The sequence below is a fragment of the Pantoea sp. V106_11 genome, assembly GCF_029967885.1.
GTDB lineage: Bacteria > Pseudomonadota > Gammaproteobacteria > Enterobacterales > Enterobacteriaceae > Pantoea > Pantoea ananatis.
Map to the genome: position 1 here is coordinate 1 of NZ_JASCAK010000024.1, position 115,343 is coordinate 115,343.

Here is a 115,343-nt window from a genome sequence, read left to right on the forward strand (position 1 = left end):
GCTGAACCGCGAACGATTGGTGTATCGTCGCCCGGGAAGTCGTACTGTGACAGCAGGTCACGAACTTCCATCTCAACCAGTTCCAGCAGCTCTTCGTCATCAACCATGTCACACTTGTTCAGGAACACGATGATGTAAGGAACGCCTACCTGACGACCCAGCAGGATGTGCTCACGGGTCTGCGGCATTGGGCCGTCAGTCGCAGCAACAACCAGGATCGCGCCGTCCATCTGCGCAGCACCGGTGATCATGTTTTTCACATAGTCGGCGTGGCCTGGGCAGTCAACGTGCGCATAGTGGCGAGACGGGGTTTCATACTCAACGTGTGCCGTGTTGATGGTGATACCACGTGCTTTTTCTTCCGGGGTGCTGTCGATCTGATCGAACGCACGTGCCTGGCCGCCGTTGGTTTTAGCCAGAACGGTGGTGATCGCTGCAGTCAGGGTGGTTTTACCGTGGTCAACGTGACCGATGGTTCCCACGTTTACGTGCAGTTTGTTACGTTGAAATTGCTCTTTCGCCATGGCGATATTCCTTACGTTATGCCTTCATCACTCTGGATGAAGGCATCAGTTCAAATTTAAACCGTAGCTTATTTGCTACGAGCTTCAATAACGGCCTGCGCAACGTTGCTCGGTGCGTCGTCATACTTCAGGAACTCCATGGAGTACGAAGCACGACCTTTGGTCAGAGAGCGCAGCTGAGTTGCATATCCGAACATTTCAGACAGCGGAACTTCAGCGTGGATCTGAACGCCAGTAGCGTTAGATTCTTGCCCTTTGAGCATACCACGACGACGGCTAAGGTCACCGATTACGTCACCGGTGTTCTCTTCTGGGGTTTCAACTTCAACCTTCATGATAGGCTCAAGCAGAACAGGCTGCGCTTTCTTAAAGCCATCTTTAAAGGCAATAGACGCGGCCAGTTTAAACGCCAGTTCAGAGGAGTCAACGTCATGGTAAGAACCGAAGTGCAGACGAACACCCAGATCCACAACCGGATAACCTGCCAGTGGGCCTGATTTCAACTGCTCCTGGATACCTTTATCAACGGCCGGGATGAATTCACCAGGAATTACACCACCTTTGATATCGTTGACAAATTCGTAACCTTTCGGGTTAACGCCCGGCTCCAGTGGGTACATGTCGATAACAACATGACCGTACTGACCACGACCACCAGACTGCTTGGCGTGTTTACCTTCGATACCGGTGACTTTAGAGCGAATGGCTTCACGGTAAGCAACCTGTGGTTTACCCACGTTCGCTTCAACGTTGAATTCACGCTTCATACGGTCAACGATGATATCGAGGTGAAGTTCACCCATACCAGCGATGATAGTCTGGTTAGACTCTTCGTCAGTCCATACGCGGAATGACGGGTCTTCTTTCGCCAGACGACCCAGAGCCAGACCCATTTTTTCCTGGTCAGCTTTGGTTTTCGGCTCAACGGCGATAGAAATTACCGGCTCTGGGAATTCCATGCGCTCAAGGATGATGACGTTATCTGGGTCACACAGGGTGTCACCTGTCGTCACGTCCTTCAGGCCGATCGCTGCTGCGATATCGCCCGCACGAACTTCTTTGATTTCTTCACGCTTGTTGGCGTGCATCTGAACGATACGGCCCAGACGCTCACGGTTTGACTTAACCGGGTTGAATACGGTATCACCCGTGTTAACCACACCAGAGTAAACGCGGAAGAAGGTCAGGTTACCTACAAACGGGTCGGTAGCGATTTTAAACGCCAGAGCAGCAAACGGCTCTTTGTCATCGGAATGACGCTCAGCCGGTGTGTCTTTACCGTCGTCCAGGATACCGTTGATCGCGGTAACGTCAGTCGGTGCTGGCAGGTATTCAACAACCGCATCCAGCATCGCCTGAACACCTTTGTTCTTAAATGCAGAACCACAGGTCACCAGGATGATTTCGTTTTTCAGAACGCGCTTACGCAGAGAAGTTTTGATCTCTTCTTCTGTCAGCTCTTCACCGCCGAAGAATTTCTCCATCAGCTCGTCAGAACCTTCAGCTGCGGCTTCAACCAGTTTCGCACGCCATTCTTCAGCCAGTTCCTGCATGTTGGCTGGAATGTCTTCGTAAACGAAGGTCACGCCCTGGTCTTCATCGTTCCAGTTGATCGCTTTCATTTTCACCAGGTCAACAACACCGGTGAAGCTGTCTTCTGCGCCGATAGCCAGCTGAAGTGGAACTGGGTTTGCACCCAGACGCGCTTTCATCTGGTCAACAACTTTCAGGAAGTTAGCACCCATGCGGTCCATTTTGTTAACGAACGCGATGCGTGGAACTTTATATTTGTTAGCCTGGCGCCATACGGTTTCAGACTGTGGCTGAACACCACCAACTGCACAGTAAACCATAACTGCGCCATCAAGCACACGCATAGAACGCTCAACTTCGATGGTGAAGTCAACGTGTCCCGGGGTGTCGATGATGTTTACGTGGTGTGGTTCAAACTGCTTAGCCATACCAGACCAGTAGCAGGTGGTCGCAGCTGACGTGATGGTAATACCACGTTCCTGCTCCTGCTCCATCCAGTCCATGGTTGCTGCGCCGTCATGAACTTCACCGATTTTGTGGTTTACACCGGTGTAGAACAGAACACGTTCGGTAGTTGTAGTCTTACCGGCGTCGATGTGCGCACTGATACCAATGTTACGGTAGCGCTCAATGGGTGTTTTACGAGCCATTTGATTCCTCTGATTCTTAGACGTTCTAAGTTAATAAAGCCCAGCAGGTAAGCCACTGGGACGCCCGCTGGGTTAATAACACCTACGCAGCTGTTACCAGCGGTAGTGAGCGAACGCCTTGTTGGCTTCAGCCATACGGTGAACGTCTTCACGTTTCTTCACTGCAGTACCTTTGTTTTCTGCAGCATCAGAAAGTTCGTTCGCCAGGCGTAAAGCCATAGATTTATCACCGCGTTTACGAGCAGCTTCTACGATCCAACGCATTGCCAGGGCATTACGACGAACCGGACGGACTTCAACTGGAACCTGGTAGGTTGAACCACCAACGCGACGTGACTTAACTTCGACAGTCGGACGTACGTTTTCGAGAGCAACCTCGAACGCTTCCAGGCCATCTTTACCAGCACGTTGAGCCAGGGTCTCAAGCGCGGTATAGACGATAGATTCAGCAGTAGATTTTTTACCATCTACCATCAGGATGTTTACAAATTTAGCCAGCAGCTCTGATCCGAACTTAGGATCCGGCAGAATTTTACGCTGACCAATGACGCGACGACGTGGCATGGAAATACTCCGTTGTTAATTCAGGATTGTCCAAAACTCTACGAGTTTAGTTTGACATTTAAGTTAAAACGTTTGGCCTTACTTAACGGAGAACCATTAAGCCTTTGGCTTCTTCACGCCGTACTTGGAGCGTGACTGCTTACGGTCTTTAACACCTGAGCAGTCCAGCGCGCCACGAACGGTGTGGTAACGCACACCTGGCAGGTCTTTAACACGACCGCCACGGATCAGGATCACGGAGTGTTCCTGCAGGTTATGACCTTCACCGCCGATGTAGGAGGTGACTTCAAAACCGTTAGTCAAACGCACACGGCAAACTTTACGCAGTGCTGAGTTTGGTTTTTTAGGAGTGGTGGTGTACACACGAGTACAAACACCACGTTTCTGCGGGCAAGCTTCCAGCGCCGGCACGTTGCTCTTTGCAACTTTGCGGACGCGTGGTTTGCGAACCAGCTGGTTAACTGTTGCCATTAAATAGCTCCTGGGATTTAGCTTTTTGCTTCGTAAACACGTAATAAATCACCTCGTAGAATTACGAGGAGGCAGAATTTTAGGGCTGTGTCAAAAGGGTGTCAAGAAATAACCAGGGGGTTAACGAATTACCAGGCCATTTGTTGTCGATGTTTTACCGTTAACGCAACGAAGAAAGTATAGTCTACTGGCTGCACAATGGGGGAAATTTGCTCACCCAGCCCGCGTGCATTCAGATCCGCTTCCAACGCCCACACGTTTACCCCACTGGCGCTCAGTTTTTCCAACGCCTTACTGCCCTGCATCGCAGCCAGCACGCCGTCCTGCAGCAATAACAGGTCGTCGTCCGGGCTGAGGAGCAAAGACAGCGAATCGATATCACTGTAGGCCGGAGAATGAAATAAAGTATGCAGCATTACACGCTCTTAGAAAGTCACAATACGGTCATAGCTCGCGAGTTTTTGACGCAGCAACGGCGCATCTAAAATCTCAGCATCCAAAATGCGCGGCGCACGTTCCGCTAAACCGCGATCCCGTAACGCGTCCCGACACAGGTAACATTGCTCAATATCGTACAGCGCCAGCACACCAAAGGTCGCGGCATAATGACGGGCGTGAATGCTTTCTGGCTGTTGCCCGCTGCAGAGCTGGAGCACGCCATCGCCGATAAAAAACAGGCCAATATCGTCGCTTAACGCGCCGGTGGCCAGCGCAGCATCCAGTCCTTCACGCCCCGCGCTGCTACCATGCGGCGCACGGGTAAAAACAAATGCAACACGATTCATTAAAACTGCACCATACGTTCGCAACGCAGCAGAGCTTCCGCCAGCGCGCCTAACCCTGCCAGCGTAAAGCCGGGTTGCAGATTAGCGCCGGGCAGCGCCAGCCGTGACGCTTCCTGCTGGTCGGTCACGCCGCGGCGTAACGCCGCCGCAACGCAGATATTCAGCGCGACGCCCTGAGTCTGACTGAGTGTCTGCCATGCCCTTACCAGATCAAACTCATCACTGGCCGGTGCCGTCAGCTGATTCGCATTCAGCACCCCTTCGCGGTAAAAGAACACGCTTTCCAGTTGATGGCCGGCTGCCAGCAACGCGTTGGCAAACAGCAAGGCGCTAGTCGCCTGCTGCGTGCCATAAGCCGGTCCCGTCACTAACAGCGCATAACGCATTAGCGATCCTGCCCCTGAAAGTCGCCATTTTTAAACTGACGGATGTACAGATACACGGTGTGTTTAGAAATATTTAAGCGGTCCGCCACCTGATTAATCGCGTCCTTGATGTCAAAAATACCTTTCTCATACAGGTTCAATACGATCTGACGATTTTTGGCATTATTAGAGACGTTGCGATCGGCGCTCACCTCTTCAATAGTAAATTCCAGCGTTTGCATCACCAGGTCGTCTACCGAACTGGCGAAGTTGACGTTGGAGTCAACCTGATGCATCTCAGGGGGAAGAAATGTCGACATAATCTGCGAAAACGGAACATCAAGGTTCATATTGATACACAGCAGCCCAATCACCCGCTGCTGTCGGTTACGAATCGCGATGGTCACTGACTTCATCAGCACACCGCTTTTCGCGCGGGTAAAGTAGGCACGGGAAACATTGCTGTCTGCACCCTGCATATCGTGCAGCATGCGCAGTGCTAAATCCGTAATGGGCGATCCCACTTTACGCCCTGTGTGCTCGCCGTTAGCAATGCGCACGGCCGAACAGTTCAAATCCTCCAGTGAGTGAAGGACGATTTCGCAATGCGAGCCAATCAACATGGCAAGGCCATCTACGACGGCCTCATACGACTTTAGAATATCGTAATCAGTTTGCTCGAACGGATGCTGCTCCAGAAGATCGAAGTCGCTCAGTTCACCGGGATTGAATGGATTAGACATTGAAGACATCACCCTACATGGCTGGAGCCTGTCTCAGCGGCTTACGGGCAGACTCAATATTGGGATAGTTATGCAGGCGATAGTCTGGCAAATGTCGCGGGCTTATGCCAGAGGTTTGTCATAAACAGAAACCGCCACCCGAAGGTGGCGGTAGACAGATTACTGCGATTTCTTCGCGTCAGCAGCAGGGGCCTGCGTTTTTTCATCCGCTTTCGGAGCAGGTTTGATATCAAGCAGTTCAACATCAAACACCAGGGTGGAGTTAGCCGGAATACCCGGAACGCCGTTTTTACCGTAAGCAAGGTTCGGTGGAATGACCAGCTTGATCTTACCGCCTTTCTTAACGTGCTTCAGGCCTTCGGTCCAGCCCGGGATCACGCCATCAAGACGGAATGACAGTGGCTCACCGCGCGTGTAAGAGTTGTCGAACTCAGTACCGTCAATCAGCGTACCTTTGTAGTTGACGACCACGGTATCGCTGTCTTTCGGCGCATCACCGGTGCCTTCTTTCTCTACTTTGTAAAGCAGACCGCTGTCAGTTTTCTTCACGCCGCTCTCTTTGGCAAACTTAGCGCTGTAAGCTTCCCCTTTCTCAGCGTTTTCTTTCGCGTCTTTTTCCATCTTGGCTGAAGCCGCGCCTTTCACACGCACTTCAAACGCCTGCAGTGTTTGCTCAATTTCTTCGTCAGACAGTTTGCTCTTGCCACCGAATGCATCCTGAACACCGGCAATCAGCTGCTGTTTGTCCAGTTTGATGCCCAGCTTCTCTTGTTCTTTCAGAGAGTTGTCCATGTAACGGCCCAGCGATGCACCTAATGCATATGCAGATTGCTGATCTTCGTTTTTGAAGGCAGCGTTTTTTGGAGCCTGGGGAGCAGTCTGAGGTGCATCAGCAGCAGCCGCCGGTGCCGCTGCAGTTTCTGCGGCCATTGCCAGCGGAGCATTTAGCGCAACGGCCATGGTGGTAGCTAACAATGTGACTTTGAACAGTGATTTCATCCTTTCTCCAAAACCGAAGCCTGACACCTCGGGAATCATTGCGGACTGCGGGCCCACACTATAACTTTACGTGGCAGTGGCGAACACTCCCACAGCGTAATTATCCTGGTCTACTTCCGACCTTTTTTGCATCAGGAAGTTTCACCAGAGATGATGCCATCTGGGCCATTTTCAAGCTAAACACTAAATTAAAGATAAAAAATAGGGCAATTCTGCAACGTCAGCCATTAGAATTGCGCGCTGAGTAGCACCTTAACAGGAGAACAGGTCATGCAACAGTCAGAGTGGGAACAACGTATTGAAACGCTTGAAAGTAAACTGGCTTTTCAGGAGATGACCATCGATCAACTGAACAATACCGTGGTCCAGCATGAACTTGAAATGAGTAAGATGCGCGAACATATGCGCCTGCTGCTTGAGAAGTTCAAAGCCAGCGCGCCATCGATGATTGCCGATCCTTCTGAAGAAACGCCACCGCCTCATTACTGATCCAGGCGGTTATCGACGCGCGCACCGCGACAGGCAGAAAAAAGTAAGGCCACCCGGAGGTGGCCTTGACATGCAGATTTGAACTTAGTGGCTGCAACCGCAACCACCGGTACCGCAACCACCCTGACCGTGGTCATGGCCGTGATCGTGGTCGTGGTCATGATCGTGATGATGACCATCGGCACCGTGAACGTGGCCATGGGCCAGCTCTTCCGGTGTGGCTTCACGAATCGCAACCACCTCAACATTGAAGTTCAGGTTCTGACCTGCCAGCATGTGGTTACCGTCAACCACAACATGCTCGTCTTCAACTTCGGTGATTTCAACCGGTACTGGGCCCTGATCGGTTTCTGCCAGGAAACGCATACCAACCTGTAATTCATCAACGCCCATAAAAACGTCTTTTGGTACGCGCTGTACCAGGTTGTCATCGTACTGACCGTAAGCGTCGTTTGCAGGAATGTGCACCTCAAACTTATCGCCCGCTACGTGGTTTTCCAGCGCGTTTTCCAGACCAGAAATCAGGGAACCATGACCGTGCAGATAGTCTAACGGTGCACTCACCGGTGACTCGTCAACCAACACACCGTCTTCTGTACGTACCTGATAGGCCAGGCTTACCACCAGGTCTTTTGCTACTTTCATGATATCTCCTAACCGTTGAGAACAAAGATCCCGTCTCATTGGTCTATTCTTGCGTGCAATAACACCAACCAGAAAGGTTCGGGGCTGAGTACAAGAGGTTATCTTTTTCTCTTGCGACCACAGCGTTAATGGCGTCAATTGTAACGGAATTCAATCCCGCTGTGTGGTTAAGCTTAAAAAAAGCTGGGCCATTTCGCTACTCGGGATGGAAAATTCCGATCACCTGCTCATTGCTGCGAACCTGATCGCGTGCCTGTTTATCCGCTTCGCGCATTTGATGGCCGCACTTCACACACTCAACCACATCGACATTGTTTTCACGCCACATGGCCAGCGTGTCTTTTTCCTGGCAGTGCGGACAAACCGCACCGGCAATAAAACGTTTACGCATGATGCTCTACCTGCCTTCTCTGATTACTGATCGTCGTCCCAGTCATGGATCTGACGCCGTTCATGCTGCATTTCACGCTGGAAGATATCTTCAAGTTCCCGACGGGCTTCACGCGCACGAGAAATCTGTGCATTGTCGGAATGGGCGGGCATCAGTTCCCGTAACATGCGCATATCCAGCCGACGGAAATGCTGCTGTGCGCGGTGCGCCTGATGCGGATGCATACCCAACGACATCAATGTTTTACGCCCCAGTTCCAGCGCACTGGAAAAGGTTTCACGCGAGAACTGCGTAACGCCCGCCTGAAGTAGCTCGTGGGCTTCTACGCGGCCGCGAGCACGCGCCATGATGTGCAGATGCGGAAAATGCTGCTGGCAGAGATGGACAATCGTCATGGCATCTTCCGGATTACTGCAGGTAATCACAATGGATTGCGCACTGGCCGCCCCGGCTGCACGCAGCAGCTCCAGCTCGGTGGCATCGCCATAATAAACCTTGTAGCCATATTTACGCATCAGGCTCACCGCGCTGATATCGCGCTCCAGTACCGTGATACGTTTATTGTTCGCCATCAGCAAGCGGCCAACGACCTGACCAAAACGACCAAAGCCCACCACAATAACCTGCGGCTGATCGTCTTCAACGAACGGCTTTTCAGCATCTTCGTCGATTTCATTGAAACGACGTGCTAACAGACGGTCAATGCCTTGCATCAACAGTGGCGTCGTCATCATGGACAGCGTCACGGTTACCAGCAGAAGCGGAAGTTGATCGCCCGAAAACAGTTTGGCGGATGACGCGGCTGAAAACAGGACGAAGGCAAACTCACCGCCCTGACACAGTACACCGGCAAACTGCTGGCGCTCCGAGCTGCGCAGACCATAAATACGCGCCAGTACGTATAAAACCAGGATTTTTACCGCCACCAGCGCCAGTACGCCCAGCAAAATCGCGATAATATGGGTATAGAGCACGCCAAGATTCAGCGCCATGCCAACTGAGATAAAAAACAGCCCCAGCAGCAAACCTTTAAACGGCTCAATCGCCACTTCCAGCTCATGCCGGTATTCACTTTCCGCCAACAGAATGCCGGCGATAAATGTCCCCAGCGCCATGGACAATCCCAGCGCATCCATAAACAGCGCCGATCCTAATACCAGCAGCAGTGAAGCAGCGGTAAACACCTCGCGTACGCCCGATGCCGCGATATAACGAAAAATGGGGCGCAGCAAATAACGGCCACCCACTAACATGCCAGCGAAGGCCAGCACCTTCATGCCCACTTTCATCCAGTCGATACTGCCGCTGTCATTGCCTGCCAGCAGCGGAATCAACGCCAGAGCTGGAATGACGGCCAGATCCTGGAACAACAGTACTGAAAAGCCTAACTGCCCGGCTTCACTGCGATTCATTCCCTTGTCGCGCATCAGCTGGAGCGCCATCGCCGTGGATGACATTGCCAGACCAATGCCGCCAATAACCGCCGCTCGCCAGTCAAATTTGGTCAGCCACAGCAATACGCCGAGAATGGCCGCTGAAAAAATCACCTGCGCCGCGCCGATACCAAAAATAGAACGGCGCAGCGCCCAAAGCTTTGCCGGATTAAGCTCCAGCCCGATGATAAACATCAGAAACACGACGCCCAGCTCAGAAAAGTGCAGAATCTCATCGACGTCGCTAATAAACCCTAGTCCCCATGGCCCGATAGCAATACCGGCCAGCAAGTACCCTAAAACCGCGCCAATACCGAGACGCGCCGCTACCGGTACGATCAGCACCGCCGCAACGAGATAGATTACCCCCGCGGTCAGTAGCGTTTGTCCTTCCATTTATAACCCTCCATTTGGCAGAGGTGCTGCCAGCCAGTCGCTGTAAGCGCGGGCATAGTTTTTCAGTAAATCGGGATCCTGACGGCGAGCCCAGTAAATAATCATCGGCGGCATCCAGTGCATGCGGCACATCTGCGCCGTCAGCTCGAAGGGACGTAAAATGTCATTCATGGCGTAGCGATTTAGCCCCTGGCGCTGAAAGGCGGACTCTGGCTCACCGGTGGTCACAATACTGCGCCAGTATTTGCCTTCAAGCGCATTACCATCCACGCCGTTGGCAAAGCCGCGCGACAGCACGCGATCCAGCCACTCTTTTAACAGCGCCGGGCAGCTGTAGGTGTAAAGCGGATGTTGAAAAATAATCACATCATGCTCACGCAGCAGCTGTTGCTCGTGGTAGACATCAATAAAAAAATCCGGGTAGGCAGCATAGAGATCGTGAACGGTGACATGTTCTGTTTTCTCTGCCGCCTCCAGCAAAATGCGATTTGCCTTTGAATCCTGTGCTTCAGGATGAGCAAAAAGCAGCAAAATCTTAGGTGGCTGCGACATCCTTTCCCTCCAAAGCGTCGTCATTGGTGCAGATTTCCGCTACCATGCACAACGCAACAAAAACCCAATTATGTTGCAGGTAAATTAACATATTCTGACGATACGGCGCTTATGATTGTCTTCTCTGCCCTACAAATTCGCCGCGGTATTCGCGTTCTGCTCGATAACGCGACCGCCACCATCAATCCAGGCCAAAAAGTCGGACTGGTGGGTAAAAACGGCTGTGGAAAATCCACGCTGCTGTCGTTGCTGAAAGGCGAGATGACCAGCGATGCAGGCTCATTCACCTTTCCCGGCAACTGGTCACTGGCCTGGGTGAATCAGGAAACCCCTGCCCTGAGCCAGGCCGCCCTTGACTATGTGATCGATGGCGATCGTGAATACCGCCAGCTTGAGGCAGAACTGGCAGAGGCGAACATCAGAAATGACGGAAATGCCATTGCTTTGGTACACGGAAAGCTCGATACCATTCAGGCCTGGACCATCCAGTCACGCGCCTCGAGCCTGCTGCATGGACTGGGATTTAGTCAGGAGCAGCTTCAGCGCCCGGTAAGCGACTTTTCGGGCGGCTGGCGCATGCGGCTAAACCTGGCTCAGGCGTTACTGTGCCGCTCAGATTTGTTGCTGCTGGATGAACCGACCAACCACCTCGATCTGGATGCGGTTATCTGGCTGGAGCGCTGGCTGAAAAGCTATGAAGGTACGCTGATCCTGATCTCGCACGATCGCGATTTTCTCGATCCCGTGGTGGATAAAATTATCCACATCGAGCAGCAGACGATGATGGAGTACACCGGGAACTACAGCTCCTTCGAACGCCAGCGCGGCGCCAAACTGGCCCAGCAGCAGGCGTTATATCAGAGCCAGCAGGAAAAAGTGGCGCATCTGCAGAAATATATTGATCGCTTCCGTGCTCAGGCAACCAAGGCGAAGCAGGCCCAAAGCCGCATTAAGATGCTGGAGCGCATGGAGCTGATTGCGCCAGCGCACGTGGATAACCCCTTCAGCTTCAGCTTTCGTGCACCGGAGAGCCTGCCGAATCCGCTGCTGAAAATGGAAAAAGTCACCGCAGGCTATGGCGATCGCATCATTCTTGATGCCATTAAGCTTAACCTGGTGCCCGGCTCACGTATTGGCCTGCTGGGGCGCAACGGCGCCGGTAAATCGACCCTGATTAAGCTGCTGGCCGGTGAGCTCAGTGCCAAAGAGGGTGAGATTGGGCTGGCAAAAGGCATTAAGCTGGGTTACTTCGCCCAGCATCAGCTGGAGTTCCTGCGCGCCGACGAGTCCCCTTTACAGCACCTGTCCCGTATCGCGCCAAAAGTGCTGGAGCAGCAGTTACGTGACTATCTCGGCGGTTTTGGTTTTCAGGGTGATAAAGTCACAGAGATAACAGCGCGTTTCTCCGGTGGAGAAAAGGCGCGCCTGGTGCTGGCGCTGATTGTCTGGCAGCGCCCTAACCTGCTGCTGCTGGATGAGCCAACCAACCATCTGGATCTGGATATGCGCCAGGCACTCACCGAAGCGCTTATCGATTTCGAAGGCGCGTTAGTGGTGGTTTCGCACGATCGTCATCTGTTACGTGCCACCACGGACGATCTCTATCTGGTTCACGATGGCAGCGTAGATGTGTTTCCCGGCGATCTGGAAGACTATCAGCAGTGGCTGAGCGACCTGCAAAAACAGCAGTCTCAGCAGGATGCGGCACCCAGGCAGGATTCCGGCAACAGCGCTCAGGCGCGCAAGGACCAGAAGCGCCGTGAAGCGGAGCTGCGCACGCAGACCCAGCCGCTGCGTAAAGAAATTGAGAAGCTGGAAAAGCAGATGGCAAAATGGCAAAGCCAGCTCGCCGACGCCGAAGCCCTGCTCTCAGATAGCGCCCTCTATGAGCAAAGCCGTAAGGCCGATCTCAGCGCCGCGCTACAAAAACAGGCCGAGAGTAAATCGGCCCTGGAAGAGGTGGAGATGGCCTGGCTGGATGCACAGGAAAAACTGGAAGCCATGCTCACCGCCTGATAAAGGCGGTGATGTTTCTTGCTCTTGCCTTACTCCTCCGCACCGGCTCCAGCGCCGGGTGCGGATCAATAAGGCTGGTCACCTAGCACCGTCGCCCGCTGCATCACTCGCCTCGCCGGATAATAGTCCGCATTCGCATAGTGCTGTGTCACCCGGTTGTCCCAGATAGCCAGATCGTTTGGCTGCCAGCGCCAGCGCACCTGAAACTCGGGCCGGGTCACGTGGGCAAACAAAAAGCCCAGTAGCGCGTCGCTCTCTTTCTGACTGATATCCATAATCCGCGTCGTAAACCCCTCGTTGACAAACAGGGCCTTCTTGCCACTCACGGGATGGGTGCGGATCACCGGATGATAAACAGGGGGATTTTTCGCCACAGCCTGCTGCCACTGCCGATGCGCCTCTTCCGTCTTGCGATGCTTATATTCAGGAAACGCCTTGGTAAAGTCATGCTCTGCACGTAACTCAACCAGTAATGTCTTAAAAGGCGCAGACAGCGCCTCATAAGCGGCAATGCCGCTGGTCCACAACGTATCGCCGCCAGACTCAGGCAGCACTTTAGACGCAAGTAACGCCACGGCGGGCGGCGTTTGAATAAAGGTCACATCGGTATGCCAGTTGTCATTATCCGGCGGATTATCCTGGTGCGTGTCCAGAACGATAATCTCTTCCACGCCCTCGGCATGAGGGTAAACCGGATGAATATGGAGATCGCCAAAGCGAATCGCCAGTGCGCGATGCTGCTCGGGCGTAATGACCTGTTCGCGCAGGAACAGCACCTGGTGACGCAGCAGCGCATGATAAAGCTGTTCAAACTGCGCGTCGCTGAGGGGACGTGATACATCAAGGTTGCCGACCTGGGCACCGATAAAGGGCCCCAGCGGCTTGATGGCTAACTTTTCGTTCATTTTTGCTCTCCATTCCAGGGCGTTAACCGGCGTTGCAACGCACGCAGACTCAGCTCTAAACCAAACGCAATCACGGCAATGACCGCGATCCCTGCCAGCACCACATCCGTAGCAAGAAACTCGCCCGCCGACTGCACCATAAAACCCAAGCCTCGGGTTGCCGCGATTAACTCGGCAGCCACCAGCGTTGACCATCCCACGCCCAGACCAATCCGTAACCCGGTCAGTATCTCCGGCAGGGCACCAGGCAAAATGACCCAACGCAGCTGTTGCCAGCGGGTCGCTCCCAACGAGGCCGCCGCACGCAGACGAACCTGCTGAGCATGACGCACGCCCGCCACCGTCGACAGCACCACCGGGGCGAATATAGCCAGATAAATCAACAGGATTTTCGAGGTCTCGCCAATACCAAACCAGATCACCATCAGCGGCAAATACGCCAGCGGCGGTACGGGCCGGTACAGCTCAATCAGCGGATCGATCAGCGCACGCACGACCGGGCTGATGCCCATCGCGATCCCCACCGGGATGCCGATCGCCGCCGCCGCGGTTAAGGCAATCAGCATCCGCGTCAGACTGGCCGACAGATGCTGCCACAGCGTGGCGTCCATAAATCCTTGCGGGCCAGCCACCAGCAGCAGCTTACTTACTACCTGCTGCGGCGAAGGTAAAAACAGCGGTGCAATGAGGCCCAGCGCGGTCACGCTCCACCAGACGAACAGCAGCACAAGCAGGCTCAGGGCGCTCAGCGTAAACGAGGTGGAAAAAGGCCAGCGCAGGCGACGGTGGCGCCCGGTGGCCGGCTCATCGTTGATCAGCGCACTCATACAAAGGCCTCCCGCTGTTCAAATACCCGACTCAACACATATTCCCGCTGGGCAATAAAATCAGGATCGGATTTAATGCTCCGGCAGGGTTCGCCCTCCACGAAACGCTGACCAAAATTAAGCGTCATTTTTTCCTGCACGCGCCCAGGCCCGGGAGAGAGCAGCACCAGCTCGCTGGCCAGAAAGATGGCTTCTTCAATGTCGTGAGTGATAAGCAGAATCTGCTTACCGCTGTTGCGCCACAGGGTTAATAACAGGGTTTGCATTTGCTCACGCGTAAACGCGTCAAGTGCGCCGAAAGGCTCATCCAACAGCAACAGTTGTGGATTGGCCGCCAGCGCCCGGGCGATCCCGACGCGCTGACGCTGGCCTCCTGACAGCTGCCAGATAGGGCGTTTTTCCGCACCTTCGAGTCCGACGCTTTTGATGAAGCCCCGTGCAATCTCCTCACGCTGCTGGCGCGCCATGCCGGCTATCTGCAAGCCGAAAGCCACGTTATCCAGCACGTTACGCCACGGCAGCAGGCCTTCGTTCTGAAACACCACGCCACGCTCTGCGCCCGGCCCGCGCACAGGCTCCCCGTCCAGGGAAACCGTGCCGGACTCAACCGGTAAAAATCCGGCGATCAGGTTAAGCAGGGTTGTTTTGCCACAGCCTGACGGCCCCAGCACGACCATCAACGCTTTTTTATCAAGCTGTAACGTGATGTCCTGCAACACAGGCTGGCCGCCATAACTCGCGTTCAGGTGAGCGATACGTAACATGGCGTTCTCCTCAGGGTTTAGCCAAGGGGGCAACAAAGCGGCTGGTGACATAACGGCTGTAATCACTGCCAGCCTGCGGCACTTTTCCCTGCGCTTTCAGAAACTGCGCCGTATCCACGATGGCCTTGTTCACCGGCTGATCCAGCTGTTTAACCTGCTGCGCGGCCGTAAGGTAGGTATTGCCTTTTACCAGTTCCGGAACCGCTTGCTCTGGCACGCCGCTTAAACGCGAAAGCTTGCTGAGGTTGTCAGCCTGTTTCAGCCACTTTTCCGGGTCATCCAGATAGGCTTTCTGCGCCTCAAGGGCGCTGCGGGCAAAGGCGGTAACAATATCAGGATGCTGCTGCGCGAAGTCTTTACGCACGACCCAGACATCCAGCGTAGGCGATCCCCAGCGGCCAACCTGAGAAGAGTCTGTCAGGACCTTGCCGTCCTTTTCCAGTGCATTGACCGCCGGTGCCCAAACGTACGCGCCGTCGATGTCGCCCCGCTGCCAGGCGGCCACAATAGCGGGCGGCTGCAGGTTCACCAGTTGGACCTGGGAGGGTTTAATTCCCCAGTGCTTCAAGGCAGCAAGCAGGCTGTAGTGCGTGGTGGAGATAAAGGGGACGGCGATGCGTTTGCCAATCAGATCCTGAGGGCTGGCGATGGTTTTCCTGACAACAAGCGCTTCTGAATTCCCCAACTGAGAGGCGAGCAAAAACGCTTCTATCGGGAGTTGCTGCGTCGCCGCAACCGCTAGCGGACTGGACCCAATATTGCCTATCTGCACATCTCCGGATGCCAGGGCGCGCAATACGCCCGCCCCACTGTCGAATTTGCGCCAGGCTACCGTTGCGCCGCTCTCTTTAGCAAAAGTGTTATCTGCCTGCGCCACCTTGGCCGGTTCGGCAGAGGTTTGATACGCCACCGTCACGTCGACCGCGCCGGCCTGAAACGCCAGCAGTGCCAGCACAGTAGCCAAAATGGTTGACTGCCCTTTTAACATGATTTTCCCCATCACTTTTATGATGTGGGCAGTGTTGCTGGCAGGATTAATTTCACAAAGGAATTAAAAGTTATCCCTAATAGAAAGAAATTCTTAGATCATCATCTGCAATAGATTGCCGTTATATGCAAATTAAAATTCAGACAAAAAGCCATAAATTTGTCAGGCGCTCACATGCTGGGTGTGCTATTGATATGCGCTATTATTTGCTCCCGGTGAGGCCTGCGAGTTCGATGTCGATCGACAAAGTTGCCCTGTTAGCTGGCGTGTCTAAAGCCACGGTATCCCGCGTGCTTAACGCTCATCCAGGTGTGAAAGCGGATACGCGCCAGAAAGTGCTGGATGCCATTTCAACCAGCGGCTATCAGCCAAACCTGTTAGCGCGTCAGTTGCGTACCTCACAAAGCCATATGCTGCTGGTGCTGATTTCAGATATCACCAATCCCTTTTGTTCCAGGGTGGTGCAAGGCATTGAATCGGAAGCCGAAATGCATGGCTACCATATCCTGTTGTGTAATTCCGCCTCGCAGTTTAAACGCGAAGCCGCTTACCTGACGCTGCTCACAGGCAAAGTCGTTGATGGCGTCATTACCATGGACGCGGCGGCCGGTCTGGAAAGCCTTATCGATATCATTGGAGATGCGCCTTGGGTACAGTGCTCAGAGTTTGATCCTCAGATTGCGGCATCCTCGGTCTCCATCGATCATCTTGAGGCTGCGCGCGATACCGTACATTACCTTGCTGCCAGAGGCCGCCAACGCATTGCACTGGTCAACGGCGACATGCGTTATCTGTATTCCCAGTATCGTGAGCAGGGTTATCGCCAGGCCATTGAGCAAACGGATTTGGGCTGGTCTAAGGTCGTCTATACTGCGGATATTTCCTGTGAAGAAGGCAGTCGGGCTTTACGGGAGATGTTGCACTCGCCCGAGCGACCAGACGCGGTCTTTGCCGTGTCCGATGTACTGGCGGTCGGCGTCGTGCATGCGGCGCTGGAAGCAGGCTTGCGCGTACCCGAGGATTTGGCTGTGGTAGGGTTTGACGGTATTCCCTTTACCGGCAGCCTGAATCCGCCTTTGACCACCATAGAGCAACCGATGAATGAGCTGGGCGCCCGCAGCGTACAGTTGCTGCTGAAAAAAATCCGTCAGCCCCATGCGCCGGTTGTCAGGGAGGTGCTGCCCTGGAAGCGCCTGGAACGCGCCTCCAGTTAATGTCAGCGCCAGATGAGCAGTACGCAGGCTGCGGTTAACAGCCCCATACTGAGGTTAAATATCTTCCACGCGCGCGGACTGCGTAAAACACGGCCAATCATCGCGCCAAACCCCATCCAGATGATGCCCGCGACCAGATTGACCATCACCATCCCTACGCTGATTAACAGGACAGAGTGGCGATATCCGGCACCGGCCAGGCTAAAGCTGGCTATCGCCCCCAGGGCCATTAACCAGGCTTTGGGATTGATCAACTGCAACAATCCTCCCTGCCAGAAGGGCATGGGCGAGACCGGCGCCGCATCGGTCTCCAGCTTTTCGTATGCGGCGGTCGCAATTTTCCATGCCAGCCACAGAAGATAGAGGCTCCCGGCAACTTTCAGGATAAGGTGCAGTGAGGGATAGAGCAGGATCAATCCCCCTACGCCAAACGCCACCATCAGTAGCATCAGTTGCATACCAATCATGATGCCGACCATTAACGGAAGGGTACGGAAAAAGCCAAAGTTGGCGCCCGAGGCGGTGAGTAACATATTATTAGGGCCGGGTGTAATCGCCGCGACCCAGAGAAACCCTAACATTGATAAAAAAAGACTGAGTTCCATTAATCCGGGTTCTCCCTCCATTATGTGAAAACTTATCGAAGCTAACAGTGTGATATGGAACAGACAAGCCTTTACAACATGAAATTTTCGGGCCCGGACGGCGCGGCGTTCAGCCCCATGCGCGGCCTGACCAATCCGCATGTGCAAACCATACTGCCGCGCCTGTTCCGCCGTACTCTAGCGTTAACGCCTCACTGGCAGCGGCTGGATTTACCCGATGGTGATTTTGTCGATCTGGCCTGGAGTGAAGATCCACAGTTTGCCGCGCATAAACCACGCGTGGTGCTGTTTCATGGTCTGGAAGGAAGCTTCCACAGTCCCTACATCCATGGCCTGATGCAAGTCTGCAGGCAACGTGGCTGGCTGGCCGTAGTGATGCATTTTCGCGGCTGTAGCGGCGAGCCGAACAGGCTAAACCGGATTTACCACTCCGGCGAGACGGAAGATGCACGCTTTTTCCTGACCTGGCTGAAGGCCCGCTGGGGACAGGTTCCTACTGCAGCTGTGGGGTTTTCGCTGGGCGGGAATATGCTGGGTTGCCTGCTGGGCCAACAGGGCAGTGACGTTGCGCTGGATGCCGGCGTTATCGTTTCGGCACCCTTGATGCTTGAACCCTGTAGCGCCCGACTGGAACGCGGGTTTTCCCAAATTTATCAGCGTTACCTGCTGAGCCAGCTTAAAAAGAATGCCAGGCGCAAGCTGCACGCATGGCCCGACACCTTACCGGTCAATCTCAGTCAGCTGAATGCCCTGCGTCGCCTGCGTGATTTTGACGACGCCATCACGGCCCGGGCGCATGGCTTTGCCGACGCCACGGACTATTATCGCCGTGCCAGCGCCCTGCCGTTGCTGAGATCGGTGACAAAACCGTTGCTGATTATCCATGCAAAAGATGACCCCTTTATGAGCGATGAGGTGATCCCGCAGAATGACCAGTTATCTGCCACTATTACCTATCAGCTGACAACACACGGTGGTCATGTTGGATTTGTGAGTGGTACCCTGCGTCAGCCTGAATTGTGGCTGGAACAGCGCGTGCCGCAGTGGATTTCCCCTTATCTGGATAGCTAACCCTGTGATTATTCCCTGGCAACAGGTTTCTCCCGAAACCCTTGAAAACGTTATTGAAGCCTTTGTTCTACGCGAAGGTACCGACTACGGCGAACAGGAACTCAGCCTGACCGAAAAAGTCGCCAATGTGCGACGCCAGCTGCAGCAAGGTGAAGTCGTGCTGGTCTGGTCTGAGCTTCACGAATCGGTCAACATCATGCGCAAAAGTGAGTTCCGTGGCTGATGCACAGAATGAAAAATCGTGCTAACAATGCTCATCGCCTGATTTCACAGGGAGTTTCACTATGTCGGCACGTCATCCGATTATCGCGGTAACAGGTTCCAGCGGTGCCGGAACCACTACCACCAGCCTCGCATTCCGTAAAATTTTTCAGCAACTCAATTTGCACGCGGCCGAGCTGGAAGGGGACAGTTTCCACCGATTTACCCGGCCTGAAATGGATATGGCTATCCGTAAGGCGCGCGATCTGGGTCGCCATATCAGCTACTTTGGCCCGGAGGCGAATGATTTCGGTCTGCTGGAGCAGACCTTTGTTGAATACGGTGATCAGGGCAAGGGCCAGTCACGTAAATACCTGCATACCTACGACGAAGCGGTGCCCTGGAATCAGGTACCAGGTACCTTTACCCCGTGGCAGCCGCTGCCACCGGATACGGACGTGCTGTTTTATGAAGGACTGCACGGCGGCGTCGTGACGGCTCAGCACAACGTCGCTGAAAAAGTGGATTTACTGGTCGGCGTCGTCCCCATCGTTAACCTGGAGTGGATTCAGAAGCTGGTACGCGATACCGGTGAACGCGGTCATTCGCGTGAAGCCGTAATGGATTCGGTGGTGCGCTCAATGGAAGATTACATCAATTTCATTACGCCGCAGTTCTCACGCACCCATATTAACTTTCAGCGGGTTCCAACCGTCGACACCTCTAACCCCTTTGCGGCACGCACCATTCCTTCACTGGATGAAAGTTTTGTCGTCATCCACTTTCAGGGGCTGGAAGATATTGATTTTCCCTACCTACTGGCCATGCTGCAGGGATCGTTTATTTCCAATATCAACACGCTGGTTGTACCTGGCGGGAAAATGGGGCTGGCGATGGAATTAATTATGGCACCGCTGGTAAAACGGCTCATGGAAGGCAAACGCATTGAATAAAATCAGAGGCCGCGCTGGCCTCTGAATAATTACAGCTCGATAACTTCGTAACTGTGGGTAATTTCCACCCCTTTGCCTAACATAATGGCAACCGAGCAATACTTCTCAGCTGAAAGGTCGACCGCACGCGCCACGGCTTTATCTGAAAGTGCTTTTCCACTGACGATAAAATGCAGGTTGATGCGGGTAAAGATGCGAGGCGCTTCTTCCCGGCGTTCTGATTCGAGTTTTACTTCGCAATCAGCCACATCGTTGCGACCTTTTTGCAAAATTGATACCACATCAATGGCGCTGCATCCGCCGGCCGCCATCAGCACCATTTCCATAGGGCTGGGCGCTTTATCGCCGGAATTGCCGTCCATTAAGACCTGATGTCCGGACGAAGACTCGCCGAGGAATGTTAACCCTTCAACCCATTTGACTCTTGCCTGCATAATCTGGCCCCCAGAATGCCCTGTTTTTGCGTCAGAGTACGCTTTTGCCTGGTAAACAGCAATCCGGAGAAATCAGCCTTATTGCTGAAGCGAGACAACACAAGACAGTCGGCGAAAGCTGTGCTACAAACAGTGCTGAAAATATTTTTCGTCATCCGAAGACGAAGCCGGGAAGAATGATGCGCTCTGCGCAAATGCAGCCCGAATAATTTCCTGAATGGAAACACGCTTAACGCTTTCATCGCCTGGCAGGGAAACTGAGCCCTGTATTTTGGGCACGATTACAATAGAGGATAATAGCGAATGGTTCTCGGCAAACCGCAAACAGACCCTACACTTGAATGGTTCCTGTCCCATTGCCATATTCACAAGTATCCATCCAAAAGTACGCTGATTCACCAAGGTGAAAAAGCCGAAACGCTTTACTACATCGTGAAAGGTTCCGTCGCGGTACTGATTAAGGATGAAGAAGGCAAAGAGATGATTCTTTCTTATCTGAATCAAGGCGATTTTATTGGTGAGCTTGGCCTGTTTGAAGAAGGTCAGGAGCGCAGCGCCTGGGTACGTGCGAAAACTGCGTGCGAAGTGGCAGAGATTTCCTACAAGAAATTCCGTCAGCTCATTCAGGTTAACCCGGATATTTTGATGCGCCTTTCTTCTCAGATGGCTCGCCGTCTGCAGGTGACGTCAGAAAAAGTGGGGAATCTCGCTTTCCTGGATGTGACCGGACGCATTGCACAAACGTTGCTTAATCTGGCTAAACAGCCAGATGCCATGACGCATCCTGACGGCATGCAAATTAAAATTACTCGTCAGGAAATTGGCCAAATCGTTGGTTGTTCACGTGAAACCGTGGGCCGTATCTTGAAGATGCTGGAAGATCAGAACCTGATCTCCGCACACGGCAAAACCATCGTTGTTTACGGCACACGCTAAGCCTGACTGTTCACGGCGTGATGGCGACATTATGCCGTGAATGTCTTGTGTTGAGCCGATGTGGCGAAGAATAATCTATCACCCCGAAGTTAACTATGCGCTGCGCCAGACGCTGGTGTTGTGCCTTCCCGTAGCGCTCGGCTGGCTGTTCGGCGATCTGCAAAAAGGATTGCTGTTCTCATTGGTTCCCGCCTGCTGCAACATTGCCGGTCTGGACACGCCCCACAAACGCTTCTTTAAACGCCTGATCATCGGCGGCAGCCTGTTTGCCCTTGGCAGTTTACTGATGCAGTGGCTGCTGCTTAAAGACGTGCCGCTGCCGCTCATCCTGTTTGCCCTGCCTTTGCTGCTTGGCGTCACCGGAGAGATCAGTCCGCTGCACGCCCGACTGCTGCCCGGCACGTTAATCGCGGCAATTTTTACCCTCAGCCTGATTGGCCGTATGCCCATTTACGTTCCGCCCCTGCTCTATATCGGTGGAACGCTCTGGTATGGCCTGTTCAACTGGTTTTGGTTCTGGCTGTGGAAAGAGCAGCCGATGCGCGAAAGCCTGAGCCTGATCTACCGTGAGCTGGCAAATTACTGTGACGCCAAGTACAGCTTATTGACGCAGCTGACCGATCCGGAAAAAGCCCTGCCGCCCCTGCTGGCGCGTCAGCAAAAAGCGATCGATCTGATCAACACCTGCTATCAGCAAATGCATATGCTGTCTGCGAGTCGCGATCACAGCCACAAACGCCTGACCCGGGCGTTTCAGGTAGCACTGGATCTGCAGGAGCATATCTCCGTCAGCCTGCATCAGCCGGAAGAGGTCCAGAAGCTGGTCGAGCAAAGCCATGCTGAAGCCGTCATCCGCTGGAACGCCAGAACGATTTCAGCCCGGCTGCGCGCGCTGGCCGACGATATTCTGTATCACCAACTCTCTGGTCGTTTCGATATGGACAAGCAGTTGGGTGCGCTGGAGAAAATCGCCCTTCAGCATCCGGACAATCCGGTGGGTAACTTCTGTCTCTATCATTTCAGCCGTATCGCCCGGGTGCTTCGAACCCAAAAGCCGCTTTATCAACGCGACCTGATGGCCGATCGCCAGCGTCGTTTACCGCTGCTGCCCGCGTTGCGGAGCTATCTGTCGCTGCGGTCTTCCGCACTGCGAACGGCCGGGCGTTTTTCCGTCATGCTGATGCTGGGCAGCGCCCTGGCCGTGTTCTTTTCGATTCCTAAGCCCTACTGGATTTTGATGACCATCATGTTTGTCAGCCAGAGCAACTACAGCGCAACCCGCGTACGTATTCAGCACCGGGCCCTGGGAACCTTTGCCGGACTGGCTATCGCGGCGGCGTCGCTACGCCTGGATGTGCCTGAACCGCTGGTGCTGAGCATCATGCTGGTGATTACCTTTATCAGCTACCGTTTTACCCGCCAGTTTTACGGCTGGTCAATAGTGGGATTTACGGTGACGGCCGTTTATACGCTGCAACTGCTCTCCCTTAACGGGGCACAGTTTTTACTGCCCCGCCTGCTGGATACGCTGATGGGCTGCCTGATCGCCTTTGGGGGCATGTTATGGCTGTGGCCGCAGTGGCAAAGTGCCCTGCTGCGCCAGAATGCCCATGATGCGCTGGAGGCCTGTCAGGATGCCCTGCGAATGTTGCTGGGCCCGGAGCAGTCACCCGATGCGCTGGCTTACCAGCGGGTTAAGGTCAACCAGGCGCATAACGCCGTATTCAACTCCCTGAATCAGGCCATGCAGGAGCCGGGATTTAATTCACGCTACCTGCAGGATATGCGCTTATGGGTCACGCACTGCCAGTTTATCGTGGAGCACATTAACGCCATGACCATTCTGGCACGTGAACATACCATGCTGCCGCCCACGCTGGCTGAGCACTACCTGCAATGGTGCGAGATCGCCCTGCAACGGTGTCAGCAAAGGCTGGAATATGATGGGGAAAGTTCGCAGACGGATCTGCTACAGGGCGTGGAAGATATAAATGAGGGGCCGGTCACGGTACTGGAGCAGCACGTCAGGCGCATCCTGGAGCATCTGAAAGTCATGCACACGATCTCTTCTCTGGCCTGGAACCAGCGGCCTCATCATGGCCGCTGGCTGTTGCGCAGTCTGCGCCGCAAATAACTCAGGCAGACAGCACTTTCTCTACCGCACGGGCAAAGCGAGCCATGCCCTCTTCGATATCGGCAGGCTCGATAATCAGCGACGGTGCGAAGCGCATCACATCTGTTCCGGCCACCAGCACCATGACGCCTTCCGCAGCTGACGCATTCAGAATATCGCGCGCCTTGCCCGCATGCTGCGGCTTCAGGGCTGCACCAATCAGCAGGCCTTTACCACGGATATCACTGAACAGGTCGTGACGCGCATCAATAGCCTTGAGCGCCTCAACAAACTGCTGGCGGCGGATTTCTACCCCATTCAGTACAGCTGGCGTATTGATAATATCTAACGCGGTTTCTGCGATCGCGCATGCCAGCGGATTGCCGCCATAAGTCGTGCCATGCACGCCAGGCGCCATGGTTGAGGCTACCTCATTGGTGGTCAGCATGGCGCTTACCGGAAAACCGCCACCCAGCGCCTTCGCCGAGGTCAGAATATCGGGCGTCACGCCGTAGTGCTCATAGGCAAACAACTTACCGCTGCGCCCCATGCCGCTTTGCACCTCATCCAGTACCAGCAGCGCCTGGTGTTTGTCGCACAGTTCACGTAACCCCTGCATAAACGCTGGTGTTGCAGGCATCACACCGCCTTCACCCTGAATCGGCTCCACCACAATGGCGCAAGTGTGATCGTCAATCACCGCCTTAACCGCGTCCAGATCGTTGAACGGCACATGAACGATATCGGCGGGTTTCGGGCCAAAACCGTCGGAGTACTTGGGCTGACCGCCCACCGTTACGGTGAACAGCGTCCGGCCGTGAAAGGCGTTGTGAAAGGCAATGATTTTGCTTTTGAACGGGCTGTGGCGTTTACAGGCATAGTAGCGAGCCAACTTAAACGCGGCCTCATTGGCTTCTGCCCCCGAATTAGCAAAAAAGACCCGCTCCGCAAACGTGGCGTTGATCAGTTTACTGGCCAGACGCAGCGCAGGTTCATTGGTAAACACATTGCTGGTATGCCATAAGGTTTCGCCCTGTTTCTTCAGGGTCTCAACCAGCGCCGGGTGGCAATGGCCCAGAGCGGTCACGGCAATGCCGCCAGAGAAGTCGATATATTCTTTACCCTGTTGATCCCAGACGCGGCTTCCTTTGCCTTTTACCGGTACAAACTGAGCAGGTGCATAAACAGGCAAAATAACCTGATCGAACGTCTCACGCGTTACTGCCATATTTTCCGCTGTCATTGACAACCTCATTAACTGATTCGTTGAGTCACGATGAAATAATAATCATGAAATATGCATAAAAAATCACTTAAAGGCAAACACAACTTTACTGGTGCAGGAAATTAGCCAACAGCTGGTGTCCCTGTTCACTGAGGATGCTCTCTGGATGAAACTGCACGCCTTCCAGTGCGAGCGTTTTATGGCGAATCCCCATAATCTCATCCGGCTGGCCGTTACGCAGGCTCCATGCGGTCACCTCGAACTCATCAGGTAAGGTTTCCGTTTTGACAATAAGTGAATGGTAGCGCGTAACGGTCAACGGCTGATTCAGACCGCGGAAGACGCCGCAACCATTGTGCTGCACCGCCGAGGTTTTACCATGCATTACCTCGCGAGCGCGGACGATCTGCGCCCCAAAAACCTGGGCTATCGCCTGATGGCCCAGGCAAACGCCCAGTACAGGAAGACGGCCAGCGTAATGGCGGATGGCCTGCAATGAAATACCGCTCTGATCGGGCGTGCAGGGGCCGGGAGAAATCACCAAATGAGTCAGCGGCAGCGTGCGCATCTCATCAAGGGTAATAGCATCATTTCTTACTACCCGAACCTGAGCACCCAGTTGGCAAAAATACTGGTAGAGGTTCCAGGTAAACGAGTCGTAGTTATCAATAAGCAGCAACATGATTGTGATTTCAGGCAGACCGGAGGGATGCGCGGAGCGTTCAGCATCCAGAGTGATGACCAGAGCGCTATCCTATCATGCTGTTCAGGATGAGTGTGATGTGGGGATGCAGGATAACCGGTTTCGTGCAGGGCGACGCACCTGGGGCGCCGCCCTGTGGCGTAAGCGGATCAGGGGGCTTTGGCTTCACTGACGATACGGGCAAAGAGCTTTTCCAGCGGCTGCAACGCGCCGGCGGCACTGGCCTGATTTGCCGCAACCCAGTCTTCGGCGCTCAGGTTGTCCCATTCCAGCACGTAGCCGGCATGCAGCGCCAGCTGTTCAAAGAAAATACGCTGCGCCCTGCCGTTACCTTCGCGGAAGGGATGCAGCATATTGACTTCGCAATAGTACCAGGCAATCCGTTTTACAAACTCAGCCTGAGGCAGACAGGCCAAGGCTTTCTCCTCTTCCAGCGCCGCCATCAGTGCATTTCCCTCTTTTTCGATGTACTCGAAATGACAAAAAGGGGTTTCGTCGCGCCAGATGTCCAGCGTACGCAGTTCGCCGGCCCAGCTATAGACGTCCTGAAACAGGGTACGGTGAATATGGCAGAGGTAGGGCAATCCGATCTTGCACGGGCCCAGTTCAAGCGTGGCAAGGCGCGCGGCACTAAAGCTTAACTCGGCTTTACGCAGCTGCGCGGCATCGTGAATATCAAGACGGTTTTTCAGTACGGTATCGTTTTGCCACAGGTAGGGATCCTGAGTGACGGCAGTGTTAGCAGCCATATTGCCTCCTCAGTGAGGCCAGACGCGCTTCTGCATCTTCACCCTTGATTTCCGGTTCCGTCAGGGTAAAGCCTTCGAGCCGACAGCTTGCCCGATAGCTGGCATTTCGCCGCTGTTGCCAGAGCGCTGCTTTTTGTTTATCTGTGAGTTTGTTTGCCATACCGCCTCCTGCTCAGGTTTGCTCTAAGTATAAGAGCAAATTTTCCCTTTGCCGGAGACGAGATGGCATGGGATCAAATTACGGTAAGACTTTCGCTGACAAAATGACCACAGGTTTGGTTGGCACATTCTGATACGGGCCCACGTCTTTTGTCGGCACCTGAGAAATTTTATCCACCACGTCCTGGCCTTTGACAATCTTACCAAATACGGCGTAACCAAAATCACGTTGACCGTGATCCAGGAAAGCGTTGTCAGCAACGTTCAGGAAGAACTGGCTGGTGGCGCTGTCTTTATCGGCGGTACGGGCCATTGAGATGGTGCCACGCAGGTTGCGTAAGCCGTTGTCTGCTTCGTTTTTAATCGGCGCGTTGGTCTGTTTTTGCTGCATTTCACTGGTAAAGCCACCGCCCTGGATCATAAAGCCAGGAATGACGCGGTGAAAAATCGTGTTGTTGTAGAAACCGCTGTTGACGTAATCCACGAAGTTTTTAACTGAAACCGGTGCTTTTTGATTATTCAGTTCGAGTTCGATATTGCCAGCAGAGGTGGTAAGCAGAACATGCGTATCACCTTTAGCCGCTAAAGCTGAGGCGGAAACAGAAGAGAGCGCTAACAGGGCAACTGCCGCTGTCAAAGTACGTTTAAACATGAGTAATTCCTTACTTTGGAGAGCCAGCTCAAAAACGATATTGATTGTAAAGAGCATGTAATACAAGAGCCAGCGTTTTACCTATATTTACGCTAAAGGCACCCACCAGAGCCTGAATAAGGTTGCTTGCGCTTCGTGACTAAAATCACAGTATTGATGAAATGAATGACATCAATTTTCACTCTTAGTTTATTAAGATCACGGTTACGTTTACAATTTCTGACGCTTCAGGCTCTCCCGCTTCCTAACAGGTTCAGAACATGACAAATCGTAATCGTATCGGCCTTACCTGGATTAGCTTTCTCTCGTATGCGCTTACCGGCGCACTGGTGATTGTCACCGGCATGGTAATGGGCGATATCGCGAAAGATTTCCAGATTCCTATCGACAGTATGGGCAACACCTTCACCTTCCTGAACAGTGGCATTCTGGCTGCGGTTTTCCTTAATGCCTGGCTGATGGTGATTGTGCCGCTCAAACGGCAGCTGATATTCGGCTTTGTGCTGATGGTGTTAGCCGTCATCGGCTTAATGACCAGCCGCGATCTGTCGGTATTTTCTCTGTGCATGTTCGTGCTTGGCGTGGTCAGCGGCATTACCATGTCGATTGGCACCTTCCTGATAACCCACATGTACGAAGGCCGTCAGCGCGGTTCACGTCTGCTGTTTACGGATTCGTTCTTCAGTATGGCAGGCACCATTTTCCCCATCCTTGCCGGTATCCTGCTGGCGCGTCATCTGCCGTGGTACTGGGTTTACGTCTGTATTGGCGTGATTTATGTTGGCATTTTTATCATGACGCTGTTTGTTGAATTCCCGGTGCTGCGAAAGCCGGAGAACAGCCCGACCGTTGAGAAAGAGAAATGGGGGGCTGGCGTCCTGTTTCTGGCCATTGCGGCGCTATGCTACATCCTGGGCCAGTTAGGCTTTATTTCCTGGGTGCCAGAGTACGCGACCAAAGTCATGGGCATGAATATTGACGACGCCGGTCAGCTGGTGGGCAGTTTCTGGACCGCCTACATGGTCGGTATGTGGGTGTTCAGCTTCCTGCTGCGCTTCTTTGATCTGCAACGTATTTTGATGGTGCTGGCAGGCCTGGCAACGGTGTTGATGTACTGGTTCGTAAGCAGCCATGACGCCAGCATGCTGAGATGGATTATCTTAACGCTGGGCTTTAGCTCAAGCGCGATTTATACCACCATTATCACCCTGGGCTCGCTGCAAACCAAAGTGGCCTCACCCAAGCTGGTTAACTTTATTCTGACCTGCGGCACGGTCGGCACCATGCTGACCTTTGTTGTGACGTCACCGATTGTGAAAAACAGCGGCGTTCACAGCGCGCTGTTAACCGCAAACGGCCTGTACGCGGTGGTGTTTATTATGTGTGTGCTGTTAGGTCTGGTGACCAAACACCGCTCCCACGGTCATAACACCCATTAATCTCTCTGGGCGGCGCCACCATGCCGCCCTCGCCTTTCAGCGTTTAAACGTCACGTCTTCCCACTGTTCTAAACAGATTGCGCTTTTCGCAGGCTGAGTCTCGGCTATCACCTTTCCGCGACGCAGCGAATAGCGCACCGGTACCTGTCTTCTCACCGCGTCAAAGCCGTTTTCCGCTGGCAGGATAATCAAGCTGGCGTCATGCCCGCGTTGAATGCCGTATTCTGCAAGATTCATCGTTTTGGCACTGTGATGGGTGATGAGATCGAGCCCGGCATTAATTTGTTCATAGCCCATTAGCTGACACACATGTAGCCCCATATGCAGCACCTGGAGCATATTGGCCGTGCCCAGCGGATACCAGGGATCAAACACATCATCGTGACCAAAGCAGACGTTAATCTCCGCCTCCAGAAGCTCTTTAACACGGGTAATGCCGCGCCGCTTAGGGTAACTGTCGAAACGACCCTGAAGATGAATATTGACCAGCGGATTCGCTACAAAGTTAATCCCGGAGAGCTTCAGGAGTCGAAACAGACGCGATGTGTAGGCACCGTTATAGGAGTGCATCGCCGTGGTGTGGCTTGCGGTCACGCGTGCCCCCATGCCATCGCGGTGGGCCAAGGCGGCCACGGTTTCAACAAAGCGCGACTGCTCATCGTCAATTTCGTCGCAGTGCACATCCACAAGCCGGTCATAACGGTTAGCCAGCGCGAACGTTTTATGCAACGACTCGACGCCGTATTCCCGGGTGAATTCAAAATGAGGAATCGCCCCGACGACATCTGCGCCGAGCCGAAGCGCCTCTTCAAGAAGCGCTTCACCATTGGGATAAGACAGGATGCCTTCCTGCGGAAACGCCACGATCTGAATATCAATCCAGGGTGCCATCTCCGCTTTAAGTTCCAACATCGCTTTGAGAGCCGTTAAGGTGGGATCGGATACGTCCACATGGGTACGGACATACTGTACGCCGTTCGCTATTTGCCACTTAAGCGTCTGCATTGCCCGCCGTTTGACGTCCTCATGACTCAGCAACGCTTTGCGCTCTGCCCAGCGCTCAATGCCCTCAAACAATGTCCCGGACTGGTTCCAGGCTGGCTCTCCCGCGGTTTGCGTGGTATCCAGGTGAATATGAGGTTCAATAAAAGGCGCAAGGGCCAGGCCACCTTCCGCATCCAGCGAGGCGCCGTCCGCAGATATCTGCTGAGGCTGTGCCGTCATTCGGACGATTTTCCCTTCAGCAATTTCTATCTGCCACAGTCCGTCACGTGTGGGCAGACGCAGATTGTTTATCCATCGAAGTGGTGCGGTTGTCATTGCGGGCTCCTGATACGTTAAGCGCTGCTGATTAAAGCTAACACGATAGCGTTGCCCTGCTCCAGATGACTTTGTAAGTCAGTGACCTCACTTAAGGTAATGGGCTGAATCGTGCAGCACTCCCTTAAGAGGTATAGCGTACTGCGATTGATGTACATCAATAAGCACCAGACAGGTGATTCGCCGCTGTCGGACTGTCCTGCACGAAACATTACGCTGGTGGTAAAAACAAAACGGCGAGCCTATGCTCGCCGTTTACATGCCCGACTCGCCGATTAGGGCTGAGCGACAAAACCTACAGCGTCATAAACCTTTTTCAGGGTTTCCTGCGCCTGAGCACGGGCTTTCTGCGCACCGTCACGCATCACCTGCTCCAGCAGCGCTTCATCGTTACGGAAGCGATGATAGCGTTCCTGCAGATCAGTCAGCATACCGGACACCGCATCAGCTACTGCGCCTTTCAGATGCCCGTACATTTTGCCTTCAAACTCCTGCTCCAGCGCCGTTACGGGCTTGCCGGTCACGCCTGACAGAATGTCCAGCAGGTTTGATACGCCCGCCTTCTCTTTAATGTCATAGCGAATGACAGGTGGCTCTTCCGAGTCGGTCATCGCGCGCTTGATTTTTTTGACCACGGATTTTGGATCTTCCAGCAGGCCGATAACGTTATTGCGGTTATCGTCCGACTTAGACATCTTTTTCGTCGGTTCCAGCAGGGACATCACGCGTGCGCCAGATTTAGGAATGAACGGCTCGGGCACTTTAAAGATATCGCCATACAACGCGTTAAACCGGCTCGCAATGTCGCGACTCAGTTCAAGGTGCTGTTTCTGGTCTTCACCCACTGGCACCTGCGTCGTCTGATAAAGCAAAATGTCTGCAGCCATTAGCACCGGATAGCTGAACAATCCCGCGTTGATGTTTTCTTCATAGCGCGAGGATTTGTCTTTAAACTGCGTCATACGGTTCAGCTCACCAAAATAGGTGTAGCAGTTCAGGATCCAACTGAGCTGCGTGTGCTCGGGCACATGGGACTGAACGAAGATAGTGCTTTTCTCGGGATCGATACCACAGGCCAGATACAGCGCCAGCGTATCTAAGGTGGCTTTACGCAGTGCTGCCGGGTCCTGGCGAACGGTGATCGCGTGCAGGTCGACGATACAGTAAATGCAGTGGAAATCATCCTGCATCTGCACCCACTGACGCAGCGCACCCATATAGTTGCCAATGGTCAGTTCGCCGGACGGCTGTGCGCCGCTGAAAACGATGGGTTTGCTCATGCTTATGTCCTGATAAATTACCGCCCGATAGCGGGCAAAAGTTCGTCAAAAGAGTCAAGGGTGAGATCGGGTTGGCTGGTCGCAATAGGCTCGCCGTAGTTATAGCCAAAGGTCATACCAATATTGGGAACACCAGCCGACTGCGCAGCCAAAATATCGTTGCGCGAATCCCCGACAAACAGCAACTGCGCGGGCAGCAGGCCAAATTTACCCAGCACCAAAAAAATGGCCGCAGGATGCGGTTTTTTCGCTACGACGTCATCACCGCCAATAATCAGCGAAAACGCGTCATCAATCCCCAAAGACTTCAGCAGCGGGGCGACAAACGGCGTAGGCTTATTGGTCACAATCGCCATCGGTATCCCCTGCGCCTGCAGGGTTGCCAGCGTTTCCTTAACCTGAGGAAACAGCGTGCTGCCGGCTTCCACGGTACTGGCATAGTGCTTGTCAAAGAGCACTCGCGCATCACGCTGCTCATCCTGCTGTGGCTCACGCCCCAGCGCCCAGGTCAGCGCGCGGGCCATCATGATATCCGCACCGTTACCAATCCAGGTGGACACGCGCGCCACGCCAGCAGCCGGTAAACGCAGATCCGCAAGCGTCAGATCGATTGCGTCAGCCAGGCCCGGCGCGCTGTCGACCAGCGTACCATCCAGATCGAACGCCAGTGCGCGTATATCAGTGAAATGAGCCATTGGCTTTCTCCAGCTCGTTTCGCATGTCATCGATTACTTTTTTATAGTCCGGATGGCCAAAGATGGCTGAACCGGCCACAAACATATCCGCGCCTGCTGCGGCGATCTGGCCAATATTATCAATCTTCACGCCGCCGTCCACTTCCAGACGAATGCTGTAGCCGCTCTGATCGATGCGCTTACGCGCTTCACGTAGCTTATCCAGGGTGCCGGGAATAAATGACTGCCCGCCGAAGCCAGGGTTCACCGACATCAGCAGAATGATATCCAGCTTATCCATCACGTAGTCAAGATAGCTGAGCGGCGTGGCGGGATTGAAGACCAGGCCGGCTTTGCAACCGTGCTCTTTGATCAACTGCAGCGTACGGTCAACATGCTCGCTGGCTTCCGGGTGGAAAGTAATGTAGGTGGCACCGGCTTTGGCAAACTCGGGAATTAACGCATCCACGGGCTTCACCATTAAATGCACATCGATTGGGGCCGTAATACCGTAATCGCGCAACGCTTTCAGTACCATCGGTCCCATGGTCAGATTGGGAACATAGTGGTTGTCCATAACGTCGAAGTGAACCACGTCGCCTCCGGCCGCCAGTGCTTTCGCAGTGTCTTCACCCAGGCGAGCAAAGTCTGCCGAAAGGATGGAAGGGGCCAGCAAATATTGTTTCATCCGATTCTCCACTGTTGTGCGCCAGCATCGCTGCTGGCGAAATACCCTGGCCGCGGACGAAACAGACTAGCGATAGAGTGCCAGCAGTTCGTCGACCTTGGTGCGGCCGGTTATGCTTCGGCTAATAGAACGCCGGACTTTAACCACATGTAACACGGCATCCTGATACCAGCAACGCGTCAGCTCAGTATCATGATTAGAAATCAGTACCGGAATCTGGCTCTCAGACGCCAGCTTAGCCGCCAGCTGTGCCAGATGCTGCTGTTCATGCAGACTGAAACTATTGGTGTGGTAAGCCGTAAAGTTAGCCGTCGCGGACAGTGGCGCGTACGGCGGATCACAATATACCACAGAGCCTTTCCGGGCATTGTTCAGGGTAACATCGTATGATTCACAGACAAACGTTGCTTTCTGCGCACGTTCGGCAAACCACAGTAACTCTGCTTCCGGAAAGTATGGTTTGCGGTAGCGACCAAAAGGGACGTTGAACTCGCCGCGTAAATTGTAGCGACACAGGCCGTTGTAACAATGGCGATTAAGATAGAGAAATAGCAGCGCACGCTGATAAGCGTCCTGGCTGAGATTAAATTCAGTGCGGAGCTGGTAATAGCAGGCTTCGTTATTCCCTTCAGGCGTAAAGAGTAAACGCGCATCGCGGATAAAATCTGCCGTACGCGTTTTCACGATGTTGTAGAGATTGATGAGATCGTTGTTGATATCGGCCAGATGATAGCGATCAAAATCGGTGTTGAGAAACACTGAGCCAGCGCCAACAAAGGGTTCGATCAGGCAATCACCTTGCGGCAGGTAACGGTGGATCTCTTCGACTAAGGGAAACTTTCCCCCCGCCCATTTCAAAAAAGCGCGATTTTTTTTCATGCTGTCGTGGTAATTACATCTTATTGTGAGGCTGTGGTTAAACCGACAGCAGATCTGCGCTTAAAACGGGACCGGCAACGGCCGGTCCCACATCATTTATTGGCTGGCTTCTTTCCTGACCTGACTGACCGGTTTTACCCATGGGTTCTGTGCGCGGACGGCGGCAGGCAAGGTTGCTACAGCGCGTTTTGCGTCCGCGGGCGTTGCATACGCACCACTCACCAGCACGTACCAGGGTTGGCCATTGCGCGTCGTCTTATACACATGGTACGCGCTCAGATTCTGTTTCCTGGCCCATGCATTCAGGCTTTCTGCTTTGGAGGCACCGCTCAGCTGCAGAGTGTAATTGCCGCCAGGCAGCGATTTACTCGCCGCTGCGCCGCTGCCAGTGGCTTTAGCTGGCGCAGTATGCGCGGCAGTGTGCGCTGGCGTGGTGTGGGTTTTATGTTCGCTGGCTGCGGGCTTAGTCGCGGTTTTGACCGGTTGCTCACGCATGTGACGTGGGGCGACCGCGGTCTGACCTGAAGGCGCCCGGCCTGTTGTTGCTGGCGCTGAACCGGCTTTGCCGCTAACCGTGGCAGGCGCCGTAGGCAGTGAGCTGCTGTTTTCTGCTCCCTGCACCGCGCCATCAACCTGCTGCTGTTGATTGGTCAGGGCGCTGTTGAGATCGCCGGGTAACGTTACGCGCTGCTGATTTGCTGGGGTTTCAACGGGCGCTGCCTGCGTCGGCGTTGAAGCCACCGGCGGCATAGAAATATCGCGTGGCGCATTTGTCGCTCCGGCAGAAGAATCCGTACCCGGTGCATTCTGCGCTGTCGAAGAGGACGGCTGAGTCCCTGCGGCATTTTGTCCACCGCTCATGGCGGTAGATCCACTCAGATCAATATTTTTTTCGCTGCCCGTTCCCGCGGCTCCGCTGGCAGGCGCGTTCTTATTATCGCTGGCCGAAGAGGACTTACTGTCGTCAGAACCGTTGAGCGCAGAACCGATTCCCAGCACTAACAGCAGTAACACCAGAATCCCGACGCCCATCATGACATGCTGGCGCGATACCGGTGCTTTCGTCGCAGAAGACGATTTACGTGGGCGCGAGGGACGACGGTCGCTGGCGTCAGGTTTTAACTCATCATCCGGTTTGAACTCATCCATTTTGCCTCCTCCGTAAAGCGGCATCCCGCACTGCGCACCTGCGCGCCGCGTCACCACTTACCTGCTTAATATCAAGATTTCTGGCAATCATTAATTGCAGCCATCACCATATCATGAGCCACGCCACCGCGCACTTCAGCGCGACCAATGGACAGCGGCAGTATCAGACGCAATTCACCGGCCAGCACTTTTTTGTCACGCATCATATGCGGCAAATAGTCCTCTGCCTGCATCTCTACCGGCCCGTTCACCGGTAAACCGGCCCGCTGCAGTAAAGCAATGATGCGATCGGTGTCCTGTGCGCTGAACTGGCCCAGACGTTGCGCCGTGCGCGCCGCCATGACCATCCCGGCAGCAATCGCCTCACCATGTAACCAGTTGCCGTAGCCCATATGGGCCTCAATGGCATGACCAAAAGTATGACCCAGATTCAGTAATGCGCGCTGACCGTGCTCGTGCTCATCTGCGGCAACGACCTCCGCCTTCAACTCGCAGCAGCGGCGAATACACCAGGCCAGTGCAGATTCATCCAGTGCCAGAAGCCCATCAAGATTCTGCTCAAGCCACTGAAAGAATTCACCGTCCAGGATAATGCCATACTTGATGACTTCAGCCAGACCGGAAGCCAGTTCACGTGGCGGCAGTGAACGAAGACACACCGTATCGATCACCACCGAGGCGGGCTGATAAAACGCGCCGATCATGTTTTTGCCAAGAGGATGGTTAACGGCCGTTTTGCCGCCAACCGATGAGTCAACCTGCGACAGCAGCGTTGTCGGTACCTGAATAAAGCGCACGCCGCGCTGATAGCTTGCCGCAGCAAACCCCGTAAGATCGCCAATGACACCACCGCCAAGCGCCACCAGCGTAGTATCACGGCCGTGGGGTTTTTGCAGTAGTGCGGTAAAGACCTGATCCATCACGGTCAGCGTTTTATACTGCTCACCGTCGGGCAAAATCACCTGATCCGTTTTCACCCCCGCCGCCTTCAGCAGAGCCGATACCTTATCCAGGTAGAGCGGTGCCAGCGTCTGGTTGGTCACCAGCATGGCATTGTCACCCGCTTTTAACGGCCAAAAAGAAGCCGGATCGTTAAACAGTCCGGCGGCGATAGTGATGGGGTAACTACGTTCCCCCAGTGAAACGGTGATCTTCTCCATGATGCTCGATACCTGTCAAAGAGCCTTCAAACGTTGGATCAACTTTTTTCCAACATGTGGATAATCTGATTCGCCACCACTTTTGCACTTTGATCGTCAGTGCGGATAGTGACGTCGGCGATCTCTTCATAAAGCGGGTTACGTTCACCTGCCAGCGCTTCAAGCACTTCACGCGGCGGTGATTCTACCTGCAGTAAGGGGCGTTTTTTATCACGCTGTGTACGTGCCAGTTGTTTCTCAATAGTGGTTTCAAGATACACCACGACGCCGCGAGCGGAGAGACGATTACGTGTTTCCCGGGATTTTACGGAGCCACCGCCTGTCGCCAGGACGATGCCCTGCTTCTCGGTCAGTTCATTGATGATTTTTTCTTCACGATCGCGGAAGCCAGCTTCGCCTTCAACGTCAAAAACCCAGCCCACATCCGCTCCGGTGCGTCGCTCAATTTCCTGATCGGAATCGAAGAACTCCATATTGAGTTGCTGAGCCAACTGACGGCCAATAGTGCTTTTGCCGGCACCCATCGGCCCAACCAGAAAGATATTGCGTTTCTCTGCCATTTTGTCGGTATTACTAAGAATTCGTTAATGATACCCCGCTTTCAGCATTTTGCTGGCGGGACAGGAACTGAGACCTCATGAGCGTTAGCAAGAGTCAGACGAAAAATTATCTCAACACTCAAGGCTGTTTGGCAACCGATTATATTGCTTACAGCACATCCATTTCTGAATTGGCCCGTCGTTCGCGAAACTGTAATGCGTCAGTACAGCGTTGTGACATCACGGCGAGCAGAGGAATTCTTTCATCTGCTTGCCTGGTTTTTCCAACAAAGACGCTTACAACGTGTTAAAAATCGCTAAACCTTGTAAGCTAATTCCAGCCCTGCGTCAACGCAGTTGGACTTTATGGGCACATTTTCCGTTTTATCGTGCCGAAAGCGCTGCTTCCCTGACCAATCGCGGCGTCATGAAAATGACCAGCTCACGTTTTCTCTGCTCTTCTGCATGCTGCCGAAACAGGCTGCCCACAACAGGAAGATTACCGAGCAGCGGAACCTGGCGCTGCCCGCGAGTGCGCTGCTGATGAAAAATTCCCCCCAGCGCCAGCGTTTGCCCGTCACTGACCGTGACCTGAGTTTCAATTTCCTGCTTATCAATGGACAAAACCTGTGAATCGCCGGTCTGAACCGCCCGACCCGGCACGTTCTGACTGATGCGTATTTTGAGCTGAATGCGGCCATTGCCTAAAACGGCAGGCGTGACCTCCATGCCCAGCACCGCCTCTTTGAACTCAATGCTGGTCGCTCCGCTATTGCCGGCAGAGACTTCATAAGGGATTTCAGTGCCTTGCTTAATGGATGCCGTTTGTTGGTGGGAGGTAAACAAGCGCGGGCTGGCGATAATTTCCACCTGATTTTCCTGCTCCAGAGCGCTGAGTTCTAAATCCAGAAGTTTGCCGCCAATCCGCGACAGCGTGACGCCCACAGACACGTCGTGGGAATTCAGCCCCAATGGAATATCAAGTAAAGGATGACGTAATGCACGATTTATGACGTCGCCTTCGTTATACAGCCGCCAGTTGACGCCCAGTTCATGCAAGTGCTCTTCGCTGATGGTGACGATATGCGCCGCCAGTTCCACCTGCTCCAGCGGGACATCCAGTGCACGTATCCAGCGCGCAGTCTCCTCAAGCGCCGACGGGCTGTCGCGCAGCAGTAGGCTGTTGGTCCGGCTGTCAACCGTTGCACTGCCGCGCGCGGTCATCAGCGATGGCCGTTCACTCTGCAGGCTGCGATGGACGTCGCTGGCACTGGCATAGTGCAGGGGGATCCTGCGTTGTTGGAGCGGCTGTTGCTGTAAAGCTTCGGCCTGTTGTGCCTTTTCGGCCTCATGCCGTTGCTGCTGCCAGCTCTCAGGATAAACCAGCAGAACGTTCTCCTCTTCCAGTAAGGTCAGGCGAGCCATACGGCCGACCAGCGACAGCGCCTGTTGCCAGGGTACATTCTCCAGCCGCAATGACAGTCTTCCCTCAACCTCAGGCGAAATCATCAGGTTAATGTGCTGATAATCAGCCAGCGCCTGCAAAACACGTTCAACAGGTGCATCATCAAATGCCAGGCTTAAGCCGTCATCGTGGCTGGCGTGAGCGGGCATCAGGCATAGCACCAGCCACGTCAGAATCGCTGTCCTTATCATGCAGGCTTCCTTTGAGACGAAAGGTGAAACGTTGAGATGAACAACTGCCCGGTACTGACAGCTCAAGGGTACGCGACGTGAACTGCACGGTTTGCCACGGCCCCATCGGGAAAGGGCGATCGCTGAGAACTTTCACGCCATGACCCTGCGGCGTCACCAGCCAGCCCTGAAACCTCGGCGCACGACCCACAATGCCCTGTAAGCGCCATTCGCTGAGCGGCTCAACGTCTGCCAGACAAGCCGTACCGGGAAGAGGACGAAAAGGATCGCGCGCATGAACGGCGCCGCAGCAGAGCAATACCAGGATGACGCTAACGGGCTTCATCGGATTGCAGCCAGAGTTGCGCGACCAGATGCGCCGGATGTGCGGTGAGTTGAAAACGCCCCGGAAATGCCGTCGCTGATTGCGACAACGCTGAAAACAGCGGTTGAAACTGCACCCATTGCAGGTGGAACGTCAGCACCCGCGGCTCTTCATCAGTAAGCCACTGCATTAACTGCGTCCCCCGCTCCGCGATGATGGCCTCCAGCATGCGTGGCGCTGCAGGTTGTCTTGCCGTTTCCAGCACCAACTGAGCCTGTAATGTCGCAATGTCAGGATGCTGAGCCAGCTGAAACTGCCGCTGTTGCACCCGCTGCTGCTGCTGCGCCAACTGAAACCGGGCTTCGTGCGTTACCCGCCGCTGCGGCTGCAACAGCATCCACCAGGCAACAAAGAACAGCCCAAAGGCTGCCGCAAGCAGGCTGAGATAGCGAAGCGGCCAGGTTAACTGTAACCAGTGCTGCATAGCGTTACTCACTGACTTCCTCCTTGAGTGTAATGCGCAGCGTGAAGTGGTAATCCCCTTCTGGCTGGCGCTGCACATTGCCCTGCCGAATATGTGCAAAAAAAGCCACGCCCGTTAAGCGCTGACGAAAATGGCGGATAGCCTGCATTTGCAGTGCCCTGCCCTCCAGCAGCAACTGCGCATCGTGCTTTTCCAGCCGCGTTAACCACAGCCCATCGGGCAGCATGACCGGCAGGTCCTGCCAAAGCTGCTGCCAGACGCTGAATTGCCTGGACTGCTGACGAAGCCAGATACGCTGTTGCTGCAACCCGTCCAGCTGTTGCAGCAGATGTTTTTGCTGCTCTGCTCGCGCAACAAGGCGCTCAAGAACAGGACTGAGTTGAGCATGCTGCCGCCGGACATGAATGAGAGCCTGATGTTCCTGCCAGTACAACAGGAGCACCGCCAGCGTTAAGAGCAGTAATGTCAGGCCCAGCGCGATAATGCTCTGGCACCGTTGACGCTGCCAGCGCCACGCCCGCCAGGGTAAAAGATTAACCGCCACCATCAGCGATCCTCCTTTCGCAGCGCCAGCCCGGTTGCCAGCGCGAACGCACCGGGATTGTCAGGTAAAGGCGGCTGATAGCGAAGTGGCTGGAAGGGTGAAAAAGGACGCGTACCCTCAGGAGACGAGAGGTTGTCGGCATCGCAATAAAACAGGTGGCTTGCCTGCGGAAAGGCCTGCTCACGCAGAGCCGATAACCCGTCCACTTCAGCCAAAGATGCTGCACTGATGCCGTCACTCCACAGGTAACGTGCATCCTGTCGTAAAACCACTACACTTCCCGCTGCTAATTGCGCCTGCTCAGTCACCATTTTTAGCGCATGCGTAGCCAGTTCAAACACGCGGGGCTTGAGTCCTGCCTGCGTCAGCGGGGCCAGCCACTGTTGCACCACATCAAGCCGGGCTGCCGTAATACACAGCTGGTTATGGGTGGGATCGAGACGGTAATCCAGCGCCAGTTCGCGCACGTCAACGGGAAAAAGGCGTTGGGCCGCCGCCTGGATGAAACGGCTTAATGCGGGTTCTTTTAACGGCAGTTCGGGAAGGGAAAGCGGCTGCTGCAATACCAGCTGGGCAGGCAGGCCCACACGCAGTGAGTAGCGCAGAGGCAAGCGCTTGCGCCAGCGGGTTAACACGGTCAGCAATTCAGGGGAAGATTGCAGCACGCCGTTTCTTAACGTATCTTGCGCCAGCCGCTGCTGCCACCAGTGGCATAACTGCCAGCCCTGGCGGCGACGCAGGATGGCAATGGCGCAGCACTGCCTGTTCTGGATATCCAGCCCAATTTGCCAGGTGTGCAAAGTCATGCGCGCGATCTCCTTATCGTCCAGAAAAATGGACATATCAAAGCGTCTGGCTTGCCTTTATACTACTGCGCGGTTGCTTATAAACTGCCCAAACGACAACAGATGGGAAATCTCAGGTGAAGTTCGTAAAGTATTTATTGATCCTTGCAGTGTGTTGCATCTTGCTGGGAGCTGGCTCGATTTATGGTTTGTACAAATACATTGAGCCACAGCTGCCCGACGTTAACACGCTGAAAGATGTGCGTTTGCAAACCCCTATGCAGGTTTACAGCGCTGAGGGCGATCTTATCGCTCAGTACGGTGAAATGCGCCGTATACCGCTTAGCCTGCAACAGGTTCCGCCTGAAATGGTCAAAGCGTTCATTGCCACGGAAGACAGCCGCTTCTATGAGCATCACGGTGTGGATCCCATCGGGATTTTTCGTGCTGCCAGCGTTGCGCTGGTGTCAGGTCATGCCTCTCAGGGTGCCAGTACGATTACCCAGCAGCTGGCGCGTAACTTTTTCCTGAGTCCGGAACGCTCCCTGATGCGTAAGATAAAGGAAGCCTTCCTGGCGATTCGCATCGAGCAGTTGCTGAATAAAGACGAAATTCTTGAGCTGTATCTGAATAAAATCTATCTCGGCTATCGGGCTTACGGCGTGGGCGCAGCCTCACAGGTTTATTTTGGTAAGCCTGTCAATGAGCTGTCATTAAGTGAAATGGCGACCATCGCAGGCCTGCCTAAAGCGCCTTCGACGTTTAACCCGCTTTATTCGCACAGCCGTGCGGTAGCACGCCGCAACGTCGTCCTTGCCCGCATGCTGGATCAGCACTACATCACCCAGCAACAGTACGATGAAGCACGTAATACGCCTTTAGTGTCCACTTATCATGGGCCTAAAATCGTCTTCGCTGCGCCTTATCTGAGTGAGATGGTGCGTCAGGAGATGGTAAAACGTTATGGCAACAACGCCTATACCGATGGCTACAAGGTTTATACCACCGTCACACGTCGTCTGCAGCAGTCCGCGCAGGAGGCCGTTCGGAATAACGTGATGGCCTACGATATGCGCCACGGCTACCGCGGCCCTACCAGCGTGCTGTGGAAAGTTGGCGAGCCCGCGTGGGGACAGGCGCAAATTGTTAAGGCGTTAAAAGACCTGCCGTTATACGGCCCGCTTCACCCGGCCGTGGTCACACATGTCCAGAGCGATGAAGCCACCGTTATGATGAAAGATGGCAGCAACGTCTCGCTGACCATGGCAGGCGTGCGCTGGGCGCGTGCCTTTAAGTCGGACACGGCGCAGGGGCCAACCCCTAAGAGCATTACTCAGGTTCTGCAGCCGGGCCAGCAGGTTTGGGTGCGCCAGGTCGGTGAGACATGGTGGCTGGGCCAGGTGCCGGATGTTAACTCGGCACTGGTTTCGCTGGATCCTGCCAACGGTGCCGTGCGTGCACTGGTGGGCGGTTTTGACTTTAACCAAAGCATGTTTAACCGCGCCACCCAGGCCCTGCGCCAGGTCGGTTCGAACATCAAACCGTTCCTCTACACGGCCGCGATGGATCGGGGATTAACCCTGGCATCCATTCTTAATGACGTTCCTATTTCCCGCTGGGATGCGGGTGCCGGGGCTGACTGGCGTCCGAAGAACTCCCCGCCGACCTACGATGGTCCGATTCGTCTGCGTCAGGGCCTTGGCCAGTCGAAAAACGTGGTGATGGTGCGTGCGATGCGTGCGATGGGCGTGGACTATGCTGCAGAGTACCTACAGCGCTTTGGCTTCCCGGCTCAGAATATTGTGCATACCGAATCGCTGGCCCTTGGTGCAGCCTCGTTTACGCCTCTGCAGGTCGTGCGCGGCTACTCGGTTATGGCGAATGGCGGTTTCCTGATTGATCCTTACTTCATCAGCAAGATTGAAAATGAGCAGGGACAAACCGTTTTCGAAGAAAAACCGAGAATTGCCTGTCCACAGTGCAACCTGCCCGTGATTTACGGTGAAACCAAAAAAGCGTTGGCGCTGAACGCCGAAAGCGTTGAGAACGTTGCGCCTTCCGCTCAGCAGCAAAACCAGACGGTGCCGCAGCCTGAGCTGGAGCAGGTACCTGCACAGCCACAGTCAGGTGGCGAACAGCTGTATGCGCCACATGTGATTAATACACCGCTGTCATTCCTGATTAAGAGCGCGCTGAACAGTAACATTTTTGGCGAACCGGGCTGGATGGGAACAGGCTGGCGTGCCGGCCGCGACCTGAAACGTAATGACATCGGTGGTAAAACGGGGACAACCAACAGTTCCAAAGATGCCTGGTTCTCGGGGTACGGGCCTGGCGTGGTGACCTCGGTGTGGATTGGTTTTGACGATGCGCGCCGCGATCTGGGCCGCAGTACGCTTTCCGGCGCCATTCCCGATCAGATCTCGGGTTACGAGGGCGGCGCGAAGAGTGCACAGCCTGCCTGGGATGACTTCATGAAGGTTGCCCTGGAGGGCGTTCCTGTGCAGCCGCTGACGCCACCAGAGGGGATTGTGACGGTTACTATCGATCGCAGCACCGGCAAACTGGCCAACGGCGGGGGCAATACGCGCCAGGAATACTTTATCAATGGTACTCAGCCAACCGAGTATTCGGTACATGATGCAGGGACAACCATCATGGATAATGGCGAGAGCCACGAACTGTTTTAATCTTCAGGGGCGGCGCAAGTCGCCCCTGCTCACCGAAAACTGCTTTTACGGCCCATCAATAACTGATACGTCCCTGCTTAACCAGCCACTCACGCACCATAAACAATGCGCTGACGTTGCGTGCCTCGCGAAAATCAGGCTCCTGCAACAAAGCCAGCAGATTGCTCAACGGCCAGTGATGGACGACCAGCGGTTCAGGCTCATCGCCTTCCAGCTTCTCCTGATAAAGCCCTTCCGCCACCACAATATTCATCTTGCTGGAAAAGTAGGACGGCGCCAGGGTCAGTTTGCCCAGGGTGGTCAGTTGACCCGCACCAAATCCCGCTTCTTCTTTAAGTTCCCGATCGGCAGCCTGATTTACGGTTTCACCCGGATCAATTAAGCCTTTAGGAAAGCCCAGTTCGTAGCTCTCCAGGCCCACCGCGTACTCTTCAATCAGCACCAGGTGATCGTCAATAATCGGCACGATCATCACCGCTTCACGTTCCGAGGGCTTCATGCGCTCGTAGATACGCCGTGCGCCATTACTAAAGGCCAGATCTACCGCTTCAACAGTAAACAATCGTGACTTCGCCACGGTTTCTACATTGAGGATGTCCGGTTTTTTTAACGACTTTCTCATATCAGCCTCAAACTTGCTGCGCCAGCACTCAGGAACGAATTAGCATACCTAACCCTCCGCCATTGTGCGACTCTCAAGGCGCACGCGAAGCGTATGTTGTTTTTCTACGATAACACTGGTTTCTCAGGTACAAAAAATTTGTGTTAGTCAATATCTCACGCCAAAATTCAGACAATGCCGATACAATAACCTGTGCACTGTGGTTACTATTCTGGCAATGTGTGATGTAATAACGCCTAATTAAATGATTTACATTACTATTTCGTTTATTGTTAAACTTGTCAGCGTTGTTTAACCTCCCATAAGTCGTCTTAACTATCCGGCGCATCTGGGGATAATAAGTTTAAAGTGAAGGCAGTATTTTGGCTGAATTGAGCAAAGCATGAGCACAATAATTATTATATTGGCCGTAGTGCTAACCTGTTCAATTCTGGCAGGTATTGGATTTTGGTACGCTATGCGGCGCAGGCCGCCGTTGGCGAAACCGCTGCCATTCATTAGTCCGCCCTGCCGTAAACTCTCTGAGCGGGAGCGCAAGGCGGTTGAACAATACCTTGCCGCACTGGAAAAACAGCCCCGTATCCTCAGCCCGGGTGAAACCCGTCGTCGTCATGAAAAACTGGTGCTCACGGCACAAAGCAACAACGTTTACCCTGTTACGCGGGCGATAACCCGTTATGGCCTTTCCACGGACGATCCGCATAAGTGGCGCTACTACCTCGATGAAGTCGAAGTGCATTTGCCGCCGCTGTGGGAACAGTATATTACGGACGAAAACTACGTTGAGTTAATCCGCACCCAGTCGATCCCCTTGATCATCTCTTTGAACGGGCATTCTCTGGTGGATTACGCTATCGATCAGCAGTCGCTACCCAATCTGATACGTCCGTCCTCCACCAACGCCTCGATCCGTAAAGCCGAAAGTGAAAACGTCGAGCTGGTACGAGTACGCAAAGAAACGCTGGAAGAATACCGACTGTCTCGTCCCGATGGTACGCGCGAAGCCGTAATTATCTCATTTGCCCTGCTGCTGTTTTTTATTGGTTTGCTGCTGCCCGCGAGCCTGATGATCTGGCTATCCGTCCTTGCTGGCATGATGATTGTCGCCAGCCTGTGGCTGATGTATCGCGTACCGGGTGAAAATGGCCTGCGCGAAATTCACTGCCTGCGCGGGGCCCCTAAGCGCTGGGGCCTGTTTGGGGAGTCAAATCAGGAGCAGAGCAACATTACGCTGGGGATCATCGATCTGGCTTATCCTGCACACTGGCAGCCTTACGTCGCGCACGATCTTGGTCAGGTAACGGATGTCGATATTTATCTGAATCGTCAGGTAGTACGCCAGGGGCGCTTCCTTTCCCTTCAGGACGAGGTAAGGAATTTTCCGCTACAGCGCTGGCGGAAAAATGTTGTTCTTGCCGTTGGCTCGCTGATTGTTCTGGCCTTATTGATCACCTGGATCCCCCTCAGTATGCCCATTAAACTCAGTCTGGCATGGGCTAAAGGGACGGAGAGCCTGGATGTGAATAGCGTAAACCAGCTGAGTCGTGAAGATCTTAAAGTAGGCGACAGCCTTAAGGTCACCGGAACCGGTATGTGTGCGGTACCGGACAACTACCAAAGCAACCGCACCTATACTTATATGCCGTTCGATTGCTCGCAAATTTACTGGAATAACGCCACACCGCTGCCGCTGCCCCACTCAGATATTATTGAGAAAGCCTCGGCGTTGCTGGACACCACCACCAGGCAGCTCCATCCTGAAACGAACACCGATCCCAAACTGAACCCACAGTTAGCGTCGGCGATTCAGAAATCAGGCATGATTCTGCTGGATGACTTTTCGGACCTCGTGTTAAAAACGCAGGCGCTTTGCAATCAGGCACAGGACTGTATGCGACTCAAAAATGCGCTGGTCAATCTGGGGAATGCCAAAGACTGGGACACCTTAGTCAGCCGTGCCGATTCTGGCCAGCTAAACGGGATGAATGTCCTGTTGCGTCCGGTCAGTGCGGAGGCGCTGGAAAACCTGGTGCACACGGCAACCTCTACCTTCTTCTTCCGCGAAACGCGCCGCGCCGCAGAAAACCTGAACAGCCCACCGCCAGGCGGGTTTGTTATCGCCAGTGATGAAGGGCATCAGCTCGTCAATCAGCCTCAGCCTGCCGTTCCTCTGTTTGATCTGGATGCGGGTTCGCAGTGGCAAGAGTTGCAGCGTCTGTCCTCCTTATTGCTGCACACACCGTTTAGCGCTACAGGCATCATTACCGGCATTTATACCGATGCCAACGGCACGCGTCATATCGCCCTGCACAATGAGCCTGACGCCATGGCAAAATGGCGCTATCTGGGCGCCGCACTGTTGCTTATCGTGTTGCTGACCTGCGCCATTACCAACGGTCTGCTGGCACTGCGGCGCATCCATCTTAACCGCCAGCGAATGCTTGCTATCCAGCAGTATTACGATAAGTGCTTTAATCCCTCGCTTAACACTATACAGGGCGTGCGCTCCATATTCTGAGCCACCTGCAACTGTGCTACCCTGTTGCGCTGACAAGCAACGGGTGAATTGCCATGATGTTCAACGGGTCCGACATTGACACCGTGCTGCTCGATATGGACGGCACGCTGCTTGATTTGGCGTTTGACCGCTTTTTCTGGCTGGAGCATGTCCCCGACATCCTGAGCACCCAACGCGGCATCCCTGCTGCTCAGGCCCGGCTGATTATTGAAGAAAAATATCAGGCCGTAGCGCATACGCTAAACTGGTATTGTCTGGATTACTGGTCACAGGCGTTGCAGTTGGACATTCATGCCATGACCTGGGAACAACGTCACCGGGTCAGTATCCGCGCGGATACGCTGCCTTTTCTACAGGCACTGCGTCGCGCGGGTAAGCGCACCATCCTGCTGACCAATGCGCATCCCTGGAATCTGGATGTGAAACTCAAACAGACAGCTTTAGCACCACACCTTGATTTATTGCTTTCCACCCATACCTTTGGCTATCCGAAAGAAGATCAGCGTTTGTGGCAGGCGGTTGAGCAGCACACTGGCTTTGATGCATCGCGGACATTGTTCATCGATGACAGCGAAATCATCCTCGATGCCGCCAAATCATGGGGAATCGGCTGGTGCCTGGGCGTCAGTAATCCTGACTCTGGCCGTCCTGAACAACACTTTCAGCGTCACTGTGCGATCAGCGACTACCGCACACTGATTCCGTTCTGGGAGCAGCAATGAAAGAGAAACCCGACGAAGGCGTTCGTCTTGATAAATGGCTTTGGGCGGCACGGTTCTACAAAACCCGCTCGATTGCGCGCGAAATGATTGAAGGTGGCAAGGTTCATTACAATGGTCAGCGGAGTAAACCCAGTAAACTGGTCGAACGGGATGCTGAGTTAACCCTGCGTCAGGGCAATGAGGAGCGAACAGTCGTCATTGCCGAAATCAGCGAGCAGCGGCGCCCCGCCAGTGAAGCACAGCTGCTTTACCGCGAAACCGAAGCCAGTATTGAAAAACGTGAAAAAGTGGCTCTGGCACGCAAGATGAATGCGCTGACCATGCCCCATCCCGATCGCCGGCCCGATAAGAAAGAACGCCGCGATTTGATGAAGTTTAAGTTATCGGGCGATGAGTAAACCGGCTACTGAGCCGGTTATCGTCCGCCAAAAGAGAGAAAAACTATGTCTGTACAAGATCAACTGCGCCGCTATTTGTTTGAAAATGCTGCCGTCCGCGGCGAACTGGTTAATGTTTCAAACACCTGGCACGCTATCCTTAAAAATCACGACTACCCGCCAGCCGTACAAACGCTGCTGGGGGAGTTACTGGTGGCAACCAGCTTGCTGACCGCCACGCTTAAATTTGACGGGGAAATTACCGTACAGCTTCAAGGCGATGGCCCCCTGACCTTAGCCGTGATCAATGGTAATAATCAGCAGGAGTTACGTGGCATAGCCCGCATGAAAGGTGACATTCCTGACGACAGCACGCTCAAAAGCATGGTGGGTAACGGCTATCTGGTTATCACCATCACGCCTGAAAAGGGCGAGCGTTATCAGGGCGTGGTAGGACTGGAAGGTGACACGCTGAGCGACTGTCTGGAAGACTACTTTATGCGCTCCGAGCAATTGCCGACCCGACTGTTTATCCGCACCAGCGACGCAGGCGCAGCCGGGATTCTGCTGCAGGTCCTACCGGCTCAGGACACGAGTAAAGATGACTTTGAGCATCTGGCGACGCTGACAGAAACCATTAAAACCGAAGAGCTGATTGATTTGCCTGCAACCGATGTCCTGTGGCGGCTTTATCACCAGGAAGAGGTGACCGTTTACGATCCGCAGCCGGTTGTTTATAAATGCACATGTTCACGCGAACGCTGTAGCGAGGTGCTGAAAACCCTGCCGCAGGAAGAAGTTGACGAGATCATTGCAGAAGATGGCAAAATCGATATGAACTGCGACTATTGTGGATCGCATTACGTATTCGATGCGGTAGACATTGCCGGGATCCGCAGCAACTCCGTTGAGAACAGCAATCGACTTCACTGATCGGACCAGGGCGGTTATGCCGCCCTGCCTGCCTCACTGCTATGCCATTAATTTACTTAGCAAATTATCTTTTTTTACTTTCATAACATCTTAAAAACGTTCGAAACATATCCTTAACGCGCCCTAAGTCTCATTTTTAACGAACAAGCCTTTCTCGCCTGGCACAGTAGCGTAAACTGCGCGCGATCGCGTCTCCGCCCCTCACTCTGTGGCATTTTAAGGACGCGATCCCAAACTCTCTTTGCCCTACAGAACAGACACCGATTTAAGGAGCAGTAAAATGCGCGTTAACGGCCTGACCTCGAAAGCCCTTGCCGATCTGGGCATCACCGATACCACTGAGGTGGTTCATAACCCTGATTACGCTACGCTATTTCAGGAAGAGATGCGTCCGGAGCTCGAAGGTTTTGAGCGTGGCACCCTGACGCAGAGCGGCGCAATCGCCGTTGATACCGGGATTTTTACCGGGCGCTCGCCCAAGGATAAGTACATTGTGCGTGATGACACCACGCGCGATACGCTGTGGTGGAACGATCAAGGAACCGGAAAGAACGATAATCAGCCCCTGTCCCAGGAAACCTGGCAGGCGCTGAAAAAATGCGTGACCCGGCAGCTCTCAGGGAAGCGTCTGTTCGTTATTGATGCCTTCTGCGGGGCTAACCCGGATTCACGCCTGAGCGTGCGTTTTGTTACCGAGGTTGCCTGGCAGGCGCATTTCGTCAAAAACATGTTCATTCAACCGAGCGCGGCTGAGCTGGATAACTTCACGCCCGATTTTGTAGTGATGAATGGGGCTAAATGCACCAACCCTGACTGGCAGGCACAAGGGCTGCATTCCGAGAACTTTGTTGCCTTTAACCTGACCGAACGTATGCAGCTGATTGGCGGCACATGGTACGGCGGAGAAATGAAGAAGGGGCTGTTCGCGGTGATGAACTATCTGCTGCCGCTGAAGGGCATTGCCTCTATGCACTGCTCCGCCAACGTGGGTAAAGCAGGCGATGTCGCGGTATTCTTTGGACTGTCCGGCACGGGTAAAACCACGCTTTCTACCGATCCGGACCGCCAGTTAATCGGTGACGACGAACACGGCTGGGACGATGACGGCGTGTTCAACTTTGAAGGCGGCTGTTACGCGAAAACGATTAACCTTTCTGAACAGGCTGAGCCGGAAATCTATCGCGCCATTCGTCGTAACGCCTTACTGGAAAACGTCGTGGTACGTGAAGACGGCAGCATCGATTTTGCTGACGGCAGCAAAACCGAAAACACCCGTGTGTCCTATCCGATTAACCATATCGACAATATTGTTCAGCCGGTTTCCAAAGCAGGCCATGCGAAGAAAGTCATTTTCCTGACCGCCGACGCCTTTGGCGTGCTGCCGCCCGTCTCCAGACTGACGCCAGAGCAGACTCAGTATCATTTCCTGTCGGGCTTTACAGCGAAGCTGGCAGGCACGGAGCGCGGAGTAACGGCGCCAACGCCAACCTTCTCAGCCTGTTTTGGCGCAGCCTTCCTGACGCTGCATCCTACACAGTATGCAGAAGTGTTGGTGAAACGCATGGAAGCGGCGGGCGCGCAGGCTTATCTGGTTAATACGGGCTGGAACGGCAGTGGCAAGCGTATCTCACTGAAAAATACCCGTGCCATCATCAACGCCATTCTGGCCGGTGAACTGGACGATGCGCCAACGGAAACGCTGCCGGTATTTAACCTGCAGGTGCCAAAAACGTTGGGCGATCTGGATGCCGAAACGCTCGACCCACGTCGTACCTGGGAAAGCGAAGAGAAGTGGCACGCGGCGGCAGATGATTTAGCCCAGCGCTTTATCACTAACTTTGAAAAATATACCGATAATGCGGCCGGTGCCGCGTTGGTAAAAGCAGGTCCTCAGCGTTAATCACAGCGGCGCGGCTTAACAGGCCGCGCCGCTGCTGTTTAACTCAGTGCAAGGTTGCTGTTGTTGGCGCCCGACTCCGGGCTTTCCGCTAAGGGTAACCAGGCACGGATACGTAATCCGCCGCGTTCACTGTCACCGATCTCTAGCGAACCCTGATGCGCATCAATAATGCGCTGGACGATCGCCAGACCAAGGCCCGTGCCGCTGGTGCTGCGTGCGCTGTCACCGCGCACAAATGGCTGAAAGAGATGCGCCAGCTGATCCGGCTTAATGCCGGGACCGTCATCTTCAACCTGGAACCAGGCCCTATGCAGCTCGCGTCCGCTGCTGACTTTGATCCAGCCGTTGCCGTAACGCGCCGCGTTCACCACCAGGTTAGCCAGGGCGCGCTTAATCGAAAGGGGATTAATCTCCAGCATGAGCTCTTCTGCCATGACGGCGTTTTCAATTTCACGTTCATAACCGCTTTCTGCGGCCACTACTTCGCCCAGCACGCTGTTAAGATCGGCCAGCTCAGTCTGCATCTCCTGCCCGGTGCGCAGGTAATCGATGAACTGCTCGATGATGGCATTGCACTCTTCGATGTCTTTGTTAATCGACTCTGCCAGGTAGCCATCCTGTTCATTCATCATTTCCGTCGCGAGCCGGATGCGCGTCAAAGGGGTGCGTAAATCGTGGCTGACGCCCGCCATCAACAAAGTGCGGTCATCGGCAAGCTGCTTAACGCCCGCCGCCATTTGGTTAAACGCGCGCGTCACCGAACGCACCTCTGACGCACCGTATTCACGTAATGGTGGGGGAATAATGCCCTTGCCCACCTGTAATGCGGCATGTTCTAAATCGACTAACGGGCGGTTCTGGATGCGGATAAAAAGCCATGCGCCGCCTATCGCCAGCAACATTATCGCCAGGGTATAGCGGAACAGCGGCGAGAAATCACCCTGATGAATTTCCGTTAACGGCACCCGTACCCAAATGTCGGGCGATAGCCAGGTTTTGAGCCAGACAACAGGGGAGTTTTTGTTGACCTCGACGCGAACGTCTGTCGGGCCGCCAAGCTGCTGGCCCATCTGATCGCTAAGGAATTTGTAGTGCTGCGCCCAGCGCAGTCCGCTCTCCTCTGCCGCCGCATTGGTATAGAGCGAAATACCCAGTTCACGATAAATTTCGCGACGAAAAGCGGGCGGCACTTCCAGCTGCGTACCATCTTCCAGCTGTAAACGGTCGGTCATCAGCATACGCACTTCGTAGGCGAGGACTTTATTAAACTGTTGCAGGCTGGGAAGAATGGCAAAGTTCAGCACCACCAGGTAGGTCGTTACCAGGCTGACGAACAGCAAGGTAACGATCAACAACAGGGTGCGTGCAAATGAACTTCGTGGCGAGAAGCGCAGCCGCCTCATGCTTTACTGCCGTCCGGAACAAATACATAGCCCAGGCCCCAAACGGTCTGGATGTAGCGTGGATGGGCCGGATCTTCTTCCACCATGCGTCGCAGGCGGGAAATCTGTACGTCGATAGAACGTTCCATGGCGCTGTACTCCCGACCACGGGCCAGATTCATCAGCTTATCGCGCGACAGCGGCTCACGTGGATGGCTTACCAGCGCCTTGAGAACGGCAAATTCACCGCTGGTCAACGGCATAGGTTCGTCTTCACGGAACATCTCACGCGTGCCCAGGTTAAGCTTGAACTTGCCAAAAGCGATGACCGCTTCTTCCTGAGACGGCGCACCGGGCAGTTCATTGGCCTGACGGCGCAATACCGCACGAATACGCGCCAGCAGCTCACGTGGGTTGAACGGCTTTGGAATATAGTCGTCAGCACCGATTTCCAGCCCAACGATGCGATCCACTTCTTCGCCCTTGGCGGTCACCATAATGATAGGCATCGGGTTGCTCTGACTGCGCAGGCGGCGGCAAATGGAAAGACCATCTTCGCCAGGCAGCATCAGATCAAGCACCATTAAATGGAAGGATTCGCGGGTTAACAGACGGTCCATCTGCTCGGCGTTGGCGACACTGCGCACCTGAAAGCCCTGCTCGGTAAGATAGCGCTCTAATAGTGCACGTAAACGCATATCGTCATCGACGACCAGAATCTTGTAGTTTTCTTGCATTTTTAACTCCCAAAGGCGCTATTGCCTGAGCCGATATTGTTAAAAAAAGATGCGGCACAGTGACAGTGTTTAATGGTTTATATTCTAGTCAAAATTGTTACAAAGCATATTAAACAGCAGCTTATATTTAAATTTTGGTCTGACGGCCGGGCAAGCTGCGTAATGACCACGGCGTTGAACAGAATACGGCAAATCTGAAATATTGGGTAAAATTCCGCTATTCACTGGTTTAGACGCGGCACACCGTGGCACAGCACTTGCAAATTCAAGCGCTTGCCGGAAAATTTGACTTAAATTACGTTCGTATCTGACGACGAATCCCGGATAGTCCGGTTTTTTAGACTGATAACAGCATAATATTCGGAAAAAAAACAGGTTAATACGCGACCTCTCTCGGATTAGTTTGAGAAGCCTCCCGAACAAGGCCATCTGCAGGTAAAGAGAGATAAATCAAACAGTAAAGCCCGCTTTGCGGCCCAATGGATTTCACCCACACTATAGCGACACCAACTTGCCGCTTTACGGGGAAACCATAATGAAAAAAACGATTTTACTGCTGAGCGCACTGGCTTTGGCCAGCGTCGGTCAGACTTATGCCGCTACCGCAACCGGTGAAGCCGCGGGCGCACAGGCAACGACCACCGCTCAGGGTAACTCCAATGCGATTGGTATTGGCGCAGTCGCCGCTCTGCTGGGCGTTGGACTGGCAACGGCTGGCGGCGGCGGCGGTGACGGCACCAACAGCAGCACCTCGACGACCACCTCGACCAAAGCCGGTAAGTAATTCCTGCCGCCACGGAACCGCACCGGTCTGGATATGACAGCCCCCTCCTCTGTCATTGCCGTATAAGGGTTTTTTAACAGGTAAAAAACCCTTTTCCCACCTCTTTTTCGCCACGCACGATTTGCTTTACACTGATCCTCTTTCGATTTGACCGGCTTGTACCATGAGAACCCGACTGATTACCCGAGAAGGTTTCAACACCTTAAAAGCTGAACTCGATCACCTGTGGCGTGAAGAGCGACCTGAAGTCACCAAAAAAGTGACCTGGGCCGCCAGCCTCGGCGACCGCAGCGAAAATGCGGATTATCAATACAATAAGAAACGCCTGCGTGAAATTGACCGCCGCGTGCGCTATTTGAGCAAGAGCATTGAGCAACTGCGCATTGTGGATTATTCACCCCAGCAGGATGGCAAAGTATTTTTTGGCGCCTGGGTTGAAGTCGAAAACGATGACGGCGATGTGAAGCGCTTCCGTATCGTGGGTTACGATGAGATTTTTGGCCGCAAGGATTACATCTCAATTGACTCGCCCATGGCGCGGGCGCTGTTAAAAAAGGCCGTCGGCGACGCGGCGGTAGTAGAAACGCCAGCGGGCCCGGCATGCTGGTATGTCAATGAAATTAGCTATGTTGAAGGCTGATTCAGAATATCGCTGAAAGCAGGCCGCTTCTCTGGCAATTTCAGCCATCAATCCGTATAACTATCGGCTATTTCTCAACCCAGAAAGCATAATAGTCCGATGATGAATGTTCTTAGCCAGCTAATTGCAAGTGAGCTACAGGCGCGCCCTGAGCAAGTAGATGCGGCCGTCCGCCTGTTGGATGAAGGGAATACCGTGCCGTTTATCGCACGTTATCGTAAAGAGGTGACGGGCGGCCTGGATGATACACAACTCCGCCAGCTCGAAACCCGCCTCAGCTACCTGCGTGAATTATCCGAGCGTCGGCAGGCCATCCTGAAATCTATAGAGGAACAGGGAAAACTCACCGACGATCTGGCGAATGCCATCAATACCACCCTCAGCAAAACCGAACTTGAAGACCTCTACCTGCCCTATAAGCCTAAGCGCCGTACGCGTGGCCAAATCGCGATTGAAGCCGGGCTGGAACCCCTGGCCGATACCTTATGGCAGGATCCTTCACAGGACCCTGAGCAGTTGGCAACAGGCTATGTGAATGTGGATAACGGTGTCGCTGACGTTCGTGCGGCGCTGGATGGCGCGCGTTATATCCTGATGGAGCGCTTTGCTGAAGATGCCGCCCTGCTGGCTAAAGTCCGCCACTATTTGTGGAAAAATGCCCATCTGGTCTCAAACGTGGTGGAAGGCAAAGAGGAAGAAGGCGCGAAATTCCGCGACTACTTCGATCACCATGAGCCGCTGCACAGCGTCCCTTCGCATCGCGCGCTGGCCATGCTGCGCGGTCGTAATGAAGGTATTTTACAGCTGTCGCTGAATGCCGATCCGCAGTTTGATGAGCCACCGCGCGAAAGCCACGGTGAAACCCTGATTGCGGAACACCTGAATCTGCGACTGAATAACGCACCGGCTGACAGCTGGCGCAAGGCCGTGGTCAGTTGGACCTGGCGCATCAAAGTCATGCTGCATCTGGAAACCGAGCTGATGGGTACCGTTCGCGAGCGTGCGGAAGACGAGGCCATTAACGTCTTTGCCCGTAACCTGCACGACCTGTTAATGGCGGCACCTGCGGGCATGAGGGCCACGATGGGCCTGGATCCCGGCCTGCGTACCGGTGTGAAAGTTGCCGTGGTTGACGCGACCGGCAAGCTGGTCGCCACCGATACAGTTTATCCGCATACCGGGCAAACGGCCAAGGCGGCGGCGGCGGTCGCGGCGCTGTGCGTGAAACATCAGGTGGAACTGGTCGCCATCGGTAATGGCACCGCCTCACGTGAAACCGAGCGCTTCTTTCTGGATCTGCAAAAACAGTTTCCCCAGGTCACCGCCCAGAAAGTGATCGTCAGCGAAGCGGGCGCCTCAGTCTACTCCGCGTCTGAATTAGCTGCGCTGGAATTTCCGGATCTGGATGTCTCACTGCGTGGCGCAGTGTCGATCGCCCGTCGCCTGCAGGATCCGCTGGCCGAACTGGTGAAAATCGATCCGAAATCGATCGGTGTCGGCCAGTATCAGCATGACGTCAGCCAGAGCCAGCTAGCAAAAAAACTGGATGCGGTGGTGGAAGACTGTGTGAACGCTGTCGGTGTCGATCTCAACACGGCTTCGGTACCGCTGCTGACGCGCGTGGCCGGGTTAACCCGCATGATGGCACAAAATATTGTTGGCTGGCGCGATGAAAACGGCCGTTTCCAGAACCGTCAGCAGCTTCTCAAGGTCAGCCGTCTTGGGCCTAAAGCGTTTGAGCAGTGCGCTGGCTTCCTGCGCATCAACCACGGCGATAATCCACTGGATGCCTCGACGGTGCACCCGGAAGCTTATCCGGTGGTGGAACGCATTCTGGCCGCGACCGAGCAGGCGCTGAGTGAGCTGATGGGCAATCCCACCAGCCTGCGTAACCTGAAAGCGTTGGACTTCACAGACGACCGCTTTGGTTTACCGACTGTGACCGACATCATGAAAGAGCTGGAAAAGCCGGGCCGCGATCCCCGTCCTGAGTTTAAAACGGCACAGTTTGCCGAAGGCGTGGAAACCCTGAATGACCTGATGCCAGGCATGGTACTTGAAGGCGCCGTGACCAACGTCACCAACTTTGGTGCGTTCGTCGATATTGGCGTGCATCAGGATGGCCTGGTTCATATTTCTTCGCTGTCGGACAAGTTTGTGGAAGATCCTCATCAGGTCGTAAAAGCGGGCGACATCGTTAAAGTTAAAGTGATGGAAGTGGATCTACAACGTAAGCGCATTGCCTTAACCATGCGCCTTGACGAGCAGCCGGGAGAAGGCAACGCGCGCGGCGCTAAGAGCGGTGCGCCACGCGAAGAAAAACGTCCGGCCGCGAACAAAGGCCGCGCACGTCCTGCCAGCCAGCCCGCAGGCAACAGCGCCATGGGCGACGCGCTGGCGGCGGCATTCGGTAAAAAACGCTAGTTACGCACCACGCAGTCACCTCTTATCCCCGTCATGGAGAAGGAGGTGACTGTCATCCTTCTCTCGCTGGTCGCTCGTTTTATCTGAACAGAAAAAACGTTCCAGGCCGCCTCTGTTTACCTTCTGACGCGGGCGCAGTTGCCGATGTGGGGCTTCACGCCTGCTGCTTTGCACTGGCTTTTCAGGCCGACCTGGCACGTTTGAGTTGAAAATCCCCGCCCTGACGCTACGCTAAAAAGACGCCCGTCATAATAACGACACCTGCTGTGGCACCCTTTGATAATGGAAAAGATCACTGCTTTAATCGATAAGATTTATGCCGATGCCTTTCCTCAGGCTATGCGCGAACGCCTGCTCGCCACGATCGTTGAAGCCCGTGACACCACTAAGCTGCCGAGAAAGGCCCACTGGGATGAGCAGGACGTGGTGCTGATTACGTATGCCGATCAGTTCCGCGAGCCGGGCAAACCCACACTCAACACCTTTTCACGTTTCTACCAGCAGCATTTGCACGCCACGTTTCCGCTGGTGCACCTCCTGCCGTTTTATCCCTATTCGTCTGACGACGGCTTTTCGGTCATTAACTACCATCAGGTCGATCCGCTGTGTGGCGACTGGCAGGACATTGCCTTACTGCATCAGGAAACGCGCCTGATGTTCGACTTTGTCTGTAACCATATGTCAGCGCATAGTGCGTGGTTTAAACATTATCTTGCTCAGGATGAAGGCTGGGATGATTTTTTTATCAGCCTGCCGCCCACCACCGACCTCAGCGCGGTCACGCGGCCAAGAACGTCACCGTTGCTCACCCCCTTTACGCTGGAAAACGGTGAAATCCGCTTTGTCTGGACCACGTTCAGTGCCGATCAGATTGACCTTAACTTTGCCCGTCCCAGGGTGCTGGTGCGCATGGTAGAGGTGCTACTCGACTATCTGAAACGTGGCGCGGACTATGTGCGACTGGATGCGGTGGGATACATGTGGAAAACGCCAGGCACGAACTGTATTCACCTCGAAAAAACGCATCTGCTGGTCAAACTGTTTCGCGCCATTGCCGACGTGGTCGCACCCGGCACCGTCATCATCACCGAAACGAATGTGCCGCACAAAGACAACATCAGCTACTTTGGTAACGGGCAAGACGAAGCCCAGATGGTGTATCAGTTTTCCTTGCCGCCGCTGGTGCTACACGCCATCCACACCGGATCGGCTCGCGCTCTGCGTCAATGGGCCAGCACCCTGCAGGTGGGCAATGGCGATACAACCTTTTTTAACTTCCTGGCCTCGCACGATGGTATAGGTCTTAATCCGGCACGCGGGATTTTATCGGAGGTGGAGATCACGGCGCTGGTGCGCGATCTGGCACTGGAGGGGGCGCTGATCTCCTATAAAAACAATCCTGACGGCAGCACCAGCCCATACGAAATCAACGTGACCTATTTCGACGCGCTTAACCGCGAAGGCGATGACGACGAAACGCGCCTCAAACGCTTTATGCTGGCGCATGCTATTTTACTGGCCTTTCCGGGTGTTCCAGCCGTCTATATTCAAAGCATCCTGGGATCGCGTAATGACTATGACGGCGTACGTGAGGCAGGCCATAACCGGGCCATTAACCGGCAAAAATATTCGCTCTCCGCTATCGAAGACGCACTGGTGAACAGCGACGGCTTACGCCATCAGGTTTATACCCGGCTGAGCAAACTGATTCAGCAGCGTCGACGCCAGACGGCCTTTCATCCCGACAACCCGTTGACGTTGTTTCAGAGCGATAATGCCCTGCTCATCATGAAGCGTTATTCGCATAACGGCGGTGATGAATTACTGTGTGTGTTTAATCTCAGTGGCAGGCAGATTGAAGCCCCGTTACCGGAGGCGCATCTTTTTCAGGATGTGGTAAGCGGTGAGAAAATTGATGGCACCCAGCCAGTAACGCTGGATGCCTGGCAATTCATGTGGCTACGATAATTACTTGTACACTTCCGCTGTCGCACTGAACTTACCGTGTTCACGACCCGCGATCACCAGGAAGTATTTGCCACCCTTCTCATCAGCGGCCTCTGACAGCTTCTTCTTAGCATCCATCGGCGACGTGGTTTCGGCCGTGGTATTTACGGTGCCGATTTTGGTCAGATGCATCTTCTGCACTTCTTCTTTGGTGACTTCTTTCGCCGCCAGAGCAGAGAATGACACTGCGCCCATCATCATTGATGCAACAACCCATTTCATAACCTTCATTTGTCTACCCTCATTCATGATCCATTGTTGAGATGTAAGCAGCCGCAAATCGCTTAAGGCTATATCGAACGGCATAGTCATCTCCCTGACTAATCGCATAGAAGTGCAGCGGCCTTGCTCACTCATGAAGTATTGCCGCTGCGCAGAAATTTGCCAGTGAGGGCCAAGGTTATCTGTCTAATTTGCTGATAAATGAAACAATGTGCTGGCAGAACGCATCCGGGTGCGAAATAAAGGGGGCATGTGCCGCTTTGTCCGTTACGACAGACGGCGACGTGGGCAGCAGCGGATCGAGTTGCTGCACAATCCGGCGCGGCACCAGACCATCCAGCGCGCCATACATCCGCAAAAAGGGCAGCGTAATGGCCGTAAGCCTGTCACGCAAGTCATCGTCGCTCAGAATCGTCAGGCCGCCATTGAGCACGGCCACGTCTGGCATCGGCTGCGACAATACCACCTCCTTGAGCTTACGTGCATCCGCCCGAGCGGTTTCCGTTCCCATGGTCTGCAGCGCCAGAAAACGCTCGACGGTGCGCTGAAAATCGTGACTGAGCTGCTGCTGGAAGTTATGCAGGGTTAAGGGGGCAATACCCGGCCAGTCATCGCGGGCCGTAAAACAGGGCGAAGAAGCCACCGTAATCAGGGCGCGTAACCGCTCTGGCTCGCTCAACGCCAGCTGTGTGGCGACCAGCCCGCCAAGCGACCACCCCAGCACAATAGCGCGAGGCGGCAGAAAGGGCACCAGTGTCTGCGCCATCTGTTCCAGCGACAGGGCAGCAAACCCGCGGCTGCGACCATAGCCAGGCAGATCCACCAGGTGCAGGCGAAACTGTGCGCTGAGTCGCGGCACAATGTTTTGCCACACTTCCGCATTCAGTCCCCAGCCGTGCAGCAGCACAAGATCGTCATCTCCTTCGCCACAGGTATGCCAGTAAAGTGAGCTCATCCGTTACTATTCCATGATTGATAAGGAGGTCACTATGCTACCAATGCCCGCCCTGTGTTGGCTATGTCAGTTACCCTTGCGGATTGCCCTGCATGGACTCTGCAGCATTTGCCTGCGCCAGCTACCACGGCTGCCATCACTGTGTCCGTGCTGCGGCCTGCCTGCCGTATCCGATGCTCTGCCCTGCGGTCGTTGCCTGCTTAGACCGCCGCCCTGGCAGGCGCTAATCTGCGTCAGCCACTATCAGCCCCCGCTCAGCACATGGGTGAATCAATTAAAATTTTCGGGTATTACCGCACTCAGGGTGATGCTGGCCCGGCTGCTTTTGCTAAGCTGGCTCAATGCGTATCGCAGAGGACAGACCGTTCGTCCCGACTTACTGATGTGTGTTCCGCTGCATGCCCGACGCTGCTGGCGGCGCGGTTACAACCAGACGGCCCTGTTGGCAACGCCGCTGGCACGCTGGCTGGAGTGTGAATTCAGCCTGGCGTTATCCCGTCAGCGCGCCGGCGCCGTTCAGCATCAGTTGAGTGCCCGTCAGCGGCGCCGCAATCTACGCGGTGCGTTTTGCCTTGAAACGGATGTTAACGGACGCCATATCGCCTTAATCGATGATGTGGTGACGACCGGCAGCACGGTCAGAGAAATCAGCCGCCTGTTACAGGGGCGAGGCGCAGCCAGCGTGCAAGTGTGGTGCCTGTGCCGTACCTTGTAGAGCCTGAATGATGGGCGTATTATAACCAACTAAATTAGTCAACTATTGAGCAACTGACATGATCCGAATTACTGATTCTGCCCAAGAGCATTTTTCAAAACTGCTATCCAAACAAGAAGATGGCACCCAGATTCGCGTATTCGTGATTAACCCGGGTACGCCAACTGCCGAATGCGGTGTGTCCTACTGCCCACCGGATGCGGTAGAAGCGACAGATACTGAACTGAAATTTGAAAAGCTGTCAGCCTATGTGGATGAGCTGAGCGCGCCCTATTTGGAAGACGCTGAAATCGACTTCGTAACGGATAACCTGGGTTCGCAGCTGACGCTCAAGGCGCCTAATGCCAAAATGCGTAAAGTTTCCGATGATGCGCCGATGGTTGAGCGTGTTGAGTACCTGTTACAGGCTCAGATTAACCCGCAGCTGGCAGGCCACGGCGGTCGCGTTTCGCTGATGGAAATCACCGACGACGGTTTTGCTATTCTGCAATTCGGCGGCGGCTGTAACGGCTGTTCGATGATCGACGTCACCCTTAAAGACGGCATTGAGAAAGAACTGCTGGCGGCGTTCCCGCAGCTGAAAGGCGTGCGCGATATCACCGAACATCAGCGTGGCGAGCACTCTTTCTACTGATGTTTACGCGCGACAGCCCGGCTGTCGCGCGCATCCGTTATCCTGCCTTGCGTCGTTTAGTCACGGTTTCCAGCAGTTTATTCACGTTATCGTCGGCAAAAATGCGTTCCAGCGGCTGCGCGAGCTTGCGCCGCCAGTTGGGATATTGATCGACCGTACCCGGCACATTCACCGGCGTCGTCATCCCCAGCCAGTCTTCCGGCTGTAGCCCCAGCAGCGCACTGTTCGTGTCCGCCAGAAAACGGTGAACGGACTGATTCAGTTCGGCCGTCATCGCCAGAGCATCCGCCCGCTTTGCGCTGCGCGACGGTACGGCTCCCGCTTTATGCAGAGCATCCAGTAAGGCCTGTTTTTGCTTCATCCGCTGCTGCTGCAGGTTCTGTACCGTTTGCCCGTCTGGATAAAGCCCGATTTTCTCGCCAAGCTCTAAATCACCTGCACTCCAGAAGCCGGTCAACGTGGGAAGATCGTGCGTACTGGCGCTGGCAATGGACTGGCGTGGATAGGCCTGGGGGGCACGGTAAGTCCCCTGTTTTTCCTGCTCAAACCACAAGACTTTCCAGGAAAACACGCCGCTGTCGCGCAGCAGGCTGACGATCTCTTTAGGTACCGTACCGAGATCCTCACCAATCACCATACAGCGCAAACGCTGGCTTTCCAGCGCCAGAATGCCAAGCAGATCGTGCACAGGGTAAGCGACGTAGGCGCCTTTATCCGCCGTTTCACCTGCCGGAACCCACCAGAGGCGCAGCAGAGCCATGACGTGGTCAATACGCAGCGCCCCGCAGTCACGCATATTGGCGCGCAGGATATCAATAAATGGTTGATAGCCCCTGGCCTGCAATACGTGAGGATCCATTGGCGGCAGCCCCCAGTTTTGCCCCAACGGCCCCAGCCTGTCAGGCGGCGCGCCAATTGATGCCTTAAGGCGGTACAGCTCCGGATCGTGCCAGGTTTCGGCACTGCCTTCGGCCACACCGACCGCTAAATCACGATACAGCCCCACGCTCATGCCCAGCGCCTGGCTCCGTGCCCAACACTGAGAGAACTGCTGCTGTGCCAGCCACTGTAACCACTGCCAGAAGGCAATCTCATCCGCGTGCTGCGCGCACCAATCCTGAACGTCAGAAGACTGACTGTTACGCCAGCGCTCAGGCCAGGCCGGCCAGCCCGCGTGCGTGGCACCTTTCCCCTGCATTTCAGCCTGCAGACCCTCATAGGCCGCCTGATAGCGCAGGCTGTCGCCCCCCTGCTGGATGAAATCCGCAAACTGCTGCTTCTGTGCGTCTTGCGCATCGCGCGACTGGAACCGGGCCCAGCCGTGACGTAATGCCGTAATTTTCAGTGCCATAACCGCGTCATAATCCACCCATTCGCTTTCACGGGCTTGCTTTAACGCCTTTTGGGTTTTGGCACTTTTCCACCACTTCTGACCCGCGCTGCTTTGTTGGAAATCGGCAACCTGTGCCACATCGATGTAAATAATATTCAGCCAGCGGCGCGATGAAGGGCTGTAGGGGCTGGCAAAAGCGGGGCTGGACGGATAGAGCGCATGCAACGGGTTCAGGCCAACAAAGTCGCCGCCGCGTGCGGCAAGCTGCTCCAGCAACATTTCCAGATCGCCAAAATCACCGATGCCCCAGTTTTTCTCTGAACGCACGGTATAAAGCTGCACCAGCGCCCCCCAGCGTTTCTCTCCGGCGCGCAAGGCCGGTGGCAGATAACAACGGCGCGGTGTCACGATCACACGCGTCTGCCACTCACGCTTGCCCTTGCTCAAGGTCAGCTGGTGATAACCCTGCCCCAGAGGCGAAGGCAGTTTAAAGGGCGCACCGCCTTCGAGGGTTCCGCTAAGGGTTTTGCCTTTCTCTGTCTGCAACTGCCAGCGGAAGCTGCCGTCCATCTGAGGCGTCAGCTCGCGTTTACGGTTACCGCTAAAAACCACAACGGGGGGCAGCGGAGATTTACCGGCTTTCTGTGGGTTTTCCATTATGCCCAGTAAGGCGCGTTTGGTATCATCGCTGATGGCTTCAGGTTCACCGTTCGCATCGAAATACGTGAGCGCTATTCCCGCCGCCTGGGCGGCTTTATCAAGTGAAGTGGATTTCATCGCAATTCCTTAGCGTTGCGCCTGCCAGATGCGCTGTTGATAGTCCCGAATCGACCGATCCGAACTAAAAATACCGGTTCGCGCCGTGTTGAGAATGGCGGCGCGCGTCCAGGCTTCCCGATCGCGCCACAAGGCCTCAACCCGTTTCTGCGCATCGATATAGGCCTGATAATCCGCCAGCACCAGCCAGGGATCGCCATTTTTTGTCAGGCTATCCAACATTAGGTTGAATGCATGCTTATCGCCATGACTGAACGTTCCTTTTTTCAGTGATCTCAACAGTTCATCCAGTTCCTTGTTGTGCTTACGGACTTTTTGCGGTTTGTAGCCTCCGGCCTTGAGGGCTTTAACGTCATCCACGGTATTGCCAAAAATAAAGATATTTTCTGCCCCTACCTGCTCCGCAATTTCCACGTTGGCGCCATCCAGCGTGCCGATAGTCAGCGCGCCATTCAGTGCAAGTTTCATGTTGCCGGTGCCGGAAGCTTCATAGCCTGCGGTGGAAATCTGCTCTGACAGATCGGCGGCGGGAATCAGGTATTCGGCGGCCGTGATGCGGTAATCCGGAATAAAGACCACCTTCAGCTTGTCGCCGACAAGCGGATCGTTGTTCACCACCTCTGCCACCTTGTTAATGGCATAGATAATGTTCTTTGCCAGGTAGTAGCCTGGTGCCGCCTTTGCCCCAAACAGAAACACTCTGGGGATGATACTGGCGTCATTGGGGTTGTCGCGGACGTTTTTATAGCAGTGCAGAATATGGAGCAGACCCAGATGCTGACGTTTATATTCATGTAGCCGCTTAATCTGCACGTCAAAAATCGCGTTTGGATTAACCACAATGCCGGTGTGCTGAGCAATATAGGTGGCTAACCGCGCTTTGTTGTGTTGCTTAACCGCGCGAAAACGCTCACGGAAAACGGGATCGTCGGCGTAAGGCTCAAGGCCCTGCAGCGCGGTCAGGTTGTTGACCCATTCACGCTTCAGGGTGTCATCAATCAGGCCAGCCAGCGCAGGATTGCACTGCTTTATCCAGCGGCGCGGCGTAATGCCGTTGGTGACATTATGAAACTTCTGCGGCCAGAGCTGATGGTACTCGGGAAAAAGATCCGTCACGACCAGCCCGGAATGCAGGGCCGCCACGCCATTCACCGCAAAGCCACTGACAACGCAAAGATTAGCCATTCTGACCTGCCCCTCGGCGACCACAGCCAGTTTGTTCCAAAGCGCTTTGTCATCAGGCCAGCGCTGTTTAACCTGCTGTTTGAGGCGACGGTTGATCTCTTTGATGATCATCATGTGGCGCGGCAGCAGGCTGCGTATCAGCTTCTCATCCCAGCGCTCCAGGGCTTCGGGCATTAAGGTGTGATTGGTATAGGCAAACACGCGGCTGGTGATGTGCCAGGCCTCGTCCCAACTTAGCTGGTGCTCATCCAGCAGCAGGCGCAGCATCTCCGGAATGGCGATAGTGGGATGCGTATCGTTAAGCTGAATGACCTCAAAATCAGGCAGCGCATGAATGCTTCTCCCCGCCTGATGATGGCGACGCAAAATATCGGCCACCGCACAGGCACACTGGAAATACTGCTGCATCAGACGCAGGCGTTTGCCCTGTGGATGGTTATCATTGGGATAGAGCACTTTGGTCAGGCTGGCGGCATCAATCCCCTGCTTCTCAGCCTGCAAAAACTGACCGTCGTTGAACAGGGTCAGGTCAAAGGGATGCTCACTGGTCGCTTTCCACAGCCTCAACGGCAGGGTGACGCCATTGCGATAACCTGTTACCGGTAAATCCCAGGCTTCTCCACGAAGATAAATGGCGGGCTCCCACACTTTACGCCCGTCATCCTGCTTAATGACTTTTCCGCCCATCGCGACGCGGACATCCAGCGCGGCGTTATGCCGAAACCAGGGGTACGTCTCGCGCGCCCAGTCGTCGGGTTCCTCGACCTGTTTCCCCTCTGCAAAACGCTGGCGAAACAAACCGTACTGGTAGTTAAGCCCGTGCCCGGTAGCGGGCTGCCCAACCGTCGCCATTGAGTCCATGTAACAGGCAGCCAGCCTGCCCAGGCCACCGTTCCCCAATGCCGGATCAACTTCTTCTTCCAGTAATTCGCTTAACTCAACCTGGTATTCCGCCAGCAGGGATTTGACCTCGTCGTACCACCCCAGATTCATCAGGTTATTTCCTGTAAGGCGCCCCAGCAGAAACTCCATTGAGAGATAGTTAACGTGACGCTGGGGTTGCGCGCCCCGGACCGCCGGTTGGGCGTTGAGCAATTCGTTGACCGTGGCACTCAGTGCCTGCCACCACTGGTGCGGCGTCATTTGTTTTGCGGAGGAGAAACCAAGATGTTGCCAGTGGCGGGTTAACGCAGCCTGAAAACGGGATTTGTTGAATTTCTGCTGTGGCATATCACTCCCTTTTGTATCCATATGGGTAAAGCAAAAATGGAATGCGCATGGGCCAGCCATATTGCTGGCGGCCATGTTAATTAAATACGCGAGTGGAGAAAAAAGCGACAGGCAGGTTTGAAAAACGCCAGTGATCTGACTGGCGTGCAGGTCTCAGCAGAGTTCGAGGTGAACCTCATGCTGTTCAATAACTTTCATGATGCTGTTAGGCGGCATCTTATCGGTGTAGAGATAGTCGAGCTGGCTCATATTCCCCAGATTGACCATCGCGTTACGGCCAAATTTCGAGTGGTCTACCACCAACATGACACAGCGGGAGTTTTCGATGATGGCGCGTTTGGTACGGACTTCGTGGTAGTCAAACTCCAGCAGCGATCCGTCCATATCGATGCCGCTGATCCCGAGGATGCCGTAATCAAGACGAAACTGTGAAATAAAGTCCAGCGTCGCTTCCCCCATGACTGCGCCGTCACGCGTACGCACTTCTCCACCGGCGATAATGACCCTGAAGTCTGGCTTGCCCATCAACAGCATTGCCACGTTCAGGTTGTTGGTCACCACGCGTAAATCGCTATGGTTTAACAACGCATGTGCCACGGCTTCTGGTGTGGTACCGATATCGATAAACAGCGTCGCCCCGTCCGGTATCTGGCTGGCCACCCGCTGTGCGATACGCGCTTTTTCAGCTGACCACATCATCTTGCGATCCTGCCAGGCGGTATTCTCTGAACTGGAAGGCAAGGCCGCGCCGCCGTGGTGGCGCTGAATTTTATTTTGATCGGCAAGGTCGTTTAAATCACGACGAATCGTTTGTGGGCTGACCTCAAAATGATCGACCAGCTCCTCAGTACTGACATATCCCTGACGCCGAACCAGATCAATAATGGCGTCATGACGTTGCGTCTGCTTCACATTCCTCTCCTGTTTCGGGCTTATTCTTATTCGTTGTGACTACCGTTTACGCTTGCGTGTGTCGACAAACGCCATTGCCAGTCCGACAAGCAGGCCACCAACGTGTGCTGCGTTAGCGATAGCCAGACCAAATGCACCAAACCAGCCCACCACCAGCCAGACAAGTGCAAAGCCGATTAACCCACGCTCCAGATAAACACCGCTGTCGGGATCGCGTTCACCGCGCAGCCAGCAGTATCCCATCAGCGCATAGACCACACCGGACAGGCCGCCAAACCAGATACCGCTAAATTTCGACTGAAGCCAGCCGCTGAGCAGTGCAGAAATGATAAAAATAACAAAAAGCTTACCGCTGCCCAGACGTTTTTCTACGGCTCCACCGAGATACCACCACCACATCAGATTAAACAGGATGTGCAACAGTGAAAAGTGAAGTAGCACATGGCTAAACCAGCGCCAGATCTCAAAATGTTGATCGGCATCTGGCCACGCCAGCCAGTACATTACGGTACGATCGCCCAGTACCTGCATCAGCACAAATACCGCAATACAGGCAAACATAACCACCATGGTCAACGGCCCGGCACGCTCACGGATGTTTGCCCAGATATTGCTTCGCTCATAGCGCAACCCGCTGTCGGTTTTACCACTGTGCCAGCTTGCCGCCTGGTAGCGCGGATGGTTGGGATCGCGCACAAACTGCTGAAGTTCGTTTTCGACCATCGAAAGCTGGCTTTCATCATCCAGCATAATGACGTAATGACTTTCACGTTCAATACGCAATTTCACGCCGCGCGTTGCCATATAGTCAACAAAAGCCTGCGCCATGCGCGGCTGGTTAAATTGGGTAATGCGCATTACTCACTCTCCGTGTTACGCCTGACCAGTCACTCAGCGCCACTGGTCACCTGTTGAGGGAAGGCGGCGCGCCAGGCATCAAACCCGCCATCAATACTGTAAGCAGTGGTAAATCCCTGGGCGTGCAGATAATCCGCTGCACTTTTACTGCTGTTGCCGTGATAGCACATTACCAGCACCGGCAGACTTGTATCGGTTGAACTGATAAAATCATTAAGGTTGTTATTCGATAAATGCAAGGCGCCGTTGGCATGACCAAGAGCAAAACTTTGCGCATCGCGGATATCCACCATTACTGCGCCTTGTGCCAGCCGCTGTTGAGCCTGATGAACATCAATACATTGGTAAGTTTCCATGGTGTCTCTCATAACATCATCAAAATGACGTCTAGTGTAACCTGATAATCCTCACCAATAACCTGACAATCACTACGGCTATTCACCTTTGCGCCCAGATAATGTTATCCATATCACGCAAAATTGTTTTTAGGTGGTTAAATACTGGCATCAATGTTGGTTTGCGATTATGATTATGCTCGAAAACGAACATAAGTGAACTATTCCGAACATCGGAGGAGACAACGTGGAAACCAAAGACCTGATCGTTATCGGCGGCGGCATCAACGGTGCTGGCATCGCAGCAGACGCTGCAGGACGCGGACTGTCGGTGTTAATGCTAGAGGCGCGGGACCTGGCTTGCGCGACCTCTTCCGCCAGCTCAAAGCTGATTCACGGTGGCCTGCGCTACCTTGAACATTATGAATTCCGTCTGGTGAGCGAAGCGCTGGCCGAGCGCGAAGTGCTGTTAAAGATGGCACCCCATATCGCGTTCCCAATGCGCTTTCGCTTACCACACCGCCCGCATCTGCGTCCGGCGTGGATGATCCGTACCGGTCTGTTTATGTACGATCACTTGGGCAAGCGCACGAGTCTGCCGGGCAGTAAAAGCCTGAGCTTTGGTGCAGAGTCTGCACTTAAGCCTGAAATTAAGCGCGGTTTTGAGTATTCCGACTGCTGGGTGGACGATGCCCGAATGGTGGTACTCAATGCGCAGGAAGTGGTTAAACATGGTGGTGAGGTGCGTACCCGCACTCGCGTGACTCGCGCATGGCGTGAGAACGGCCTGTGGATGGTAGAAGCTGAGGATATCGACAGCGGCAAAACCTTCACCTGGCAGGCCAAAGGCCTGGTCAACGCCGCCGGTCCATGGGTTAAGCAGTTCTTCGACGATGGCCTGGAGCTGAAATCGCCTTACGGTATTCGCCTGATCAAAGGCAGCCATATTGTGGTGCCGCGCGTTCACAATGAGAAGCAGGCTTATATCCTGCAAAACGAAGATAACCGTATTGTGTTTGTCATTCCGTGGATGGATGAGTTTTCTATCATCGGCACCACCGACGTGGAATACAAAGGCGATCCGAAAAGCGTCGCTATTGATGATAATGAAATCGACTACATCCTGAAGGTGTACAACGGCCATTTCAAAAAGCAGCTGACGCCTGACGACATTGTGTGGACCTATTCCGGCGTGCGTCCGCTTTGTGATGACGAGTCCGATTCGCCGCAGGCGATCACTCGCGATTACACCCTGGATGTCCGCGATGACAACGGTCAGACACCGCTGCTGTCCGTTTTTGGTGGCAAATTGACGACTTACCGTAAGCTGGCCGAGCATGCGCTGGAGAAGCTGTCGAAGTATTATCCTGATGCGGGCGCAGCATGGACTAAAAACTGCGTGCTGCCCGGCGGTAATATTTCCGGCAGCAGCGACGATTACGCTGCCAGCCTGCGCCGCCGTTACCCGTTCATTACTGAAAACATGGCACGTCACTACGCCCGCACTTACGGTAGCAGCACCGAAGTGCTGCTTAAAGACGCGACATCGCTGGAAGACCTGGGTGAAAACTTCGGTCATGAGTTTTATGAGGCGGAGTTACGTTATCTTGTGCAGCATGAGTGGGTGCGTGAAGTGGATGATGCTATCTGGCGCCGTACCAAGCAAGGTATGTGGCTGAACGAAGCCCAGCAGGCACGCATTGCCGAATGGCTGGCGGCTAAGGCGAAGCCTACGCTGTCGCTGGCATCGTAGTCGCGCGTCAGCGCTGAAAGCGCGGTGCAACAGGTTGCGGCCTGTTGTGCCGTTTTTTTTGCCTGCGCGGCAACGTGTTGAGGTTCATTGCATGAACGTGGCTTTTGGTTGGTTGCCTGAGCGGCGTCCAGTTATGTAACTCTGAGAAGGTTTCGCTCGCCAGGCGGCGGGCAGTTTCAGTCCGCCCCGTGCGGGCGACCGACAAGGGGCCGCCAGTCGCCGCGGCCCCTTGACCCCAGGCTCCCGTCCTGCCCACCCGCCGCTGCGCGGTGCCTTCGCTGCTTCAGGATTTCTGCCGGACCGCCAGGACGCGCCGTCCCTGGCGCGGCCTGACTTTCGCCGACGTCCTGTCGGCTCATCCGGAAATCCTGCGTCCGCTCAGCGGGACGGGAAGGCCGGCCCACTCCCCCGCTTCAGTCTCTGGGTTAAGACCAACTTCCGTATCGCTTCAGGTGTCATAAAAGCATCCGCCCCATTAGTGTTCATTTTTTGTTTCATCAGAATTCCATTGCATGCTGTTAATAACAGACAAAACCAGCCTTTTGGAAAAACAGAAAATCTCACAGACGAGGGGTTTTCAGAAGGCATCCGCCGCGCTGAGGAAAGAACGGAGGCCAGGACGGCGCGGCACGGAAGCCGCGACGAGGACGGCTGCGCCAGGGATGGCGCATCCGGACGGTCCGTCAGGCCGCAGTGAGTGACGAAGGTACAGCGGCGGCTGCCGGACGCCGGGATTGTTAAGGGGCTGGCGCGAGCCCCTTAACCCGACCGCCTGCACGGACAGGCTGAAACTCCCCGGCGCCTGGTGGGCGGAACCTGCTCAATGCAAGACCGTGCCCCCACACCTGCCAGGTGCACAACCGTTGCGGGCGGAACCTGCTCAGAGCAGAAACGTTACCGCCAAACTACAACCTTACCGGCGAAATATTCCAAATCTCATCCGCATATTCCTGAATCGTACGGTCAGACGAGAAATAGCCCATGCCAGCAATGTTCATAGCCGCCCGGTGCTGCCAGACATCCGGCTGGCGATACAGTTCATCAACCTTATCCTGCGTATCCACATAGCTGCGGTAATCTGCCAACAGCTGATAGTGATCGCCGAAGTTGACCAGCAGGTCGAACAGATTACGGTAACGGCCGGGATCCTGCGGACTAAAGACGCCTGAGGCCAACTGAGTCAGCACCTGATGCAACTCTGCATCTTCTTCATAGTATTTACGCGGGTTATAACCTGCTTTACGCAAGGCTTCGACCTGCGGCGTTGTGTTACCAAAAATGAAGATGTTCTCTTTACCCACGTGCTCCAGCATTTCAACGTTGGCCCCGTCCAGCGTGCCGATAGTCAACGCGCCGTTGAGCGCAAATTTCATATTACTGGTACCCGATGCTTCGGTACCTGCCGTTGAAATCTGCTCAGAGAGATCGGCAGCAGGAATAATAATCTGCGCCAGACTCACGCTGTAGTTAGGAATAAATACGACCTTAAGTTTGTTTTTAACCTGAGGATCGTTGTTGATGACCTTAGCCACATCGTTAATCAGATGAATAATGTGCTTGGCAACGTAGTAAGCGGACGCGGCTTTACCTGCAAAAATGTTAACACGCGGCACCCACTCGGCGTCCGGATCGGCTTTGATGCGGTTGTAGCGCGTAATCACGTGCAAAACGTTAAGCAACTGGCGCTTGTACTCATGGATGCGCTTAATCTGTACGTCAAACAGCGCGTTAGGATCGATAACGACATCCAGATTCTTCGCCACCCAGATCGCCAGACGTTTTTTGTTTTCCAGCTTGGCTTCGGCCACTTTCTCAATAAACGCAGGATAATCAACACAGCTTTTGAGTTCACTGAGCTGGCTTAGATCGGTGCGCCAGTTACGGCCAATTTGTTCGTCCAGTAATTCTGACAGTGGCGGATTAGCCAGCGCCAGCCAGCGACGTGGCGTTACGCCGTTGGTTTTGTTACAGAATCGGCCTGGGAACAGCCGCGAGAAATCGGCAAACAGGGACTGAACCATCAGGTTCGAGTGCAGTTCAGAAACGCCGTTAACCTTATGACTGACAACAACAGCCAGCCAGGCCATACGTACCCGACGCCCGTCGTTCTCGTCGATGATCGAAATACGCGACAGCAGATCCCAGTCGTCTGGATAGTATTCCTGAATCGTTTTAAGGAAAAAGTCGTTGATTTCAAAGATGATGCTCAGATGACGCGGCAGGATCTTACCGATCATGTCTACCGGCCAGGTTTCCAGGGCTTCAGTCATTAACGTGTGGTTGGTGTAAGAGAACACCTGGCAGCACACATCAAACGCATCATCCCAGGTGAATTTATGCTCATCAATCAACAACCGCATCAGCTCAGGAATCGCTAACACCGGATGTGTGTCATTAAGGTGAATGGCGATTTTATCAGCCAGATTGTTCCAGGTGCGGTGCATCATCCAGTGGCGATTCAGGATATCCTGCACGGTAGCTGACACCAGGAAGTACTCCTGACGCAAACGAAGCTCACGCCCGGAATAGGTCGAGTCATCGGGATAAAGCACGCGCGACACGTTTTCTGAGTGGTTTTTATCTTCCACAGCCGCAAAATAGTCACCTTGGTTGAATTTACCCAGGTTGATTTCGTTACTGGCCTGCGCGCCCCACAAACGTAACGTATTGGTCGAGTCAGTGTCGTAGCCAGGGATAATTTGATCGTAGGCCATAGCGAGAATTTCTTCGGTTTCCAGCCAGCGCACTTTGGCACCTTCGTGCTGAACGCGGCCACCGAAGCGAACTTTATAACGGGTGTTAAAGCGCTGAAACTCCCACGGGTTACCGTATTCCAGCCAGTAATCCGGAGACTCTTTCTGCTCGCCGTCCACAATATTTTGTTTGAACATGCCGTAATCATAGCGGATGCCGTAGCCGCGTCCGGGCATGCCCAGCGTAGCCAGAGAATCCAGGAAGCAGGCGGCAAGACGGCCTAAACCCCCGTTGCCCAGGCCGGGATCGTTCTCTTCTTCCATGAGTTCGGCCAGATCGAGGCCCATTTCGTCCAGTGCCAGATTGAGATCGTCGTAGATCCCCATGGCCAGTAGCGCATTGCCCAACGTGCGGCCCATCAGGAATTCCATCGACAGGTAATAAACCTGACGCACATCCTGGGAAAGTTGAGCACGATTAGAACGCAGCCAGCGCTCTACCATGCGATCGCGCACGGCAAGCAACGCGGCGTTGAGCCATTCATGTTTGTTCGCAATCGAAGGGTCTTTACCAATGGTGAACATCAGTTTGTAAGCGATTGAGTGCTTTAAGGCATCAACCGTCAACGTAGGTGAAGCGTAAGTGAATGGTGTATTCATTTTCTGTTTCCCAATCCGTTACAACAAACGTTGGTAAAGATCGCGGTAGGCTTGAGCGGCAACCTGCCAGCTAAAGTCCATTCCCATCGCCTGACGCTGCACATAACGCCACAGTGAAGGACGAGACCACAACACAAAAGCACGACGAATGGCCCTTAATAAGGACCAGGCATTACTGTCTTCGAAACTGAACCCACTGGCAATGCCATCCGCTAAATTTTCTAGCGAACTGTCGTTGACCGTATCCGCCAGCCCGCCCGTGCGGCGGACCAGTGGCAGCGTGCCGTATTTCAGTCCATAGAGCTGTGTCAGGCCGCAAGGCTCAAAACGGCTCGGTACCATAATGACATCGGCCCCACCAACGATGCGATGCGAGAATGCCTCGTGGTAGCCAATCTGCACGCCCACGCTGCCGGGATGTTCGGCGGCGGCGGCCAGAAAGCCCTGCTGCAGCTCAGCATCACCCTGTCCTAACAGCACCAGCTGTCCGCCCTGCGCCAGTAAACCCGGCAGCGCTTCCAGCACCAGATCCAGCCCTTTTTGCCGGGTCAGGCGGCTGATCACGGCAAACACCGGTGCTTTATCGTCAACCTTCAGTCCCATCGCAACCTGCAGCTGGCGCTTGTTTTCCGCTTTAGCTTCCAGCGTATCCCGGTTGTAGCGGGAGCTCAGCAACAGATCGTGAGAAGGATCCCAAATAGCCGGGTCCACGCCGTTCAGAACGCCGCTCAGGCGACCTTCACGCATACGCTGTGCCAGCAACGTTTCCATGCCATAGCCGTACTCTGGCGTCGTAATTTCACGCGCGTAAGTTGGGCTGACTGCCGTCACGTGGTCGGCGTAGAACAAGCCGGCCTTCAGGTAAGAGATCTGGCCAAAGAACTCCAGACCAAACATGTTAAAAAACGATTGTGGCAGCTGAATCTGATCCAAATGGTGCGCCGAAAAAAGCCCCTGATAAGCCAGGTTATGCACGGTGAAGACAGACTTAGCCGGACGGCCACGCGCCTCCAGATAAGCACACGTCAGACCCGCATGCCAGTCGTGTGCATGAACAATATCCGGTCGCCAGTAGCTATCCAGCCCGCAGCCTAACTCACAGCCCATCCACCCCAGTAAAGCAAAGCGCAAATAGTTGTCGACGTAGGCAAACTGCGATTCATCATGATAAGGACTGCCCGGCCGATCGTAGAGATCGGGAGCGTCGATAAGATAGATACCTACCCCATCGAATCGCCCAAAAAGCAGGCGCACCGGACCGGCAAAGGTTTGCAGTTCCGCAACCACCTGCGTATCGGGTATTCCTTTACGTAATGCAGGAAACGCGGGTAACAACACACGCGTATCTGTTCCACCCGCAATTTGTGCCTGAGGTAATGCTCCGACTACATCAGCCAGCCCGCCCGTTTTCAGCAGCGGGAAAAGTTCTGAACAGACATGTAAAACCTGCATCCTCGACCTCATTAAGTTACCAGGCACGATCCTCGTGCCGATGGGTTGTGTGCCGCTTGTCGTTTATGATCCCGCGCTATTTAGTTTGGCCAGCATGGCGCGCGTAACCAGTACAATGCCTTCTTCTGAACGGAAAAACCGGCGGCTGTCTTCATCAGGGTTTTCACCAATCACCATCCCTTCTGGCAGCACACAGGCGCGGTCAATGACGCAGCGGCGCAGACGACAGGATCGGCCGACTACCACATCAGGTAGCAGTACCGTTGAATCGATATTGCAAAATGAGTTCACCCGCACGCGGGAAAACATGACCGAATTCACCACCACCGATCCCGAGATAATGCAGCCACCGGAGACCAGTGAGTTCATCGTCATACCATGGCTGCCGGAACGGTCCTGAACAAACTTTGCCGGTGGCAAAGGTTCCATGTGCGTCCGAATCGGCCAGGTGCTGTCGTACATGTCCAGCTCGGGTGTAACAGAGGCTAAATCAAGGTTGGCGCGCCAGTAGGCTTCCAGCGTACCCACATCCCGCCAGTAGGGCGGTGCCTCGTGATCGTTTTGCACACAAGAGATCGCAAACGAATGGGCGTAGCCCTCTCCACTCGCGACCACTTTTGGCAGAATATCTTTGCCGAAATCGTGGCTTGAACCTGCTTCATGCAGGTCGGCTTCCAGCAAGCCATAGAGGTATTCGGCGTCGAAGACATAAATTCCCATACTGGCCAGCGATTTGGTGTCATCGCCCGGCATTGTCGGTGGCTTCGGCGGCTTCTCTACGAAATCGATTACTTTATTGTTTTCGTCGACGGCCATCACACCAAATGCGGTCGCCTCATGCACCGGCACGGGCAGACAGGCGATGGTGCATCGCGCATCGTTCAGCACGTGGTCCAGCAACATCCTTGAGTAATCCATCTTATAGATATGATCACCGGCCAGGATGACGACGTACTGCGCGCCATAGCGTCGGATAACGTCAAGGTTCTGTGTTACTGCATCCGCTGTTCCGCGATACCATTGCTCCGTCGAGAAGCGCTGCTGCGCAGGTAGCAGGTCAACAAATTCATTCATCTCTTCGTTGAAGATAGACCAACCACGCTGAATATGTTGAGTTAACGTATGAGACTGGTATTGCGTAATGACCCCAATGCGGCGAATCCCTGAGTTCACACAGTTGGAAAGTGCAAAGTCGATAATGCGGAATTTGCCACCAAAGTGAACGGCGGGCTTGGCACGCTTAGCGGTAAGATCGACCAGACGCGTACCGCGTCCACCAGCCAGTACAAGGGCAACGGTTTGTGTAGGGAGCTGGCGCGCCAGCATGAGATGTTCTGCTCTTTCTAATTTGACCATGTCTGACTCCTTATCATTGCTTTTGGAACACACACACAGCGTGTGCGGGACCATGCCAGACAGTTAACCGGATGGGGTGACATTCCCCGGTGAAAGGAGGAAGGACGTGCCATTCTCCGTCTGGTAAGGCGATATCACATATCGAATCTGTCGCATTTATTGTTATTAACCAGCGGTCTGAAAGCAGAATCTGCAGGCTACACATGCCCTGCTTCCAGCCAGCTTCATCTACGGGATTACCCTGGGCGTCCAGCCACTGGACATTGCCGTCATCGTTCTGCCACCAGCGATCTGCTGTGAGTGCAGGAATTCGCTTGCGCAGTTGAATCAGCGACGCCGTAAAATCGACCAGCGCTTTTTCGTCATCGTGCCAGTTGAGCCAGCTCAGAGGATTGTCCTGGCAATACGCATTGTTATTGCCCTGCTGACTTTGACCCCGTTCGTCTCCCGCCAGCAGCATGGGCGTTCCCTGAGAAAGCAGCAGCGTGGTCAGCAGCCCTTGCATGCTGCGGCGCCGGCGCTGCGCCACCTCCGCACTGCTCTCCAGACCTTCTGTACCATGATTGTGGCTATAGTTGTTACCGTGCCCGTCACGGTTTTCTTCACCGTTAACTTCGTTATGTTTATTGTTGAAACTCACGAGGTCGCGTAGGGTAAAACCATCGTGAGCGGTAATCAGATTGATGGTCGCGTGCGGCCTGCGATCGTCATGCTGAAAAAGGTCGCTTGACGCGGCAAACCGGCAGGCAAATTCCCCCAGGCTGACGTCACCATGCAGCCATGCGCGCCGGGTCGTATCGCGAAATTGATCGTTCCATTCTGCAAAGGGCGCAGGAAAATTGCCTACCTGATAACCACCTGGACCGATATCCCAGGGCTCGGCGATCAGTTTGACTTTTGACAGTATCGGACAGGCGCGGATGGCCTCAAACAGAGCCGCATCGCGGTGATAATCCGGTTCGCGACCCAGCACCGGCGCAAGATCAAAGCGGAAACCATCGACGTGACAGACGCGCACCCAGTAGCGCAGCGCCTCCAGCGTCCAGTTCATTACCTGCGGATGGTTGAGGTTCAGGGTATTGCCGCAGCCGGTCCAGTTGTGATAATCGCCCTGTTCGTCCAGCCAGTAATAGCTGGCGTTATCAATGCCGCGAAAGGAAAGCGTCGGTCCGGTGTCATCCAGTTCCGCCGTGTGGTTAAACACCACATCCAGCAACACCTCAATCCCGGCAGCGTGCAGACGCTTTACCGCCTGCTGAAACTCTTGCAGAGGAGACAGGCCATCCTGACCCGATGCATAGCGGGGATCGACAGCCCAGAGGGCAAAGGGGTTATAACCCCAGTAGTTAGTCAGTCCCAGGCGCAGCAGGCGAGGCTCGCTGGCGAACTGCGCAATGGGCAGGAGCTCAATGGCGGTGATGCCCATTTTCAGCAGGTAATCCACCATCACCGGATGGCCCAGAGCAGCATAGGTGCCGCGCAGGGGTTCGGGAATGCCGGGATGCAGCTGCGTCAGACCGCGGACATGCGCTTCGTAAATGACGCTATCGCCCCACGACGTGCGCGGCGGCACATCCCCTTGCCAGTCGAAATCGTCCGTCACGACAATGCTCTTGGGAGCGAGGGCGGCGTTATCACGACCATCAGGCTCGCCATACCCGCAGTGAAAGCGCGGATCGTCGGGGACATCGCCCTGCACTGCTCTGGCGCAGGGATCGATTAACAGTTTGGCAGGATTAAAAAAGTGCCCCTGCTGGGGCGCCCACGGCCCGTGTACCCGATAGCCATAACGCTGTCCGGGCTTGAGTCCGGGCAGATAGCCGTGCCAGATATCGCCGCTTCGCTCAGTGAGTTCAACGCGCTGCTCAAGGCCGTTCTCATCGAACAGGCACAGTTCAACACGCTCAGCGTGATGGGAAAACAGCGTAAAATTGACCCCTTTCCCATCGTAGCTGGCACCCAGCGGTTGGGGATGTCCGGCACGTAATATCATTCCCCCTCCCGCACGAACCATACCGTCGCCAGTGGCGGTAAATTCAGGCTCAGCGATTGCGGGCGGCCATGACTTTCCTGCTGATCGGTGTGCACCAGATGATTGCGCACGTCGCTGCCGTGGTATTCATGCTGGTCGGTATTAAGCACTTCGCGCCAGCTGCCCGCCTGGTTCACGCCGAAGCGATAGCCCGGACGCGGGACAGGGGTAAAGTTGCTGACAATAATCACTTCATTGCCATCGCGGTCGCGACGTACAAACGCAAAGACGGAATGCTCTGCATCATCAACAACCAGCCACTCAAACCCCGATGGATCGAAATCAAGCTGATGCAGGGAGGTGTAATGCTGATAGGTATGGTTCAGATCGCGCACCAGACGCTGAACGCCGTGATGCCAGTTGTCCTCACCTTCAAGCAGGTGCCAGTCAAGGCTGACATCGTGATTCCACTCTTTGCCCTGCGCAAATTCGTTGCCCATGAATAACAGCTTCTTACCCGGAAACGCCCACATCCAGCCGTAGTAGGCACGCAGGTTAGCGAATTTTTGCCAGGCATCTCCCGGCATGCGATCAAGAATAGAGCGTTTTCCGTGCACCACTTCATCGTGCGACAGCGGCAGGACGAAGTTTTCGCTGTAGTTGTACATGATGCCAAAGCTCATCAGATTATGATGGTAGCGGCGATGTACCGGGTCGAGTTTCATATAGTCCAGCGTGTCATGCATCCAGCCCAGGTTCCATTTGTACCAGAACCCCAGGCCGCCACCTTCAGGCGGTCGTGAAACACCAGGATAGTCTGTGGACTCTTCAGCCATCGTCACTGAACCTGGGGCGACATGTCCCAAAGTACGGTTGGTATAGCGCAGGAAATTAATGGCTTCGAGATTTTCGCGACCACCGTATTGATTGGGGATCCACTCGCCTTCGGCGCGGCTGTAATCACGATAGATCATTGAAGCCACCGCATCGACACGCAGGCCATCAATACCGAAGCGCTCCATCCAGTACAGTGCATTGCCTGCCAGGAAGTTACTGACTTCCCGACGGCCAAAGTTGTAAATCAGCGTATTCCAGTCCTGATGGTAACCTTCACGCGGATCGCTGTGCTCATACAGTTCGGTGCCATCAAACTTTGCCAGACCAAAATCATCGCTCGGGAAATGGCCTGGCACCCAGTCCAGTAACACATTCAGCCCTGCCGCATGGGCGCTGTCGATAAAGTAGCGGAAATCATCACGGGTACCGAAACGGCGGGTGGGCGCATACATACCGAGCGGCTGATAACCCCAACTGCCGTCAAACGGATGTTCGTTAATGGGCAGCAGCTCGATATGGGTAAACCCCATCTCTTTAACGTAAGGCACCAGCTGCTCAGCCAGCTCTTTGTAACTGAGCCAGAAGTTGTCATCAGTATGGCGACGCCACGATCCCAGATGCACTTCGTAGATAGAGATGGGTTTATCAAACTCATTTGCCGCCTTGCGTGAGGCCGACATCTCCACTTTTTCGGGCAGGCCGCAAATCATTGATGCGGTTTGCGGACGCATTTGTGCTTCAAACGCTAAAGGATCGGCCTTGATACGGAGCTGTCCATGGGCATCGATGATTTCAAATTTATAGAGTTGCCCGTTAACAGCGCCAGGAACAAACAGCTCCCAGACGCCCATTTCCTGACGCAGACGCATCGGATGACGACGGCCGTCCCAAAAGTTGAAATCACCGACAACCGATACGCGGCGTGCGTTAGGTGCCCAGACACAAAAACGCGTACCAATCACACCATCAATGACGTCGCCGTGGGCGCCCAGCGTTTCATAGGGCCGCAGGTGCGTGCCTTCTGCCAGCAGCCACAAGTCCATCTCTTGCAACAAAGGGCCAAAGCGGTAGGCATCATCAATGAGGTTCTGCTGGCCGTGCCAGTTAACCGCCAGTTGATAGCGAAACGGATTTTTACGACGAGGAACGACGCCACTGAAAAAACCACGAGAATCATCACACTTCAGTTGGACCAGTTTGCGTCCTGTTGAGGTTTCAATGACCCAGACTTCCAGGGCTTCCGGAAGCAGCGCACGCACTTCAAGACCATTTTCGGTTTTATGCATCCCCAGCAGTGAAAAGGGGTCGGAATAATTACCCGCAAAAAGGGCATTGATCGCCTGGCGATCGGGTAGCTCTGACATGACTTTCTTCCTGTGATAGTTGGCAGGCGAAAAGACCACGACGTCGTGTTATCGCAGGTCTGTTGCGCTGCTCTTCATTGAGCCATGAGTACAGCGGCGTGGGTGTCAAAACGAAACGCTCCTCACCACGCGCCTCCTTAAATCACAACCAGTTAGCATCAAGCCTGTCTGCTCAATGCAAAGCCCGTAGTACCGCCAGATGCCCATCCGGCAAGCCTCCAGACATTAAATAACTTTTACTTTCACGTGCAAGCCGGCCCTGGCTAAAAAAGGCAGTCATCACCTACATCATCTGATGTAAGGCCGTTTTTAAGAGAGAACACCCGCCTTTTATTTTTGCGAACCGCCCCGCAAAAAATTAAATTATATTAATGTATAACAGATTCGCGTTTCATCTTATTTAATAAAAACCGGCCACTTTTCGCTAAGAGCCCGCCATTCCGCTTAAGCCGTTCTTTTTTTCGGAAAGACCGGCCGGGAGGAGGACGTTTTACCGCCCCGCTGCTGCACCGCGTATCTCAGGCGCAGCCGGGTTTTAACGCAGAGCGAAGCCGCCAGCATCGCGGGTTAAGCGCTGCCAGTCAGATATGATTTATCCGCCTCATCGGTTGGATGGACATCGGTGAAAAACAGTGCCAGTACGTTCCTCGAAAAAATGTCTTTCCCATCTACAACAACCATTTAGTTAATAAAGTAAAACAGTTAACTCGCGGCGCACCCTTGTTAAATCATAGCTTGATGACAGCGGTTATAAGAGCAGATAAGCAAAAATTTATTTCTGGACAGGCAAAAAGGGGAAGCGGATCACTTAGCGATCGTAACAGTAGAACAATTTGCAGTGAATTGTGGGAATAAGACCGGACAAGTCCGGTCTTTTGATGCTTTCAGATTTAGTCGATGAGCAAACGCAACATGCGACGCAGCGGCTCGGCAGCGCCCCAAAGGAGCTGATCGCCGACAGTAAAGGCAGAAAGATATTCTGGCCCCATATTCAACTTGCGGAGACGTCCTACCGGTGTATTCAGCGTACCGGTCACGGCGGCTGGGGTGAGTTCACGCAGGGTGAGTTCACGATCGTTAGGCACCACTTTCACCCATTCATTGTGGGAAGCCAGCAGTTGCTCAATTTCCGCCAGCGGCAGGTCTTTTTTAAGCTTAAGCGTAAAGGCCTGGCTGTGGCAGCGCAGCGCGCCCACGCGGACGCACAGCCCGTCAACCGGAATGACGCGCGGGGTCGCCAGAATTTTGTTAGTTTCGGCCTGACCTTTCCACTCTTCGCGGCTCTGACCGTTTTCGAGTTGCTTGTCGATCCACGGAATCAGGCTGCCCGCCAACGGCACGCCAAAGTTATCCGTTGGCAGCGTACCAGAGCGGGTGAAATCCGTTACGCTTCGCTCAATATCCAGAATCGCCGAAGCCGGGTTTTGCAGAGAAGTCGCCACGTGATCGTGCAACATGCCCATCTGCGTCAGCAGTTCGCGCATATGACGCGCGCCGCCGCCGGATGCAGCCTGATAGGTTGCCACTGAGGCCCATTCCACCAAATCCTGTGCAAACAGACCGCCTAGCGACATTAACATCAGGCTGACGGTGCAGTTACCGCCAACAAAGGTTTTTACGCCGCTGTCGATGCCCTGACGAATAACCTGATGGTTAACCGGATCGAGAATAATGATGGCATCGTCTTTCATACGCAGCGTTGACGCCGCATCGATCCAGTAGCCATTCCAGCCGCTGGCGCGCAGTTTTGGATAGATCTCAGAGGTGTAGTCACCACCCTGACAGGTGATAATGATATCCAGCGCGTTCAACGCCTCAATATCAAAGGCATCCTGCAACGTACCCTGCTGCTTGCCTGCAAACGTCGGGGCCGCTTCACCGTGCTGCGAGGTAGAGAAGAAGACCGGATTGATCACATCAAAATCCCGTTCTTCGCTCATGCGGGACATCAGCACTGAGCCAACCATACCGCGCCAACCAACTAAACCTACATTCTTCATGTCATGTCCGTTTCAGGATGATAAACACCTGACTTTCTTATCGAAGGGAAAAGTGTCGTGGTACTCTCACGCCACTCTGCGTAATAATCAGATCTGCCTGTGATGATTTACTCTACAAAATGCAGCTTTTCTGGCAAGTGAATTAATGTAATCAGGCCAACTTTTTCAGCAACACCGCTAATAACCTGACTTTATCTATAACGAGAAGACGTAAAACGAATGACTGAAATGATCTCGGCAACAATATTATTGTTGTTAATAATGGATCCCTTAGGCAATTTGCCGATTTTTATGTCGGTTTTAAAGCATCTGGAACCGAAACGTCGGCGAGTCGTGCTTATTCGTGAAATGCTGATTGCGCTCATCATCATGTTGCTGTTTTTGTTTACCGGCGAGCGAATTCTGGCCTTTCTCAACCTGCGTACCGAAACCGTGTCCATATCTGGTGGCGTCATCCTGTTTTTAATCGCCATCAAAATGATTTTCCCGTCACCTGAAAGCAGTAGCACGGGCTTACCGGCGGGAGAAGAGCCTTTTCTGGTGCCGCTGGCGATTCCCCTGGTGGCCGGGCCGTCATTGCTGGCGACCCTGATGCTGCTGTCGCATCAGTATCCCAATCAAATGTCGCATCTGGTGGGTGCCCTGCTCATTGCCTGGGGCGTAACGGTCATGATTCTGCTGTTGTCAGGCCTGTTTCTTCGGCTGCTGGGCGATAAGGGCGTTAATGCGCTGGAACGTCTGATGGGATTGATACTGATTATGCTGGCAACGCAGATGTTCTTAGACGGGATTCGCGTGTATCTGAAGTTGTAACCATGGTCGATTGTAACCGGGCAGCCCTGCCCGGTTACAACGCATCAGGAAAGCAGCGTAAAGGCGATCATGCCGACTACGGCACCGACGGTGCCCAAAATGGTCTCCATCAATGTCCACGTCTTTAAGGTTTCCCCTTCCGTGGCGCCGGTAAATCGCCCAAACAACCAGAAACCTGCATCGTTAACATGGCTGATAATAATGGAACCGCCACCGATACAGATGGACAAGGCCGCCAGCTGCGCGCCGTTATAATGCAGTGGCTCAATCACAGGCATGATCAGTCCCACTGTCGTCAAACAGGCGACCGTGGCCGATCCCTGAATCATCCGGACCGCCCCAGACAGAATAAAACAGGCCAGCGCAACGGGCAGCCCGGCACCGGTCAGGGCATTTCCCAACACAGGCCCTACGCCGGAATCGACCAGTACCTGTTTAAAGACGCCGCCCGCACCAATCACCAGCAAAATAATGCCCGCTGGCTGCAGTGCGCTGCCGCAGATCTGCATCACTTTCTCTTTTTCCATGCCCTGACGATAAGCCAGGCCGTAAATAGCCACCAGGCAGGCCAGCAGAATGGCGATAAAAGGATGGCCGATAAATTCCAGCCATTGATAAAGCGCGGTGCCTTCCGTGGTGAAGCGTGCGCCAATGGTTTTTAACCCGACCAGCACGAGAGGAAACAGGATTAACGCCAGGCTAAAACCAAAAGAGGGCAGCTTGTTTTCATCAATATCCGGCTGATGATCTTCAGGAGGCGCGCTGAACGAAACGCGTCTGGCGATAAAATTACCAAACAGCGGCCCGGCAATCAGCATGCCCGGCAGCGCAGCGCACAGGCCGATTAAAATCATCCAGCCAAAATCTGCATGCATCTGAGACGCCAGCAACATGGGCGCAGGCCCCGGCAGCAGAAAGGCCGCGGCGGCCGCCACTCCGGCAAACAGCGGTATCACCAGCTTCACCAGATTATCCCCCGTGCGTCGGGCGACGGCGAAAGCAATGCTGATAAGCAGTACCACGGCAACTTCAAAGAAGAGCGGTAAGGCGCAGATTAGCCCGGCGATTCCCATGGCAAAGTGGGCGCGGTTTTCGCCAAAGGTCTTGAGCATGCGAATCGCAATTTGGTCAACGGCACCGGTTTCATGCAGGATCTTGCCGAACATCGCGCCCAGCGCCACCACAATTGCCAGAAAGCCCAGCGTGCCGCCCATGCCTTTCTGCATGGTTTCGGCGATGTTATCCAGTGGCATACCGGATAACAGCCCGGCCCCGACTGAAACCAGCATCAAGGCAAGAAAGGCATGCATGCGGGCTTTCATCACCAGAAAGAGCAGCAGCAGGACAGAGCCTGCTGCGGTTAAAATAAGTGTTGCGGTATTCATGGCCTAGCCTTGATTAATGGCGTCCTTGATGGTCGCAACCGTCGCCGCCACAACCTCATCCAGCGGGTTCGCGATATCCACGACCAGCACATCTTTTTCATCACTGCCCGGCTCTTCCAGGGTGGCAAACTGCGTCACCAGCATTTGCGGCTTGAAGAAGTGGCCTTTACGCGCCTTCAGACGGGCTTCGATGGTATCGAAATTCCCTTTCAGATACACAAAACGCAGGTTGTCATTGCCCTGACGAAGAATATCGCGGTAATGCTTTTTCAGGGCTGAACAGACGATGATGGAAATGGCCTGGGTGCGTTGCATCGCGAAAGCCGCGTCGTTCAGAGCCTGTAACCAGGGCAGACGATCGTTATCATCCAGTGGATGGCCTTCTGCCATTTTCAGGATATTGGCACGCGGATGAAGAAAATCACCGTCGAGAAACGCGGTGTTCAACTGGTGAGAAACCTGGTTAGCGACAACGGATTTACCGCTGCCTGAAACACCCATCAGAATAAAAACGTGATGTGGCGAAGATTGCGTGGTCATTTTTTACTCCGGCAAGTTCAGTCAGTCTGCCATGTTACCGATAACAATGGTGGAGCACATTGTCCTGGTGGCATTCCATGCTGGCAACCTTTTTACATCCCAAAGCGTTAAAGTGTGAGCTGCTTCATAAAATCGCGTTAATCAGATACTGCCACCTTCCAGAATCTCAAAACCGATATCCAGCGGTGGTGTAACGCTGTGTTCCCCGGCGATACGCGCCAGTAATAATGCAGCAGACTCACGTCCCATTCGGTCGCGCGGGGTGAGTACCGTTGCCAGCTGCGGCGTGACAACCTGGCTAATATCATGGCCGTGGAAACCGGCAATCGCCATTTGGGAAGGCACCTTGAGTCCCTGTCGCTGACACTCAAACATCGCGCCGACCGCCAGATCGTCATTGGTACAGAACAGGCTGTCTGTCTGAGGATAACGGCGCTGCGCTTCACGCAGCAGATCGCCGCCTGCGCTAAACGAGGAGGCTTCTTCCATCATCACGCTGCGCGGAGTTAATCCGGCCTCGCGCATGGCGGCTTCATAACCGCGCTGTTTTTGCAGCGTTCGCTCATCCAGACGCGCGCCCAGATAAACGGTGTGCCGATGACCTTTATTGATGATGGCCAGCGTCATCTGCCGGGCCGCCTCGACATTGTCAAAGCCGACCGCCATATCAAGACAAGGGGTAACGCTGTCCATCATTTCAATGACCGGAATCCCCGCCACTTCCAGCATGCGCAACGTGCCGGGCGTGTGGGTGCGTTCCGTCAGGATAACGCCGTCGATGTTCCAGCCCAGCAACGACCGTAGCTGACGCTCTTCTTTTTCCGGGTTATAGCCAAAGTGCGCCACCAGCGTCTGATAACCGGCCTCATCGGTGACGGCTTCAATGCCACGCAGTACGTCGGCAAAAACCTGATTGGTCAGGGAAGGCAGCAACACGCCAATGGCGCGGCTGGTCGCATTCGACAGCATATCCGGGGCACGATTCGGTATGTATCCCAGTTCGTCCAGCGCCACGGCAATCTTTTTCCCCAGCGCAACGGACACCTGCTCGGGATTACGCAGATAACGACTGACAGTCATTTTGGTGATACCGATACGATCGGCAACGTCCTGTAAAACCGGTCTTTTCTTCTTCATCGTAAGCGCCTGGATAGCCCTGAAAGCAAGTTACGACGAGTCTATCACTTTTTTGCAGCCAGATTGCCAGTGGGGCGAGATATGCCCGCCCCAACAGGCTTATACCGGCGGCAGATCAAACAGCAGGACTTCCGCGGCGCTGTCTGCTTCGAGCACCAGGCTGCTTTCGTCCCAGATGGCAAAAGCATCGCTGTTTGTCGCTGGCTGACCGTTTACCTTGACCTGGCCCTTCACCACCTGGATCCAGATACGGCGGCCCGCGTCGGGTACCACGCTGTCGCTGTCGCCCGCCGCAAATACCCAGCGCGACAACGTCATGTCCTGCCAGACTTTGAGCGATCCGTCACGGGCATCAGGCGTCAGAATATACTGGCGTCCCTGTACGTCGGGAAAACGGCGCTGAGCGTAGCGCGGCTCTATCCCTGTACTTTCTGGAATAATCCAGATTTGGTAGAGGTGCAGGGGTTCGGTTTGGCTGGCGTTATATTCTGAATGACGCACGCCCGTACCGGCACTCATAATCTGGAATTCGCCTGCCGGTATCTGTTCTTTATTCCCCATGCTGTCCTGATGTTCAACGGTACCTGACAGCACATAGGTCAGAATTTCCATGTCTTTATGGGGATGCGTACCAAAGCCCTGACCCGGATCGATCACGTCTTCGTTAATGACGCGTAACGCCGAAAAGCCCATAAAATTGGCATCGTAATAGTTGGCAAAGGAAAAGGTATGCCAGCTGTCCAGCCAACCGTGATTCGCGTGACCGCGTTCTTCAGCTTTACGTAAATAGATCATGTTCAAATCTCCTCACTGTTTTTTATAGTGTGGTATCCGGCGTAAAAGATTGATAGCTGAAAAACTTCACCTCTCTGTTCAAAAATTATGAACATTAAATCACGGGTTGTTGAAAGGGGCTGAAGGAGGCCTGGCGGGAAGAGGTAGCAAAAAAAAAGCCAGCACCCGGCTGGCTAAATAATACTGGAAGCAATGTGAGCAATGTCGTGCGTTCTACCGTGTCGATGACACGCGAGAAAGCATGACAATAATAATCATTATCATTCGCATCTGTAAAGTCTTTTTGCACATTCTTTTATTGACGTCATGCGTAAATACCTTGAAGTTGAAAGGGTTATCACCCTGCCAACAAGGATAAGCGCTATGAACACGGTAACCATTCGTCATGCTATCCCTTCTGACGCATCCGCATTAACGCGTCTTTACAGCCAGCCCGAAACGCAGGCGGCTACCCTGCACCTGCCTTATCCTTCCCCCTCGCTGTGGGAGCAGAAACTCGCCAACCCGCGCGCGGGCGTTTATATGCTCGTTGCCTGTCTCGGTGAGCAGGTCGTTGGGCAACTTACGCTTGAGGGAATGACGGCCGCACGGCGACGGCATTGTGCCAGCCTGGGGATGGGCGTCGATCCGGCGTTTCATCGTCGCGGGATTGGCAGCGCCCTGATGGCCGCGATGATCGATCTCTGCGACAACTGGCTACAGGTTACGCGCATTGAACTCACGGTGTTTGCCGACAATGACAACGCGATAGCGCTGTATCACAAGTTCGGCTTCCGAATTGAAGGCACCGCGCAAGGCTTCGCCATGCGTGAGGGTGCCTTGATCGATACACATTATATGGCGAGGCTGAAAACATAAGATTACGGGCAGCCAAAGGGCTGCCCGTTTTCATCAGTAACCTGCGCTCAGGTCATCTACGGTGCGTGGATCGGACGCGCCATACAGCGTACCGTCAGGCCCAATCATAATACTTTGGGTACTGCCCATCGACGGCAGCACTTTCACATGCTGGCCTTTGGCCTCCAGTAACCGCAAGGTATCCGGACTGAATCCCTTTTCAACACGCAGCTGATCGGGCAGCCACTGATGATGGAAGCGCGGCGCGTTGGTCGCCTCTGCCACGTTCATCCCGTAATCAATACTGTTCACCACCATCTGCAATACCGTGGTGATAATGCGGCTGCCGCCCGGGCTACCCGTTACCAGCCAGGTCTTGCCGTCTTTCACCACGATAGTCGGTGACATCGAAGACAGCGGACGCTTCCCGGCCTGCACGGCATTGGCTTCGCCGCCGACTAACCCGTAAACATTCGGCGTGCCCGGCTTGGCAGAGAAATCATCCATCTGGTTATTCATCAGAATGCCGCTGTTACCGGCGACGATACCGCTGCCGAAGTAGGTGTTAAGCGTGTAGGTGACAGCGACCGCATTGCCACTTTTGTCCACCACGGAGAAGTGAGTAGTTTGATTACTTTCGTAAGGGGCCAGTTTACCCGGCTTGATCTCGCTGGACGGGCGGGCTTTGGCAATATCAATCTGCTGCGCCAGTGACTTCGCATAGGCTTTGCTGGTCAGCGCCTGCCAGGGCACCTTAACGAAATCCGGATCGCCCAGATATTCGGAACGGTCCGCGTAAGCATACTTCTCCGCTTCCGCCATGACCTGCATCGCGTCCGCGCTGCCGAAGCCCATTTTGCCCAAATCAAAATTTTCCAGGATATTCAGGATCTGCACGATATGAATGCCGCCCGATGAAGGCGGTGGCATGGAAAACACCTCATAACCACGATAGGTGCCGCTGACGGGCTTACGTTCAACCGCATGATAGGCTGCTAAATCGGCTTTATTAATTAACCCGCCATGCTGGGCCATTTCGGCAGCGATTTGATCGGCAATTTTCCCTTTATAGAAGGCATCCGGGCCTTGCTGCGCAATCAGCTGTAAGCTGTGGGCCAGATTTTTTTGCACCAGACGGTCGCCCTTCTGCCACGGCGTGCCATCGGGCTTATAGAAAATGGCTTTGCTATTGGGATGCGTGATCAGCACTTCCTTACCGTAGGTTTTCAGGTCATCCGCCAGCGCATCGTTGACGACAAAACCGTCACGCGCCAGTTTAATAGCAGGCGCCAGCAGCTTGCTGAGCGGCAGCGTGCCATATTTATTGACGGCTAAAGCAAAACCCGCCACGGTGCCGGGCGTACCTGAGGCCAGGTGCGAAGTGAGGGAAAGCTTGCTATCGGCATTTCCCTGCTTATCCAGGAACATATCGCGTGAAGCCGCCGCCGGGGCCATTTCACGGAAATCGATGGCCGTGGTCTGTCCTGATGCCGTGCGCAGCAGCATAAAGCCCCCACCGCCCAGGTTGCCCGCCTGCGGATGCGTGACCGCCAGCGCAAAGCCCACCGCAACGGCGGCATCCACGGCGTTACCGCCCTGGCGCAGGATATCAACGCCGACCTGGGTTGCCAGCGCATCCACTGAGGCCACCATACCGTTATGCGCCTTAACCGGATGAAACGTATCGCTGTCGATACCATAAGAGACGGGCGGTGCCTGAACCGGCGCGGCACCCGCCCCGGTCACAACAGTAAAACTCATCAATAATGACCAGCCCAGCTGGCGCAGTTTGCCTTGCATCATCATGTTGTTTCCACTCTCCACTTTTATTTACATTTCTTTATTCTTTATGTAACTGACTACAAACACAGTCGAATATCAAGAATTAACGCAAATTCAGTGCACTCCTGGAGCAGGAATCTGAACCCGTGCATAGAATGACGATAACGACCTCGTGACCCGATTTGGGCACGCACACACAGCACCCGGTCGTTTACTGGAGGATAAAAATGAAAAAGTGGCTTATGGTTTTTGCCGCCCTGCTGCCGTTAAGCGGCATGGCGAACATGCTGAATAACACCAACAATCCTAATCAACCCGGCTATAACCCTAGCCAGCAGCGCATGCAAACGCAGATGCTCAACCAGTCGCAGCAACAACAGAACAAACTGCAACAGGATCAGCAGCGTCAGAATCAGGATTTACAGCGTAAACTGCAGGAACAACGAGACAGTGCCCAGCAGCGAGTGATTAAATCGCAGCCGGGCCAGCAGCAGAATCAACAGAGTCAGTATTAGCGGAAATCGGGGCCGATGATGTCGATGCTGTCCGTACAGATGGCATCAACGCCCCATTTCAACAGCGTTCTGGCCCGGTCAGGGCTGTTTACGGTATAAACCAGAATATGCAGATCGGCCTCTTTCAGTTCTGCCACCCGCGCCTCGGTTAACACCTTATGATTGAGATGAATGGAGGTGCAGTCGAGCGCGCGGGTTTTCGCTTTCCACGCGGTGTCCCAGCTATGGGATAACAGCCCACGCGGTAGCTGAGGTTCAGCCTGCATCGCGGCTTCCAGCGCCTCAAAGGAAAATGATGACAGCAATGGCAGCGTTTGTCCCTGCCACAGCGCGGCGGCTGCCTGAGCAATGGCGCGCCCGGTTTCTGCATCCGTTCCTGTTGTAGGTTTAATTTCGATATTGGCCATCATGCCATGCTGGCGACAGCGCTCGGCGACCTCATCCAGCCGGGCCAGCTTTTCCCCCTGAAATACATCGCTAAACCAGCCGCCCGCATCCAGCTGCGACAGCTTGTCCCAAGGCAGTTCACCCGCTACGCCCCAGCCGTTGCTGGTACGATCTAACGTATCGTCATGCAGCAGGAAAATATGCGCATCGGCCGACAGTTTGGCGTCGAATTCAATCATCAGGTGACCATATCTGGCGCCCGTATCAATTGCCGCAAGTGTATTTTCCGGTGCCAGCTTTCCTCCGCCCCGATGGGCGACGATGGGCGGATAAGGCCACTGTTTTTTGCTCATTCCAGACGTTTCCCGTGCGTTGAATCGAAGAAATGTAGCGACCCCACGGGCAGATGCAGCCACAAGGTACTGCCTGCTTCAGGGCGCTCGCTGTGGGGCAAGCGTACCACTAAACGTGCCTCGCCGATGCGGCCATGCGCCAGATTATCCGCCCCGAGCATTTCCAGGGTTTCCACCCGGAACGGAATTCCGCCCTGCGCCTGGCTGCTGATCTGAATATGTTCTGGTCGTACGCCAAGGACGACGGGACGGTTGGCCCACTTCGCTTTTCCCTCGCCAATGGCTATCCCGTGGGAGGCATCAATCGTAAAGCGCGTCCCCTCCTGGCTGATATTGCCATGGATCAGATTCATGGCCGGTGAGCCCATAAAAGACGCGACAAACTGGCTGGCGGGCCGTTCATAGACCTCTACCGGCGTGCCGATCTGCTCCAGTATGCCTTTGTTCATGACCATGACGCGCTGTGCCAGCGTCATCGCCTCGACCTGATCGTGCGTCACGTACAGGCTGGTGGTTTGCAGACGACGGTGCAGTTGCTGAAGCTCCAGGCGCATCTGGACACGCAGGCGGGCATCCAGATTAGAGAGGGGCTCATCAAACAGAAACACGGCAGGCTCACGCACGATAGCGCGGCCCATGGCCACGCGCTGGCGCTGCCCACCCGATAACTCACGCGGACGGCGCGTCAGCAGGTGATCCAGCTCCAGGCTCCGTGCGGCTTCCAGCACACGTTGACGAACATGTTCTTTACTCATGCCGCGGATTTTCAGGCCGTAAGCCATGTTCTCTTCGACGGACATATGAGGATAGAGCGCATAGTTTTGGAACACCATGGCAATGCCGCGGTCTTTTGGCTCTTCATGAGTGACACGTTTATCGGCAATATAGATATCGCCAGAGGTCACCCGCTCCAGTCCGGCGACCATACGCAACAGCGTGGATTTGCCACAGCCCGAAGGGCCCACCATCACCATAAACTCACCGTCGTTGATCGTGACGTTGAGCGGTTGGATGATCTGATTTTTACCGTCGTAAGACTTGGTCACCGCCTGAAGGGTTACGCCTGCCATCTTTATTTCTCGCTCTCAACCAGACCACGCACAAAGGCGCGCTGCATAACAAATACCACCACCACCGGTGGAATCAGGGTTAACAACATTGCCGCCATCACTTCGTTCCACTGGGTCGGCGAACCGCTGGTGGAGATCATGCTTTTAATGCCGGCCACGGCAGTGCCCAGGTTGGCGTTATCAATGATTAACAGCGGCCAGAGATACTGGTTCCAGCCATAGATAAAGGTGATCACGAACAGCGCCGCCAGGTTAGTTTTCGACAGCGGCAGCACGATGTCCCAGAAAAATCGCATCGCGCTGGCCCCGTCAATGCGCGCCGCTTCGATTAACTCATCCGGTAGCGACATAAAGAACTGCCGAAACAGAAAAGTGGCGGTAGCTGAGGCCATCAGGGGCAGGGTCAGCCCGCTGTAGCTGTCCAGCAGATTAAGATCGGCGATAACCTGCACCGTCGGGAAAATGCGCACCTCAACCGGCAGCATCAGGGTAATAAAGATCATCCAAAAGAACAGCGAACGCAGTGGAAAGCGAAACCACACCAGCGCAAAGGCCGACAGAATCGACACCAGGATTTTGCCAATCGTAATACCCAGCGCCATGATGACGCTGTTCATAAGCATCACGCTAAAGGCCGGACCGTTGCCGTTAACCCCGCGCGTCCAGATGTTTGAAATGTTTTCCCACAGGTGCGTGCCAGGAATTAGCGTCATCGGGACGTTATACACGGCGTCGTTATCCAGCGTAGCCGCCACAAAGGCGACATAGAGCGGAAACAGAATGGTCAGGATGCCCAGTACCAGCACCACATGGCTGAATATGTCCAGCCCGCGACGGTTTTCAATCATTGGTATTGCACCTTACGCTCAACAAAACGGAACTGAATGACCGTCAGGCCAATCACCAGCAGCATTAACACCACGGACTGCGCGGCTGAAGAGGAGAGATCGAGGCCGGTGAAGCCTTCCCGGTAAATTTTATAGATAAGCGTGGTCGTTGCCTGAACCGGACCACCGCCTGTCGCGGCATCAATCACCGGGAAGGTATCGAAGAAGGCATAGATCAGATTGACCACCAGCAGAAAGAAGCTTACCGGCGTGATCAACGGGAGCGAAATCGAGAAGAAACGGCGCACCGGCCCCGCGCCATCAATGGCGGCGGCTTCGACCAGCGATTTCGGTATCGACTGTAATGCCGCAAAAAAGAACAGGAAGTTGTAGCTCATCTGTTGCCACACCGAGGCCAGCACCACCAGAAACATAGCCTGACCGCTGTTTTGGGCAAAGTTCCAGTTATAGCCCATGTGGTTAAGCAGATAGCTGAGTAAACCCAGGCCGGGGCTGAACAGAAACATCCATAATACCGCGGCAATAACCGGCGCCACGGCGTAGGGCAACAGCAGCAGCATCTGATACAGCTTGCGCAGCCGCACGACATAGTCCACCAGTGCCGCCAGGAGCAAAGACGATACCATGCCAAAAAACGCCACCATCCCGCTGAACTTGATCGTGGTCCAGAAGGTATCCAGATAGAGGCTATCGGAAAACAGCCGTTTGAAGTTATCCAGCCCGACAAAGGTGCTGGAGATACCGAAGGGATCCAGGTTTTGCAGGGAATACCACAGCGCTTCACCCGCTGGCCAGACAAAGAAAATAGCGGTGATCAGGAGCTGCGGGAGCACCAGCAAATAGGGTAACAGGCGATTGCGAAACACCGGGCGAGATGGAGACATAACGTTCTCTGACTTTGGGGAAAAAAGGCCAGCCGGAGCTGGCCTGCACACCGGATTACTTGTTCTGTTGCTCGAAACGACGCAGCAGTTCGTTACCGCGTTTCACTGCGTTATCCAGTGCCGCCTGCGGTGACTGCTTGCCGGTCCAGACGCCTTCCAGCTCTTCATCCAGAATGGTACGGATCTGAGGCATATTCCCCAGACGCATGCCTTTGGTGTAAGGCAATGGTGGCTTGTTCATCATCTGGCGAATGGCGATATCCGCGCCTGGGTTTTTATCGTAGAAGCCTTCTTTCTTCGTCAGCTCATATGCCGCAGTGGTAATCGGCAGGTAGCCGGTTTTCTGATGCCATTCCGCCGCAATTTTTGGCTCGGTGAGGAATTTCATGAATTCCGCTGCACCTTTGTAGGTGTTAGCATCTTTGCCCTTCATCACCCACAGGCTGGCACCGCCGATAATCGCGTTCTGTGGCGCATTCGGGATATCCGCATCGTAAGGCATCATGCCTACGCCGTAGTTGAATTTGGCATAATGACGGATGTCGGCCAGCGAGCCGGACGAGGCCGTCGTCATACCACAATCCCCGTTGTAGAACTTGGCGGTCGATTCATCTTTACGACCAAAATAGGTGAAGTCACCTTTCTTGTTCATATCTTCCAGTAGCTGGATATGACGAACCTGTGCCGGCTTGTTGAACTCCAGCACGGCATCAGTGCCATCGAAACCATTGTTCTTGGTCGCCACCGGCAGACCGTTCCAGGCACTGAAGTTTTCAATCTGGATCCATCCCTGCCAGCCGCTGGCATAGCCGCAGCTCATGCCTGACTTACGCAGCGCGTCGGCATCCTTTGCCAGTTCCTGCCAGGTTTTTGGCGGCTGGTCCGGATTCAGGCCCGCTTTTTTAAACGCGTCTTTGTTGTAGTACAGCACAGGCGTGGAGCTGTTGAAGGGTTGAGAGATCAGCTGGCCTTGTGCGTTGCTGTAGTAACCGGCGACCGCAGGCACAAACTGCTTCTCATCCATTGGGATGCCAGCATCTTTAAACACCTGGTACACCGGCACGATGGCTTTGGAGGCCATCATGGTTGCCGTACCCACTTCGTAAACCTGTAACAGCGCAGGGGCTTTTCCTGTGCGAACCGCAGCGATACCTGCCGCCAGACTCTGTTCGTAGTTCCCTTTATACACCGGGACGATCTTGTAGTCGGGGTGCTCCTGGTTAAAACGTTGTGCCAGTGAGTCAACTTCTTTGCCTAACTCGCCTTCCATTGAGTGCCAGAAAGGGATCTCAGTTACGGCCAGTGCATTACCACTGATCGCCAGACCGAGCAGTGCGCTCATCAGGCTACGACGAAAAGTAACAACGGACATAGAATTTTCCTGTTCAGGTAGGTACGCGCGTTATCACGCATTTTTTGCTCGCGAAGTAACATGACACGCGGAAATGACGGAAAAATAACAGTCAGATGACGGAAAAATGACGGCAGAATGTCAGAAGATGACAGGGATAAGCGGGATTAATGCATGATGACGACAAGCGAGTGCAGAAGAATGCAGCTAAGGCAGCGCTGAGAAACAGCGCCCACACCTGTACGAGGAGGGGCGCTGCCGGATCCTGGCCTGACAGGAACGTCAGGCCAGAAAGCTAGGCGCCCAGATACGCGCTGCGCACGGCCTCGTTAGAAAGCAATGCCTCACCGCTGTCCTCCAGCACCACGTGACCGTTTTCCAGTACGTAGCCCCTGTCGGCCAGTTTCAGTGCCTGGTTCGCGTTTTGCTCGACCAGGAAAATCGTCATGCCTTCGCTGCGTAACTGCTCAATCGTATCGAATATTTGCTGAATAATAATCGGCGCCAGGCCCAGAGAAGGCTCATCGAGTAACAACAGGCGCGGCTGGCTCATCAGTGCCCGGCCGATAGCCAGCATCTGCTGTTCGCCACCGGACATCGTGCCTGCCCGCTGAATTTTACGCTCAGCCAGACGCGGGAACAGCTGGTAAACACGTTCGATGCGCTGCAGATACTGCTGACGACTGGCAAAAAAACCGCCCATCGCCAGATTCTCTTCCACGGTCATACGTGAAAATACGCGACGGCCTTCAGGCACGATGGCAATGGCTTCACGCATAATGCGCGCCGTTTGCCAGTCGGTAATGGCTTTGCCATCAAAAGTAATGGTGCCGCTGGTGGCACGCGGTTCGCCGCACAGCGTACCCAGCAGCGTGGTTTTACCGGCACCGTTGGCACCAATCAGCGTGACGATCTCACCCTGATCGATATGCAGGCTTACGCCATGCAGGGCCTGAATTTTGCCGTAATGCGCACTGACGTTATCAATGGTTAACATGGCCATATTACGCCTCTCCTAAATAGGCACGGATCACGTCCGGATTGTTACGAATCTCTTCCGGCGTGCCGTTAGCCAGCGGCGTTCCCTGATTAACCACATAGATACGATCGGAAATGCCCATGACCAGTTTCATGTCGTGCTCAATCAATAAAACGGAAACCTTATGTTCGCCACGTAACTCGGCAATCAATTCATCAAGCTCGTGCGTTTCTTTGGGGTTAAGCCCGGCGGCCGGTTCATCCAGCATTAAAATCTCCGGACGCGTCACCATGCAGCGGGCGATCTCCAGGCGGCGCTGCTGACCGTAGGCCAGATTACCGGCCTGGCGGTTGGCCATGTCCAGCAACCCGACGCGCTCGAGCCAAGTGGCGGCACGATCCAGCGCCTCGCCTTCACTGCGGCGAAAGGCGGGCGTTTTAATCAGGCCGGAAAAGACCCCGCTTTTCAGATGTTGATGCTGCGCGACCAGCAGGTTTTCTATCACCGTCATTTCGCGGAACAGGCGCACATGCTGAAAGGTACGGACAATCCCCATGCGCGCGATCTTCTGCCCGGATAAACCAGCCAGATTCTTGTCACGCAAGGTAATGCTGCCGCCTGTTGGCTTGTAGAAACCTGTCAGGCAGTTGAACACGGTGGTTTTGCCTGCTCCGTTCGGACCGATAAGCGACACGATTTCCTGTGGACGCAGTTCCAGTTTGACGTTGTTTACGGCTAACAGACCGCCGAAGCGCATCATCAGGCCTTCAACGGCTAATAAAGGCTGACTCATGCCTGCTCTCCTTGTTTACCCTGCCTGAGTTTCAGGTGTGGACGCTTCATCGGCAATAAACCCTGCGGCCGCCAGATCATCATCAGCACCATCAGCCCACCGAGGACCAGCATGCTGTACTCATTGAGGTCGCGCATCAGTTCACGCGACACCACCAGCAGAATGGCGGCCAGAATCACCGCAAACTGCGATCCCATTCCGCCCAGAACCACGATGGCCAGCACAAACGCGGATTCAACGAAGGTAAAGGATTCGGGACTGACAAATCCCTGGCGCGCGGCAAACAGCGTACCGGCAAACCCCGCAAAAGCCGCACTGATAGTAAAGGCAGTCAGCTTGATACGGGTCGGGCTTAAGCCCAGCGAGCGACAGGCAATCTCATCTTCACGCAGTGCTTCCCAGGCCCGTCCAAGCGGCATACGCAGCAGACGGTTAATCACAAACAGCGTCAACACCACTAACAGTAACGCCACCAGATACAGGAAAATCACCCTGTCGCTGGGATCGTACTTCATGCCAAAGACCTCGTGAAACGTGCCCCATCCCCCTTCACTGACGCGGCGGCCGAACTCCAGGCCGAAGAAAGTGGGTTTGGGAATCTGGGCAATACCGTTCGGTCCCCCTGTAATCGCGGTATTGTTAAGCAGCAGAATACGGACGATTTCGCCGAAGCCCAGCGTCACGATAGCCAGATAATCGCCGCGCAGCCGCAATACCGGGAACCCCAGCAGCAGGCCAAAGGCCGCGGCCACTAATCCGGCCAGCGGCAGGCTCTGCCAGAAACCGAAACCATAGTAATGATTGAGCAAAGCAAAGGTATAGGCACCGATGGCATAGAAGCCGCCATAGCCCAGAACCAGCAGCCCCGATAGCCCAACCACCACGTTCAGCCCCAGGCCCAGCATGATGTAGATGAGCGTCAGCGTCGCAATATCAACGCTGCCGCGCGAGACCAGAAAAGGCCAGATAACGGCAGCAGCGATCATTAACGCCATGACAAGTTTTTGCTTCGGCGTGGAACCATCAAACCCAGGCAGCACCAGACCGCCACTGCTGCGCTTCAGCTTGCCCTGAAGCAGCGGACGCAGCAGCTGGAACAGAAACACCACCGCACAACCGATAAATATCCAGTTCCAGCGCACGCTACCGGCATTGACCACCTGTAGCTTCGTACCATTCAGATCGAGGCGCATTCCCATAAAGAACGCGGCCAGAACCAGCAACATGACCGTAGAGATCAGCGCATTGACCAGACCAAGGCGTTTCATACTTTCTCTACCTCCGGACGGCCCAGAATGCCGGTCGGCATCACCAGCAGCACCACGATCAGTAAGGCAAACGACACCACATCTTTATATTCCGTGGAGAGATAGGCCGAGGTCAGGGCTTCAGCAATGCCCAGCACCAGACCGCCAATCATCGCGCCGGGAATACTGCCAATGCCGCCCAGCACCGCTGCGGTAAAGGCTTTCATGCCCGCCATGAAGCCGATAAAGGGGTTGATGGAGCCATAAAACTGGCCTAACAGCACGCCGGCCACCGCCGCCATCGCGGCACCAATCACGAAGGTCAGCGAAATGACGCGATCCGTATTAATGCCCAGCAGGCTGGCCATCTTCAGGTCTTCAGCACAGGCTCGGCAGGCGCGGCCCATGCGGGAATAGCGAATAAACAGGGTCAGTGCCAGCATGGTCAGGAACGTCACCACCCAGATCACCAGCTGCATCGTCGACAGCGTGGCCGCGAAACCATTGCTTTCTCCCAGCGTCCACTGGCCGGTAATTAAGCTCGGCAACGCAAGATCGCGCGAGCCCTGGGTGAGGCTGACGTAGTTTTGCAGGAAGATGGACATTCCGATGGCGGAGATCAGCGCAATCAGGCGCTTGGAAGAGCGAACCGGCCGGTAAGCCACGCGCTCAATGCTCCAGCCATAGGCGCTGGAAATAATCACTGCCATCACAAAGCCGGCGGCGATCATGAGCCATGAGGTATCAATGCCCATCATCATCAGGGCAGCAATCACCATAAAAGAGACATAGCTGCCGATCATATAGACCTCGCCGTGGGCGAAGTTGATCATGCCGATAATGCCGTAAACCATGGTGTAGCCAATGGCGATCAGCGCGTAGGTGCTCCCGAGGGTGACCCCGTTGAACATCTGCTGAATGAAATAGAGAAACTGCTCGGACATAATGAGGACCTACTCAGAAACCAGAAAACCCCTCTCCTGCCAGCAGGAGAGGGTTAGCAAGGCGAAAGCATTGCCCCACAGGGCGCATCGCTTTGGCCTGCTTCCCCGAGCAAAGGCTGCAGGGAAGCGTCATGACCTTATTTAACCGCGGTGGATGAACCGTCTTTGTGCCATTTGAAGACACCAAACTCGAAGCCTTTCAGATCGCCTTTCTGATCCCAGCTCAGGTCACCCATCACTGTCGGCACAGGCGCGCCGGTTTTCAGGTTCTTCGCAATCGCATCTGGCTCATCGCTCTTACTGCGTTCAATACCAGTCACCAGAGACTGAATCGCCGCGTAGGTTGTCCAGACAAAGGGGCCGGTTGGATCTTTGCGGTTAGACGCGGTATTCGCTTTAATGGCTTCAACAATCGCCTTGTTCTGCGGCAGCTGGTCGTAACGTTTTGGTAAGGTTACATACAGCCCTTCAGAAGCGTCGCCTGCGATGTTAGACAGCGAGGCGTTACCCACACCTTCTGGTCCCATAAAGCCGGCTTTCAGGCCTGCCGCTTTCGCCTGGCGCAGAATCTGGCCCAGCTCCGGGTAGTAACCACCGTAGTACACGAAATCCACGTTCTCTTTCTTCAGACGCGCAACCAGCGTAGAGAAATCTTTATCGCCCGCGGTGATACCTTCGAACATCACCACGTTGCCGCCTTTGGCCTTCAGGGTTTTTTGTACGGATTCCGCGAGGCCCTGGCCGTACTGCTGTTTGTCATGCACCACAGCGATACGTTTAGGTTTGATCACATCCAGAATGTAGTTCGCCGCCGTTGGGCCCTGGTCAGAATCCAGACCGGTGGTGCGCATCACATCTGCATAGCCACGTGCCGTGAGTTCAGGTGCCGTGGCCGCGGGGGTAATCATCAGCACGCCTTCGTCGTTGTAGATATCTGAAGCGGGCTGAGTTGAGGAGGAGCACAGGTGGCCGATAACATACTTAATGCCGTCGTTGATCACCTTGTTCGCCACCGCAACCGCTTGTTTTGGGTCGCAGGCGTCGTCATATTCCACACCGACCAGTTTGTCGCCGTTCACGCCGCCTTTGGCATTAATATCTTTAATCGCCTGTGCAGCACCGGTAAATTCCATATCACCGTATTGCGCGACTGGGCCAGTAGCGGCGCCTACGATAGCTATTTTAATCTCTTTCGCCATTGCCGCATGGCTCATCGCCAATGCAACGCATCCAGCCAGTAACGCGCGACCTGTCATTTTCATGCGAACTACCCCATCAGTTGTGTCGTGTTTGTTGTGAGTGGTTTTATTTTCTGCCAGATAAAGTGGAAAACTGATTTAACAATAATGAGTTAGCACGCTTTTCTGGCTTTTATTAATAATAAGGCTTTATATTTCAGTCTATTAAACAGGAAGTATATTCTGTAAAGCAACTGACATATTCATGATTCGCAGCCAAAAGCAGCATAATCCTCTGGAGCCAATGCGTGGCTTTTACTCACCAGGCCAGCGCGTTATGCTGCCTTTAAAAGCGGATATCATGTTTATAGCTATTATCCTGGCACTCTGTCGCTGTTTTGACCTGTTTTATTGCCTAAAATGTGCCAGGGTTCCGGTAACGGGAATTGACTACACTAACGACTTTTACACGCACAGGTGTTTATTATGAAGCTCACCATTTTGCGTCTCACATCGTTGACGCTACAGGACCGGATAGATCTGGGGAAAATCTGGCCTGAGATCGATATAGAAAAGCTGGAGACAGCGTTGAATGAAAGCCATCGTCTTTATGCGGCGCGCTTCAACGATCGTCTACTGGCTGCATTACAACTTGAAATTTCAGGTATTCACGGCAAAGTGCATCATTTGGCTGTAAGAGATGTTACCCGGCGACGTGGCGTAGGACAGTATTTGCTGGAAGAGACGATGAAGCAGAATCCATCGTTAAACGACTGGTGGATTGCCGATGACGGCAGTGACGATCAACGTATTCGGGCGGCGTTTATGCAGGCCTGTGGTTTTCGCGCCCAGGTTGACGGCTGGGTAAAATAAAAAAACAGACAATAAAAAAGGGCGACCTGAAGTCGCCCTGTCTCGTCAGGCTTCGATAGCCATTCGGAGTTTCTTCATCGCGTTCTTTTCAAGCTGTCGGACGCGCTCTGCGGAAACGCCATAACGATCGGCCAGTTCCTGCAGGGTAGTTTTGTTGTCCTCATCCAGCCAGCGGGCGCGAATGATATGCTGGCTGCGCTCGTCCAGGCCTTCCATTGCGTACGTCAGCTTGTCGGCTGCATGTGACTCCCAGTTATCCTCTTCGATACCGTCGGCAAAATCAGAGGTTTTATCCTGGAGATACAGCACCGGCGCCATGGATTTACCTTCACCGCTTTCGTCATCAGCGGACATATCGAAGGTCATATCCTGAGCGGCCATGCGCGATTCCATTTCCCGCACATCTTTGCTGCTCACGCCCAACTCGCGCGCGACCATTTCTACTTCGTCCTGATTAAACCAGCCCAGGCGCTGCTTGGTTTTACGCAGGTTAAAGAACAGCTTGCGCTGTGCCTTCGTGGTCGCCACTTTCACGATACGCCAGTTACGCAGCACATATTCGTGAATTTCCGCTTTAATCCAGTGTACGGCAAAGGATACCAGACGGACGCCAACTTCAGGATTAAAGCGACGAACGGCTTTCATCAAGCCGATGTTACCTTCCTGAATCAGGTCAGCCTGAGGCAGGCCGTAACCTGAGTAGTTACGAGCGATATGAACAACAAAGCGTAGGTGAGACAGGATCAGCGTCTTAGCCGCATCCAGATCGCCCTGGTAATGCAGCCGTTCAGCCAACGCCTTTTCCTCTTCTGCCGACAGCATCGGCCAGGTGTTGGCAGCCCGAACGTAAGATTCCAGGTTGCCCAGAGGAGCAATAGCTAAAGTTTGCATTTCTTTGGTCATTCAAACCCTCACAAAATCAGTGGAATTGCCGCATCTTTCCTTAAGCGCACGTCACATTATGTCAACGTCGCAGGAAAACCAAAAGCAATCTGTGCTACTTGGAAAACAAAGTTATCCACAAGTTCAATTTTAGCAGTGAATATTTTACACACAGATGACAGCGGGGCAATATCCTCTGCACCCATTGTCGGCAGCAGAGGATGATTATAACAAAAAAATGTTGCAGAGGTTTACTGCGGCGTAAATCGGCGTAAATGTTGTACCGTAGCCAGCCAGGCCGCAACCCATCCAATAATCGCCGCGATCAGCAGCAGCAACAGTGCCTCATCCCAGGAGAACCCTTCCAGCGAGAAGGTCGTGCCAAACACCGAGGCAACATGGGCCACCACGGACTGCAAACGCAGGACCAGCACTTCGGAAAGAAGCAGCGATAACACGGCACCAGAGAAACCTAACAACGCACCGCCATACAGGAACGGACGCAGAATAAACCCGTCGGTCGCCCCGATCAACTTCTGCACGTTGATGGTATCGCGCCGGGCAAAAATGCTCAGCCTGACGCTGTTACCAATCACCAGGAACACCGCCACGATCATTAAGATACCGATCATGGAGGCAATCTGCCCCACCAGCCCGGTCAGCGCCGCAAGACGAGCAAACCAACTGTCATCCATGCGCACTTCGTCAACGCCCTGCACTTTCGCCACCCTGTCGCGCAGCGTTTGTAGCGTGTCGGAATTCTGGAAGGTAAGTTTAGGCGTAATAATGACCACGGCCGGGAGAGGATTCTGCTCCAGCATATCCATCGCGCCGCCAAAGCCTGACCAGTTACGGAATTCGTTCAGGGCTTCTTCGCGCGTAAGGTAGTTAACGTGGTCCACGCCATCGACCTGCTTCAGCTGAGTCGTCACATTTTCGGCGGCGGCATCATCCAGCGTTTTGGAGAGATAGACCGTCAGCTGCGGCGCGGGATACCACTGAGTGGCGGCCTGGCTAACGTTTTTCCACACCATGTAACACACGCTGGGCAACGTCAGAGAGATCGCAATAACCATCACCGTCAGCAACGTCGCTAACGGCTGACGCCACATGTCAGACAACGTACCGCGCAGCGCATAGCGCCACTGCTCCTGCCAGCCGCCGCGTAACGCTTTGCTTTTCGACGGTTGCTTCGCCTTCGGCGCGGCCGCGCGTTTGTTGCGTTTATTGACCATCGTGGCCTCCGTGCAGGCGTCCTTTATTTAGCGTCATCACCCGATAATTTCGGCGACCGATTAGCCCCACATCGTGTGTCGCCATCAGGACCGTCACCCCAACGCGGTTAAACTCTTCAAACAGGCGCAGGATGTCTTCAGACAGCGCCTCATCCAGGTTACCGGTTGGTTCATCAGCCAACAGCACCGCCGGTTTATTCACCACGGCGCGTGCAATACCCACGCGCTGCTGTTCACCACCGGAAAGTTGAATAGGATAACTTTTCGCTTTGTCGAGCAGGCCCACTTTATCTAGCGCGGCTGAAACACGCCGCCGGATATCTTCCCCGCTGGCACCGGAGATGATCAGCGGAATGGCCACGTTGTCATAGACAGAACGATCCATCAGCAGGTGGTGATCCTGAAAGATCATACCAATCTGACGGCGCAGAAACGGCACCTCGCTGTTACGCAGGCGTGAAATATCATGCCCGCTAAACCAGATTTGTCCGGCGCTGGGACGCTCAATGCCACAAATAAGCTTCAGCAAGGTACTTTTCCCTGCGCCAGAATGGCCGGTCAGAAACGCCATTTCACCGGGACGTAGATGAAAATCTACGCCCTGCAGCGCCTGACGTCCGCCGAGATATGCCTTACTGACCTCTTCAAAGCGAATCATCCTAATTAGTCCTCTCGGGCAAACAATGCCTCAATAAAATCCTCGGCCTTGAACGGCCGTAAATCTTCGATGCCTTCTCCGACACCGATATACCGGATAGGGATGCCAAACTGATCTGCCACCGAGAAAATCACACCGCCTTTGGCCGTGCCATCCAGTTTTGTCAGGGTAATACCGGTCAGACCAACCGCTTCATGGAACAGTTTGGCCTGGCTGATGGCATTTTGCCCGGTGCTGGCATCAATTGTCAGCATGACTTCATGCGGCGCCTGCTCATCCAGCTTTTTCATGACGCGCGTAATTTTCTTCAGTTCTTCCATCAGGTGCGATTTGTTTTGCAAACGGCCTGCGGTGTCGGCGATTAACACGTCAACGCCACGGGATTTCGCGGCCTGAATCGCATCGAAAATCACCGAAGCGGAATCGGCACCGGTATGCTGCGCCACCACAGAAATGTTGTTACGCTGGCCCCATACCTGAAGCTGTTCAACGGCCGCTGCACGGAAGGTGTCGCCCGCCGCCAGCATGACCGACTTGCCTTCTGCCTGATACTGACGAGCCAGCTTGCCGATGGTGGTCGTTTTACCTACGCCGTTAACACCGACCATCAAAATGACAAAAGGCGTTTTGCCTTCAACATTAAGCGGTTCTTCCACTTTCGCCAGAATGTCGGCCATTTCAGTTTTCAGCAGGCCATAAAGCGCCTCTGCATCGCGAAGCTGTTTACGGTCGGCATGCTGCGTCAGGCTGGTGATGATACGGCGCGTCGTTTCGACCCCCACATCCGCAATCAGCAGTTGCTCTTCGAGCTCTTCAAACAGCTCATCATCAATCTTTTTGCCACGGAACAGGCCGATAAAACCCGATCCCAGGTTCTGACGGGTTTTCACCAGGCTGCGTTTCAGGCGGGCAAAGAAGCCCTCTTTTGTCGGACGATCCTGCTCCTGCGTCACCAGTGGCGCGGCGGCTAAAGGAAGATCGCTGACGGTATCTGTCGGCTCCACCCGATCGGCGTTTTCTGGAACATCCTCAACGGCATCCGCGTCGGCCAGCGCCAGTGCGGCGAGTTCGTCATCGCTGAGCGGCGCCTCGTCTGCCTCCGGGACAGGTTCGGACTCAAGGATTTCAGGCTCGTGAGGCGTAACCTCCACGATATCCGCATCGGCCAGCGCCAGCGCGGCGAGTTCGTCATCGCTGAGCGGTGCCTCGTCAGCCACCGGGACAGATTCGGACTGAAGGATTTCAGGCTCGTGCGGCGTAACCTCCACGATATCCGCATCGGCCAGCGCCAGTGCGGCGAGTTCGTCATCGCTGAGCGCTGCCTTGTCTGCCACCGGGACAGGTTCGGACTGAAGGATTTCAGGCTCGTGCGGCGTAACCTCCACGATATCCGCATCGGCCAGCGCCAGTGCGGCAAGTTCGTCATCGCTGAGCGGCGCCTCATCGTCCACAGGCTCGGACACAGGTTCTGCTGGCGTGATAACGCCATCATGCGGATCAGGCACGTTTTCAGCCGATGGGGTAATTGCTGTCAGCTTTACTTCGCTATCGGGATCCGCTGCGTGTTGCTGTTCAACGACTTTTTCAGTCGTTGCAACGGTCTCTTCCGCGTGGATCTCCGCCTGACTTATTGCCGGGGCTTCCTGTTCTGGCTGCTGGACTTCCGGTTGTGCAGTTTGTGATGCCTGCGCTTCCGTTGAGGGTTGTTTCTCTTCTTCTTTGCCAAATCCCAGCCAGGAAAAAAAGCCTCGTTTTTTCTCTTTTGCCATTGTGTAACCACACTCCTCGATGGCTTCATCCCGGTAGCACAATGTTCCCAGGGTTAAAAACAGTATTGGTGATAAACGCCAGATGAGCGTCAAACCGCAGAATTATGCATAACAGCAGCAACGCTGTAGTCTAACACTTTCCAGCCAGCTCACCACAGCACCCTTTTTTAACGTTTCTTCTCATCGTTTCGCCCGTTAAACTACGCAACAAATTATGAAGATTTGTGAGCAAGATGATAAAACCTCCCCGTAAGACTGGTGGTGCAGGCCAAATCCGCATTATTGGCGGACAGTGGCGCGGCCGCAAATTGCCGGTGCCGGACAGTGCCGGACTGCGTCCGACTACCGACAGAGTGCGTGAAACGCTGTTTAACTGGCTGGCGCCGTCTATTCAGGCGGCCAACTGTCTGGACTGCTTTGCCGGCAGTGGTGCGCTGGGGCTGGAAGCCTTGTCGCGTTTCGCCGCGTCGGCAACGTTACTGGAGCTGGAACGCCCGGTGGCGCAGCAGTTGGCCAAAAATTTACAGACGCTTCAGGCCGCCAACGGCCAGGTTGTGCAGACCAATACGCTGACATGGCTGGCGCAGAGCGGTAAGCCGTTTAATATCGTGTTTATCGACCCGCCGTTTCGTCAGGGCCTGCTGGAACAAACGCTGCAACTGCTGGAGAATAACGGCTGGCTGACTGCTGACGCACTCATCTACGTTGAAAGTGAAGTTGAACGCGGTGCTCCCCCGGTTCCAGCACACTGGGATCTATACCGCGAAAAAATTGCCGGCCAGGTGGCCTATCGCTTATATCAGCGCCAACAGGAGACACACGATGTTACTTAATTTAGGACGCCTGCTGATGCTGTGCGTATGGGGTTTTTTACTGTTTAACCTGATTCATCCTTATCCTAAGCCACTGACCTGGTTTATCAATGTGGCTCTGATATTTATGATTCTGATGCATGGTCTGCAGTTGGTCCTGCTGCGCACCACCCAAGGTAAAGATGCGCCGCCGATCGATCGTGTCACCCAGATAAAAGTCTTTTTGTTTGGCGTATTCGAACTGGTCGCGTGGCAGAAAAAAAACTTTCCACGTAAGTAAGTCGTCACGGCGGGCACCTGGCCCGCCGTCAGTGCCGGGCGGGCGTAAACTGAATAAAGCGCGAGCCCTGCAGAGTCAGTTCCCCTTGCGTGCCCTTGTCCATCAGATGGTAGTCGCTTTCACTTACCCGCATCTTAATATCGCTTTCGCCGTTCAGCGGATGAAACCAGGCCTCATAGCGCATTTCATCACCGGCGATCACTTCCCGTTCACGCGAGCGCCGGCTGGAAACAGAAAACTCACGTTTGGTTTTCACTTCGACTGTCAGGGTGCGAACCGGCGAGGCATCGTTGACGGCGGCTTCACGCCGCTGTTTGATGAACTGGCGAGTCGCTAAAACGGCGATAACAGCCAGCACAATGATAAAAAGTAGCGGTGGTTTCATAATATCCCAACGTTTCTCAGGTTACAGATGGCGTACATGGCGCGCTAAAGCATACAACCAGAGTTGACCGATTGTCACATCAGGCTGGCGTAACCTAGACTGACAGGAGTATTTCAGGAACTGTCACCATTTTTGGTCAATAGGGAGAAGCAATGCTCTGGTCCTTTCTCGCGGTACTTTTCTCCGGCTGGCTGTATGTGGATGCCTCTTACCGGGGACCTCAATGGCAACGCTGGTTATTCAAGCCGGTAACCTTACTGCTGTTAGTCGGCCTCGCCTGGCAAGCCCCCACGCGCAACACGTCAGACTATCTGATTGTGGCCGGGCTGGTCGCCACACTTGTCGGCGATACGCTGACGCTGCTTCCACGTCAGCAGACGCTCTACGCGCTGGGCGCGTTTTTCCTGTCGCATCTGCTCTATACGCTGTGCTTCGCCGCCAACATGACGATGAGTTTCTACTGGCCCATTCCGCTGACCTTTTTGATCATCGGGGTTGTCGTGATTGGCATTCTGTGGAGCAAGCTGGAAACGCTACGCTGGCCGGTCTGTACGCTTATTGGCATGACGCTGGTGATGAACTGGATGGCGGCAGAGCAATATTTTTTCCGTCCCAGCGATTACAGCTTTTCGATTCTCGTCGGTTCGGCCCTGCTTCTTTTGGCCAATATTGTGTGGTTTATCAGCCATTACCGTCGCCGCTTTAGCGCGGACAGCGCCATCGTCGCAGCCTGCTATTTCGCGGGCCACTTTATGATTGTCCGCTCCCTGTGGATTTACTAAGAAAGCGTCACAATAAATCTGAAGATGGAATAAACCGTCGGGTGTAAGATAAGGCGTGGGCATGGTGCCCACGTCTTCCGGAGGTTATATGCATCAACATCATGCTTGTGGCTGCGGTAAGCCCTGCGGTACGCACCGTGCCGCAAAACCGCTTTGTGCAATCCGCCCTGTTCGTTCCGGTACGCTGTCTGTTACTGCGGCAACGCCTGAAATTTCTGACGGCAATGGCTGCGGTGGTGACTGCGCGTGCGGCAGTTCATCCAGCAGTGAAGCCAATGACGAAGGTGACCGACGACGGTCCTCAGATGCTTTTCAGTTCAGCTGGCTGGTCAGCGGCATGGACTGCCCCAGCTGTGCCCGCGCTATCGAAACGGCCGTTCGTCAGCTTCCTGACGTCACCCAGGCCCGCGTCGTATTCTCCAGTGAGAAGCTGATTGTTGACGCCCGCGCACCGGTTCAAGGCGCGATAGAAGACGCCGTCAGAAAAGCCGGATTTCAACTCTCCTCCGCCGCTGCTTACGCTTCTTCACTCGCCTCCTGGCAAACACATATCCCCCTTTTTCTGCTCGCCGGGTTAATGCTGGCCAGCGTTGCGCTCAGCCAGATCAATGCTGTGTGGGGCGATCGATTATTTATTCTCACCACGCTGGTTGGCCTGGCACCGGTCGCGCGTAAAGCCTGGCAGCGTCTACGAACCGGCTCCGCTTTTACGATTGAAACCCTGATGACGCTGGCGTCGGCGGGCGCGCTGTTGATTGGCGCCCATGCGGAAGCAGCCATGGTGTTGCTGCTGTTCCAACTGGGTGAACGCCTGGAGGCCTATGCGGCAACCCGTGCGCGCAGTGGCGTGAGTCAGCTGATGGCGATCCGTCCCGAATCGGCCGTGCGCCTGCAAAATGGCGTTCGCAGTGAGGTTCCACTGGCGGCGCTGCAGCCAGGCGACCGTATAGAGGTTGCCGCCGGTGGTCGCCTGCCGGTTGACGGATGCCTGGCCGCGGAAAGCGCCAGCTTCGATGAAAGCGCCTTAACCGGCGAGTCTTTGCCGGTTCTTCGCATGCGGGGCGATAAGGTGCTTGCTGGCGCCACCAGCGTGGACAGGCTGGTGACGCTGGACGTGGTGTCAAAACCCGGCGAGAGCGCGATTGACCGCATTTTGCAGCTGATTGAGGAAGCCGAAAGCCATCGTGCTCCGGTGGAACGCTTTATCGATAATTTCAGCCGCATCTACACGCCAGCAATCATGCTGCTGGCGCTGCTGGTCATGGTCATACCGCCGCTGCTCGGCGCCGGTCCATGGCTACCGTGGATCTACAAAGGGCTGACGTTACTTCTCATCGGTTGCCCCTGTGCACTGGTGATCTCGACGCCAGCGGCCATTACGTCTGGCCTTGCGACTGCGGCGCGGCGCGGCGCTTTAATCAAGGGCGGTGCAGCCCTGGAACGCCTGAGTACGGTGCAGACGATTGCGTTCGATAAAACCGGGACGCTCACGGAAGGCAAACCGCAGTTAACCCGCATTTTGTCATTCGGCGATCTCAGTGAAGACGAGATTCTGCTGCTGGGCGCCGCCGTTGAACGGGGCTCCACGCATCCGCTGGCTACGGCAATTGTGGCTGCGGCCCAGGCGAAATCCCTGACAATTCCGGCAGCCGCACATCAACAGGCCATCGCCGGCAGCGGCATCAGGGCCGAGGTTGCAGGCCAGCGCATTGAACTGCTGGCACCGGCCTACGTCAACGCGCTGAACGCCCGGCAACTGGACATGATTAGCGAGCAGGAAGCCCAGGGCGAAACCCTGGTGATTGTGCTGCGTAATGGCGATGCGCTGGGTGCACTCGCGTTGCGCGATCGGCTGCGCAGTGAAACGCCTGCCGCGTTGCAGGCGTTAAAGGCGCTCGGCATCAACAGCATTATGCTCACAGGGGATAACCCGCGAGCGGCGGCTGTGGTGGCGCAACAACTGGATATCGCGTGGCACGCAGGCTTATTACCCGCCGACAAGGTTGAGCGGGTTCGCCAGCTCAGTCAGCATCAGGTTGTGGCAATGGTGGGCGACGGCATCAATGATGCGCCAGCCATGAAGGCGGCCACGCTGGGCATCGCCATGGGCAGCGGCACCGATGTCGCGCTGGAAGCAGCCGATGCGGCCCTGACGCGCAATCAGCTTAGCCATCTGGCTCCGATGATCGGTCTGGCGCGTCGCACCCGGGCAATTATTCGTCAGAATATCGGCATTGCGTTAGGGCTTAAGGCGCTGTTTCTGGTTACCACGCTTCTCGGACTGACCGGATTGTGGCTGGCGGTGCTGGCTGATTCTGGCGCCACCGCGCTGGTCACGGCGAACGCGTTGCGGCTGCTGCGCACGCGGGATTAACAACCTGACGGCGGCAGGTGCCGCCGTTATTCGCCCATCCCTTTCCTGATCAAAAACTGATAAGGCAACGTGTCGGTTTGCGCGACCAACAGGCGATGCTCCATAAAGCGGCAAAAACCGGGAATATCCCGCGTGGTCGCCGGATCGTCAGCCACGATCAGTAGCGTTTCACCGTCCTGCATCCCACGCACGGTTTTGCGAACCATCATGACCGGTTCGGGACAGCGCAGGCCTAACGCATCCAGTTGATGGTCGGCGGAAGAAAATGCATCACTCATCACGATCTCAATTCAGGTTGGCGGGCGCTTATTCTAGCGCGTCAGCCCTTTGACGCAAGGCGATAACGATTGCGTTAAAATTAGCCATTGCATTAATAGCACACCAGGGTAAGATGCGGCCGTTTTTTGTTCATGAAACCGTAGTGCGCGGACCGATCTGCGCCCTGCAATGGGTTCCCTCACCCCACGATTAAAAAGGCTAACTATGCTCGCATTTACCCCGCGTCAGCGCACTTATGCGCTTTTCTGGCTGTCCCTGTTTCACCTGCTGGTGATTACCTCCAGTAATTATCTGGTGCAGTTGCCCGTCTCCCTTTTTGGTTTCCATACCACCTGGGGCGCCTTTAGTTTCCCGTTTATCTTCCTGGCGACCGATCTGACCGTCCGCATTTTTGGCGCGCCGCTTGCACGGCGGATTATTCTGGCGGTCATGGTGCCGGCGTTGTTTATCTCCTATACCATCTCCAGCCTGTTTTATCAGGGCGAGTGGCAAGGCTGGCAGGCATTGCAGCAGGTGAACCTGTTTGTCGCCCGTATCGCCTGCGCCAGCTTTATGGCTTACGCGCTGGGCCAGATTCTGGATGTGCATGTCTTTAACCGCCTGCGTCGCCTGCCGCAGTGGTGGATAGCGCCCGGCTGTGCCATGTTTTTAGGTAATATCAGCGACACGCTGGCGTTCTTTTTTATCGCCTTCTATAAAAGCTCCGATGCGTTTATGGCGCAGCACTGGGTGGAAATCGCCCTGGTCGATTACAGTTTTAAGGTGCTGATCTGCATGGTGTTCTTCCTGCCTGCCTATGGTGTGTTGCTCAATGCGGCGTTGAAACGTCTGGCCGAACGCCAGGCTCAACCACAGATACATTTCGGCTAACCGGCAATACAGCCTTTCCTGACAATCCGCTAAAATCTTCTGACAATACTCAGGTTGCGTTTGCAGCCTGATTCCTGTTGTATAAACGCCTGAGTGGAAATTTAAAAAGGGATTCTGATGCGTAATTTAGTGAAATATGCGGGAATTGGTTTGCTGGTCCTCGGCCTTGCCGCCTGTGACCAAAAGAAAGATGACGCGGCAAACGACAACGGCGCATCTGCCAGTCAGTCGGCACAAACCGTGACGCTGATGGATGGCAAGTTAAGCTTCGCCTTACCGCCGGGCATGTCCGATAAGAGCGGCAAGCTGGGCTCACAAAGCACCAATATGCACGTGTATGCTGATGAAAGCGGCGCGCGGGCGATTATCGTCATTGCAGGTGATCCCACTAACGAAGGGCTGGATGTTTTATCACAGCGCATGGAACAACAGCAGCGTAACCGCGATCCGCAGCTACAGGTTGTCTCTAACAAAGCGGTCACCCTGGGCGGCGAACCTGCACAGCAGCTGGACACCGTGATCTCAGCCAATAACCAGACCTCCTGGTCTTCCGTCGTGTTGGCAAAGGTGGATGGTAAGCTGATGACCATGCAGATCACGCTGCCGGGCCAGAACCAGCAGCAGGCGCAAAGCGATGCTGAAACGGTAGTGAAGAGCATTAAACTGAAATAACCGCAACAGGCCCTTGCCTGATATGGGTGTTATTTCAGGTTCCCGCCCTGAAAACAGCGAGCCGCGTGGGAAAGCACGTCTCCACACGGCTCGATTCTGGTTCTTTTCACGCCTGCTCGCGTGCCGTGCGCCAGTAATCAATCAAACGCAGATAGTTATCTTTTACAGCCGTTACCAGCGCCGCGTCGTCAATTTCACCCTGCAACCACTGACTTGAAGGCTGGGCAAAAATCGTCCGTCCCACCGCGAAGCCTTTCACCCATGGCGCAGCCGCAGCCGCAGCGAAACCGAGTTTCAGCGTCTCCTCTGGCGCATCCAGCCCGAGCAACAGGATACCGCGACAGTGAGGATCCTGCGCCTCAATCAGGGTGCCAATGGCCTGCCAGCTCGCTGTTGACAGGGGCGGTAATTTCCACCAGTCCGGCTTGATTCCCAACGCATAAAAGTGGCTCAGAACCGCCAGATAACAGGCTTCGTTACGGTCTGGCTGCCCCTCTGGCAGAATCACTTCCAACAGCAGTTCATGCCCGCTTTTGTTACAGCCTTTCCAGACATCCAGCAACACGGCATCCTGCTCTTCACGCAGTTCGGCGCTGTCATGCGGGTGATAAAACACCAGACATTTTACCACGTGCTCCATTGGCCAGTTGGCAAGCTGTGTGCCGATATTGCCGTGTTCAAGGCGTAACGGTCGGGATCCCGGTAACTCTATCGGCCGCCCGATCCATCTGTTCTTGCCGGTAATGGCGTTAAGCGTTCGTTGCCCGAAGGTGGTATCGGCCAGAATGCCGCTTTTGCTTTCAATGCCTGCCTGCTGTACCGCCTGCTCTGCGGCCTGGAGCAGCAGGAGCTTGAGTTGAGGAATGTGGCTGACGTCAGCCCCCGCTGCCTTGGCCATATCGACCAGTTGCTTACGATGGTCAAAGGCAAAGATATTGAGTTCCGGCCAGGCACGCTGCCGGGTGGTCACGCGGTGCAGGTGCGTTAATCGACTGTCCAGATCCGGACGCTTGACGGCGTTTTCGCGGCTCAGAAAATCGTCCAGTTCTTCTCGGGTCGGCATCGCCGGCGCGCAACCGTGGCGTGAAACCACCAACGCACCGCAGGCATTGGCATAACGGCAGGCCTGCTCCCAGCCTTCATCATTTAACCAGCCACGCAGCAGGCCCGACATAAACGCGTCACCTGCGCCCAGCACGTTTAACACCTCGACGCGCACGCCGCTGTGCAGCGTTACCTGCTCCCAGCTTTCCGGAATCTCATGTTCAAAGACAACGCATCCCATTGCACCCCGCTTACAGACCAGCGTAGCCTCACTGACCTCACGGACATTTCTCAGCGCCGTCAGCGTATCGGTGCTGCCGCCCGCGATATGGAATTCTTCTTCGGTGCCTACGATAAGATCGAAATAGTGGACGACCTGCTGCAGTTGCGCCGTTACCTCTGACGATGCAATGAAACGTGTTTCACCGTCACCCAGCGAGGTTAATCCCCACAATACTGGCCGGTAGTCGATATCCAGCGCCGTTCGCAGGCCGTTTTTGCGGGCGAGCTCCAGCGCCTTTAGCACAGCCGCCCGGGTCTGGGGATGTGACAAGTGCGTGCCGGTGACCGCTACCGAGCGGGAGGAGGCGATAAAGGACTCCTCGATATCCTCTGGCACCAGCCCCATATCGGCGCAGTTATCACGATAAAAAATGAGTGGGAACGTTTCGTCGTCTTTGATGCCGAGAATCACCAGGGCAGTAAGGCGTTTTTTATCCGTTATCAGCGCATCGGTATTACACCCAACCCTTTGCAGGCTTTCACGTAAAAAACGGCCGTTATGCTCATCGCCCACGCGCGCCAGCATGGCTGAACGCAACCCCTGAATAGCGGTGCCATAAGCGACGTTACCCGATGAACCGCCAAGATATTTGGCAAAGGACGTGGTGTCCTCCAGTCGCGCGCCAATTTGCTGACCATAGAAGTCTACGGCGATGCGTCCAATACAAATCACATCAAGACGCTTCTGTTGTGTACTCATGCTTCTGGTTTCCTTCTGTGATGAGCAGACACTGTGGACAAGTTGGATATCGGGGTCTGAAGGTGTCTGATTAGCGATAAACACAGTATGAGGAACAAATATTCCAAACTCAATTCAAAATGAAACTTACAATGCAATTATGTGAACCAGTTAAAAATCTGTCGCTCCCCGGTACTTTATCGCCATGCCCTGCGCACCGCGTACCACAAGGCGGCAGACTCACCGCCCGTCTTTTAGGGCTGACCTGACAATGAAATGAAATATCTTAAAAAACGGCAACTCTCACCAATCATTCCAGTTCCCCCCTTTCCTGCGTATTACGTGGGATCGGCAGGAATGTAAATTTGATCCCCCTCGCAAAATGAAATATTTCTTCTGTAATTGTATTTTATGAAAAATGCATTTGTTTATAATCCTCTGACATTTCAGTTATCCCGGTAGCTCTCTCCGTTACGTCACGCCGTTTATACGCGGGGCCGGACGCCGCTACAGCCAGCACGTTGAGGAAAGTTTATGGCCACCATCAAACTGACTACCGCACAGGCATTAGTTAAATTTCTTGATAATCAATACATTGACGTAGACGGGCATGAGACGAAGTTTGTCCATGGCATTTTTGCCATTTTTGGCCATGGCAATGTACTGGGTCTGGGCCAGGCACTGGAACAGGACAGTGGGGATCTGGTGGTATACCAGGGACGCAATGAGCAGGGAATGGCGCACGCTGCAACCGGCTTTGCCAAACAATCCCTGCGGCGTCAGATCATCGCCTGCACCTCTTCTGTTGGCCCGGGTGCGGCCAACATGTTGACGGCGGCGGCCACGGCGACGGCGAACCGAATTCCCCTGCTGCTGCTGCCCGGTGACGTTTTTGCCACCCGACAACCTGACCCGGTGTTGCAACAGATTGAGCAATCCTGGGATCTGAGCATCAGCACCAATGATGCCTTCAGAGCGGTCAGTAAATACTGGGATCGCATCAGCCGCCCTGAACAGTTAATGAGCGCCTGTATTAATGCGATGCGCGTGCTCACCGACCCCGCTGAAACCGGGGCCGTCACGCTCTCTTTACCGCAAGATGTGCAAGGCGAAGCCTGGGATTACCCCGACTATTTCTTCCAGAAACGCGTGCACCGACTGGACCGTCGTCAGCCCACCGTGGCCCAACTTGAAGATGCGCTGAAGCTTATTATCCGCAAACGTAAGCCGCTGATTATCTGCGGCGGTGGCGTCAAATATTCGGGGGCGGGCGAGGCGCTGCAGGCGTTCGCTGAACGGTATCAGATTCCGTTCGCTGAAACGCAGGCCGGAAAAGGGACGCTGCTATCCGATCATCCGCTCAACGTTGGCGGCGTAGGTGAAACCGGCTGTCTGGCGGCAAACCTGCTGGCAAAAGACGCCGATCTGGTGATTGGGATTGGCACACGCTATACCGATTTCACCACCTCATCGAAATGGATTTTCCGGCATCCGGAAGTGAGCTTTCTTAACATCAACGTCAGCAATTTTGACAGCTACAAACTGGATGGCGTGCAGCTGCTTGCCGATGCGCGTGAAGCCCTGCTGGCACTCAGTCATGGGCTGGTTTCGCAGCACTACGGCAACGACTGGGGCACGCAGGTTGCCGAGGCGCGGCACCAGTTAGAAGAAGAAAGACAGCGCGTGTATCACGTTACACATAACGATGCTGAATTTGTGCCCGAGATTGCCGACCATCTGGACCGGGACGCCGTCTACGCCGAATTCAATCGCTTGACGCAGTCTCTGCTGACCCAGAGCAGTGTCTTGGGTACCCTCAACCAACATTTGCCTGCCGATGCCGTCATCGTCGGTGCTGCAGGCAGCCTGCCCGGCGACCTGCAACGCGTCTGGCGCACGCGCGGCTATAACGGCTATCACCTCGAATACGGCTATTCCTGTATGGGATATGAAGTGAATGCGGCGTTAGGCGTTAAGCTTGCGGAGCCCCAGCGGGAAGTCTATGCCCTGGTCGGCGACGGCTCTTTTATGATGCTGCATTCCGAGCTGGTGACCTCCATTCAGGAGGGTGCCAAAATCAACGTGGTGCTGCTGGATAACATGAGCAATGGCTGCATTAACAACCTGCAAATGGAGCACGGTATGGACAGCTTCATTACCGAGTTTCGCTTCCGCAATACGGACAGCGGTAAGCTAAACGGCAGCCTGGTGCCGGTAGACTTTGCCGCAATTGCTGCCGGTTATGGGTGCAAGACCTATCGCGTCAGCACGCTGGAACAGCTTAAGGCTGCGCTGGACGATGCGAAAACACAGCAGGTTTCTACGCTGATAGATATTAAAGTACTGCCCAAGACCATGATTCATAAATATTTCAGCTGGTGGCACGTTGGCGTTGCACAAACTGCCCAATCGGCGCGCACGCAGGATGTGGCGGACAAACTGAATGCGCATCTGGCACAGGCCCGCAAATACTGATTTCCGGGCCGTCTGACGGCCCTTGTTTCTTCTCTTCGATTTAACCCTACAGGTGTAATTATGACATTGAAACTTGGTGTGATTGGAACAGGCGCGATTGGTCAGGAACACATTCGCCGCTGCAACAATGTCTTACAAGGGGCAAGAGTGGTCGCGGTATCCGATATCAACGTTGAAGGCGCGCAGGCTGCACTGCAACGGCTGAATAGTGATGCGCAA

109 protein-coding genes (1 of these 109 running past the window's edge) are annotated in these 115,343 nt (G+C 54.5%); 34 read left to right on the plus strand and 75 right to left on the minus strand.

Annotation, left to right across the window (positions count from 1 at the left end; all coding sequences use genetic code 11):
• The 9 genes from QLG08_RS07300 to fkpA all read right to left on the minus strand — a co-directional run.
• Window positions 1–524 (minus strand): GTP-binding protein (locus tag QLG08_RS07300; RefSeq protein ID WP_181837755.1); only part of this gene is annotated, 524 nt, incomplete at its 3' end.
• Window positions 525–592: 68 nt separating this feature from the next.
• Window positions 593–2,707 carry an elongation factor G gene (gene fusA / locus QLG08_RS07305; protein WP_013027472.1) on the minus strand — a complete coding sequence of 705 codons (2,115 nt, stop codon included), beginning with the start codon at window positions 2,705–2,707 and terminating at the stop codon, window positions 593–595.
• Between the two features lie 93 nt (window positions 2,708–2,800).
• Window positions 2,801–3,271, minus strand: a complete 471-nt coding sequence (gene rpsG, locus QLG08_RS07310; protein ID WP_006120576.1) for a 30S ribosomal protein S7 — start codon at window positions 3,269–3,271, stop codon at window positions 2,801–2,803.
• A gap of 96 nt (window positions 3,272–3,367) precedes the next feature.
• A complete protein-coding gene (rpsL, locus tag QLG08_RS07315) occupies window positions 3,368–3,742 on the minus strand; it encodes a 30S ribosomal protein S12 (RefSeq protein WP_006120575.1) in 375 nt (124 codons plus the stop codon).
• A 128-nt stretch (window positions 3,743–3,870) separates the two neighbouring features.
• Entirely contained in the window at window positions 3,871–4,158 is a 288-nt protein-coding gene (gene tusB, locus QLG08_RS07320) for a sulfurtransferase complex subunit TusB (protein WP_013027473.1), read from the minus strand.
• 9 nt (window positions 4,159–4,167) lie between these two features.
• Entirely contained in the window at window positions 4,168–4,527 is a 360-nt protein-coding gene (gene tusC / locus QLG08_RS07325; RefSeq protein ID WP_105080842.1) for a sulfurtransferase complex subunit TusC, read from the minus strand.
• The gene (gene tusD / locus QLG08_RS07330; RefSeq protein ID WP_013027475.1) at window positions 4,527–4,913 is read right to left on the minus strand and encodes a sulfurtransferase complex subunit TusD; all 387 of its coding nucleotides are present in this window, start codon (window positions 4,911–4,913) and stop codon (window positions 4,527–4,529) included. The genes tusC and tusD overlap by 1 nt, the downstream gene beginning before the upstream one ends.
• A complete protein-coding gene (locus tag QLG08_RS07335; RefSeq protein ID WP_014604869.1) occupies window positions 4,913–5,635 on the minus strand; it encodes a transcriptional regulator in 723 nt (240 codons plus the stop codon). Before QLG08_RS07335 ends, tusD begins: the two co-directional genes overlap by 1 nt.
• 159 nt (window positions 5,636–5,794) lie before the next feature.
• Window positions 5,795–6,634: an FKBP-type peptidyl-prolyl cis-trans isomerase gene (gene fkpA / locus QLG08_RS07340; protein ID WP_029570735.1), complete on the minus strand. Its 840-nt coding sequence runs from the start codon at window positions 6,632–6,634 to the stop codon at window positions 5,795–5,797.
• Between the two features lie 270 nt (window positions 6,635–6,904).
• Here fkpA and QLG08_RS07345 point away from each other — a divergent pair, with 270 nt between their 5' ends.
• Window positions 6,905–7,123 (plus strand): protein SlyX, encoded by a 219-nt coding sequence (locus tag QLG08_RS07345; protein WP_013027478.1) that lies wholly within the window; start codon window positions 6,905–6,907, stop codon window positions 7,121–7,123.
• Between the two features lie 84 nt (window positions 7,124–7,207).
• Here the strand turns inward: QLG08_RS07345 and slyD are convergent, their stop codons facing one another.
• The 4 genes from slyD to kefG all read right to left on the minus strand — a co-directional run bounded on the left by slyD (window position 7,208) and on the right by kefG (window position 10,540).
• Entirely contained in the window at window positions 7,208–7,768 is a 561-nt protein-coding gene (gene slyD / locus QLG08_RS07350) for a peptidylprolyl isomerase (protein WP_014604868.1), read from the minus strand.
• A 196-nt stretch (window positions 7,769–7,964) separates the two neighbouring features.
• Window positions 7,965–8,159 carry a YheV family putative zinc ribbon protein gene (locus QLG08_RS07355; protein WP_006120567.1) on the minus strand — a complete coding sequence of 65 codons (195 nt, stop codon included), beginning with the start codon at window positions 8,157–8,159 and terminating at the stop codon, window positions 7,965–7,967.
• 23 nt (window positions 8,160–8,182) lie between these two features.
• Window positions 8,183–9,988, minus strand: a complete 1,806-nt coding sequence (gene kefB / locus QLG08_RS07360) for a glutathione-regulated potassium-efflux system protein KefB (protein WP_282472875.1) — start codon at window positions 9,986–9,988, stop codon at window positions 8,183–8,185.
• Entirely contained in the window at window positions 9,989–10,540 is a 552-nt protein-coding gene (gene kefG / locus QLG08_RS07365; protein ID WP_013027481.1) for a glutathione-regulated potassium-efflux system ancillary protein KefG, read from the minus strand.
• 111 nt (window positions 10,541–10,651) lie between these two features.
• On the opposite strand from kefG, the gene QLG08_RS07370 reads away from it, so the two are divergent.
• On the plus strand, window positions 10,652–12,556 hold the full coding sequence (locus QLG08_RS07370; RefSeq protein ID WP_105080841.1) for an ABC transporter ATP-binding protein: 1,905 nt from the start codon (window positions 10,652–10,654) through the stop codon (window positions 12,554–12,556).
• A gap of 65 nt (window positions 12,557–12,621) precedes the next feature.
• Here the strand turns inward: QLG08_RS07370 and tauD are convergent, their stop codons facing one another.
• Genes tauD through tauA form a run of 4 tightly spaced genes read right to left on the minus strand, consistent with a single transcriptional unit; the run spans window position 12,622 to window position 16,052 of the window.
• Window positions 12,622–13,461: a taurine dioxygenase gene (gene tauD, locus QLG08_RS07375; RefSeq protein ID WP_028715867.1), complete on the minus strand. Its 840-nt coding sequence runs from the start codon at window positions 13,459–13,461 to the stop codon at window positions 12,622–12,624.
• Entirely contained in the window at window positions 13,458–14,288 is an 831-nt protein-coding gene (tauC, locus tag QLG08_RS07380; RefSeq protein WP_210501840.1) for a taurine ABC transporter permease TauC, read from the minus strand. Before tauC ends, tauD begins: the two co-directional genes overlap by 4 nt.
• The gene (tauB, locus tag QLG08_RS07385; RefSeq protein ID WP_014604865.1) at window positions 14,285–15,052 is read right to left on the minus strand and encodes a taurine ABC transporter ATP-binding subunit; all 768 of its coding nucleotides are present in this window, start codon (window positions 15,050–15,052) and stop codon (window positions 14,285–14,287) included. The genes tauC and tauB overlap by 4 nt, the downstream gene beginning before the upstream one ends.
• A 10-nt stretch (window positions 15,053–15,062) precedes the next feature.
• On the minus strand, window positions 15,063–16,052 hold the full coding sequence (gene tauA / locus QLG08_RS07390) for a taurine ABC transporter substrate-binding protein (protein WP_014594767.1): 990 nt from the start codon (window positions 16,050–16,052) through the stop codon (window positions 15,063–15,065).
• A 221-nt stretch (window positions 16,053–16,273) separates the two neighbouring features.
• Here tauA and QLG08_RS07395 point away from each other — a divergent pair, with 221 nt between their 5' ends.
• Window positions 16,274–17,254, plus strand: coding sequence for a LacI family DNA-binding transcriptional regulator (locus QLG08_RS07395; protein ID WP_282472876.1), 981 nt, complete (start codon window positions 16,274–16,276; stop codon window positions 17,252–17,254).
• A gap of 2 nt (window positions 17,255–17,256) precedes the next feature.
• On the opposite strand, the gene QLG08_RS07400 is transcribed toward QLG08_RS07395, so the two are convergent.
• Complete coding sequence (locus QLG08_RS07400) at window positions 17,257–17,859, minus strand: LysE family translocator (RefSeq protein ID WP_028715869.1); 603 nt, start codon at window positions 17,857–17,859, stop codon at window positions 17,257–17,259.
• A 54-nt stretch (window positions 17,860–17,913) separates the two neighbouring features.
• On the opposite strand from QLG08_RS07400, the gene QLG08_RS07405 reads away from it, so the two are divergent.
• The 3 genes from QLG08_RS07405 (at window position 17,914) to QLG08_RS07415 (ending at window position 20,084) form a co-directional block, all read left to right on the plus strand.
• The gene (locus tag QLG08_RS07405) at window positions 17,914–18,930 is read left to right on the plus strand and encodes a hydrolase (RefSeq protein ID WP_014594769.1); all 1,017 of its coding nucleotides are present in this window, start codon (window positions 17,914–17,916) and stop codon (window positions 18,928–18,930) included.
• Window positions 18,931–18,934: 4 nt separating this feature from the next.
• Window positions 18,935–19,153 (plus strand): YheU family protein, encoded by a 219-nt coding sequence (locus QLG08_RS07410; RefSeq protein ID WP_013027490.1) that lies wholly within the window; start codon window positions 18,935–18,937, stop codon window positions 19,151–19,153.
• 61 nt (window positions 19,154–19,214) lie between these two features.
• Window positions 19,215–20,084, plus strand: a complete 870-nt coding sequence (locus QLG08_RS07415; RefSeq protein WP_013027491.1) for a phosphoribulokinase — start codon at window positions 19,215–19,217, stop codon at window positions 20,082–20,084.
• Between the two features lie 29 nt (window positions 20,085–20,113).
• Here QLG08_RS07415 and QLG08_RS07420 read toward each other — a convergent pair whose 3' ends face one another.
• Entirely contained in the window at window positions 20,114–20,518 is a 405-nt protein-coding gene (locus QLG08_RS07420) for an OsmC family protein (RefSeq protein ID WP_013027492.1), read from the minus strand.
• A 303-nt stretch (window positions 20,519–20,821) separates the two neighbouring features.
• Here QLG08_RS07420 and crp point away from each other — a divergent pair, with 303 nt between their 5' ends.
• Entirely contained in the window at window positions 20,822–21,454 is a 633-nt protein-coding gene (crp, locus tag QLG08_RS07425; protein WP_000242758.1) for a cAMP-activated global transcriptional regulator CRP, read from the plus strand.
• A 58-nt stretch (window positions 21,455–21,512) separates the two neighbouring features.
• Complete coding sequence (locus QLG08_RS07430; RefSeq protein WP_014604862.1) at window positions 21,513–23,588, plus strand: YccS/YhfK family putative transporter; 2,076 nt, start codon at window positions 21,513–21,515, stop codon at window positions 23,586–23,588.
• A 1-nt stretch (window position 23,589) separates the two neighbouring features.
• On the opposite strand, the gene QLG08_RS07435 is transcribed toward QLG08_RS07430, so the two are convergent.
• The 5 genes from QLG08_RS07435 to ppiA all read right to left on the minus strand — a co-directional run bounded on the left by QLG08_RS07435 (window position 23,590) and on the right by ppiA (window position 27,055).
• The gene (locus QLG08_RS07435; protein WP_013027494.1) at window positions 23,590–24,810 is read right to left on the minus strand and encodes an aspartate aminotransferase family protein; all 1,221 of its coding nucleotides are present in this window, start codon (window positions 24,808–24,810) and stop codon (window positions 23,590–23,592) included.
• An 88-nt stretch (window positions 24,811–24,898) separates the two neighbouring features.
• Window positions 24,899–25,474 carry an aminodeoxychorismate synthase component II gene (locus tag QLG08_RS07440; protein ID WP_014594773.1) on the minus strand — a complete coding sequence of 192 codons (576 nt, stop codon included), beginning with the start codon at window positions 25,472–25,474 and terminating at the stop codon, window positions 24,899–24,901.
• 170 nt (window positions 25,475–25,644) lie between these two features.
• The gene (locus QLG08_RS07445) at window positions 25,645–26,244 is read right to left on the minus strand and encodes a putative adenosine monophosphate-protein transferase Fic (protein ID WP_014604861.1); all 600 of its coding nucleotides are present in this window, start codon (window positions 26,242–26,244) and stop codon (window positions 25,645–25,647) included.
• Window positions 26,234–26,404, minus strand: coding sequence for a YhfG family protein (locus QLG08_RS07450; RefSeq protein WP_013027497.1), 171 nt, complete (start codon window positions 26,402–26,404; stop codon window positions 26,234–26,236). The genes QLG08_RS07445 and QLG08_RS07450 overlap by 11 nt, the downstream gene beginning before the upstream one ends.
• Window positions 26,405–26,482: 78 nt before the next feature.
• Complete coding sequence (ppiA, locus tag QLG08_RS07455) at window positions 26,483–27,055, minus strand: peptidylprolyl isomerase A (RefSeq protein ID WP_014604860.1); 573 nt, start codon at window positions 27,053–27,055, stop codon at window positions 26,483–26,485.
• Window positions 27,056–27,315: 260 nt separating this feature from the next.
• Between ppiA and tsgA the strand changes: the two genes are divergently transcribed.
• Window positions 27,316–28,494 (plus strand): MFS transporter TsgA, encoded by a 1,179-nt coding sequence (tsgA, locus tag QLG08_RS07460; protein WP_013027499.1) that lies wholly within the window; start codon window positions 27,316–27,318, stop codon window positions 28,492–28,494.
• Window positions 28,495–28,530: 36 nt separating this feature from the next.
• Here the strand turns inward: tsgA and QLG08_RS07465 are convergent, their stop codons facing one another.
• The 13 genes from QLG08_RS07465 to pilM all read right to left on the minus strand — a co-directional run bounded on the left by QLG08_RS07465 (window position 28,531) and on the right by pilM (window position 39,977).
• Window positions 28,531–29,814 carry a cytosine deaminase gene (locus QLG08_RS07465; RefSeq protein ID WP_013027500.1) on the minus strand — a complete coding sequence of 428 codons (1,284 nt, stop codon included), beginning with the start codon at window positions 29,812–29,814 and terminating at the stop codon, window positions 28,531–28,533.
• Window positions 29,815–30,089: 275 nt separating this feature from the next.
• Window positions 30,090–31,094 carry a tryptophan--tRNA ligase gene (gene trpS, locus QLG08_RS07470; protein WP_013027501.1) on the minus strand — a complete coding sequence of 335 codons (1,005 nt, stop codon included), beginning with the start codon at window positions 31,092–31,094 and terminating at the stop codon, window positions 30,090–30,092.
• 17 nt (window positions 31,095–31,111) lie between these two features.
• On the minus strand, window positions 31,112–31,789 hold the full coding sequence (locus tag QLG08_RS07475; protein ID WP_019106456.1) for a phosphoglycolate phosphatase: 678 nt from the start codon (window positions 31,787–31,789) through the stop codon (window positions 31,112–31,114).
• Window positions 31,773–32,456, minus strand: a complete 684-nt coding sequence (rpe, locus tag QLG08_RS07480) for a ribulose-phosphate 3-epimerase (protein ID WP_014594778.1) — start codon at window positions 32,454–32,456, stop codon at window positions 31,773–31,775. Before rpe ends, QLG08_RS07475 begins: the two co-directional genes overlap by 17 nt.
• A 66-nt stretch (window positions 32,457–32,522) precedes the next feature.
• The gene (gene dam / locus QLG08_RS07485; protein WP_013027504.1) at window positions 32,523–33,335 is read right to left on the minus strand and encodes an adenine-specific DNA-methyltransferase; all 813 of its coding nucleotides are present in this window, start codon (window positions 33,333–33,335) and stop codon (window positions 32,523–32,525) included.
• A 96-nt stretch (window positions 33,336–33,431) separates the two neighbouring features.
• Window positions 33,432–34,484 carry an SPOR domain-containing protein gene (locus QLG08_RS07490; RefSeq protein ID WP_078829328.1) on the minus strand — a complete coding sequence of 351 codons (1,053 nt, stop codon included), beginning with the start codon at window positions 34,482–34,484 and terminating at the stop codon, window positions 33,432–33,434.
• A 71-nt stretch (window positions 34,485–34,555) separates the two neighbouring features.
• Window positions 34,556–35,644, minus strand: coding sequence for a 3-dehydroquinate synthase (aroB, locus tag QLG08_RS07495; RefSeq protein WP_014594780.1), 1,089 nt, complete (start codon window positions 35,642–35,644; stop codon window positions 34,556–34,558).
• Window positions 35,645–35,682: 38 nt separating this feature from the next.
• On the minus strand, window positions 35,683–36,204 hold the full coding sequence (gene aroK / locus QLG08_RS07500; RefSeq protein WP_013027507.1) for a shikimate kinase AroK: 522 nt from the start codon (window positions 36,202–36,204) through the stop codon (window positions 35,683–35,685).
• A gap of 363 nt (window positions 36,205–36,567) precedes the next feature.
• Window positions 36,568–37,839 (minus strand): DNA uptake porin HofQ, encoded by a 1,272-nt coding sequence (hofQ, locus tag QLG08_RS07505; RefSeq protein WP_072006666.1) that lies wholly within the window; start codon window positions 37,837–37,839, stop codon window positions 36,568–36,570.
• Window positions 37,772–38,164 (minus strand): HofP DNA utilization family protein, encoded by a 393-nt coding sequence (locus tag QLG08_RS07510; protein WP_014604856.1) that lies wholly within the window; start codon window positions 38,162–38,164, stop codon window positions 37,772–37,774. The genes hofQ and QLG08_RS07510 overlap by 68 nt, the downstream gene beginning before the upstream one ends.
• A complete protein-coding gene (locus tag QLG08_RS07515; RefSeq protein ID WP_210476314.1) occupies window positions 38,151–38,639 on the minus strand; it encodes a hypothetical protein in 489 nt (162 codons plus the stop codon). The genes QLG08_RS07510 and QLG08_RS07515 overlap by 14 nt, the downstream gene beginning before the upstream one ends.
• Window positions 38,632–39,174, minus strand: coding sequence for a PilN domain-containing protein (locus tag QLG08_RS07520; RefSeq protein ID WP_014594783.1), 543 nt, complete (start codon window positions 39,172–39,174; stop codon window positions 38,632–38,634). The genes QLG08_RS07515 and QLG08_RS07520 overlap by 8 nt, the downstream gene beginning before the upstream one ends.
• Window positions 39,174–39,977, minus strand: a complete 804-nt coding sequence (gene pilM, locus QLG08_RS07525) for a pilus assembly protein PilM (protein ID WP_145032864.1) — start codon at window positions 39,975–39,977, stop codon at window positions 39,174–39,176. The genes QLG08_RS07520 and pilM overlap by 1 nt, the downstream gene beginning before the upstream one ends.
• Before the next feature lie 116 nt (window positions 39,978–40,093).
• On the opposite strand from pilM, the gene mrcA reads away from it, so the two are divergent.
• Window positions 40,094–42,646: a peptidoglycan glycosyltransferase/peptidoglycan DD-transpeptidase MrcA gene (gene mrcA / locus QLG08_RS07530; RefSeq protein WP_014604852.1), complete on the plus strand. Its 2,553-nt coding sequence runs from the start codon at window positions 40,094–40,096 to the stop codon at window positions 42,644–42,646.
• 55 nt (window positions 42,647–42,701) lie between these two features.
• Here mrcA and nudE read toward each other — a convergent pair whose 3' ends face one another.
• On the minus strand, window positions 42,702–43,268 hold the full coding sequence (gene nudE / locus QLG08_RS07535; protein ID WP_013027514.1) for an ADP compounds hydrolase NudE: 567 nt from the start codon (window positions 43,266–43,268) through the stop codon (window positions 42,702–42,704).
• A 382-nt stretch (window positions 43,269–43,650) separates the two neighbouring features.
• Between nudE and QLG08_RS07540 the strand changes: the two genes are divergently transcribed.
• From QLG08_RS07540 to pckA, 5 genes are all read left to right on the plus strand, one after another.
• Window positions 43,651–45,786 carry an intracellular growth attenuator family protein gene (locus QLG08_RS07540; protein ID WP_013027515.1) on the plus strand — a complete coding sequence of 712 codons (2,136 nt, stop codon included), beginning with the start codon at window positions 43,651–43,653 and terminating at the stop codon, window positions 45,784–45,786.
• A gap of 53 nt (window positions 45,787–45,839) precedes the next feature.
• Window positions 45,840–46,508, plus strand: a complete 669-nt coding sequence (yrfG, locus tag QLG08_RS07545) for a GMP/IMP nucleotidase (protein ID WP_014594785.1) — start codon at window positions 45,840–45,842, stop codon at window positions 46,506–46,508.
• Window positions 46,505–46,906: a ribosome-associated heat shock protein Hsp15 gene (gene hslR, locus QLG08_RS07550; protein WP_013027517.1), complete on the plus strand. Its 402-nt coding sequence runs from the start codon at window positions 46,505–46,507 to the stop codon at window positions 46,904–46,906. Before yrfG ends, hslR begins: the two co-directional genes overlap by 4 nt.
• A 45-nt stretch (window positions 46,907–46,951) precedes the next feature.
• Window positions 46,952–47,818 (plus strand): Hsp33 family molecular chaperone HslO, encoded by an 867-nt coding sequence (hslO, locus tag QLG08_RS07555; protein ID WP_013027518.1) that lies wholly within the window; start codon window positions 46,952–46,954, stop codon window positions 47,816–47,818.
• Window positions 47,819–48,098: 280 nt separating this feature from the next.
• The gene (pckA, locus tag QLG08_RS07560; RefSeq protein ID WP_019106462.1) at window positions 48,099–49,718 is read left to right on the plus strand and encodes a phosphoenolpyruvate carboxykinase (ATP); all 1,620 of its coding nucleotides are present in this window, start codon (window positions 48,099–48,101) and stop codon (window positions 49,716–49,718) included.
• 38 nt (window positions 49,719–49,756) lie between these two features.
• Here the strand turns inward: pckA and envZ are convergent, their stop codons facing one another.
• Both envZ and ompR read right to left on the minus strand, forming a co-directional pair.
• A complete protein-coding gene (envZ, locus tag QLG08_RS07565; RefSeq protein ID WP_013027520.1) occupies window positions 49,757–51,121 on the minus strand; it encodes a two-component system sensor histidine kinase EnvZ in 1,365 nt (454 codons plus the stop codon).
• A complete protein-coding gene (gene ompR, locus QLG08_RS07570; RefSeq protein WP_001157751.1) occupies window positions 51,118–51,837 on the minus strand; it encodes a two-component system response regulator OmpR in 720 nt (239 codons plus the stop codon). The genes envZ and ompR overlap by 4 nt, the downstream gene beginning before the upstream one ends.
• A gap of 535 nt (window positions 51,838–52,372) precedes the next feature.
• Between ompR and yjbE the strand changes: the two genes are divergently transcribed.
• The 4 genes from yjbE (at window position 52,373) to QLG08_RS07590 (ending at window position 57,653) form a co-directional block, all read left to right on the plus strand.
• Window positions 52,373–52,621: an exopolysaccharide production protein YjbE gene (yjbE, locus tag QLG08_RS07575; protein ID WP_014604850.1), complete on the plus strand. Its 249-nt coding sequence runs from the start codon at window positions 52,373–52,375 to the stop codon at window positions 52,619–52,621.
• A gap of 163 nt (window positions 52,622–52,784) precedes the next feature.
• A complete protein-coding gene (gene greB, locus QLG08_RS07580) occupies window positions 52,785–53,261 on the plus strand; it encodes a transcription elongation factor GreB (protein WP_014604849.1) in 477 nt (158 codons plus the stop codon).
• Window positions 53,262–53,360: 99 nt separating this feature from the next.
• Window positions 53,361–55,685, plus strand: coding sequence for a Tex family protein (locus QLG08_RS07585; RefSeq protein ID WP_014604848.1), 2,325 nt, complete (start codon window positions 53,361–53,363; stop codon window positions 55,683–55,685).
• Between the two features lie 282 nt (window positions 55,686–55,967).
• Window positions 55,968–57,653, plus strand: coding sequence for an alpha-amylase family glycosyl hydrolase (locus QLG08_RS07590; RefSeq protein WP_133345164.1), 1,686 nt, complete (start codon window positions 55,968–55,970; stop codon window positions 57,651–57,653).
• Here the strand turns inward: QLG08_RS07590 and QLG08_RS07595 are convergent, their stop codons facing one another.
• Together QLG08_RS07595 and bioH are read right to left on the minus strand one after the other, a co-directional pair.
• Window positions 57,654–57,923: a YdgH/BhsA/McbA-like domain containing protein gene (locus QLG08_RS07595; RefSeq protein WP_026021071.1), complete on the minus strand. Its 270-nt coding sequence runs from the start codon at window positions 57,921–57,923 to the stop codon at window positions 57,654–57,656.
• A gap of 169 nt (window positions 57,924–58,092) precedes the next feature.
• Entirely contained in the window at window positions 58,093–58,869 is a 777-nt protein-coding gene (gene bioH / locus QLG08_RS07600) for a pimeloyl-ACP methyl ester esterase BioH (protein WP_110015630.1), read from the minus strand.
• A 34-nt stretch (window positions 58,870–58,903) separates the two neighbouring features.
• Here bioH and gntX point away from each other — a divergent pair, with 34 nt between their 5' ends.
• On the plus strand, window positions 58,904–59,584 hold the full coding sequence (gntX, locus tag QLG08_RS07605; protein ID WP_105080837.1) for a DNA utilization protein GntX: 681 nt from the start codon (window positions 58,904–58,906) through the stop codon (window positions 59,582–59,584).
• Between the two features lie 58 nt (window positions 59,585–59,642).
• The gene (gene nfuA, locus QLG08_RS07610; RefSeq protein WP_013027528.1) at window positions 59,643–60,218 is read left to right on the plus strand and encodes a Fe-S biogenesis protein NfuA; all 576 of its coding nucleotides are present in this window, start codon (window positions 59,643–59,645) and stop codon (window positions 60,216–60,218) included.
• Window positions 60,219–60,255: 37 nt separating this feature from the next.
• Here the strand turns inward: nfuA and malQ are convergent, their stop codons facing one another.
• The 5 genes from malQ to glpE form a co-directional block, all read right to left on the minus strand.
• Window positions 60,256–62,328 (minus strand): 4-alpha-glucanotransferase, encoded by a 2,073-nt coding sequence (gene malQ / locus QLG08_RS07615; protein ID WP_014604844.1) that lies wholly within the window; start codon window positions 62,326–62,328, stop codon window positions 60,256–60,258.
• A gap of 9 nt (window positions 62,329–62,337) precedes the next feature.
• Window positions 62,338–64,743, minus strand: a complete 2,406-nt coding sequence (gene malP / locus QLG08_RS07620) for a maltodextrin phosphorylase (protein WP_014604843.1) — start codon at window positions 64,741–64,743, stop codon at window positions 62,338–62,340.
• 153 nt (window positions 64,744–64,896) lie between these two features.
• The gene (locus QLG08_RS07625; protein WP_013027531.1) at window positions 64,897–65,655 is read right to left on the minus strand and encodes a DeoR/GlpR family transcriptional regulator; all 759 of its coding nucleotides are present in this window, start codon (window positions 65,653–65,655) and stop codon (window positions 64,897–64,899) included.
• A 39-nt stretch (window positions 65,656–65,694) separates the two neighbouring features.
• Window positions 65,695–66,513 carry a rhomboid family intramembrane serine protease GlpG gene (gene glpG / locus QLG08_RS07630; protein WP_013027532.1) on the minus strand — a complete coding sequence of 273 codons (819 nt, stop codon included), beginning with the start codon at window positions 66,511–66,513 and terminating at the stop codon, window positions 65,695–65,697.
• A gap of 29 nt (window positions 66,514–66,542) precedes the next feature.
• Complete coding sequence (glpE, locus tag QLG08_RS07635; protein WP_014604842.1) at window positions 66,543–66,869, minus strand: thiosulfate sulfurtransferase GlpE; 327 nt, start codon at window positions 66,867–66,869, stop codon at window positions 66,543–66,545.
• A gap of 226 nt (window positions 66,870–67,095) precedes the next feature.
• Between glpE and glpD the strand changes: the two genes are divergently transcribed.
• Window positions 67,096–68,601 carry a glycerol-3-phosphate dehydrogenase gene (glpD, locus tag QLG08_RS07640; protein ID WP_014604841.1) on the plus strand — a complete coding sequence of 502 codons (1,506 nt, stop codon included), beginning with the start codon at window positions 67,096–67,098 and terminating at the stop codon, window positions 68,599–68,601.
• A gap of 905 nt (window positions 68,602–69,506) precedes the next feature.
• On the opposite strand, the gene glgP is transcribed toward glpD, so the two are convergent.
• The 6 genes from glgP to asd form a co-directional block, all read right to left on the minus strand.
• Complete coding sequence (glgP, locus tag QLG08_RS07645; protein ID WP_013027535.1) at window positions 69,507–71,954, minus strand: glycogen phosphorylase; 2,448 nt, start codon at window positions 71,952–71,954, stop codon at window positions 69,507–69,509.
• An 18-nt stretch (window positions 71,955–71,972) separates the two neighbouring features.
• Entirely contained in the window at window positions 71,973–73,406 is a 1,434-nt protein-coding gene (gene glgA, locus QLG08_RS07650; protein ID WP_014604840.1) for a glycogen synthase GlgA, read from the minus strand.
• A gap of 63 nt (window positions 73,407–73,469) precedes the next feature.
• Entirely contained in the window at window positions 73,470–74,762 is a 1,293-nt protein-coding gene (gene glgC / locus QLG08_RS07655) for a glucose-1-phosphate adenylyltransferase (RefSeq protein ID WP_014604839.1), read from the minus strand.
• Window positions 74,763–74,775: 13 nt separating this feature from the next.
• Complete coding sequence (gene glgX / locus QLG08_RS07660; protein WP_167310104.1) at window positions 74,776–76,755, minus strand: glycogen debranching protein GlgX; 1,980 nt, start codon at window positions 76,753–76,755, stop codon at window positions 74,776–74,778.
• Window positions 76,752–78,935, minus strand: a complete 2,184-nt coding sequence (gene glgB / locus QLG08_RS07665; RefSeq protein ID WP_015699381.1) for a 1,4-alpha-glucan branching enzyme — start codon at window positions 78,933–78,935, stop codon at window positions 76,752–76,754. The genes glgX and glgB overlap by 4 nt, the downstream gene beginning before the upstream one ends.
• Window positions 78,936–79,825: 890 nt before the next feature.
• Window positions 79,826–80,935: an aspartate-semialdehyde dehydrogenase gene (gene asd / locus QLG08_RS07670; protein WP_013027540.1), complete on the minus strand. Its 1,110-nt coding sequence runs from the start codon at window positions 80,933–80,935 to the stop codon at window positions 79,826–79,828.
• A gap of 219 nt (window positions 80,936–81,154) precedes the next feature.
• Here asd and QLG08_RS07675 point away from each other — a divergent pair, with 219 nt between their 5' ends.
• Window positions 81,155–81,748, plus strand: coding sequence for a YhgN family NAAT transporter (locus tag QLG08_RS07675; protein WP_006121032.1), 594 nt, complete (start codon window positions 81,155–81,157; stop codon window positions 81,746–81,748).
• Between the two features lie 44 nt (window positions 81,749–81,792).
• Here the strand turns inward: QLG08_RS07675 and gntU are convergent, their stop codons facing one another.
• The 4 genes from gntU to QLG08_RS07695 form a co-directional block, all read right to left on the minus strand.
• Window positions 81,793–83,133 (minus strand): gluconate transporter, encoded by a 1,341-nt coding sequence (gntU, locus tag QLG08_RS07680; protein WP_105079937.1) that lies wholly within the window; start codon window positions 83,131–83,133, stop codon window positions 81,793–81,795.
• A 3-nt stretch (window positions 83,134–83,136) separates the two neighbouring features.
• Window positions 83,137–83,673, minus strand: a complete 537-nt coding sequence (gntK, locus tag QLG08_RS07685; protein WP_078829321.1) for a gluconokinase — start codon at window positions 83,671–83,673, stop codon at window positions 83,137–83,139.
• A gap of 141 nt (window positions 83,674–83,814) precedes the next feature.
• Entirely contained in the window at window positions 83,815–84,810 is a 996-nt protein-coding gene (gene gntR, locus QLG08_RS07690) for a gluconate operon transcriptional repressor GntR (RefSeq protein WP_013027543.1), read from the minus strand.
• A gap of 99 nt (window positions 84,811–84,909) precedes the next feature.
• Window positions 84,910–85,605 (minus strand): pirin family protein, encoded by a 696-nt coding sequence (locus QLG08_RS07695; protein WP_014594800.1) that lies wholly within the window; start codon window positions 85,603–85,605, stop codon window positions 84,910–84,912.
• A 363-nt stretch (window positions 85,606–85,968) separates the two neighbouring features.
• Here QLG08_RS07695 and QLG08_RS07700 point away from each other — a divergent pair, with 363 nt between their 5' ends.
• Complete coding sequence (locus QLG08_RS07700; protein ID WP_014604835.1) at window positions 85,969–86,463, plus strand: GNAT family N-acetyltransferase; 495 nt, start codon at window positions 85,969–85,971, stop codon at window positions 86,461–86,463.
• Window positions 86,464–86,496: 33 nt separating this feature from the next.
• Here QLG08_RS07700 and ggt read toward each other — a convergent pair whose 3' ends face one another.
• Window positions 86,497–88,248 carry a gamma-glutamyltransferase gene (ggt, locus tag QLG08_RS07705; protein WP_014604834.1) on the minus strand — a complete coding sequence of 584 codons (1,752 nt, stop codon included), beginning with the start codon at window positions 88,246–88,248 and terminating at the stop codon, window positions 86,497–86,499.
• Between the two features lie 203 nt (window positions 88,249–88,451).
• On the opposite strand from ggt, the gene QLG08_RS07710 reads away from it, so the two are divergent.
• Window positions 88,452–88,739 (plus strand): DUF2756 domain-containing protein, encoded by a 288-nt coding sequence (locus tag QLG08_RS07710; protein WP_014604833.1) that lies wholly within the window; start codon window positions 88,452–88,454, stop codon window positions 88,737–88,739.
• On the opposite strand, the gene ugpQ is transcribed toward QLG08_RS07710, so the two are convergent.
• The 10 genes from ugpQ to QLG08_RS07760 form a co-directional block, all read right to left on the minus strand.
• Window positions 88,736–89,479, minus strand: a complete 744-nt coding sequence (gene ugpQ / locus QLG08_RS07715) for a glycerophosphodiester phosphodiesterase (RefSeq protein ID WP_022622524.1) — start codon at window positions 89,477–89,479, stop codon at window positions 88,736–88,738. The genes QLG08_RS07710 and ugpQ overlap by 4 nt on opposite strands.
• On the minus strand, window positions 89,476–90,549 hold the full coding sequence (locus tag QLG08_RS07720; protein WP_013027549.1) for a sn-glycerol-3-phosphate import ATP-binding protein UgpC: 1,074 nt from the start codon (window positions 90,547–90,549) through the stop codon (window positions 89,476–89,478). The genes ugpQ and QLG08_RS07720 overlap by 4 nt, the downstream gene beginning before the upstream one ends.
• A gap of 2 nt (window positions 90,550–90,551) precedes the next feature.
• On the minus strand, window positions 90,552–91,397 hold the full coding sequence (gene ugpE / locus QLG08_RS07725) for a sn-glycerol-3-phosphate ABC transporter permease UgpE (RefSeq protein ID WP_013027550.1): 846 nt from the start codon (window positions 91,395–91,397) through the stop codon (window positions 90,552–90,554).
• The gene (gene ugpA / locus QLG08_RS07730) at window positions 91,394–92,281 is read right to left on the minus strand and encodes a sn-glycerol-3-phosphate ABC transporter permease UgpA (RefSeq protein WP_014594803.1); all 888 of its coding nucleotides are present in this window, start codon (window positions 92,279–92,281) and stop codon (window positions 91,394–91,396) included. Before ugpA ends, ugpE begins: the two co-directional genes overlap by 4 nt.
• A gap of 55 nt (window positions 92,282–92,336) precedes the next feature.
• Window positions 92,337–93,653, minus strand: a complete 1,317-nt coding sequence (ugpB, locus tag QLG08_RS07735) for a sn-glycerol-3-phosphate ABC transporter substrate-binding protein UgpB (RefSeq protein ID WP_013027552.1) — start codon at window positions 93,651–93,653, stop codon at window positions 92,337–92,339.
• 274 nt (window positions 93,654–93,927) lie between these two features.
• The gene (livF, locus tag QLG08_RS07740; RefSeq protein ID WP_013027553.1) at window positions 93,928–94,635 is read right to left on the minus strand and encodes a high-affinity branched-chain amino acid ABC transporter ATP-binding protein LivF; all 708 of its coding nucleotides are present in this window, start codon (window positions 94,633–94,635) and stop codon (window positions 93,928–93,930) included.
• A 1-nt stretch (window position 94,636) separates the two neighbouring features.
• A complete protein-coding gene (livG, locus tag QLG08_RS07745) occupies window positions 94,637–95,404 on the minus strand; it encodes a high-affinity branched-chain amino acid ABC transporter ATP-binding protein LivG (RefSeq protein ID WP_013027554.1) in 768 nt (255 codons plus the stop codon).
• The gene (locus QLG08_RS07750; RefSeq protein WP_013027555.1) at window positions 95,401–96,672 is read right to left on the minus strand and encodes a high-affinity branched-chain amino acid ABC transporter permease LivM; all 1,272 of its coding nucleotides are present in this window, start codon (window positions 96,670–96,672) and stop codon (window positions 95,401–95,403) included. The genes livG and QLG08_RS07750 overlap by 4 nt, the downstream gene beginning before the upstream one ends.
• Window positions 96,669–97,595 carry a high-affinity branched-chain amino acid ABC transporter permease LivH gene (livH, locus tag QLG08_RS07755; RefSeq protein ID WP_014594805.1) on the minus strand — a complete coding sequence of 309 codons (927 nt, stop codon included), beginning with the start codon at window positions 97,593–97,595 and terminating at the stop codon, window positions 96,669–96,671. The genes QLG08_RS07750 and livH overlap by 4 nt, the downstream gene beginning before the upstream one ends.
• A gap of 137 nt (window positions 97,596–97,732) precedes the next feature.
• Window positions 97,733–98,857 (minus strand): branched-chain amino acid ABC transporter substrate-binding protein, encoded by a 1,125-nt coding sequence (locus tag QLG08_RS07760; RefSeq protein WP_013027557.1) that lies wholly within the window; start codon window positions 98,855–98,857, stop codon window positions 97,733–97,735.
• Between the two features lie 402 nt (window positions 98,858–99,259).
• On the opposite strand from QLG08_RS07760, the gene panM reads away from it, so the two are divergent.
• Window positions 99,260–99,646, plus strand: a complete 387-nt coding sequence (gene panM / locus QLG08_RS07765) for an aspartate 1-decarboxylase autocleavage activator PanM (RefSeq protein WP_014604831.1) — start codon at window positions 99,260–99,262, stop codon at window positions 99,644–99,646.
• A gap of 45 nt (window positions 99,647–99,691) precedes the next feature.
• On the opposite strand, the gene rpoH is transcribed toward panM, so the two are convergent.
• From rpoH to ftsY, 4 genes are all read right to left on the minus strand, one after another.
• The gene (rpoH, locus tag QLG08_RS07770; RefSeq protein ID WP_013027559.1) at window positions 99,692–100,549 is read right to left on the minus strand and encodes an RNA polymerase sigma factor RpoH; all 858 of its coding nucleotides are present in this window, start codon (window positions 100,547–100,549) and stop codon (window positions 99,692–99,694) included.
• A gap of 230 nt (window positions 100,550–100,779) precedes the next feature.
• Window positions 100,780–101,763: a permease-like cell division protein FtsX gene (gene ftsX, locus QLG08_RS07775; RefSeq protein ID WP_014594806.1), complete on the minus strand. Its 984-nt coding sequence runs from the start codon at window positions 101,761–101,763 to the stop codon at window positions 100,780–100,782.
• The gene (ftsE, locus tag QLG08_RS07780) at window positions 101,753–102,421 is read right to left on the minus strand and encodes a cell division ATP-binding protein FtsE (RefSeq protein ID WP_013027561.1); all 669 of its coding nucleotides are present in this window, start codon (window positions 102,419–102,421) and stop codon (window positions 101,753–101,755) included. The genes ftsX and ftsE overlap by 11 nt, the downstream gene beginning before the upstream one ends.
• Before the next feature lie 5 nt (window positions 102,422–102,426).
• Entirely contained in the window at window positions 102,427–104,190 is a 1,764-nt protein-coding gene (gene ftsY, locus QLG08_RS07785) for a signal recognition particle-docking protein FtsY (protein ID WP_282472877.1), read from the minus strand.
• Between the two features lie 233 nt (window positions 104,191–104,423).
• Between ftsY and rsmD the strand changes: the two genes are divergently transcribed.
• Window positions 104,424–105,023 carry a 16S rRNA (guanine(966)-N(2))-methyltransferase gene (gene rsmD, locus QLG08_RS07790; RefSeq protein WP_014594808.1) on the plus strand — a complete coding sequence of 200 codons (600 nt, stop codon included), beginning with the start codon at window positions 104,424–104,426 and terminating at the stop codon, window positions 105,021–105,023.
• Entirely contained in the window at window positions 105,013–105,282 is a 270-nt protein-coding gene (locus QLG08_RS07795; RefSeq protein ID WP_013027564.1) for a DUF1145 family protein, read from the plus strand. Before rsmD ends, QLG08_RS07795 begins: the two co-directional genes overlap by 11 nt.
• Before the next feature lie 28 nt (window positions 105,283–105,310).
• Here the strand turns inward: QLG08_RS07795 and QLG08_RS07800 are convergent, their stop codons facing one another.
• Complete coding sequence (locus tag QLG08_RS07800) at window positions 105,311–105,667, minus strand: DUF2500 domain-containing protein (protein WP_013027565.1); 357 nt, start codon at window positions 105,665–105,667, stop codon at window positions 105,311–105,313.
• 152 nt (window positions 105,668–105,819) lie between these two features.
• Between QLG08_RS07800 and QLG08_RS07805 the strand changes: the two genes are divergently transcribed.
• Window positions 105,820–106,449 carry a lysoplasmalogenase gene (locus QLG08_RS07805; RefSeq protein WP_013027566.1) on the plus strand — a complete coding sequence of 210 codons (630 nt, stop codon included), beginning with the start codon at window positions 105,820–105,822 and terminating at the stop codon, window positions 106,447–106,449.
• Between the two features lie 88 nt (window positions 106,450–106,537).
• Window positions 106,538–108,823 carry a zinc/cadmium/mercury/lead-transporting ATPase gene (locus QLG08_RS07810; protein ID WP_210450388.1) on the plus strand — a complete coding sequence of 762 codons (2,286 nt, stop codon included), beginning with the start codon at window positions 106,538–106,540 and terminating at the stop codon, window positions 108,821–108,823.
• Between the two features lie 26 nt (window positions 108,824–108,849).
• Here QLG08_RS07810 and tusA read toward each other — a convergent pair whose 3' ends face one another.
• On the minus strand, window positions 108,850–109,101 hold the full coding sequence (gene tusA / locus QLG08_RS07815; RefSeq protein WP_014604827.1) for a sulfurtransferase TusA: 252 nt from the start codon (window positions 109,099–109,101) through the stop codon (window positions 108,850–108,852).
• Between the two features lie 205 nt (window positions 109,102–109,306).
• Between tusA and QLG08_RS07820 the strand changes: the two genes are divergently transcribed.
• Entirely contained in the window at window positions 109,307–109,972 is a 666-nt protein-coding gene (locus tag QLG08_RS07820; RefSeq protein ID WP_014604826.1) for a 7-cyano-7-deazaguanine/7-aminomethyl-7-deazaguanine transporter, read from the plus strand.
• A gap of 117 nt (window positions 109,973–110,089) precedes the next feature.
• Window positions 110,090–110,644 (plus strand): DcrB family lipoprotein, encoded by a 555-nt coding sequence (locus QLG08_RS07825; protein WP_013027570.1) that lies wholly within the window; start codon window positions 110,090–110,092, stop codon window positions 110,642–110,644.
• A 106-nt stretch (window positions 110,645–110,750) separates the two neighbouring features.
• Here QLG08_RS07825 and iolC read toward each other — a convergent pair whose 3' ends face one another.
• Window positions 110,751–112,670, minus strand: a complete 1,920-nt coding sequence (iolC, locus tag QLG08_RS07830; protein WP_282472878.1) for a 5-dehydro-2-deoxygluconokinase — start codon at window positions 112,668–112,670, stop codon at window positions 110,751–110,753.
• 513 nt (window positions 112,671–113,183) lie between these two features.
• Here iolC and iolD point away from each other — a divergent pair.
• The gene (gene iolD, locus QLG08_RS07835) at window positions 113,184–115,124 is read left to right on the plus strand and encodes a 3D-(3,5/4)-trihydroxycyclohexane-1,2-dione acylhydrolase (decyclizing) (RefSeq protein WP_019106369.1); all 1,941 of its coding nucleotides are present in this window, start codon (window positions 113,184–113,186) and stop codon (window positions 115,122–115,124) included.
• A gap of 60 nt (window positions 115,125–115,184) precedes the next feature.
• On the plus strand, window positions 115,185–115,343 hold the 5' portion of the coding sequence (locus tag QLG08_RS07840; protein ID WP_013027573.1) for a Gfo/Idh/MocA family oxidoreductase. It continues 852 nt past the right edge of the window; the window shows 159 of its 1,011 coding nt (coding positions 1–159); it begins with the start codon at window positions 115,185–115,187; its stop codon lies beyond the right edge, outside the window.

Coding starts and splice junctions, on each gene's coding strand:
- slyD (WP_014604868.1), bottom strand. CDS start 7,768: ATGAAAGTAGCAAAAGACCTGGTGGTAAGCCTGGCCTATCAGGTACGT.
- ompR (WP_001157751.1), bottom strand. CDS start 51,837: ATGCAAGAAAACTACAAGATTCTGGTCGTCGATGACGATATGCGTTTA.
- bioH (WP_110015630.1), bottom strand. CDS start 58,869: ATGAGCTCACTTTACTGGCATACCTGTGGCGAAGGAGATGACGATCTT.
- panM (WP_014604831.1), top strand. CDS start 99,260: ATGAAGCTCACCATTTTGCGTCTCACATCGTTGACGCTACAGGACCGG.
- fkpA (WP_029570735.1), bottom strand. CDS start 6,634: ATGAAATCACTGTTCAAAGTCACATTGTTAGCTACCACCATGGCCGTT.
- aroB (WP_014594780.1), bottom strand. CDS start 35,644: ATGGAGAAGATCACCGTTTCACTGGGGGAACGTAGTTACCCCATCACT.
- QLG08_RS07825 (WP_013027570.1), top strand. CDS start 110,090: ATGCGTAATTTAGTGAAATATGCGGGAATTGGTTTGCTGGTCCTCGGC.
- hslR (WP_013027517.1), top strand. CDS start 46,505: ATGAAAGAGAAACCCGACGAAGGCGTTCGTCTTGATAAATGGCTTTGG.
- trpS (WP_013027501.1), bottom strand. CDS start 31,094: ATGAGCAAACCCATCGTTTTCAGCGGCGCACAGCCGTCCGGCGAACTG.
- tauA (WP_014594767.1), bottom strand. CDS start 16,052: ATGGGGAAAATCATGTTAAAAGGGCAGTCAACCATTTTGGCTACTGTG.
- iolD (WP_019106369.1), top strand. CDS start 113,184: ATGGCCACCATCAAACTGACTACCGCACAGGCATTAGTTAAATTTCTT.
- QLG08_RS07465 (WP_013027500.1), bottom strand. CDS start 29,814: ATGACAACCGCACCACTTCGATGGATAAACAATCTGCGTCTGCCCACA.
- QLG08_RS07805 (WP_013027566.1), top strand. CDS start 105,820: ATGCTCTGGTCCTTTCTCGCGGTACTTTTCTCCGGCTGGCTGTATGTG.
- rpoH (WP_013027559.1), bottom strand. CDS start 100,549: ATGACCAAAGAAATGCAAACTTTAGCTATTGCTCCTCTGGGCAACCTG.
- QLG08_RS07400 (WP_028715869.1), bottom strand. CDS start 17,859: ATGGAACTCAGTCTTTTTTTATCAATGTTAGGGTTTCTCTGGGTCGCG.
- asd (WP_013027540.1), bottom strand. CDS start 80,935: ATGAAGAATGTAGGTTTAGTTGGTTGGCGCGGTATGGTTGGCTCAGTG.
- yrfG (WP_014594785.1), top strand. CDS start 45,840: ATGATGTTCAACGGGTCCGACATTGACACCGTGCTGCTCGATATGGAC.
- QLG08_RS07720 (WP_013027549.1), bottom strand. CDS start 90,549: ATGGCAGGCGTAACCCTTCAGGCGGTGACCAAGTCTTACGACGGTAAA.
- gntR (WP_013027543.1), bottom strand. CDS start 84,810: ATGAAGAAGAAAAGACCGGTTTTACAGGACGTTGCCGATCGTATCGGT.
- QLG08_RS07585 (WP_014604848.1), top strand. CDS start 53,361: ATGATGAATGTTCTTAGCCAGCTAATTGCAAGTGAGCTACAGGCGCGC.
- ggt (WP_014604834.1), bottom strand. CDS start 88,248: ATGATGATGCAAGGCAAACTGCGCCAGCTGGGCTGGTCATTATTGATG.
- tusB (WP_013027473.1), bottom strand. CDS start 4,158: ATGCTGCATACTTTATTTCATTCTCCGGCCTACAGTGATATCGATTCG.
- QLG08_RS07370 (WP_105080841.1), top strand. CDS start 10,652: ATGATTGTCTTCTCTGCCCTACAAATTCGCCGCGGTATTCGCGTTCTG.
- kefG (WP_013027481.1), bottom strand. CDS start 10,540: ATGTCGCAGCCACCTAAGATTTTGCTGCTTTTTGCTCATCCTGAAGCA.
- ugpA (WP_014594803.1), bottom strand. CDS start 92,281: ATGTCTCCATCTCGCCCGGTGTTTCGCAATCGCCTGTTACCCTATTTG.
- QLG08_RS07405 (WP_014594769.1), top strand. CDS start 17,914: ATGGAACAGACAAGCCTTTACAACATGAAATTTTCGGGCCCGGACGGC.
- gntX (WP_105080837.1), top strand. CDS start 58,904: ATGCTACCAATGCCCGCCCTGTGTTGGCTATGTCAGTTACCCTTGCGG.
- glgP (WP_013027535.1), bottom strand. CDS start 71,954: ATGAATACACCATTCACTTACGCTTCACCTACGTTGACGGTTGATGCC.
- QLG08_RS07675 (WP_006121032.1), top strand. CDS start 81,155: ATGACTGAAATGATCTCGGCAACAATATTATTGTTGTTAATAATGGAT.
- tauB (WP_014604865.1), bottom strand. CDS start 15,052: ATGTTACGTATCGCTCACCTGAACGCGAGTTATGGCGGCCAGCCTGTG.
- gntU (WP_105079937.1), bottom strand. CDS start 83,133: ATGAATACCGCAACACTTATTTTAACCGCAGCAGGCTCTGTCCTGCTG.
- nfuA (WP_013027528.1), top strand. CDS start 59,643: ATGATCCGAATTACTGATTCTGCCCAAGAGCATTTTTCAAAACTGCTA.
- glgB (WP_015699381.1), bottom strand. CDS start 78,935: ATGTCAGAGCTACCCGATCGCCAGGCGATCAATGCCCTTTTTGCGGGT.
- QLG08_RS07345 (WP_013027478.1), top strand. CDS start 6,905: ATGCAACAGTCAGAGTGGGAACAACGTATTGAAACGCTTGAAAGTAAA.
- pilM (WP_145032864.1), bottom strand. CDS start 39,977: ATGACTTTGCACACCTGGCAAATTGGGCTGGATATCCAGAACAGGCAG.
- tusD (WP_013027475.1), bottom strand. CDS start 4,913: ATGCGTTATGCGCTGTTAGTGACGGGACCGGCTTATGGCACGCAGCAG.
- nudE (WP_013027514.1), bottom strand. CDS start 43,268: ATGAGAAAGTCGTTAAAAAAACCGGACATCCTCAATGTAGAAACCGTG.
- greB (WP_014604849.1), top strand. CDS start 52,785: ATGAGAACCCGACTGATTACCCGAGAAGGTTTCAACACCTTAAAAGCT.
- tsgA (WP_013027499.1), top strand. CDS start 27,316: ATGACAAATCGTAATCGTATCGGCCTTACCTGGATTAGCTTTCTCTCG.
- fusA (WP_013027472.1), bottom strand. CDS start 2,707: ATGGCTCGTAAAACACCCATTGAGCGCTACCGTAACATTGGTATCAGT.
- rpsG (WP_006120576.1), bottom strand. CDS start 3,271: ATGCCACGTCGTCGCGTCATTGGTCAGCGTAAAATTCTGCCGGATCCT.
- QLG08_RS07510 (WP_014604856.1), bottom strand. CDS start 38,164: ATGAAGCCCGTTAGCGTCATCCTGGTATTGCTCTGCTGCGGCGCCGTT.
- livG (WP_013027554.1), bottom strand. CDS start 95,404: ATGAGTCAGCCTTTATTAGCCGTTGAAGGCCTGATGATGCGCTTCGGC.
- QLG08_RS07475 (WP_019106456.1), bottom strand. CDS start 31,789: ATGGCTCATTTCACTGATATACGCGCACTGGCGTTCGATCTGGATGGT.
- tusC (WP_105080842.1), bottom strand. CDS start 4,527: ATGAATCGTGTTGCATTTGTTTTTACCCGTGCGCCGCATGGTAGCAGC.
- livF (WP_013027553.1), bottom strand. CDS start 94,635: ATGGCCATGTTAACCATTGATAACGTCAGTGCGCATTACGGCAAAATT.
- yjbE (WP_014604850.1), top strand. CDS start 52,373: ATGAAAAAAACGATTTTACTGCTGAGCGCACTGGCTTTGGCCAGCGTC.
- envZ (WP_013027520.1), bottom strand. CDS start 51,121: ATGAGGCGGCTGCGCTTCTCGCCACGAAGTTCATTTGCACGCACCCTG.
- QLG08_RS07520 (WP_014594783.1), bottom strand. CDS start 39,174: ATGGTGGCGGTTAATCTTTTACCCTGGCGGGCGTGGCGCTGGCAGCGT.
- QLG08_RS07750 (WP_013027555.1), bottom strand. CDS start 96,672: ATGAAACGCCTTGGTCTGGTCAATGCGCTGATCTCTACGGTCATGTTG.
- QLG08_RS07800 (WP_013027565.1), bottom strand. CDS start 105,667: ATGAAACCACCGCTACTTTTTATCATTGTGCTGGCTGTTATCGCCGTT.
- QLG08_RS07810 (WP_210450388.1), top strand. CDS start 106,538: ATGCATCAACATCATGCTTGTGGCTGCGGTAAGCCCTGCGGTACGCAC.
- ftsY (WP_282472877.1), bottom strand. CDS start 104,190: ATGGCAAAAGAGAAAAAACGAGGCTTTTTTTCCTGGCTGGGATTTGGC.
- ftsE (WP_013027561.1), bottom strand. CDS start 102,421: ATGATTCGCTTTGAAGAGGTCAGTAAGGCATATCTCGGCGGACGTCAG.
- QLG08_RS07595 (WP_026021071.1), bottom strand. CDS start 57,923: ATGAAGGTTATGAAATGGGTTGTTGCATCAATGATGATGGGCGCAGTG.
- QLG08_RS07710 (WP_014604833.1), top strand. CDS start 88,452: ATGAAAAAGTGGCTTATGGTTTTTGCCGCCCTGCTGCCGTTAAGCGGC.
- malP (WP_014604843.1), bottom strand. CDS start 64,743: ATGCCACAGCAGAAATTCAACAAATCCCGTTTTCAGGCTGCGTTAACC.
- ugpQ (WP_022622524.1), bottom strand. CDS start 89,479: ATGAGCAAAAAACAGTGGCCTTATCCGCCCATCGTCGCCCATCGGGGC.
- ppiA (WP_014604860.1), bottom strand. CDS start 27,055: ATGTTTAAACGTACTTTGACAGCGGCAGTTGCCCTGTTAGCGCTCTCT.
- QLG08_RS07435 (WP_013027494.1), bottom strand. CDS start 24,810: ATGACAGCGGAAAATATGGCAGTAACGCGTGAGACGTTCGATCAGGTT.
- QLG08_RS07820 (WP_014604826.1), top strand. CDS start 109,307: ATGCTCGCATTTACCCCGCGTCAGCGCACTTATGCGCTTTTCTGGCTG.
- glgA (WP_014604840.1), bottom strand. CDS start 73,406: ATGCAGGTTTTACATGTCTGTTCAGAACTTTTCCCGCTGCTGAAAACG.
- QLG08_RS07415 (WP_013027491.1), top strand. CDS start 19,215: ATGTCGGCACGTCATCCGATTATCGCGGTAACAGGTTCCAGCGGTGCC.
- glgX (WP_167310104.1), bottom strand. CDS start 76,755: ATGATATTACGTGCCGGACATCCCCAACCGCTGGGTGCCAGCTACGAT.
- crp (WP_000242758.1), top strand. CDS start 20,822: ATGGTTCTCGGCAAACCGCAAACAGACCCTACACTTGAATGGTTCCTG.
- iolC (WP_282472878.1), bottom strand. CDS start 112,670: ATGAGTACACAACAGAAGCGTCTTGATGTGATTTGTATTGGACGCATC.
- tauC (WP_210501840.1), bottom strand. CDS start 14,288: ATGAGTGCGCTGATCAACGATGAGCCGGCCACCGGGCGCCACCGTCGC.
- QLG08_RS07445 (WP_014604861.1), bottom strand. CDS start 26,244: ATGGCTGCTAACACTGCCGTCACTCAGGATCCCTACCTGTGGCAAAAC.
- glgC (WP_014604839.1), bottom strand. CDS start 74,762: ATGGTCAAATTAGAAAGAGCAGAACATCTCATGCTGGCGCGCCAGCTC.
- tauD (WP_028715867.1), bottom strand. CDS start 13,461: ATGAACGAAAAGTTAGCCATCAAGCCGCTGGGGCCCTTTATCGGTGCC.
- ugpE (WP_013027550.1), bottom strand. CDS start 91,397: ATGATTGAAAACCGTCGCGGGCTGGACATATTCAGCCATGTGGTGCTG.
- QLG08_RS07695 (WP_014594800.1), bottom strand. CDS start 85,605: ATGATCTATTTACGTAAAGCTGAAGAACGCGGTCACGCGAATCACGGT.
- QLG08_RS07395 (WP_282472876.1), top strand. CDS start 16,274: ATGTCGATCGACAAAGTTGCCCTGTTAGCTGGCGTGTCTAAAGCCACG.
- QLG08_RS07490 (WP_078829328.1), bottom strand. CDS start 34,484: ATGGATGAGTTCAAACCGGATGATGAGTTAAAACCTGACGCCAGCGAC.
- ftsX (WP_014594806.1), bottom strand. CDS start 101,763: ATGGTCAATAAACGCAACAAACGCGCGGCCGCGCCGAAGGCGAAGCAA.
- QLG08_RS07795 (WP_013027564.1), top strand. CDS start 105,013: ATGTTACTTAATTTAGGACGCCTGCTGATGCTGTGCGTATGGGGTTTT.
- rpsL (WP_006120575.1), bottom strand. CDS start 3,742: ATGGCAACAGTTAACCAGCTGGTTCGCAAACCACGCGTCCGCAAAGTT.
- hslO (WP_013027518.1), top strand. CDS start 46,952: ATGTCTGTACAAGATCAACTGCGCCGCTATTTGTTTGAAAATGCTGCC.
- QLG08_RS07335 (WP_014604869.1), bottom strand. CDS start 5,635: ATGTCTAATCCATTCAATCCCGGTGAACTGAGCGACTTCGATCTTCTG.
- QLG08_RS07540 (WP_013027515.1), top strand. CDS start 43,651: ATGAGCACAATAATTATTATATTGGCCGTAGTGCTAACCTGTTCAATT.
- QLG08_RS07450 (WP_013027497.1), bottom strand. CDS start 26,404: ATGGCAAACAAACTCACAGATAAACAAAAAGCAGCGCTCTGGCAACAG.
- kefB (WP_282472875.1), bottom strand. CDS start 9,988: ATGGAAGGACAAACGCTACTGACCGCGGGGGTAATCTATCTCGTTGCG.
- livH (WP_014594805.1), bottom strand. CDS start 97,595: ATGTCCGAGCAGTTTCTCTATTTCATTCAGCAGATGTTCAACGGGGTC.
- QLG08_RS07440 (WP_014594773.1), bottom strand. CDS start 25,474: ATGTTGCTGCTTATTGATAACTACGACTCGTTTACCTGGAACCTCTAC.
- QLG08_RS07420 (WP_013027492.1), bottom strand. CDS start 20,518: ATGCAGGCAAGAGTCAAATGGGTTGAAGGGTTAACATTCCTCGGCGAG.
- gntK (WP_078829321.1), bottom strand. CDS start 83,673: ATGACCACGCAATCTTCGCCACATCACGTTTTTATTCTGATGGGTGTT.
- QLG08_RS07700 (WP_014604835.1), top strand. CDS start 85,969: ATGAACACGGTAACCATTCGTCATGCTATCCCTTCTGACGCATCCGCA.
- aroK (WP_013027507.1), bottom strand. CDS start 36,204: ATGGCAGAGAAACGCAATATCTTTCTGGTTGGGCCGATGGGTGCCGGC.
- QLG08_RS07430 (WP_014604862.1), top strand. CDS start 21,513: ATGTGGCGAAGAATAATCTATCACCCCGAAGTTAACTATGCGCTGCGC.
- rpe (WP_014594778.1), bottom strand. CDS start 32,456: ATGAAACAATATTTGCTGGCCCCTTCCATCCTTTCGGCAGACTTTGCT.
- malQ (WP_014604844.1), bottom strand. CDS start 62,328: ATGAAATCCACTTCACTTGATAAAGCCGCCCAGGCGGCGGGAATAGCG.
- rsmD (WP_014594808.1), top strand. CDS start 104,424: ATGATAAAACCTCCCCGTAAGACTGGTGGTGCAGGCCAAATCCGCATT.
- glpG (WP_013027532.1), bottom strand. CDS start 66,513: ATGCGCATTACCCAATTTAACCAGCCGCGCATGGCGCAGGCTTTTGTT.
- glpE (WP_014604842.1), bottom strand. CDS start 66,869: ATGGAAACTTACCAATGTATTGATGTTCATCAGGCTCAACAGCGGCTG.
- tusA (WP_014604827.1), bottom strand. CDS start 109,101: ATGAGTGATGCATTTTCTTCCGCCGACCATCAACTGGATGCGTTAGGC.
- pckA (WP_019106462.1), top strand. CDS start 48,099: ATGCGCGTTAACGGCCTGACCTCGAAAGCCCTTGCCGATCTGGGCATC.
- QLG08_RS07590 (WP_133345164.1), top strand. CDS start 55,968: ATGGAAAAGATCACTGCTTTAATCGATAAGATTTATGCCGATGCCTTT.
- ugpB (WP_013027552.1), bottom strand. CDS start 93,653: ATGTCCGTTGTTACTTTTCGTCGTAGCCTGATGAGCGCACTGCTCGGT.
- QLG08_RS07355 (WP_006120567.1), bottom strand. CDS start 8,159: ATGCGTAAACGTTTTATTGCCGGTGCGGTTTGTCCGCACTGCCAGGAA.
- QLG08_RS07760 (WP_013027557.1), bottom strand. CDS start 98,857: ATGAAAATGACAGGTCGCGCGTTACTGGCTGGATGCGTTGCATTGGCG.
- dam (WP_013027504.1), bottom strand. CDS start 33,335: ATGAAAAAAAATCGCGCTTTTTTGAAATGGGCGGGGGGAAAGTTTCCC.
- hofQ (WP_072006666.1), bottom strand. CDS start 37,839: ATGATAAGGACAGCGATTCTGACGTGGCTGGTGCTATGCCTGATGCCC.